Annotated in this window: 114 protein-coding genes, 4 tRNA genes and 1 other RNA gene (1 of these 119 only partly in view); 86 read left to right on the forward strand and 33 right to left on the reverse strand. The window is 43.0% G+C overall.

The genetic code is table 11. From position 1 onward, the window contains the following. Positions 1 to 94 precede the first annotated feature (94 nt). From trxB to whiA, 11 genes are all read left to right on the forward strand, one after another. The gene (gene trxB / locus G400_RS0103865; protein ID WP_017262166.1) at positions 95 to 1,036 is read left to right on the forward strand and encodes a thioredoxin-disulfide reductase; all 942 of its coding nucleotides are present in this window, start codon (positions 95 to 97) and stop codon (positions 1,034 to 1,036) included. Between the two features lie 193 nt (positions 1,037 to 1,229). Then, positions 1,230 to 2,957 carry a phospho-sugar mutase gene (locus G400_RS0103870; protein ID WP_017262167.1) on the forward strand — a complete coding sequence of 576 codons (1,728 nt, stop codon included), beginning with the start codon at positions 1,230 to 1,232 and terminating at the stop codon, positions 2,955 to 2,957. 340 nt (positions 2,958 to 3,297) lie between these two features. Beyond that, positions 3,298 to 5,298 carry an excinuclease ABC subunit UvrB gene (gene uvrB, locus G400_RS0103875; RefSeq protein ID WP_017262168.1) on the forward strand — a complete coding sequence of 667 codons (2,001 nt, stop codon included), beginning with the start codon at positions 3,298 to 3,300 and terminating at the stop codon, positions 5,296 to 5,298. A gap of 19 nt (positions 5,299 to 5,317) precedes the next feature. Continuing rightward, positions 5,318 to 8,185: an excinuclease ABC subunit UvrA gene (gene uvrA / locus G400_RS0103880; RefSeq protein ID WP_017262169.1), complete on the forward strand. Its 2,868-nt coding sequence runs from the start codon at positions 5,318 to 5,320 to the stop codon at positions 8,183 to 8,185. Between the two features lie 197 nt (positions 8,186 to 8,382). Continuing rightward, the gene (locus tag G400_RS0103885) at positions 8,383 to 9,735 is read left to right on the forward strand and encodes an APC family permease (protein WP_017262170.1); all 1,353 of its coding nucleotides are present in this window, start codon (positions 8,383 to 8,385) and stop codon (positions 9,733 to 9,735) included. Positions 9,736 to 9,744: 9 nt separating this feature from the next. After that, complete coding sequence (locus G400_RS0103890; RefSeq protein WP_017262171.1) at positions 9,745 to 11,088, forward strand: APC family permease; 1,344 nt, start codon at positions 9,745 to 9,747, stop codon at positions 11,086 to 11,088. Between the two features lie 571 nt (positions 11,089 to 11,659). Further along, complete coding sequence (locus G400_RS14400; RefSeq protein WP_017262173.1) at positions 11,660 to 12,778, forward strand: YibE/F family protein; 1,119 nt, start codon at positions 11,660 to 11,662, stop codon at positions 12,776 to 12,778. Continuing rightward, positions 12,765 to 13,565: a YibE/F family protein gene (locus G400_RS0103905; protein ID WP_017262174.1), complete on the forward strand. Its 801-nt coding sequence runs from the start codon at positions 12,765 to 12,767 to the stop codon at positions 13,563 to 13,565. The genes G400_RS14400 and G400_RS0103905 overlap by 14 nt, the downstream gene beginning before the upstream one ends. A 90-nt stretch (positions 13,566 to 13,655) precedes the next feature. Beyond that, positions 13,656 to 14,543: an RNase adapter RapZ gene (rapZ, locus tag G400_RS0103910; RefSeq protein ID WP_017262175.1), complete on the forward strand. Its 888-nt coding sequence runs from the start codon at positions 13,656 to 13,658 to the stop codon at positions 14,541 to 14,543. Then, on the forward strand, positions 14,540 to 15,544 hold the full coding sequence (locus tag G400_RS0103915) for a gluconeogenesis factor YvcK family protein (RefSeq protein WP_017262176.1): 1,005 nt from the start codon (positions 14,540 to 14,542) through the stop codon (positions 15,542 to 15,544). The genes rapZ and G400_RS0103915 overlap by 4 nt, the downstream gene beginning before the upstream one ends. A gap of 40 nt (positions 15,545 to 15,584) precedes the next feature. Next, a complete protein-coding gene (gene whiA, locus G400_RS0103920) occupies positions 15,585 to 16,529 on the forward strand; it encodes a DNA-binding protein WhiA (protein WP_017262177.1) in 945 nt (314 codons plus the stop codon). A gap of 86 nt (positions 16,530 to 16,615) precedes the next feature. Here the strand turns inward: whiA and G400_RS0103925 are convergent, their stop codons facing one another. Next, positions 16,616 to 17,536, reverse strand: coding sequence for an SDR family oxidoreductase (locus G400_RS0103925; RefSeq protein ID WP_017262178.1), 921 nt, complete (start codon positions 17,534 to 17,536; stop codon positions 16,616 to 16,618). Between the two features lie 148 nt (positions 17,537 to 17,684). Between G400_RS0103925 and G400_RS0103930 the strand changes: the two genes are divergently transcribed. Continuing rightward, positions 17,685 to 18,266: a TetR/AcrR family transcriptional regulator gene (locus tag G400_RS0103930; protein WP_017262179.1), complete on the forward strand. Its 582-nt coding sequence runs from the start codon at positions 17,685 to 17,687 to the stop codon at positions 18,264 to 18,266. 136 nt (positions 18,267 to 18,402) lie between these two features. Beyond that, positions 18,403 to 20,001, forward strand: a complete 1,599-nt coding sequence (locus G400_RS0103935) for an ATP-binding cassette domain-containing protein (protein ID WP_017262180.1) — start codon at positions 18,403 to 18,405, stop codon at positions 19,999 to 20,001. Positions 20,002 to 20,147: 146 nt separating this feature from the next. Here G400_RS0103935 and clpP read toward each other — a convergent pair whose 3' ends face one another. After that, the gene (gene clpP / locus G400_RS0103940; RefSeq protein WP_017262181.1) at positions 20,148 to 20,744 is read right to left on the reverse strand and encodes an ATP-dependent Clp endopeptidase proteolytic subunit ClpP; all 597 of its coding nucleotides are present in this window, start codon (positions 20,742 to 20,744) and stop codon (positions 20,148 to 20,150) included. Between the two features lie 191 nt (positions 20,745 to 20,935). Between clpP and G400_RS0103945 the strand changes: the two genes are divergently transcribed. The 10 genes from G400_RS0103945 to G400_RS0103990 all read left to right on the forward strand — a co-directional run bounded on the left by G400_RS0103945 (position 20,936) and on the right by G400_RS0103990 (position 32,842). Further along, positions 20,936 to 21,853: a prenyltransferase gene (locus tag G400_RS0103945; protein ID WP_017262182.1), complete on the forward strand. Its 918-nt coding sequence runs from the start codon at positions 20,936 to 20,938 to the stop codon at positions 21,851 to 21,853. A 585-nt stretch (positions 21,854 to 22,438) separates the two neighbouring features. Further along, positions 22,439 to 23,875 carry a Na+/H+ antiporter NhaC gene (gene nhaC, locus G400_RS14405; protein ID WP_017262183.1) on the forward strand — a complete coding sequence of 479 codons (1,437 nt, stop codon included), beginning with the start codon at positions 22,439 to 22,441 and terminating at the stop codon, positions 23,873 to 23,875. A 173-nt stretch (positions 23,876 to 24,048) separates the two neighbouring features. Further along, entirely contained in the window at positions 24,049 to 24,201 is a 153-nt protein-coding gene (locus G400_RS16425; protein ID WP_017262184.1) for a hypothetical protein, read from the forward strand. 816 nt (positions 24,202 to 25,017) lie between these two features. Next, positions 25,018 to 25,878, forward strand: coding sequence for an SDR family NAD(P)-dependent oxidoreductase (locus G400_RS0103960; RefSeq protein ID WP_017262185.1), 861 nt, complete (start codon positions 25,018 to 25,020; stop codon positions 25,876 to 25,878). A gap of 51 nt (positions 25,879 to 25,929) precedes the next feature. Continuing rightward, entirely contained in the window at positions 25,930 to 26,775 is an 846-nt protein-coding gene (locus tag G400_RS0103965; protein ID WP_017262186.1) for an acetoacetate decarboxylase family protein, read from the forward strand. Positions 26,776 to 26,861: 86 nt separating this feature from the next. After that, positions 26,862 to 27,524: a nitroreductase family protein gene (locus G400_RS0103970; RefSeq protein ID WP_017262187.1), complete on the forward strand. Its 663-nt coding sequence runs from the start codon at positions 26,862 to 26,864 to the stop codon at positions 27,522 to 27,524. A gap of 498 nt (positions 27,525 to 28,022) precedes the next feature. Continuing rightward, on the forward strand, positions 28,023 to 29,582 hold the full coding sequence (locus G400_RS16230; protein ID WP_017262188.1) for a PucR family transcriptional regulator: 1,560 nt from the start codon (positions 28,023 to 28,025) through the stop codon (positions 29,580 to 29,582). 82 nt (positions 29,583 to 29,664) lie between these two features. Next, the gene (locus G400_RS16430) at positions 29,665 to 29,835 is read left to right on the forward strand and encodes a hypothetical protein (protein WP_017262189.1); all 171 of its coding nucleotides are present in this window, start codon (positions 29,665 to 29,667) and stop codon (positions 29,833 to 29,835) included. Between the two features lie 24 nt (positions 29,836 to 29,859). Further along, entirely contained in the window at positions 29,860 to 31,326 is a 1,467-nt protein-coding gene (locus G400_RS14415) for a multicopper oxidase family protein (protein WP_017262190.1), read from the forward strand. 91 nt (positions 31,327 to 31,417) lie between these two features. Next, positions 31,418 to 32,842: a DHA2 family efflux MFS transporter permease subunit gene (locus G400_RS0103990; RefSeq protein ID WP_017262191.1), complete on the forward strand. Its 1,425-nt coding sequence runs from the start codon at positions 31,418 to 31,420 to the stop codon at positions 32,840 to 32,842. A 60-nt stretch (positions 32,843 to 32,902) separates the two neighbouring features. Here G400_RS0103990 and G400_RS0103995 read toward each other — a convergent pair whose 3' ends face one another. Further along, the gene (locus G400_RS0103995; RefSeq protein WP_026017171.1) at positions 32,903 to 33,355 is read right to left on the reverse strand and encodes a Fur family transcriptional regulator; all 453 of its coding nucleotides are present in this window, start codon (positions 33,353 to 33,355) and stop codon (positions 32,903 to 32,905) included. A 460-nt stretch (positions 33,356 to 33,815) separates the two neighbouring features. Here G400_RS0103995 and G400_RS15650 point away from each other — a divergent pair, with 460 nt between their 5' ends. The 3 genes from G400_RS15650 to G400_RS0104010 all read left to right on the forward strand — a co-directional run bounded on the left by G400_RS15650 (position 33,816) and on the right by G400_RS0104010 (position 38,229). Beyond that, the gene (locus G400_RS15650) at positions 33,816 to 34,328 is read left to right on the forward strand and encodes a TetR/AcrR family transcriptional regulator (protein WP_017262193.1); all 513 of its coding nucleotides are present in this window, start codon (positions 33,816 to 33,818) and stop codon (positions 34,326 to 34,328) included. 85 nt (positions 34,329 to 34,413) lie between these two features. Beyond that, positions 34,414 to 35,247, forward strand: coding sequence for an alpha/beta hydrolase (locus G400_RS0104005; protein ID WP_017262194.1), 834 nt, complete (start codon positions 34,414 to 34,416; stop codon positions 35,245 to 35,247). Between the two features lie 657 nt (positions 35,248 to 35,904). Next, the gene (locus G400_RS0104010; protein WP_017262195.1) at positions 35,905 to 38,229 is read left to right on the forward strand and encodes a glycoside hydrolase family 65 protein; all 2,325 of its coding nucleotides are present in this window, start codon (positions 35,905 to 35,907) and stop codon (positions 38,227 to 38,229) included. A gap of 279 nt (positions 38,230 to 38,508) precedes the next feature. Here the strand turns inward: G400_RS0104010 and pnuC are convergent, their stop codons facing one another. The 9 genes from pnuC to G400_RS0104055 all read right to left on the reverse strand — a co-directional run bounded on the left by pnuC (position 38,509) and on the right by G400_RS0104055 (position 43,836). After that, complete coding sequence (gene pnuC / locus G400_RS0104015) at positions 38,509 to 39,276, reverse strand: nicotinamide riboside transporter PnuC (RefSeq protein ID WP_017262196.1); 768 nt, start codon at positions 39,274 to 39,276, stop codon at positions 38,509 to 38,511. Between the two features lie 405 nt (positions 39,277 to 39,681). Further along, the gene (locus G400_RS0104020) at positions 39,682 to 39,903 is read right to left on the reverse strand and encodes a hypothetical protein (protein ID WP_017262197.1); all 222 of its coding nucleotides are present in this window, start codon (positions 39,901 to 39,903) and stop codon (positions 39,682 to 39,684) included. 109 nt (positions 39,904 to 40,012) lie between these two features. Further along, positions 40,013 to 40,429 (reverse strand): zinc ribbon domain-containing protein, encoded by a 417-nt coding sequence (locus G400_RS16235; protein ID WP_017262198.1) that lies wholly within the window; start codon positions 40,427 to 40,429, stop codon positions 40,013 to 40,015. Next, entirely contained in the window at positions 40,429 to 40,818 is a 390-nt protein-coding gene (locus tag G400_RS0104030; protein WP_017262199.1) for a hypothetical protein, read from the reverse strand. The genes G400_RS16235 and G400_RS0104030 overlap by 1 nt, the downstream gene beginning before the upstream one ends. A gap of 30 nt (positions 40,819 to 40,848) precedes the next feature. Beyond that, positions 40,849 to 41,442 carry a zinc ribbon domain-containing protein gene (locus G400_RS0104035; RefSeq protein WP_017262200.1) on the reverse strand — a complete coding sequence of 198 codons (594 nt, stop codon included), beginning with the start codon at positions 41,440 to 41,442 and terminating at the stop codon, positions 40,849 to 40,851. Next, positions 41,439 to 41,897 carry a zinc ribbon domain-containing protein gene (locus G400_RS0104040; protein WP_017262201.1) on the reverse strand — a complete coding sequence of 153 codons (459 nt, stop codon included), beginning with the start codon at positions 41,895 to 41,897 and terminating at the stop codon, positions 41,439 to 41,441. The genes G400_RS0104035 and G400_RS0104040 overlap by 4 nt, the downstream gene beginning before the upstream one ends. Before the next feature lie 41 nt (positions 41,898 to 41,938). Next, positions 41,939 to 43,120, reverse strand: a complete 1,182-nt coding sequence (locus G400_RS0104045; RefSeq protein ID WP_017262202.1) for a zinc ribbon domain-containing protein — start codon at positions 43,118 to 43,120, stop codon at positions 41,939 to 41,941. Between the two features lie 22 nt (positions 43,121 to 43,142). Further along, positions 43,143 to 43,583 carry a zinc-ribbon domain-containing protein gene (locus tag G400_RS0104050; protein ID WP_017262203.1) on the reverse strand — a complete coding sequence of 147 codons (441 nt, stop codon included), beginning with the start codon at positions 43,581 to 43,583 and terminating at the stop codon, positions 43,143 to 43,145. Positions 43,584 to 43,614: 31 nt separating this feature from the next. Then, positions 43,615 to 43,836, reverse strand: coding sequence for a helix-turn-helix domain-containing protein (locus tag G400_RS0104055; RefSeq protein WP_017262204.1), 222 nt, complete (start codon positions 43,834 to 43,836; stop codon positions 43,615 to 43,617). A 160-nt stretch (positions 43,837 to 43,996) separates the two neighbouring features. Between G400_RS0104055 and G400_RS0104060 the strand changes: the two genes are divergently transcribed. Beyond that, entirely contained in the window at positions 43,997 to 44,278 is a 282-nt protein-coding gene (locus G400_RS0104060) for a helix-turn-helix domain-containing protein (protein WP_017262205.1), read from the forward strand. 405 nt (positions 44,279 to 44,683) lie between these two features. On the opposite strand, the gene G400_RS0104065 is transcribed toward G400_RS0104060, so the two are convergent. Both G400_RS0104065 and G400_RS0104070 read right to left on the reverse strand, forming a co-directional pair. Next, positions 44,684 to 44,755: transfer RNA gene (locus tag G400_RS0104065), tRNA-Arg, on the reverse strand. 926 nt (positions 44,756 to 45,681) lie between these two features. Further along, positions 45,682 to 46,656, reverse strand: a complete 975-nt coding sequence (locus G400_RS0104070; protein WP_017262206.1) for a hypothetical protein — start codon at positions 46,654 to 46,656, stop codon at positions 45,682 to 45,684. A 191-nt stretch (positions 46,657 to 46,847) separates the two neighbouring features. Between G400_RS0104070 and G400_RS0104075 the strand changes: the two genes are divergently transcribed. The 20 genes from G400_RS0104075 to smpB all read left to right on the forward strand — a co-directional run bounded on the left by G400_RS0104075 (position 46,848) and on the right by smpB (position 70,426). After that, positions 46,848 to 47,666 (forward strand): aldo/keto reductase, encoded by an 819-nt coding sequence (locus tag G400_RS0104075; protein WP_017262207.1) that lies wholly within the window; start codon positions 46,848 to 46,850, stop codon positions 47,664 to 47,666. A gap of 235 nt (positions 47,667 to 47,901) precedes the next feature. Further along, entirely contained in the window at positions 47,902 to 50,115 is a 2,214-nt protein-coding gene (gene nrdD / locus G400_RS0104080) for an anaerobic ribonucleoside-triphosphate reductase (RefSeq protein WP_017262208.1), read from the forward strand. After that, on the forward strand, positions 50,057 to 50,638 hold the full coding sequence (nrdG, locus tag G400_RS0104085) for an anaerobic ribonucleoside-triphosphate reductase activating protein (protein WP_017262209.1): 582 nt from the start codon (positions 50,057 to 50,059) through the stop codon (positions 50,636 to 50,638). Before nrdD ends, nrdG begins: the two co-directional genes overlap by 59 nt. A gap of 312 nt (positions 50,639 to 50,950) precedes the next feature. Further along, the gene (locus G400_RS0104095) at positions 50,951 to 51,994 is read left to right on the forward strand and encodes an aldose epimerase family protein (protein ID WP_017262210.1); all 1,044 of its coding nucleotides are present in this window, start codon (positions 50,951 to 50,953) and stop codon (positions 51,992 to 51,994) included. Positions 51,995 to 52,247: 253 nt separating this feature from the next. After that, positions 52,248 to 52,493, forward strand: a complete 246-nt coding sequence (locus tag G400_RS0104100; protein WP_017262211.1) for a hypothetical protein — start codon at positions 52,248 to 52,250, stop codon at positions 52,491 to 52,493. 50 nt (positions 52,494 to 52,543) lie between these two features. Further along, complete coding sequence (locus G400_RS0104105) at positions 52,544 to 53,977, forward strand: glycoside-pentoside-hexuronide (GPH):cation symporter (RefSeq protein ID WP_017262212.1); 1,434 nt, start codon at positions 52,544 to 52,546, stop codon at positions 53,975 to 53,977. 44 nt (positions 53,978 to 54,021) lie between these two features. Further along, positions 54,022 to 55,191 (forward strand): galactokinase, encoded by a 1,170-nt coding sequence (locus G400_RS0104110; RefSeq protein ID WP_017262213.1) that lies wholly within the window; start codon positions 54,022 to 54,024, stop codon positions 55,189 to 55,191. 17 nt (positions 55,192 to 55,208) lie between these two features. Then, complete coding sequence (locus G400_RS0104115; RefSeq protein WP_017262214.1) at positions 55,209 to 56,675, forward strand: UDP-glucose--hexose-1-phosphate uridylyltransferase; 1,467 nt, start codon at positions 55,209 to 55,211, stop codon at positions 56,673 to 56,675. Between the two features lie 30 nt (positions 56,676 to 56,705). Then, positions 56,706 to 57,698, forward strand: a complete 993-nt coding sequence (locus G400_RS0104120; RefSeq protein ID WP_017262215.1) for a LacI family DNA-binding transcriptional regulator — start codon at positions 56,706 to 56,708, stop codon at positions 57,696 to 57,698. 189 nt (positions 57,699 to 57,887) lie between these two features. Next, positions 57,888 to 58,388 (forward strand): phosphatidylglycerophosphatase A, encoded by a 501-nt coding sequence (locus tag G400_RS0104125; protein WP_017262216.1) that lies wholly within the window; start codon positions 57,888 to 57,890, stop codon positions 58,386 to 58,388. Between the two features lie 193 nt (positions 58,389 to 58,581). Next, positions 58,582 to 59,598, forward strand: coding sequence for a type I glyceraldehyde-3-phosphate dehydrogenase (gene gap / locus G400_RS0104130; RefSeq protein ID WP_017262217.1), 1,017 nt, complete (start codon positions 58,582 to 58,584; stop codon positions 59,596 to 59,598). A 198-nt stretch (positions 59,599 to 59,796) separates the two neighbouring features. Beyond that, positions 59,797 to 60,996 carry a phosphoglycerate kinase gene (locus G400_RS0104135; RefSeq protein ID WP_017262218.1) on the forward strand — a complete coding sequence of 400 codons (1,200 nt, stop codon included), beginning with the start codon at positions 59,797 to 59,799 and terminating at the stop codon, positions 60,994 to 60,996. Positions 60,997 to 61,649: 653 nt separating this feature from the next. Continuing rightward, the gene (gene tpiA, locus G400_RS0104140) at positions 61,650 to 62,411 is read left to right on the forward strand and encodes a triose-phosphate isomerase (protein ID WP_017262219.1); all 762 of its coding nucleotides are present in this window, start codon (positions 61,650 to 61,652) and stop codon (positions 62,409 to 62,411) included. A gap of 90 nt (positions 62,412 to 62,501) precedes the next feature. After that, on the forward strand, positions 62,502 to 63,821 hold the full coding sequence (gene eno, locus G400_RS0104145) for a phosphopyruvate hydratase (protein ID WP_017262220.1): 1,320 nt from the start codon (positions 62,502 to 62,504) through the stop codon (positions 63,819 to 63,821). 204 nt (positions 63,822 to 64,025) lie between these two features. Further along, on the forward strand, positions 64,026 to 64,688 hold the full coding sequence (locus tag G400_RS0104150) for a TetR/AcrR family transcriptional regulator (RefSeq protein WP_017262221.1): 663 nt from the start codon (positions 64,026 to 64,028) through the stop codon (positions 64,686 to 64,688). 28 nt (positions 64,689 to 64,716) lie between these two features. Beyond that, entirely contained in the window at positions 64,717 to 66,279 is a 1,563-nt protein-coding gene (locus tag G400_RS0104155; RefSeq protein WP_017262222.1) for a ClC family H(+)/Cl(-) exchange transporter, read from the forward strand. A 109-nt stretch (positions 66,280 to 66,388) separates the two neighbouring features. After that, the gene (gene secG, locus G400_RS0104160) at positions 66,389 to 66,631 is read left to right on the forward strand and encodes a preprotein translocase subunit SecG (protein ID WP_017262223.1); all 243 of its coding nucleotides are present in this window, start codon (positions 66,389 to 66,391) and stop codon (positions 66,629 to 66,631) included. Between the two features lie 127 nt (positions 66,632 to 66,758). Then, the gene (locus tag G400_RS0104165) at positions 66,759 to 67,520 is read left to right on the forward strand and encodes an alpha/beta hydrolase (RefSeq protein WP_017262224.1); all 762 of its coding nucleotides are present in this window, start codon (positions 66,759 to 66,761) and stop codon (positions 67,518 to 67,520) included. A 29-nt stretch (positions 67,521 to 67,549) separates the two neighbouring features. Further along, on the forward strand, positions 67,550 to 69,916 hold the full coding sequence (gene rnr / locus G400_RS0104170; protein WP_017262225.1) for a ribonuclease R: 2,367 nt from the start codon (positions 67,550 to 67,552) through the stop codon (positions 69,914 to 69,916). A gap of 39 nt (positions 69,917 to 69,955) precedes the next feature. Further along, complete coding sequence (smpB, locus tag G400_RS0104175) at positions 69,956 to 70,426, forward strand: SsrA-binding protein SmpB (RefSeq protein WP_017262226.1); 471 nt, start codon at positions 69,956 to 69,958, stop codon at positions 70,424 to 70,426. A gap of 639 nt (positions 70,427 to 71,065) precedes the next feature. Here smpB and apf read toward each other — a convergent pair. Both apf and G400_RS0104185 read right to left on the reverse strand, forming a co-directional pair. Further along, positions 71,066 to 71,743: an aggregation-promoting factor gene (gene apf / locus G400_RS0104180; protein ID WP_017262227.1), complete on the reverse strand. Its 678-nt coding sequence runs from the start codon at positions 71,741 to 71,743 to the stop codon at positions 71,066 to 71,068. Between the two features lie 381 nt (positions 71,744 to 72,124). Beyond that, the gene (locus G400_RS0104185; protein ID WP_017262228.1) at positions 72,125 to 72,679 is read right to left on the reverse strand and encodes an LURP-one-related/scramblase family protein; all 555 of its coding nucleotides are present in this window, start codon (positions 72,677 to 72,679) and stop codon (positions 72,125 to 72,127) included. 189 nt (positions 72,680 to 72,868) lie between these two features. Here G400_RS0104185 and G400_RS0104190 point away from each other — a divergent pair, with 189 nt between their 5' ends. The 4 genes from G400_RS0104190 (at position 72,869) to G400_RS0104205 (ending at position 75,663) form a co-directional block, all read left to right on the forward strand. After that, positions 72,869 to 73,573: a uracil-DNA glycosylase gene (locus tag G400_RS0104190; protein ID WP_017262229.1), complete on the forward strand. Its 705-nt coding sequence runs from the start codon at positions 72,869 to 72,871 to the stop codon at positions 73,571 to 73,573. A gap of 28 nt (positions 73,574 to 73,601) precedes the next feature. After that, complete coding sequence (gene pta / locus G400_RS0104195) at positions 73,602 to 74,579, forward strand: phosphate acetyltransferase (protein WP_017262230.1); 978 nt, start codon at positions 73,602 to 73,604, stop codon at positions 74,577 to 74,579. Between the two features lie 99 nt (positions 74,580 to 74,678). Next, positions 74,679 to 75,152 (forward strand): tRNA (adenosine(37)-N6)-threonylcarbamoyltransferase complex ATPase subunit type 1 TsaE, encoded by a 474-nt coding sequence (gene tsaE, locus G400_RS0104200; protein ID WP_017262231.1) that lies wholly within the window; start codon positions 74,679 to 74,681, stop codon positions 75,150 to 75,152. Further along, a complete protein-coding gene (locus G400_RS0104205) occupies positions 75,145 to 75,663 on the forward strand; it encodes a GNAT family N-acetyltransferase (protein ID WP_017262232.1) in 519 nt (172 codons plus the stop codon). Before tsaE ends, G400_RS0104205 begins: the two co-directional genes overlap by 8 nt. Positions 75,664 to 75,831: 168 nt before the next feature. On the opposite strand, the gene G400_RS0104210 is transcribed toward G400_RS0104205, so the two are convergent. Together G400_RS0104210 and G400_RS0104215 are read right to left on the reverse strand one after the other, a co-directional pair. Next, on the reverse strand, positions 75,832 to 76,365 hold the full coding sequence (locus G400_RS0104210; protein ID WP_017262233.1) for a 3'-5' exonuclease: 534 nt from the start codon (positions 76,363 to 76,365) through the stop codon (positions 75,832 to 75,834). Between the two features lie 129 nt (positions 76,366 to 76,494). Beyond that, the gene (locus tag G400_RS0104215; protein WP_017262234.1) at positions 76,495 to 77,256 is read right to left on the reverse strand and encodes an exodeoxyribonuclease III; all 762 of its coding nucleotides are present in this window, start codon (positions 77,254 to 77,256) and stop codon (positions 76,495 to 76,497) included. A gap of 234 nt (positions 77,257 to 77,490) precedes the next feature. On the opposite strand from G400_RS0104215, the gene murB reads away from it, so the two are divergent. The 7 genes from murB to nagB all read left to right on the forward strand — a co-directional run bounded on the left by murB (position 77,491) and on the right by nagB (position 87,515). Next, the gene (murB, locus tag G400_RS0104220) at positions 77,491 to 78,402 is read left to right on the forward strand and encodes a UDP-N-acetylmuramate dehydrogenase (protein ID WP_017262235.1); all 912 of its coding nucleotides are present in this window, start codon (positions 77,491 to 77,493) and stop codon (positions 78,400 to 78,402) included. A 211-nt stretch (positions 78,403 to 78,613) separates the two neighbouring features. Beyond that, positions 78,614 to 80,761 (forward strand): cation:proton antiporter, encoded by a 2,148-nt coding sequence (locus tag G400_RS0104225; protein ID WP_017262236.1) that lies wholly within the window; start codon positions 78,614 to 78,616, stop codon positions 80,759 to 80,761. A gap of 103 nt (positions 80,762 to 80,864) precedes the next feature. Next, a complete protein-coding gene (cdaA, locus tag G400_RS0104230) occupies positions 80,865 to 81,704 on the forward strand; it encodes a diadenylate cyclase CdaA (RefSeq protein WP_017262237.1) in 840 nt (279 codons plus the stop codon). Further along, the gene (locus G400_RS14430; protein WP_017262238.1) at positions 81,701 to 82,876 is read left to right on the forward strand and encodes a CdaR family protein; all 1,176 of its coding nucleotides are present in this window, start codon (positions 81,701 to 81,703) and stop codon (positions 82,874 to 82,876) included. The genes cdaA and G400_RS14430 overlap by 4 nt, the downstream gene beginning before the upstream one ends. A gap of 52 nt (positions 82,877 to 82,928) precedes the next feature. Then, the gene (gene glmM, locus G400_RS0104240; RefSeq protein ID WP_017262239.1) at positions 82,929 to 84,281 is read left to right on the forward strand and encodes a phosphoglucosamine mutase; all 1,353 of its coding nucleotides are present in this window, start codon (positions 82,929 to 82,931) and stop codon (positions 84,279 to 84,281) included. 353 nt (positions 84,282 to 84,634) lie between these two features. Continuing rightward, a complete protein-coding gene (glmS, locus tag G400_RS0104245) occupies positions 84,635 to 86,452 on the forward strand; it encodes a glutamine--fructose-6-phosphate transaminase (isomerizing) (RefSeq protein ID WP_017262240.1) in 1,818 nt (605 codons plus the stop codon). A gap of 349 nt (positions 86,453 to 86,801) precedes the next feature. Next, positions 86,802 to 87,515 (forward strand): glucosamine-6-phosphate deaminase, encoded by a 714-nt coding sequence (gene nagB / locus G400_RS0104250; protein WP_017262241.1) that lies wholly within the window; start codon positions 86,802 to 86,804, stop codon positions 87,513 to 87,515. A 485-nt stretch (positions 87,516 to 88,000) separates the two neighbouring features. On the opposite strand, the gene G400_RS0104255 is transcribed toward nagB, so the two are convergent. Further along, entirely contained in the window at positions 88,001 to 88,336 is a 336-nt protein-coding gene (locus tag G400_RS0104255) for a hypothetical protein (RefSeq protein ID WP_017262242.1), read from the reverse strand. 645 nt (positions 88,337 to 88,981) lie between these two features. On the opposite strand from G400_RS0104255, the gene G400_RS15655 reads away from it, so the two are divergent. The 3 genes from G400_RS15655 to G400_RS16435 all read left to right on the forward strand — a co-directional run bounded on the left by G400_RS15655 (position 88,982) and on the right by G400_RS16435 (position 91,261). Beyond that, positions 88,982 to 89,689 carry a nuclear transport factor 2 family protein gene (locus tag G400_RS15655; protein ID WP_017262244.1) on the forward strand — a complete coding sequence of 236 codons (708 nt, stop codon included), beginning with the start codon at positions 88,982 to 88,984 and terminating at the stop codon, positions 89,687 to 89,689. A 290-nt stretch (positions 89,690 to 89,979) separates the two neighbouring features. Then, positions 89,980 to 90,975, forward strand: coding sequence for a 3-hydroxyacyl-CoA dehydrogenase (locus tag G400_RS0104270; RefSeq protein WP_017262245.1), 996 nt, complete (start codon positions 89,980 to 89,982; stop codon positions 90,973 to 90,975). Between the two features lie 109 nt (positions 90,976 to 91,084). Further along, the gene (locus G400_RS16435; protein WP_017262246.1) at positions 91,085 to 91,261 is read left to right on the forward strand and encodes a hypothetical protein; all 177 of its coding nucleotides are present in this window, start codon (positions 91,085 to 91,087) and stop codon (positions 91,259 to 91,261) included. Between the two features lie 17 nt (positions 91,262 to 91,278). Here the strand turns inward: G400_RS16435 and G400_RS0104280 are convergent, their stop codons facing one another. Next, positions 91,279 to 91,860, reverse strand: coding sequence for a DUF5067 domain-containing protein (locus G400_RS0104280; protein ID WP_017262247.1), 582 nt, complete (start codon positions 91,858 to 91,860; stop codon positions 91,279 to 91,281). 224 nt (positions 91,861 to 92,084) lie between these two features. On the opposite strand from G400_RS0104280, the gene G400_RS0104285 reads away from it, so the two are divergent. The 7 genes from G400_RS0104285 to G400_RS0104315 all read left to right on the forward strand — a co-directional run bounded on the left by G400_RS0104285 (position 92,085) and on the right by G400_RS0104315 (position 99,297). Beyond that, complete coding sequence (locus G400_RS0104285; RefSeq protein ID WP_017262248.1) at positions 92,085 to 92,549, forward strand: MarR family winged helix-turn-helix transcriptional regulator; 465 nt, start codon at positions 92,085 to 92,087, stop codon at positions 92,547 to 92,549. A gap of 37 nt (positions 92,550 to 92,586) precedes the next feature. Next, positions 92,587 to 92,841, forward strand: coding sequence for a hypothetical protein (locus G400_RS0104290; protein ID WP_017262249.1), 255 nt, complete (start codon positions 92,587 to 92,589; stop codon positions 92,839 to 92,841). A 573-nt stretch (positions 92,842 to 93,414) separates the two neighbouring features. Next, on the forward strand, positions 93,415 to 94,800 hold the full coding sequence (locus tag G400_RS0104295) for an Nramp family divalent metal transporter (protein ID WP_152323516.1): 1,386 nt from the start codon (positions 93,415 to 93,417) through the stop codon (positions 94,798 to 94,800). Positions 94,801 to 94,939: 139 nt separating this feature from the next. Beyond that, positions 94,940 to 95,306: a transfer-messenger RNA gene (gene ssrA, locus G400_RS16035) on the forward strand. A 377-nt stretch (positions 95,307 to 95,683) separates the two neighbouring features. Then, positions 95,684 to 96,712 (forward strand): ROK family glucokinase, encoded by a 1,029-nt coding sequence (locus G400_RS0104300; RefSeq protein WP_017262251.1) that lies wholly within the window; start codon positions 95,684 to 95,686, stop codon positions 96,710 to 96,712. 51 nt (positions 96,713 to 96,763) lie between these two features. Next, positions 96,764 to 97,666 (forward strand): GRP family sugar transporter, encoded by a 903-nt coding sequence (locus G400_RS0104305; protein WP_017262252.1) that lies wholly within the window; start codon positions 96,764 to 96,766, stop codon positions 97,664 to 97,666. 278 nt (positions 97,667 to 97,944) lie between these two features. Next, positions 97,945 to 99,297, forward strand: coding sequence for a glucose-6-phosphate isomerase (locus G400_RS0104315; protein ID WP_017262254.1), 1,353 nt, complete (start codon positions 97,945 to 97,947; stop codon positions 99,295 to 99,297). 99 nt (positions 99,298 to 99,396) lie between these two features. Here the strand turns inward: G400_RS0104315 and G400_RS0104320 are convergent, their stop codons facing one another. Next, on the reverse strand, positions 99,397 to 99,933 hold the full coding sequence (locus G400_RS0104320) for a GNAT family N-acetyltransferase (RefSeq protein WP_017262255.1): 537 nt from the start codon (positions 99,931 to 99,933) through the stop codon (positions 99,397 to 99,399). Positions 99,934 to 100,111: 178 nt separating this feature from the next. On the opposite strand from G400_RS0104320, the gene G400_RS0104325 reads away from it, so the two are divergent. Together G400_RS0104325 and G400_RS0104330 are read left to right on the forward strand one after the other, a co-directional pair. After that, positions 100,112 to 100,345, forward strand: a complete 234-nt coding sequence (locus G400_RS0104325) for a hypothetical protein (protein WP_017262256.1) — start codon at positions 100,112 to 100,114, stop codon at positions 100,343 to 100,345. 54 nt (positions 100,346 to 100,399) lie between these two features. Then, a complete protein-coding gene (locus tag G400_RS0104330; RefSeq protein ID WP_017262257.1) occupies positions 100,400 to 100,999 on the forward strand; it encodes a CHAP domain-containing protein in 600 nt (199 codons plus the stop codon). Here the strand turns inward: G400_RS0104330 and G400_RS0104335 are convergent. Beyond that, complete coding sequence (locus G400_RS0104335) at positions 100,989 to 102,995, reverse strand: cation:proton antiporter (protein ID WP_017262258.1); 2,007 nt, start codon at positions 102,993 to 102,995, stop codon at positions 100,989 to 100,991. The genes G400_RS0104330 and G400_RS0104335 overlap by 11 nt on opposite strands. 244 nt (positions 102,996 to 103,239) lie before the next feature. Here G400_RS0104335 and G400_RS0104345 point away from each other — a divergent pair, with 244 nt between their 5' ends. Next, positions 103,240 to 103,689, forward strand: a complete 450-nt coding sequence (locus G400_RS0104345; protein WP_017262260.1) for a universal stress protein — start codon at positions 103,240 to 103,242, stop codon at positions 103,687 to 103,689. A 91-nt stretch (positions 103,690 to 103,780) separates the two neighbouring features. Here the strand turns inward: G400_RS0104345 and G400_RS0104350 are convergent, their stop codons facing one another. Further along, positions 103,781 to 104,002, reverse strand: coding sequence for a helix-turn-helix domain-containing protein (locus G400_RS0104350; protein ID WP_017262261.1), 222 nt, complete (start codon positions 104,000 to 104,002; stop codon positions 103,781 to 103,783). A 154-nt stretch (positions 104,003 to 104,156) separates the two neighbouring features. Here G400_RS0104350 and G400_RS0104355 point away from each other — a divergent pair, with 154 nt between their 5' ends. The 3 genes from G400_RS0104355 (at position 104,157) to G400_RS0104365 (ending at position 104,807) form a co-directional block, all read left to right on the forward strand. Continuing rightward, positions 104,157 to 104,417 carry a hypothetical protein gene (locus tag G400_RS0104355; RefSeq protein WP_017262262.1) on the forward strand — a complete coding sequence of 87 codons (261 nt, stop codon included), beginning with the start codon at positions 104,157 to 104,159 and terminating at the stop codon, positions 104,415 to 104,417. Positions 104,418 to 104,606: 189 nt separating this feature from the next. Continuing rightward, positions 104,607 to 104,679 (forward strand) — tRNA-Glu (locus tag G400_RS0104360). Between the two features lie 55 nt (positions 104,680 to 104,734). Beyond that, positions 104,735 to 104,807: transfer RNA gene (locus G400_RS0104365), tRNA-Gln, on the forward strand. Positions 104,808 to 104,816: 9 nt separating this feature from the next. Here G400_RS0104365 and G400_RS0104370 read toward each other — a convergent pair. The 9 genes from G400_RS0104370 to G400_RS0104410 form a co-directional block, all read right to left on the reverse strand. Continuing rightward, a complete protein-coding gene (locus tag G400_RS0104370; protein WP_152323458.1) occupies positions 104,817 to 105,782 on the reverse strand; it encodes a tyrosine-type recombinase/integrase in 966 nt (321 codons plus the stop codon). A 75-nt stretch (positions 105,783 to 105,857) separates the two neighbouring features. Further along, positions 105,858 to 105,977: an Arm DNA-binding domain-containing protein gene (locus tag G400_RS16040; RefSeq protein WP_017262264.1), complete on the reverse strand. Its 120-nt coding sequence runs from the start codon at positions 105,975 to 105,977 to the stop codon at positions 105,858 to 105,860. A gap of 160 nt (positions 105,978 to 106,137) precedes the next feature. Then, positions 106,138 to 106,596, reverse strand: coding sequence for a DUF4429 domain-containing protein (locus tag G400_RS0104380; RefSeq protein ID WP_017262265.1), 459 nt, complete (start codon positions 106,594 to 106,596; stop codon positions 106,138 to 106,140). An 89-nt stretch (positions 106,597 to 106,685) separates the two neighbouring features. After that, the gene (locus G400_RS0104385) at positions 106,686 to 107,078 is read right to left on the reverse strand and encodes a hypothetical protein (protein ID WP_017262266.1); all 393 of its coding nucleotides are present in this window, start codon (positions 107,076 to 107,078) and stop codon (positions 106,686 to 106,688) included. Between the two features lie 34 nt (positions 107,079 to 107,112). Then, positions 107,113 to 107,186, reverse strand: a tRNA-Ile gene (locus tag G400_RS0104390). A gap of 9 nt (positions 107,187 to 107,195) precedes the next feature. Further along, complete coding sequence (locus G400_RS0104395; RefSeq protein WP_017262267.1) at positions 107,196 to 107,750, reverse strand: hypothetical protein; 555 nt, start codon at positions 107,748 to 107,750, stop codon at positions 107,196 to 107,198. A gap of 50 nt (positions 107,751 to 107,800) precedes the next feature. Then, positions 107,801 to 108,244 carry a hypothetical protein gene (locus tag G400_RS0104400; RefSeq protein WP_017262268.1) on the reverse strand — a complete coding sequence of 148 codons (444 nt, stop codon included), beginning with the start codon at positions 108,242 to 108,244 and terminating at the stop codon, positions 107,801 to 107,803. A gap of 54 nt (positions 108,245 to 108,298) precedes the next feature. Then, positions 108,299 to 108,709 (reverse strand): hypothetical protein, encoded by a 411-nt coding sequence (locus tag G400_RS0104405; RefSeq protein ID WP_017262269.1) that lies wholly within the window; start codon positions 108,707 to 108,709, stop codon positions 108,299 to 108,301. A 1-nt stretch (position 108,710) separates the two neighbouring features. Further along, complete coding sequence (locus G400_RS0104410; protein WP_017262270.1) at positions 108,711 to 109,031, reverse strand: helix-turn-helix domain-containing protein; 321 nt, start codon at positions 109,029 to 109,031, stop codon at positions 108,711 to 108,713. Between the two features lie 273 nt (positions 109,032 to 109,304). On the opposite strand from G400_RS0104410, the gene G400_RS0104415 reads away from it, so the two are divergent. From G400_RS0104415 to G400_RS16245, 4 genes are all read left to right on the forward strand, one after another. Continuing rightward, positions 109,305 to 109,487: a helix-turn-helix domain-containing protein gene (locus G400_RS0104415; protein ID WP_017262271.1), complete on the forward strand. Its 183-nt coding sequence runs from the start codon at positions 109,305 to 109,307 to the stop codon at positions 109,485 to 109,487. Between the two features lie 15 nt (positions 109,488 to 109,502). Further along, the gene (locus G400_RS0104420) at positions 109,503 to 109,838 is read left to right on the forward strand and encodes a hypothetical protein (protein WP_017262272.1); all 336 of its coding nucleotides are present in this window, start codon (positions 109,503 to 109,505) and stop codon (positions 109,836 to 109,838) included. A 283-nt stretch (positions 109,839 to 110,121) separates the two neighbouring features. Beyond that, a complete protein-coding gene (locus G400_RS0104430) occupies positions 110,122 to 110,349 on the forward strand; it encodes a hypothetical protein (RefSeq protein WP_017262274.1) in 228 nt (75 codons plus the stop codon). 39 nt (positions 110,350 to 110,388) lie between these two features. Beyond that, on the forward strand, positions 110,389 to 110,562 hold the full coding sequence (locus tag G400_RS16245) for a hypothetical protein (RefSeq protein WP_017262275.1): 174 nt from the start codon (positions 110,389 to 110,391) through the stop codon (positions 110,560 to 110,562). A gap of 234 nt (positions 110,563 to 110,796) precedes the next feature. Here G400_RS16245 and G400_RS0104445 read toward each other — a convergent pair whose 3' ends face one another. Then, positions 110,797 to 111,273 carry a DUF2321 domain-containing protein gene (locus G400_RS0104445; RefSeq protein WP_017262277.1) on the reverse strand — a complete coding sequence of 159 codons (477 nt, stop codon included), beginning with the start codon at positions 111,271 to 111,273 and terminating at the stop codon, positions 110,797 to 110,799. Between the two features lie 55 nt (positions 111,274 to 111,328). On the opposite strand from G400_RS0104445, the gene G400_RS0104450 reads away from it, so the two are divergent. The 8 genes from G400_RS0104450 to G400_RS0104490 form a co-directional block, all read left to right on the forward strand. After that, positions 111,329 to 111,562, forward strand: coding sequence for a helix-turn-helix domain-containing protein (locus G400_RS0104450; protein ID WP_017262278.1), 234 nt, complete (start codon positions 111,329 to 111,331; stop codon positions 111,560 to 111,562). Continuing rightward, positions 111,559 to 111,717, forward strand: coding sequence for a hypothetical protein (locus G400_RS16250; protein ID WP_017262279.1), 159 nt, complete (start codon positions 111,559 to 111,561; stop codon positions 111,715 to 111,717). The genes G400_RS0104450 and G400_RS16250 overlap by 4 nt, the downstream gene beginning before the upstream one ends. Then, the gene (locus tag G400_RS0104460; protein ID WP_017262280.1) at positions 111,696 to 111,986 is read left to right on the forward strand and encodes a hypothetical protein; all 291 of its coding nucleotides are present in this window, start codon (positions 111,696 to 111,698) and stop codon (positions 111,984 to 111,986) included. Before G400_RS16250 ends, G400_RS0104460 begins: the two co-directional genes overlap by 22 nt. A 143-nt stretch (positions 111,987 to 112,129) precedes the next feature. Beyond that, positions 112,130 to 112,462: a hypothetical protein gene (locus G400_RS0104470; protein ID WP_017262282.1), complete on the forward strand. Its 333-nt coding sequence runs from the start codon at positions 112,130 to 112,132 to the stop codon at positions 112,460 to 112,462. Then, positions 112,462 to 113,508, forward strand: a complete 1,047-nt coding sequence (locus G400_RS14435; RefSeq protein WP_017262283.1) for a recombinase RecT — start codon at positions 112,462 to 112,464, stop codon at positions 113,506 to 113,508. Before G400_RS0104470 ends, G400_RS14435 begins: the two co-directional genes overlap by 1 nt. A 34-nt stretch (positions 113,509 to 113,542) precedes the next feature. After that, entirely contained in the window at positions 113,543 to 114,295 is a 753-nt protein-coding gene (locus tag G400_RS0104480; RefSeq protein WP_017262284.1) for a PD-(D/E)XK nuclease-like domain-containing protein, read from the forward strand. A gap of 97 nt (positions 114,296 to 114,392) precedes the next feature. Then, positions 114,393 to 115,076, forward strand: a complete 684-nt coding sequence (locus G400_RS14440; RefSeq protein ID WP_152323456.1) for a DnaD domain protein — start codon at positions 114,393 to 114,395, stop codon at positions 115,074 to 115,076. Positions 115,077 to 115,087: 11 nt separating this feature from the next. Next, positions 115,088 to 115,343, forward strand: the start of a protein-coding gene (locus G400_RS0104490) for an ATP-binding protein (RefSeq protein WP_017262286.1). It continues 608 nt past the right edge of the window; the window shows 256 of its 864 coding nt (coding positions 1-256); its start codon is at positions 115,088 to 115,090; its stop codon lies beyond the right edge, outside the window.

The following is a 115,343-nucleotide window of genomic DNA, read 5'->3' on the forward strand; positions in this document are numbered from 1 at the left end:
CCTCAGGGGGTATAAGCAAAAAGCTTGTATTACTTACGAAAAGATAGTAGACTGTGAGCATTGAAAAATGTTAGGCAGTAGGAGGAAAGTCGATATGGCAACAAACTATGATGTGATTGTGATCGGTGCTGGCCCCGGTGGGATGACTGCAGCACTGTATGCTTCACGGGCAAACTTGTCAGTGTTGCTATTGGATCGTGGAATTTATGGCGGTCAAATGAACAATACTGCCGCAATTGAAAACTATCCGGGTTTTAAATCTATTCAAGGACCTGATTTAGCTAGCGCCATGTATGAAGGTGCCACGCAGTTTGGTGCTGAGTATGGTTATGGTGCTGTGGAAAAGATTGTCGACAATGGCGATACTAAAACTGTGACTACAGACACTGATGAATACACTGCTAAGGCGGTTGTTATTGGGACAGGTTCTCAGTATCGCAAGCTTGGTGTGCCGGGGGAAACTGAATTTTCAGGCCGTGGTGTTTCCTACTGTGCTGTATGTGATGGTGCTTTCTTCCGCAATAAACACGTCGTTGTTGTTGGCGGTGGGGATAGTGCCATTGAAGAGGGTATTTACCTGACTCAATTGGCCGATAAGGTGACTGTTGTTCATCGTCGCGATCAGTTACGTGCCCAGAAAGTGGCTCAGGATCGCGCGTTTGCTAACGAGAAGATGGACTTTGTTTGGAACACAGAAGTAACTAAAATTGTTGGCGACGACATGAAAGTCACTGGTGTTGAATTAAAGAACAACCAAACCGGTGAAACCAGCACAATGGCTGCCGATGGTGTCTTCATTTATGTCGGTAATGTGCCGATGACAGAACCATTCGCTGGTCTTGGCGTTACAAACGAAGTTGGTTGGATTCCAACTGATGACAAGATGCGGACCAGTGTCCCTGGTGTATTTGCTATTGGTGATGTTCGCGAAAAGGACTTACGCCAGATTACCACTGCTGTCGGTGACGGCGGTATTGCTGGCCAACAGGTTTTCCAATATTTGGAGGATTTAAAGGCTAAGGCTGCGGTTAATTAAATATTTGATTTTAAGTGAATAATCGGAGCGTGCTGCATACAGAAGGTTGCAAAATTGCAATTTTTTGTGTGAGGCACGCTTTTTTTATTTATTTTGATTGATAAAGCCCGATGAACGGGCGACGCAAACAATATGAATGCGGTATACTTAACGTATATTTGTGACTTTGGTCTAGATGAATGGAGATGCAACTGTGGATTGGAAAGATACTTACCAGGTTTGGGATAATCAAGAAAACCTGGAAACGGGTTTGAAGAAAGAATTAGCAGCGTTAAAGGGTAATGATGAGGCATTGGAAGATGCTTTCTATCAACCAATGAGTTTTGGTACTGCGGGGATGCGTGGTGTCATGGGACCTGGGATCAACCGGATGAACATCTATACGGTGCGCCAGGCCACAGAAGGTTTAGCTACATATATGGATACTTTGGGCGATGACGTGAAACAACGTGGTGTTGCCATTAGTTTTGATTCTCGTCATCATTCAACTGAGTTTGCCCACGAGGCCGCGAAGGTTTTAGGCCAACATGGCATCAAGAGTTTTGTGTTCGAAGGTTTACGGCCAACACCAGAATTGTCCTTTACGGTTCGTCATTTAAAGACGTTTGCCGGCATCATGATTACCGCAAGTCATAACCCAAAGCAGTTCAACGGTTACAAGATTTACGGTGAAGATGGTGCGCAAATGCCACCGAAGGATTCTGATTTAATTACGAGTTACATTCGTAAGGTCACTGATCTATTTGCTATCCAAACTGCCGATGAAGCTGAATTAAAGGCTAACGGGTTGGAAACGATTATCGGTGAAGACGTGGATAAGGCGTACTTGGATAACGTCGCTACTGTCACAGTGGATCACGATTTGGCCGCTGAAGAAGGTAAGGACATGACCTTTGTCTTCACGCCACTTCACGGTACTGGACGAATGCCTGGTGAACGTGCATTACGCAATGCTGGTTTTAAAAACTTCATCACGGTACCAGAACAAGCTGAACCAGACGGTGATTTTCCAACGGTTAAGTTCCCTAACCCAGAATTTTCTGAAGCTTTCGATTTAGCAATTAAATTGGGTAAAGAAAAGAATGCGGACGTGTTGATTGCAACAGATCCAGATGCTGATCGTTTGGGAACCGCAGTGCGTTTGCCAAATGGTGACTACCAATTATTGACTGGTAACCAAATCGCCGCATTGATGCTGCATTATATTTTGGAAGCAAACAAAAATGCCGGAACATTGCCTGCTAATGCGGTGGCTGTTAAGTCTATCGTCTCAACTGAGTTTGCCACCAAGATTGCCGAAAGCTACCACGTTGGCATGATCAATGTGCTGACTGGTTTCAAGTTTATCGCTGAACAGATCCAAAACTTCCAGGATACAAACAGTCACACGTTTATGTTTGGTTTTGAAGAGAGCTACGGGTATCTGATTAAGCCATTTGTTCGTGATAAGGATGCTATTCAAGCCTTAACGTTGCTGGCTGAAATTGCTGCGTACTATCGTAAACAAGGAAAGACGTTATACGATGGCTTGGAAGGCTTGTACAAGCAATATGGTTACTTCCGTGAACAAACGATTCAACAAACCTTTGAAGGTATTGAAGGGCCAAAGAAGATCGAAGCAATCATTCAGAAGTTCCGTCAGGCTGCTCCAAAGAGCTTCGCTGGTTACGATGTGACTGCTGTTGATGACATTGCTAAGGGTACAAAGACCTTTACAGATGGTCATGTTGAACAACTGGACCTGCCACATGCTGAAGTGTTGAAGTACTGGTTAACGGATGGTACATGGATTGCTGTTCGTCCTTCAGGAACTGAACCAAAGATCAAGTTCTATATCGGTACAAACGGTACCACTTTGGATGAAGCAAACGCCAAATTAAAGAAGTTTGCTGACGACATCAATGCTTTTGTTGCTGATTAGTTTTTGCTTGATACAAATTTCGACAATGAATAAAAAGAACGTGTGCACGATTGACGGGATGAGAGATTCCGTTACCGTGCACACGTTTTTTGTAGTGAGTGAATGCATATTTTTAACCGAAAGTGTGCATATCTCGTGCGAAAGTATGTTCGGTATGCTAGAATAGTTACGCTAAGTTGACGGGTTCAGAACAGCAATATGGTCGCAATGAATTACCCAAGCGAATCGAGCCGACCAGTGCAGTCATGAACCTGTTTTTTAAATCGTGTTGATGATGGTTTATCACTTACCATCACAATAATTAGACCATGTAAATGAACTAGGGGAGGTAACGTCTGGCATGATTGAACGTCAAGCAGATCGAAAGTTTGATTTAGTCTCAAAGTATAAGCCAACTGGTGATCAACCGGAGGCCATCAAAGCGTTGACAGATGGGATTGAAGACGGTAAAAAAGCGCAGATTTTGATGGGTGCTACGGGAACCGGTAAAACATTCACAATCAGTAATGTGATTGCCAACGTTAACAAACCGACACTGGTTCTATCACACAACAAAACATTGGCAGGACAGCTCTATGGTGAGTTTAAGGAGTTTTTCCCTAACAATGCCGTTGAATATTTTGTTTCCTACTATGATTATTACCAACCGGAAGCCTATGTTCCCTCATCTGATACGTACATTGAAAAAGATTCATCAATCAATGATGAAATTGATAAATTGCGTAATGCGGCTACTAGTTCGCTTTTGGAACGGAATGATACGATTGTCGTGGCTTCGGTGTCATCAATCTTTGGTTTAGGTGATCCACACCAGTATAAAGACCATGTCATTTCCTTGCGGGTCGGTCAGACAATCGAACGTAATGATTTCATGCGCAAGTTGGTTGACATTCAGTTTGAGCGTAATGATATTGATTTCCAACGTGGCCGTTTTCGAGTGCACGGGGATGTTGTTGAAGTGTTCCCAGCATCTGAAGATCAACATGCGCTACGAATCGAGTTTTTCGGTGATGAAATTGATCGGATGCGAGAGGTCGATGCGCTGACTGGTGAGGTAGTTGGTGATCGTGATCACGTCACAATTTTCCCAGCCACGCATTTCATGACTAATGACGCCATCATGGATCATGCCATTACGACGATCGGTGACGAGTTGGAAGATCGGCTAAAGGTGTTGAAGGATCAAGGCAAGTTGCTGGAAGCACAACGTTTACAGCAACGGACAACTTACGACATGGAAATGATGCGTGAAATGGGCTATACGAGTGGGATTGAAAACTATTCCCGTCATATGGATGGCCGGAAACCCGGTGAACCGCCATTTACGCTTCTAGACTTCTTCCCGAAAGACTTTTTACTAGTTGTGGATGAAAGTCACGTTACGATGCCACAAGTGCGTGGTATGTATAAAGGTGACCGTTCTAGAAAGCAGATGCTGGTTGATTATGGCTTCCGTTTACCAAGTGCACTGGATAATCGGCCACTAAAAATTAACGAGTTTGAAAAGCACATTAACCAAGTCGTTTACATGTCCGCAACACCTGGTGACTACGAGCATGAACAAACGGACACAGTGGTTCAACAGATTATTCGGCCGACGGGTTTACTCGATCCAACGATTGAAGTTCGACCAATTATGGGTCAAATTGATGATCTCGTTGGTCAGATCAATAAGCGGATTGAGGCCCATGAGCGGACGTTTGTCACGACGATGACCAAGAAAATGGCGGAAGATTTGACGGATTACCTGAAAGATCTGGGTATCCGGGTTCGTTACCTACACAGTGACATTAAAACTTTGGAACGAACGCAAATTATCCGTGATTTACGTTTGGGCAAATTTGACGTGTTGGTCGGCATCAACCTTCTCCGTGAAGGAATTGATGTGCCTGAGGTGTCCTTAGTTGCAATCTTGGATGCTGATAAAGAAGGATTCCTAAGAAATGAACGGTCATTGATTCAAACGATTGGTCGTGCTGCCCGTAATTCACACGGGGCAGTTATTATGTATGCGGATACCATTACAGGTTCTATGCAGGCGGCCATCGATGAGACCAAACGTCGCCGTGAGATTCAGGAAAAATATAACGAAGAACATCACATTACGCCGACAACTATCGTTAAGCCAATTCGTGATAACATCACGGTAACAGCGCCGACTGGTGATGGTCAGAAAGAATCAACACTTAATGAGGAAGACTTTGATAATCTGTCAAAATCCGATCAGAACGCAATGTTGGCTGGTTTGAACAAGCAAATGCAAGAAGCCGCCAAGAAATTGGACTTCGAAGAAGCAGCAACGTTGCGTGATACAATCATGGAATTAAAAGCCAAACAGTAAAGGGTGGCAAAGGTAACCAATGGCAAATAACGACAAAATTGTAATACATGGGGCACGTGCCCATAATTTAAAGAATATTGATGTCACGATTCCACGTGACAAACTAGTAGTCATTACGGGGTTATCTGGTTCAGGAAAAAGCTCGCTTGCGTTTGATACGTTATATGCGGAGGGACAGCGACGTTATGTCGAAAGTTTGTCCGCATATGCGCGTCAATTTCTTGGACAGATGGATAAACCGGATGTGGACTCAATTGACGGTCTGAGCCCGGCGATTTCTATTGATCAGAAGACAACCAGTAAAAATCCGCGGTCGACTGTTGGGACTGTTACGGAAATCAATGATTATTTGCGGTTACTATGGGCACGGGTTGGAACACCAATTTGTCCAAACGACGGCACAGTTATTACCAGCCAATCTGTTGAGCAGATGGTTGATGAGGTTCTGGCACTGCCTGAACGGACGCGACTTCAAGTATTGTCACCGATTGTGCGTCGAAAGAAAGGGCAACATGCGAAAATCTTTGCCAAGATTAAACGTGAAGGATTTGTGCGTGTTCAAGTAGATGGCGAAACTTATGATATCGATGAGGTACCTGAACTAGATAAAAACAAATATCACAGTATCAATATTGTCATTGACCGGGTAATTGTACATCCAGACGGTGATAGTCGGAGTCGTTTGTTTGACTCATTTGAAGCTGCCCTTCGTTTGAGTGATGGGTATGCGACTGCCGACATCATTGATGGTGAACCGATGCAGTTCTCAGAACATTATTCATGTCCCATTTGTGGGTTTACGGTCGGCGAATTGGAACCACGGCTGTTTTCGTTTAATGCACCACTTGGCGCTTGCCCCGATTGTGAAGGATTAGGAGTCAAACTGGAAGTTGATGAAGATCTTGTCGTTCCAGACCCCAGTAAGACACTTCGTGAGGGCGCTTTGGAACCATGGAATCCGATTAGTTCCATGTATTATCCAAGCATGCTGGAACAGTTTGCTAAACAAAACAAGATTGATATGGATACACCATTTAACAAGTTACCTAAGAAGCAACGCGATATGGTCCTTCATGGATCAAGCAAAAAGTTCCATTTTCACTATGAAAATGACTTTGGTGGTGTTCGTGATGTCGATGCCGATTTTGAAGGTGTCATGAACAATGTGTCACGTCGCTACAAGGAAACTAATTCTGACTTTACACGTGATCAAATGCGTCAGTATATGACTGAACTGACATGTCAGACCTGTCACGGGTATCGGCTAAATCGCCAGGCACTATCCGTTAAAATTAACGGGAGGCATATTGGTGAAGTTTCTGAAATGGCGATTGATGATGAGTTGCCATTCTTCCGGGGCTTAACTTTGGGTGAACAAAACAAAGTGATTGCGGAACCAATCGTTAAGGAAATTCGCGATCGGTTATCATTTTTGACGAGTGTCGGCGTGGGTTATCTTACACTGAGTCGATCCGCCAGAACTTTGTCTGGTGGTGAGGCACAACGAATTCGTTTAGCTACCCAAATCGGTTCGAATCTGTCGGGTGTACTGTATATTCTTGACGAACCCTCCATTGGGTTGCATCAACGTGATAACGATCGTTTGATCAGTTCACTTAAGAAGATGCGAGATTTGGGTAATACCCTGATTGTGGTTGAACATGACGAAGATACAATGCGGGCGGCCGATTACTTAATTGATATTGGCCCTGGTGCTGGTGAAAATGGTGGCCAGGTTATGGCCGCTGGAACGCCTAAACAGGTTGAGCGCAGTACTAAGTCATTAACTGGTCGGTATTTAGCTGGGAAAGACTTCATTCCGGTGCCGCTTAAGCGACGTAAGGGGAATGGTAAGGCCATCGTATTAAAGGGGGCCGCAGAAAACAATTTACAGAATGTTGATGTACGTTTCCCACTAGGTGAGTTAACAGTCGTGACTGGTGTGTCAGGATCCGGTAAATCCACATTGGTTAACAGTATTCTTGAAAAGGTACTGGCTCAAAAGCTCAATCACAATTCCGCCAAACCTGGTAAGTACAAGAGTATTGCCGGCGTGAACAACATTGAAAAGATTGTGGATATCGATCAGTCACCGATCGGACGGACACCGCGTTCAAACCCCGCTACTTATACGGGTGTGTTTGATGACATTCGTGATTTGTTTGCTCAAACGAATGAAGCTAAATTACGTGGATATCAAAAGGGCCGGTTCTCATTCAACACTAAAGGTGGTCGCTGTGAGGCCTGTCATGGTGACGGAATCTTAAAGATTGAGATGAACTTTCTGCCAGATGTCTATGTGCCTTGTGAAGTTTGTCATGGTTCCCGTTACAATTCAGAAACTCTTGAAGTGACGTACAAGGGTAAGAATATTTCAGACGTTCTGAACATGACGGTTTCCGAAGCCTTGGACTTTTTCGCTGCGATTCCTAAGATCACGCGTAAGCTACAAACAATTGTTGATGTCGGTCTGGGATATGTTCATTTGGGTCAGTCAGCAACCACGCTTTCAGGTGGTGAAGCTCAGCGGATGAAGTTAGCTTCTGAACTACACAAGAAGGCCAATGGGCGTAATTTCTACATCTTGGATGAACCAACAACAGGGTTGCATTCTGATGACATCAAACGGTTGATGGTTGTCTTGCAGCGACTGGTTGATCATGGCAACACGGTTTTGATCATTGAACATAATTTGGATGTGATTAAAACTGCCGATCATTTAATTGACCTTGGCCCAGAAGGCGGTGCCGGTGGTGGCCAAATCATTGCGACTGGGACACCGGAAGAGCTTGCTGAAGTTAAGGAAAGCTACACTGGTCAGTACCTGAAACCAGTATTGGAACGAGATACCAAACGCACTGAAGAGGTTGCTGAACAGGCAAAATAACAACGCTACAATTTTTAATAATTTAATAATATGGCTGATCAAATCCTAATCTGTAGGCGTTTTGATCAGCCTTTTTTTGTTTTAACACGACCGTTTTGAGATTGAAGTTCTGCTTAAGGTTGGCCTACAAGATTAAAATTTGGTAAACTAGCACAAACTTATCTAATAAATATGAGTGCGAGAAAGAATGTGACGACATGAAACAAAAAACACCAGTGGTAGAACTGAATCGTTCCTTAGGTATTTGGTCAGCTCTGTCCTTAGTGATCGGAACTATTATCGGCGCCGGCGTATTCGTGAGACAAGCGGCAGTACTTGATGACGCTGGCTCTACCACGGGTGCATTGTTTGCGTGGCTAGCAGGTGGGGTTCTGACATTAACAGCCGGGCTGACCATTGCTGAAATTGCCTCCCAAATGCCACATACTGGCGGTTTGTATGTTTATATGGAACGAATGTATGGCCGTCTGTGGGGCTTTCTATCTGGTTGGATGCAAATCATTATTTATGGCCCAGCGATTATTGCGGCGCTTGCGGCATACTTAGGTATTTTAATGACTGACTTTTTTCACCTGTCAGGTGGGTGGGGATTGGCCGTCTCGCTTGGTACACTAGTAGCAGTTGGTGGACTTAATTTATTTTCTAATCGATATGGTGCAATGTTTGCAATTATAACGACGATTTGTAAATTGTTGCCAATCGTTGCAATCATTGTGTTCGGATTATTCTTCGGTGATGGCAATGCGCTGGGCAACAGTGTGTCGACCGCTACTCAGCATGGCAGCAACTTTGGTGTTGCCATTTTGGCGACGTTATTTGCGTTTGACGGATGGATTCTGGTTGCTAATTTGGGCGATGAAATAAAAGAACCGCAAAAATTATTGCCCCGCGCAATTATCGGTGGGATTAGTATCGTTATGGTTATTTATTTATTGGTAGCCTACGGTGTTTTTGCAAGTTTGCCGGCGTCAACGATTCATCGACTGGGAACGGGGGCAATTCCGTTTCTTGCTACAAAAGACTTTGGCGCAATTGGCGGTAAGCTGTTGAGTATCGGTGTCATTATTTCGATTATTGGTTGTATCAACGGCAAAATCATGACTTTCCCACGCATTATGTACGCGATGGCACGTGATCGGGAGTTGCCATTTAGCCGTGTGCTGGGCTATTTAAGCCCTAAAACAAGGACGCCAATCTTTTCGACCATTGCAGTGTTATTAATTGCCGCGTTGATGGTGTTATTTGCAAACGCAGATCGGCTATCAGAACTATGTATTTTTACGGTTTATTGTTTCTACGTCATGGCGTTTTTGGGATCATTTAAATTGCGTCGTCAGCATAAGGAACGGCCATTTTCGATGCCACTGTTTCCGTTAACCCCGATTGTAGCGATTGGTGGTTCGCTGTTTGTACTCATCAGTGAAGTTTTCTCGGATTTCACGGGCGTTTTATTCTCTTTGGGAATGGTTGTCGTTGGTATTCCAGTTTATTACTATGAAATTAAACACAATCATGCAAAAGATTTTGTTAAAGATGATTCAGGAAAGTGAGTTTAGGCAATGCAAGAGAGTCACGTTGAATTGAAACGTTCTCTAGGACTGTGGTCTGCACTAGCGATTGTAATCGGTACAGTCATTGGTTCCGGGATATTTTTTAAGCAAGCATCTGTTTTACAAATGACTGGTTCTACCAACTTAGCAATGTTGGCTTGGCTGCTAGGGGGACTAATTACCCTAGCCGACGGGCTGACGTTATCTGAAATTGGTTCTCAAATTCCGCATACTGGGGGTCTTTACCAATATATGACCCATATTTATGGTGAATTCTGGGGCTTCATGTCAGGCTGGATGCAGGTTATCGTTTATGCACCGGCAATTGTCGGCTCGATCGCTGGGTATTTAGGCTTGTTGGTCACTAACTTCTTTGGTCTCGGGTCGGTTTGGAAGGCACCAATTGCGATTGGCACCATTATTCTGATCGCGATGTTGAATATGTTGGAAAATCGCTATGGTGCCGCCTTTGCGATTGTGACAACCATTTGTAAGCTGTTGCCGATTGCGGCAATCGTAATTTTCGGGCTCTTCTTTGGTCGTGAGGCTGGCTTCGGTGAGACGGTAACGAGTATTCACCAGAGTGTTGGTAACTTTGGCGTTGCTGTGTTAGGTACCATCTTTGCCTATGATGGCTGGATTCTGGTGACTAATCTAGGTGGCGAAATCAAACGGCCCGAAAAGTTGTTACCGTTAGCCATCATTTTGGGAATTACCATTGTTATTGTGTTATACCTCGGGGTAATATTTGGTATTTTTCGGTCTTTAAGTGCAGCTAAAATTAATGAACTCGGCCAGAACGCGACGGCCTACTTTGCCTTAAATGCGTTTGGGGCATTCGGTGGACGACTCGTTAATATTGGGATAATGATCTCAATTATTGGTGCGTTGAATGGTAAAATGATGTCCTTTCCACGGATTTATTATGCGATGGCCGCTAAACGCCATTTGCCGTTTGCCAAACAAATTAGTAGCCTGAACCGTCACACACAAACGCCGGTCGTTGCAACAACGATTTTACTGGCATTGACTAGTTTAATGATCCTGACTGTTGATACTGATCGACTATCTGAGCTCTGTATTTTTGCGATGTACAGTTTTTATATTGCTGCGTTTGTTGGTGTCTTTATCTTGCGTCATCGCAATGGTGGCAAACCGGCTGGGTTCAGCACGCCGGGGTATCCAGTAGTTCCAATTATTGCCATCATCGGAACTAGTTTTGTGGTTATCAGTGAACTGTTCTTCGATTTTGTCGGGGCGGCAACGTCACTGGTTATTATTGGACTAGGAATTCCACTTTATTACTGGTTGAAACGGCATTATAAAAACGATGATTCTATTGATGTGATGTAATTGATTTAACCTCAGAGGAGGTTGTGGGCGTGGTGAAAATGCCGCTTGCGGTTGCCAACATTGACACGCTCGCCGTGGGACCGGTTCAAGCCCGAAGTTCACGGTCTTTCACCTCGTCACAGAGCCTCGTGAAATTCCGAGTCCCCGTGACCGTCCGTGTTGTAAATTCGAGAAGTGCATTCGAATTAACAACACTTTCACGGCTCGGTATCAATGTTGGCGCCCTCCCGCTGACCTAGTTAGGCGATCACATAAATGGCACTTATTAGTCCGCAAAGAGCGGTTTAATCCATCTTCACGGACAATGTTATTTAATATTGATTCACAATTTAGCCTTCTATTTAAAACAACAACGGAACTGTTTTGGTCAATCAATCAAAACAGTTTTTTTGTTTTAGACACAAAATTGCTCACAATTATTAATTACTGTTAAAAAATCGTTGGCAAGTTTAGTTTTAGTTACGTTTTGAAAGACGTGTTAGTGCGGGTGGTAGAATGAAACGTAGATTTATGAAAAAACGAGTTGGGTTAGGGTGCTTGCGTTTATTTTTGAAAGCGGGGAAATCGTCACATGAATGTTAAACCAAAACACTCTGCAAACTGGTGGGTAACCCTAGTTTGTGTCTTGTTTGGCGGACTGTTGGTACTAGGCGTTGCTTACGATGCCCCAATTTATCAACGGCCAATCGCTAAAATTACTAATGTACGTAATGAACGCCCTGTCAAACAACAAGATGAGTTTGAAAATCAAGATGCAACAGTCCATCAGCGGATCAATGCAGTTTTGATTAACACAATTCACAAGGGACAAAAGATTACTTTAAGCAATACATACAGTCGTTCCGGGGCAATGGATCAACCCTATCGCGTGGGCAATCAGGTATTCATTTCAAAACTAACTCGAGGTCAACAGTCGAATATTAAAGGACCAAAACGAGATACCGTTGTCGCTTTACTGACCTGGATTGTAATCAGTTTGCTGTTTATCTTTATGCGCTCGGCCGGTTTTATGGCATTGTTATCCGTTGGACTAAATGCAGTGCTGTTCTTCTTAGCAATCAACATTGATTTGAGTTTAAAAAATGGCAATGTGTTTGTCATTTTTAGTCTAATTAGTGTTGCTTTTGCAGCTTTAACGCTGTGGCTGGTTTTAGGTTGGAGTCGACAAACGGTCATTACGCTAACGGCGACATTATCCGGGACGGCGTTAGCAATTTTAATCAGCCTGATTGTGTTCGCACTTACCCATGAACGGGGTATGCACTATGAAGGGCTTCAGTATGTGACCACATTGCCGCGACCCTTGTTTTTAGCAGAGACACTGATTGGGTCTTTAGGGGCGGTGATGGATGAGTCAACAGATATCGTGGCAACACTGTTTGAACTGCAAGCTGAACGTCCAGATGTTAGTAGAAACCAGCTATTTTTATCAGGACGAAACGTTGGTCGCTCCATTATGGGACCTTTGATCAACGTGCTGTTCCTTATCTTTGTAGCCGATACCTTTCCGTTGACACTCTTGTACTTAAAGAATGGTAATAACTGGGGATATACTTACATGATGAATATGTCGATGGGGGTTATTCAAAGTTTAATCAGTGGTCTAGGAATTGTATTAGCCATTCCAGTGGCCAGTTTCGTTGCAAGCCGATTGATGAAGAAGAAGGTGATGACAGATGACAACCTTTAGTGTGTTAGCATTGTTGCTTTTCTTAGCCATGTGGGCTGTGGGTGGTAAACAGGGGGCAATTGCGTTTGTCAGTCTCGGTGTTAACTTTGCGTTGTTGTTTTTAACCATCGTGTTAGTTCAGTTTCACTTGCCGCCACTACCTGTCACATTAGTTGCTGGGACGATTATATTGGCTGTGACGATTTTCTTTGGGAATGATGATGACAACAGTACGACGACAGCTTTTTACGCTTCCGTTATCGTGATGTTATTACTTTTGTTGTTTATTGTGCCTGTGGAGCACTGGGCGCAGGTCGCTGGATTCGGGGATGAGGACAGTGAAGACTTGGAAGGCATGTCGCTGTATATTGGCATTTCTTTTTTGAAGGTCGAAATATGCACCGTTGTGTTAAGCACATTAGGTGCCATTGCTGAGGCAGCTATGGCCATTTCATCAGGTCTATCGGAGATTGAAATGCAACAGCCTACAATAACCGGAAAACGTCTGTTTGGCGATGGTTTGAACGTCGGTAAACAGATTATTGGGACCACGTTTAATACTTTGTTCTTCGGCTTTTTTGGTGGTTTCTTATCGTTGTTCATATGGTTCGTCGGTCTTCGCTATTCAATTGGTGAGGTTTTTAATGACAAGGTGTTTGTTGCGGAATTGTTAATGGTGTTGTTATCGTTTATCGGTGTTCTCATTACGGTGCCAATGACGGCAGCAGTAGCTAGTTGGCGTTGGCATCGACAGTCACAACAGTCACAAAAAAAGCCAATAGTAACTAAAGTAGATGCAGATGAATAAAAAGACACACCCGGTATGTTATACTGTTACAAGTGACGTCGTCAGCTGAGCAAAGAAAAGCAATAAGCGGCGACGTAAGGGGGCAAAGAAGTGGCACAACAACTGAAATTGGTTATTATTACAGGGATGAGTGGTGCTGGCAAAACGGTTGCCATGCAAAGCTTTGAGGACTTGGGCTACTTTGTTATGGATAACATGCCACCCAAACTATTGCCAAAGTTTTGGCAGTTGGTTAGGCAGTCAGGAAATGTTAAAAAAGTTGCGCTTGTCGTAGATTTACGTTCACGTGAATTTTTTGATGACCTACAGGAAATGATTGCAATTTCCTTAAGCACTGGCACGGTAGATACATCGGTATTATTTCTCGATGCGTCTGATGCCGAATTAGTGGCACGGTACAAGGAAACTCGGAGGGCACATCCATTAGCCATGGATGGCCGCGTTTTAGATGGTATTCATCAGGAGCGAAGCTTGCTGTCGGAAATGAAGGAACGGGCAGACTTGGTCATCAACACGGATCATTTGACGCCACGTCAGCTACGCGAAGATATTTTTGAACAATTTGAAAATCAAGATAAACAGTCGGAATTTCATGTTGAAATTTTGTCGTTTGGGTACAAATATGGTTTGCCGATCGATGCGGATATCGTGATGGACGTTCGTTTTTTGCCAAATCCATATTATGTACCTGAGTTAAAATCATTAACTGGTCGTGACCCTGCCGTCTATGATTACGTAATGAAACAGCCAGCCACGGAATCTTTTTACAAACAATTTTTAGAGCTGTTAAAACTGACCTTGCCTGGCTATCAAAAAGAGGGCAAAACCAGTTTGACCGTTGCAATTGGTTGTACTGGTGGGCAACATCGGTCAGTCGCTATCACAGAGCGACTAGGCAAAGATTTAAGTCAGGACTATCGCGTCCATGTCAGTCATCGTGACGTGGAGAAACGAAAGGAAACGGTTAACCGCTCATGAAAGAAATCATGGAGAAGCGGCGGCCACGGGTAGTTGTCATTGGCGGCGGCACGGGTTTGCCCGTTGTCCTTAATTCCCTGCATAAGCAGGACGTCGATGTAACTGCCGTTGTGACGGTCGCAGATGACGGTGGTTCTTCGGGAATCATTCGGAACTATATTAACGTTGTGCCACCTGGTGATATTCGTAATGTCATGGCCGCCTTGTCGCGGCTGTCACCATTGGAATTGAAGGTTTTTCAGTATCGGTTTGAAGCTAACGATAACTTCTTCTCCGGTCATGCGATTGGTAATTTAATTATCGCGGCGCTTACTGAAATGGAGCATGGCGTGTTTGGCGCTGTTCAGGAACTGTCCGAAATGATGCATGTAGATGGGCATGTTTATCCAGTTGCCAATGAACCGTTGGTGCTTCACGCTGAGTTTACCGATGGCACGCAACTCGCCGGTGAGGCTGAAATCACGGCTGCCCACAAACAGATTAAACGGGTGTGGGTCACACCACAGCCAGATTCTGACGATGAGATTGCTAAGGCCATGCCAGCCGTAATCGATGCCATTTTAGGCGCCGATTTGATCGTGTTGGGACCTGGTAGTCTATTTACAAGCATTTTGCCAAACCTGATGGTGTCAAACGTGGGCGAGGCAATTATGCATACTCCTGCGGAAGTTGTGTATATTTGTAACATTATGACGCAGAAGGGTGAAACGGATCACTTTACTGATGCTGATCATGTTCAGGTATTAAACAAGCATTTGGGCGCCAATTTCGTGGATACAGTCCTTGTGAATACCGAACGGGTTCCAGAGGATTACATGGATTGGAAACGCTGGAACGAGGTGTCAACACAAGTGACATCTGATACCGACGAATTGACCAGGATGGGTGTCCGCTCAATTCGAGCCAATTTACTACAGTTACGGGATGCAGGTGCTTTTCACGACGGGACCAAAGTGGTTGCTGAGCTGATGAAGTTGCTTGCACATAAACATATTCAATAACTGCCTTGATTGATAAGGTGATAAAAAAGGAGGCAGCACGATGTCCTATGCCAGTGACGTAAAAAAAGAGCTGACTGGATTAAAGGTGCACGCGGCGAATGGTAAGGCTGAATTAATGGCCTTGATTCGCATGAACGGCGCGGTCAGCATTGTTAACCACGCGTTTGTGTTAAACGTGCAAACGGAAAATCCGGCGATTGCTCGACGAATTTATGCATTATTAAAGCAGTTTTACCGTTTGGAAGCAGAACTGATTGTTCGTAAAAACGTCAAACTTAAGAAAAACAACATGTATGTCGTGCGGCTAAAGACCGGTACGCAACAAGTTTTAAACGATCTTCATGTGTTAGGTGACATGGGAATCGAAGAGGTGGTGCCACAAAATGTGCTTACCGAAGATAGCGAAGTTCGCTCGTATTTAAGAGGCGCATTTTTGGCAGGTGGTTCGGTTAATAACCCGGACACCAGTCGTTATCATCTCGAGGTTTATTCTTTGTATGAAGAACAGAATCAACAGATTTGTGAGTTAATGAATCAGTATGACTTGAACGCCCGAATGACCAATCGTCGAAGTGGCTACATTACTTATCTTAAGGAAGGCGAGAAAATTTCTGATTTTCTCACCTTAATTGGAGCAACCAATGCCATGCTAAAGTTTGAAGATGTTCGCATTATGCGTGACATGCGTAATTCAGTCAATCGGCTTGTTAACTGTGAGACGGCGAACATGGAGAAAGTCGCATCTGCCAGTTCTCGCCAAATTGATAACATCGAGTACATCAAATCGCGTGTTGGATTAGGTCAGTTACCAGCTAAGCTTCAGGCCATGGCCGAGACTAGATTGGCCAATCGTGAAGTGAGTTTGAAGGAACTAGGTGACCTGATTCCGGGAGGACCAATTTCCAAGTCTGGCGTTAATCACCGTTTGCGGAAAATCAATGAATTCGCTGATAAACTGCGTGAGGATGACATTATTTCAGCGTAGTTGTCGTGTTTGTAGTTTGATGTGAGCATAAATAAAATGACCGATTTTCTTTAACTGGGAAACCGGTCATTTTATTTATGCTCGAGTTAATTGCGTGGCTGTTGCAGTGCGGCGACATTGGCGGGGGTGCTCAAACATGTCTTTAAATCGTCAAGCAAACCTGTTTCGTGCGGATGCCAGTCCAACGCCGCTTGAGTCCACGTGCTGCTGGTGGGATTACTGCCGACAACGGTAGGTTCAAACCAGCCAAAGTAGGCCTTAGCAGTCTCTTCATCAAAGTGTTCTACCGGCACACGCAACGTGTTGCCAATTGTTTCAACAATGGTCTTTACAGGAACACCTTCTTCGGCAACCGCGTTATAGGTCGCGCCGGCCTCGCCGTTTTCTAATGCGGCCACGAACAGCTGTGCTGCATCGTTACGATGAACGGATGGCCAAACATTGGCGCCATCACCGACGTAGCCAATCTTACCGTGATTAACCGCCATTTGAGCTAGAATGCTACCAAATCCTTGACGCTGAATGTCATGAACTGTTGGTGCCAAACGAACAACGCTGGCGCGAACGCCCTGTTGCGCATAACTGAGCGCCAGTGCTTCGGAAGCTGCTCGACCAACGGGATGTGCCATATGGTCCTGTTCGGTAGCAGTGCGGCCCATGCCAACCGCCATTAAGGTGCCAGATGTATTAACTAGTGGCTTGTCGGTGTTGGCTAAAGCATCGCCTAACGCTTTGACAGCAGCCATGTCTTTAGCGACGGCTTCATCATAATGGTTAAAATCATTAGTAAAGGCGAGGTGAATAACACCGTCACTGCTCTTTGCGGCCGTTGATAAGCCATCTAAATCGTCCAGTGAGCCTTTAACGGGTGTGGCGCCTGCCTGAGTTAATTGTTGAGCCGAATGATCTGAATGAGCCAGTGCAAGAACCTCATGACCATGTTCAATTAGGGTTTTAACAACAACCTGACCAATGAAGCCATTACCACCTGTAACAAAAACTTTCATAATAAGTGCCTTCTTTTTAAATTTCATTTATTTGATAAAGTTTGTTTTATAAATGATAGCTCTATCGGTAAAGATTATAACCGATAGACTTATCGGTATCAAGTGGTAAACTAAAATAAATTACTTTTAAAGAAATGGGATCAGAAAGATGAAGAAAAAAGACGACCAAAAATATAATCGCATTCTTGATGTTGCTGGCGATCTGATTATTACCGATAGTGTCGGTGCAGTTTCAACTACAAAAATTGCTAAGCAAGTTGGCATTTCCCAGTCTAGTATCTACGTTTATTTCAAGAATCGTGAGGCACTGTTACTTACACTATATGTCCGTGAATTGAAGCGTTTGTATGCTCAGGACAGCGGGGAAGATTTGCGTTCACTGTCGTTTGAAACAGCAATGAAACAGTATCTTGAGCAACTGTTTCACTATGGTTTGACCTATCCTAAAAGTATGACGATCATTCAAAAGTTAAAAGAGGATTACGCCTTTGACGAGCAGGCTGGTGAGCAAATTAATGTCATCGTTCATCAAAGTGCCGTACAGCAGTTGTTATTTAAAGGGCTGGCTGACAAAACATTGCGGCAAGTGGATATTTCACTACTTAGAAACATTATTTTTTCGACGATCAAACTGCACACGGACAACTTGCGGCAAGGTGTGTACACTGAGGCGGACGTGCCATTTGAAAGAATCCAACGCATGCTAATGAAGGCGGTTCAGAATAACTAATTCAAGCCGAAAGAAACAGTCTGGTTAGTGGGTAGAAATAAATTTGCATATACGCAAATATTAACAATAAGGTGTTGTTGTAGCCTCCCAAGCAGTGATAGGTTCGCTTTAATAAAGAGCGAATGGGGGAGATTGCATGACCAAAATAATTCATCGCGGTTGGTTCAGCATCGCTATTGTTGTGGCGCTGATCAATGGTTTAGAAGTTCCTTTTAACACGGCTACCTATGCCTATATTTTTAAACTGATTACTACGCGTGACTTGGCCGGCGTCGGGATTTATCTGGCGATCGTTCTAGGCGGATATTTATTCTTTTCGCTTTTGTCATACCAGCAAAGCTGGGTAGTCAATAAAAATGTGGCGTTTATCAATTTACGTCTAAAAACCCGTTATGTAGAAGCAAAGGTCGAGCGAGATGATCCCAGCCAGCAGGATTTCGAAGCAAATGGTCTATCATTTTTAATGAATGATTTGAAGCTACTCGAGGATAATTATTGGCGCAACGTGTTTCGATTATTAGGATATGGCACGACAATTTTGGTCACCACGGGGTATGCACTACACAATAGCTTTCGGCTAACCGGGATTTTCTTAGCGTTTATGTTGGTGCCAATGGTCTTTCAGCGTTTGGCAAGTAAAGGAACGACGACTAAAGCAACCGTTTGGTCACAAAAAAATGCACAGTTGGCAACACGCGTAAAGGACCTATTACATGGGGCAATGACCATTCGTCGCTATCATGCTGAGGCTGGTTACAGAACTAAGCTACTCAGGGATGTCGGTAGTGTTGAAGAGGCAAATGCTGCGCTTAAGAATCGCATTGCACTGGCTAACAGTCTGCTAATGTATTTGTTTTATCTATTTTCAGAAACGCCGATTGCCATCGGTATCTACCTGACTATTTCGGGAATATTAACGTTACCGGAATTTGTTGCAGTCCAATATTCAACCAACATGATTTTAAACAGCGTCAATCAAATGCTGACTTGTATTAACCAGATTGGAAGTACTAAGGATGTTCGCCAACAGTTGCGTCGAAGTATTTCCAAAGAAGGCGTAACAGCGAAGTTGCCCATGAAATCGGCACAGTTTCAGGAATTGAGATTGACAAATATCAGCTTTAAACGTGAACATCGCGATATTTTAAATGTCGTTAACTTGCGAGTTCAGAAGGGCGAAAAAGTGTTGATTCAAGGCCCATCTGGGGTAGGCAAATCAACATTGCTGTCGATTATGTTAAAGGAGTTGCCAGTTACAAACGGACAGCTGTTACTCAATGGTCAGGAATATGACGATGCTCAGGTAGAAAATCTATTTAGCAAGGTCTCACAAATACCGATTATCTTTGCCGAGACTGTCCGATATAACCTGACTTTAGGGATGCCATTTTCTGAGGATGCGATTTTAGTAGCCGTCAGACAGGCTGGACTCAGTGACGTCATCAAAGAATCCAAGCTGAATCAGCAAATAGCCGAAGATGGTAAAAATCTTTCAGGCGGTCAGTTAAAGCGCATTGAAATTGCGCGGGCATTGTTATTTAAACGACAAGTGTTGTTGATTGATGAGGGGACAGCTTCCCTTGATTCAGCAACGGTAAGACAGATTCATGACACACTGTTGTCGTTGACTAATTTGACAGTGATCGAGGTAGACCATCATATTCCACACGAATTATTGTCAAAGTATGATCGTCACTACCAACTGAACAATGGCCGTTTAGAAGCGCTCAACTAAAAATATACATGACTGGTTGTCCTGATAATCCCTATCATCAGGACGGTGTTAAAAATGGTCAATGAACAAATATGGCCTCCTCAATTTACTGTAAACGCAAAAAAGACCCTCGTCATTTGACGAAGGTCTTTGCTTGCTTATTATGACTACTTTTGCATTTCGCTGGAGTTAGTCATAATGTGGTCAATCAAACCATAATCTAAGGCTTGCTCAGCGGTCATGTAGTTGTCCCGTTCAGTATCCTTGTTGATAGTTTCAATGTCTTGACCAGTCTTTTCAGCCAGCAAGTTGTTGATCATCTTCCGTGTCTTCAGAATTTCTTCAGCCACGATTTCGATTTCAGTTTGTTGACCTTGAGCACCACCAGAAGGTTGGTGAATCAAGATTTCTGAGTGTGGTAAGGCAAAGCGTTTGCCCTTAGCACCAGAAGTTGCCAGAATGGAAGCCATTGAAGCAGCCATTCCCATGACAATCGTTTGAACATCAGACTTAACAAAGTTCATGGTGTCGTAGATTGCCATTCCGGAAGTGATAACACCACCGGGTGAGTTAATGTACATGTAAATATCTTTATCAGAATCTTGGGCATCCAAGAAGAGCAATTGAGCGATGATGGCGTTGGCCATGTCATCTTCGATTGGTCCGGAAACCATAATGATCCGGTCTTTTAATAGTCGTGAGTAAATGTCGTAGGCACGTTCGCCACGGCTGGACTGTTCAATAACAGTTGGAATCAAAGCCATAATTGAGGCCTCCTTGTAATTTGCGTTGTTATTTAGCACTTGTAATGGTGCTCTGCTAATCAACGTAATTGTAGTTTAACCCAAAGGTCAAAAAAGGTCAAACAAAATGGTGCGATTGTTTGAAAAAATGTGATAAAAAGTTGTGTGCAATGTGATAGCCTTAGAGTATCAAGGGGTTAGGAGAGTTAGAGATGAATAAAAAATGGTTAACGTGGCCGGTATTTGTCACGCTAAGTGAGATTTATATCGCACCGTTAAATATTATGTGGTTCATTTTGGGTTCTGCCATTGCTCAATATCGTTATGGCGTGGTGAATTGGCTTAACGTTATTTTGTGTTTGGCGGATGTGTTCATTTTTGACCTGGCAGTTAACGTATCCGATAATTACTATGACTATGTACATGCCGCGGACCGTGAAGGATACGCTGCACATACAAACCCAATTGGCCGGTTGCATTTGCCTAAGCGTGGCGTGTGGTGGCTAGCGGTTGCCTTGTACATTATTTCTGCAATTCCTGGCGTGGTTTTAGTCATGCGTACTGGATGGCCGGTATTGTTGTTTGGGGTTATTGGTTACCTAATCGGTATTTTCTATACCGCGGGACCCTATCCATTAAATGCCATGCCGATTTGTGAAACTGTGGTTGCTTTTTCCATTACATATTTAATTGAACTCGTCTGTGTTTACATCAGCATTTACGGCCAGCGTCCGTTTACATGGGGCGTGGCGGGTACGACGTTTGCATTATGTCTACCAATTACGTTGTTGTTCTTTACTGTTCAATTAGGAAATAACACGGCGGATCTTGACGAGGATATCAAAAACAATCGTCATACACTGGCTTTTTTCATTGGTCGCAAACGAGCCGTCCAAGTGATGCAAGTCTTACTGGTTGTTGGCAGCTTATGGCCAATTGTAAACTTGGTTTTTGGATTAGCACCGTGGATCACTGTGCTAAGCGTGGTGTTGCTGCCGATTATGTGGCAAGGAATTAAACCGTTCTACGCAGTTCAAGACAAGCAGAAAACGTACATGAAAGTGATTAAAAATACATCTTTATTTTACATTGGGTACACTGCCCTGTTTGCAATTGGCGCATGGTTGTGAAGAATAAATTAGGAAAATTATTTGACAAACGATTAAAATGCTAGTATATTTCTAATCAACATTTAATCATTGTTTTCAAACCTAGTAGTGAATGATCTGTGTGTCAGGAAGTCGGTGGTTGCTGCGAACCGATCAGGATCATCTCATCGAAATACCTGAAAACGAAAATGACCGGGCACCGTTGGACCGTTATCCCAGCGAGAGTGAATATAATGGGCGTTAGGCTCATTTTATTAAGCTGGGTGGTACCACGGTAAACTAATCGTCCCTGTTATGCATAATTGCATAGCAGGGACGATTTTTTGTATTTAGAGTGTTGCATAACTTCGGGTTGAATCCGAGCAATAAGAAGAAAGACGAGATATTCGGCGGTTTTTCGGATGTCTTGACTTACAGCTTATGCACAGGATTCAGAGGTTAGGTGCACATTTAGGAGAATGGTGCCGCAGCCCGGCATTAAAAAGAGAGAAAAGGGGGCCAATGGAAAATGACAGAAAATTGTGGGGGCAATCCTCGATATAGAACCTCAATGAATGACACTCAACGTTTACAACAATTTGGACATTCAAAAAATGAGGTATTCACATGGAAAAACAAACATTTAAAGTTGGTCGTAACGAAGCACTAATTGTCTTACTAGGCATGTTGTTAATTATGGGATTTGGCGTGATTAAATTTGGTTTGTCGCCCCAAGTTCCCGTTATGTTAGTTATGGGATTATTGATGGCATGGGGTGTGGCTCACCGTTTGCCATGGTCGTTAATTAACGAAGGAATCAAGGATGGGATTGAAACCGGGATTGTCCCAATTTTCATTTTCATTCTGGTTGGTGCGTTAATTAGTACATGGATTGCTGCTGGCATCATTCCATCCTTGATGGTTTTCGGTTTTCATTTAATCAGTGTTCAGTGGTTCGTTCCTTCCGTATTTGTCGTCTGCGCACTGGTTGGTAGCGCCGTTGGTAGTGCTTTTACCGTTATTTCTACAGTCGGCATTGCGTTCTTCGGGATGGGCGTTACGATGCACGTTAACCCAGCTTTAGTGGCCGGCGCGATTATCTCCGGCGCAGTTTTTGGTGATAAATCGTCACCGTTATCCGAATCAACCAACTTAACTGCAGCGGTTGTTGATGCTGATTTATTCAAACACATTATGAACTTGATGTGGTCCACCATTCCTGCATTTATTATTGCGTTAGTTGTATTTGCCATTATGGGAAGCGGCGAAAAGGGTGCTAGTCTAGCCAGCATCAATCATGTCATCAACATTTTAGACAACAACTTTACTATTTCAGCTTGGGCGATTGTGCCGATTGCGTGCATGTTCATTTGCGCATGGCGGCGAGTGCCAGCGATTCCAACATTATTTTTAAACATTGGCGTTTCGCTGGTGATGTTACTGATTGAGCATCCAGGCACTAAGTTAACCAAAATTGCTAGCATCATTGAAGCAGGATTTGTTTCTCACACCGGTAATAAAGAAGTTGATTTATTATTATCACGTGGCGGTATTGCAAGCATGATGGGAACGGTCTCACTGATCGTGTTGACCTTATCACTTGGTGGTTTGTTGATGCAGTTTGGACTGATTGACGCTGTGATGACGCCGTTTGCGAAGCATTTAAACTCCGATGGCAAACGGATCATTGCGGTCGTTCTCTCAAGTATTGGCGTTAACATCTTCATCGGTGAACAATTCTTATCCGTTATCCTTCCAGGTAAGGCATTCAAGAAAACATTTGACGAATCCGGATTAGCTCCTGTCGCATTAGGACGGGCACTTGAAGATGGCGGAACGGTTATTAACTACCTGATTCCGTGGGGGGTTGCCGGCGTGTTCGCAGCCAACACGCTTGGTGTTCCAACGATGCAATACTTACCATTCGCATTATTTAGCTTATTGTCACCAGTATTTTCTATATTAAGTGGCTTGACTGGTATCGGTTTGAAGCATCAAGACGTTGCAAAAACGGAGCCAGAAAATTTTAAGCAGGTCACGGCTTCAACGGCTGTGGAAGAGTAATACGTCCGGTTAAAACGGTAGCGTGTGAACGAGGTCGTGACCAAAATAAAATAATTATTATGGCCGTTTGTGGTGCGGTTATTACATTGATGACTAAACCGGACTTGCTCACGTTGTCTAAAGCTGGTATAGTATTACGTGTTATTAAACACAGTATTGAGAGGAGAAGCATCATGGCAGAAAAGAAACCATTGAACTCATTCGCCGGCCAACGTCCCGTTGCTAAACGTCAACGTCGTATTCGCCGTGAAAAAGAAATTGCCGCAATCCAACGTTGGGCTGCTGGTAAGACTGACACGATCGAAGCAGCTCCAAAGGCTAAGTAATTTCGGTTGGTAGGCTTTTCTGATCGTCTCTAATTCAGTACATCAAAAAGCATTTAGTCCCGCAATCTCGTCATGAAAATGATGGGGTTGCGGTTTTTTTATTTTAGAGTGTGATCACCCACGGTTTGAAGTCGAGCAATAACGTAAATACGCCGTCATGAAGACGAACTTTGTCTTTATGGCGGCGTATTTGGGTTATGTACAGACTTCAGTGGGTGAGAGCGCGTTTGCGACAATGTAATAGAAAAAATTGGGTTTGTTGCCGAACAGGTCTCTGGGGTGTCGAAGCGCGTTATGACTATGAAGCAGGAAAACGGGTTATGCACAGACTTCGGTGGGTGAGAGCGCGTTTGCGATAATGTAATAGAAAAAATTGGGTTTGTTGCCGAACAGGTCTCTGGGGTGTCAAAGCGCGTTACGACTATGAAGCAGAAAACGGGTATTAGCATCATCACTGACATACTTTAGTTTATTCAGTTGATAAAGAAGAAACTCGACAAACTCTCATAAAGCTAATTTTGTTTTCCTACTCAACAGTTGATAATTCCTTGATTATCAGCTCTTTATTCCGACAATGTGAAAAAGGTACAGTCCTATCTACAGATTATTGTATGGATTGTCCCTTATTGAAGTTTAGTGTAAGCGCTAACATATAGGTGTATTCAAGAGTTAGTTACATAACGTTTGAATATCTCCAGGGGATTTTTTGGTAATAAGCTCACAAAAATTATTATATTAAAACGTACTCATAACGTTCATAAGCACAACAATAACGATTTCTAGAGCGTCGTGAAAACGTTTAGGAGGAGCAGTGTTATGAAGGATTTTAAGGATAAGGTTATGTTTATTACTGGTGCCGCACACGGGTTTGGCCAGGTTATTGCTGAAGAGGGTGCTCGTCGGGGCATGAAGTTGGCAATAGTTGATATCGATGAGCCAGCATTAAAGGAAACATACAAGAATGTCACGGATGCTGGTGCTGACGCCATTATGATTACCGCGGATATCACCAAAGAGGATGCTGTTAACGATGCAGTTGATCAAACGATGGCTAAGTTTAATCAAATTGATTTATTAATCAATAACGCCGGTATCGCATTGCCAGGACGGATGTGGGAGTTACCGACCCGTGATTGGGAATGGATCATGCATATCAACGTGATGAGCCAGGTTTATGCAATGAAGCGGATTATTCCAATTATGTTGAAGCAAAAGACACACGCTGACATTCTGAACGTTGCTTCCATTGCCGGACTCGTTGACACACCAGGGATGCCTTCTTACCACGCCAGCAAGTTTGCCGCTGTAGGGATGACAGAGGCAACTGCTTATGACCTTCAACGCATTAACGCCGACATTGAAATGCACGTTATGTGTCCAGGATTTGTTCAAACGGACCTTTATCACACTGAAAATCACCGTCCAGCACAATACAGTGATCCATCTGACCCTTACTACTCAAGTGAAGCTTACTTGAAAGGTCAACAATTTGCCAAGTATGTAATTACAAATGGTAAGCCAATTGACACTATCGCTGACACAGTCTTTAAGGCACTTGAAAACAACGACTTCTACATTTTGACTCACCCAGAATACAACCCACTGATTTCCGACCGGGTAAACCGCATTGTTAACAACGGTGCACCTGATGTTCATGTCATGGATGGCATTATGTAATCGTAAAGTACCTGTTTAAAATGACTTTTGTTAATGAAAGGAAGATTAATTATGGCTAGTTTTGTTGCAAGTGAAGAAGACGTAAAAAACTTTTTGAAGTCACCAAGTATGAATGATCAAGAGGGGATTGGGTTTGCATATGCAACTGACGAGGCAATCTTAAAGAAATTGATTCCTGCACCACTGCAATTGATGGCACCAGTTGTTTGTGGTTACGTTGTTCACATGGGTAAACCAACATTCGGTGCACCCTATTTGGAACAGAGTTTATTTGTTCTTGTTAGTTATCAAGGTAAGATGATGGGCGCTTATCCACTTGAATTATTGCTACATGGCCCTGGTGCTGAGGCTGGTCTGACTGCCGGCCGTGAAGGTGCCGGCATTCCAAAGAAGTTAGCTGACAATATTGAATTACGACGCAACGACAATTCTGCCAGTGCAGTTGTTGATCGTCATGGCAAACGTCTATTAGACCTTTCTTGGACAGCAGGTGAATTAAATGACCCTTCTATCATGAAACAATTTGCGGGTCAATTGGCACTGAACAAAGAGGCTGAAATGAGCTCATTCTTCTTTAACTACGACTTGGATCAACATGAAGATGGGACAAATCACTTTACAAACGTTGAGTTAGTTTCGACGCAAATGCGCAACTTGGCTGACAGGGTTGAACCAGGGAGCCTGTCCATTAAGGTTGACTCCACTGATGACGATCCATTTGGCGAATTACCAGTGCTTAAGCCACTTGGTGCTGCATGGTTCCACTTTGCTACATCGACCATGTACAACACCTTGAAGCTAGAGTCAGTTGATGCTGACAAGATGGCGCCATACTTGATTACAGGCCACTATGACCGTGGTGTCATCAACCCAGCTGCAACGACTTACATGATTTAGGCTTTAGGTTGCTAAATGAAAGCGATACCATTACTATTTAATTAGTTAGTTGGGCACGAACATTATAAACGAAAGAGGCAATGATGATGTCAGAAGCAACAGAGACAAAAAAATTGGTTAACAATGATTTCTCGAATGTTATGTTCGATCGTCATTCAGTTCGTAACTTTGATCCATCGGTAAAAATTTCACGTGATGAATTGCAAAAAATGATTTCAGAGGCCACTTCAGCACCATCGGCATGTAATCTGCAATCATGGCATTTTGTGGTCATTGACACGCCGGAAGCAAAAGAAAAGTTAAAATCCGCTGCCATGAAATTTAACTATCCTCAAATTGATTCTTCATCTGCAATTATTTTTATTGCAGGTGACACGCAGTCACACGAAGTTTATCGTGACGTTTGGACAAAAGTTTATAAAGACAGCAAAATTGATAAAGCACGTTTGGACCAGATTTTAGGAACCTTCCTACCACTCTATGAAAATGCATCTCGTGATTTTCTGACCTTAGATGCAACTATTGATGGCTCTGTTGTGGGTATGCAGCTATTGTTAATTGCTCGGGCACATGGCTATGACGCTAATGCTTGGTCTGGATATGATTTCGAAAAGATCATTCCGGCTGTCGGGTTAGACCCAAAGCGTTTCGTTCCGGTAATGGCTGTTGCTGTCGGTAAAGCTGATAAGAGCAAGGATATTCTTCACACTGACCGCTATGACGCCAAGACGTTGACTGACTTTCTTTAGTCTGCGGTCTTTCAGATAAATTAAACAATTTAAAACAAATGGTTGCTGAGCTTAAAAACTCGACAACCATTTGTTGTTTTTTAATTTTATCAAACGACATTTTAAGTATTTCATTAAAGGACAATCATTCAGTTCGATGCTTACGGAGAGACTGGGCCTGTACGCTTGTCAAGCCGATACCTTAACTATACCGGCTGAATGGGATAAATTTCATCTACCGGATGGCTACGATGAATGCCAGATTGTTTATTGATTACCAGTTCAAGCCAAGGCGTTATTCATAATGAACATAACTTTGCCCGTAAAAGCTTACAGAATTTTTTAGGCTTTAATCAACAAGATTAAATGATTACAGGAAATACACAATATCCTACATGACTTTTTACGTCTTTACGGTAGCGCTTACATTAGGTACGATTAAGTATGAAAGTGCTATCATTTGTGACTTTAATACGTTAAACACGTCGTCCCTGAAGAGATCATTGAAAGGATGAAACGATGAAATTAAAAGAATTGCTTAAACATATCGCTACGAATTGGGAGCTTAGTGTTGATGTATCGCAAGAAATTAGTGACAAGAGCATTGAGAATGTGAAATTGCTTAATGCTTCTGTTAAAGCTAACGAATATGGCACGTTAGGTGTTGTAAAAAATGACGACGGGACTTTAACTATAAGGCTAGACGACTTTGTCTTGGGACAGATCAACCATCGCCGTAGTTCAAATCAAGCTGTTGACGATAAGGACATTCTACAGTTGTTTAACGATATTGCGGATTTATTAATGCTAAAAACAGTTGTCCAGCACAATGTTAGTAAACAGGCCATTAACGCCATAAATGATGATTTTGGTACCTGCATTCGTCAAATTAGTGAAATGCTGGAAAATCCATTAATTTTATTTGACTTAAGTGGCAAAATTATTTCAACGATAGCAACTGATGAGTCAATGACAACTACTCTTGAAAGTGCATTTAAACCCATCCATGGCGAATCATGGTTATTTCAACAACGTGATTTGGCTAATAGCTATGGATTGAAGATTCATTTACGACGGTTAGCTACTGCTGCACAAACAATACCAGTTTTAGTAACATCGATTACTAATCATGAGCAGTCCTTAGGCTATCTTGCTATGGCTACGGTTCAAACACCGCTAAACGCGAAAGTAGTTACAATGTTGCCGATGCTGGCGGAAGTGTTAGGCCAAGTGATGATTAAACAACATGTCACCTTATCAGCGTCTTCGCCACGAGATGAACTACTGACAATGTTATTAACGGAACAACAGCGCAGTTTATTTCCAGCCCAGTTTGCGAAGCAGCACGTAACCTTGCCAGATGCGATGGTATTAATTCGTTGTGAACCTGAATCTGGGCAATCAGCGACCGCACTTAAGGAACGGTTAAAATATTTGATGACACCATTGTTTAAACAATGTTTGTTTACAATTTTTCATCATCAGTGTTTAGCACTTATCTCCATTGGTTTACAGGCCTATAACTGTGACTCGTTTAAAAATAAATTGACAAAAGTGGCCGAACAGGCTGGTTGTCGATTCATTGTATCGAACTATTACACTAGACCGGAGGACACCATTGCAGCCAATATGGTTTGCACACGAACTTCGAAATTGCGGGATCATGAAGAAACAGTTGTTTTTTGCGAAGACGAATTTTTTGATCTTGTGTTAGCGCGAGTACATCATATTGAAATTTTACCGTTTTTTATTAATCCGGCTTTAAGGGCGCTCATGGTTTACGATAAACAGAATCATACGGAACTTGTCAAAACTTTAGATGTATATCTCGAGTCTACATGCAATTTGACGCAAACGGCTAAGTCACTCTTTGTTCATCCTAATACTCTTAGAAATCGACTGATGCATATAACTGAGCTAACGGGCATTGATGTCAAAAATGCAGAGACCTGTTTTAAATTGGCTTCCAGCTTCAAAGTTCGCGCTTTTTTGGAGAAAAACAAATATGTGATTGATCAGTCAATTCCGACGACAGACCAGGAAAGCGATGAGTTTAGATTAAGTGATTTAGATCTATAATCCAAATTAAATTGAAATTTTTCAGCCTTCTGCGATGACATTTTAACTTAGAATGAATACAATGTACTCGGGAGGTGGAGTTATGGGAACTGGTTCTAAACCCATCACGATTTTTTTCGTGATTTTGTATGCGTTTCTGTTTTATTTAGTATTTGCTAACAAGAACATGCTAGCAATGGAAGTGATGGCAGTGGGGATGTTATTGCAAGCCATCATTGATTGCTGGTGTGCTTTTCGCAAGTCAAAACCATGATACATATTTATAGGAGGCGTTCGCATGAGTGAACAGAAGGTTTACAACGATTATTTTTACGATGAACCTGTTTATGATTTGCATGACGGGGGTTATGTGCCGTTGAAGGTACCGGATGTGCCGGAGAAGCCCTTAACAATTCCGAGTGTATTAAAACCAGACAAAGTGGATGGCAATGATGTTTGGTACACCATTCGCGCGCAAGCTGGTGAAACACAAATTTTACCCGGTGCTAAGACGAAGACGTGGGGCTACAATGCATCCTTGCTGGGTCAAACGGTTGTGTTGAAGGATGGTATCCATTATCACGTGCATATCGTCAATGAATTACCTGAAGTGACGACATTGCACTGGCATGGTCTCAATGTGCCTGGCCCTGTCACAGACGGTGGACCACATGCGCCAATTTATCCTGGTGAATCTCGTGATATTGACTTCATCTTGAATCAACCGGCCCAAACGGACTGGATTCACCCGCACCCATGTCCGAACACTGCTCGTCAGGTCTGGAACGGCTTGGCAGCGGCAGTTGTTGTGACTGACGACGTAGAGAGTAAACTACCATTCCCACGCAATTATGGCGTTGATGACATTCCAGTTATCTTGCAAGATCGTAGTTATCACGACAATCAATTGGATTATGATGCCGATTATGACGTGGACGGTACGTTAGGTGACACGCCGTTAGTTAACGGCACCGTTAATGGTGTCTTTAAGGTCACGACGCAACGGGTTCGGTTACGAATTTTGAACGGTGCTGACCGGCGTGAATACCGTTTGCACTTCAGTGATGATCACGAATTCACTCAGGTTGGCTCTGATGGCGGCATTTTGCCAGCACCAGTTAAGTTGACTAAGTTGATGTTGACCTGTGCTGAACGGGCAGAAGTTATCGTTGACTTCGGTGATCACAAACCAGGTGACAGAGTTCAATTGATGTCTGACGATGTGCCGTTGATGACGTTTGAAATTGGCAAGTTTGAACCAGATAGCACGCAGTTGCCAGATCACTTGGTTGATTTGGCCGATTGGGAACCAACGCCAGGTTTGCCCGTTGAAAAGACAGTTATGTCAGGCATGGACGACGAAGTTCGCCTTGACGGTAAGCTGTTTGATATGCAACGAATTGACCGCAAACAGAAGTTGGGTGATGTCGTCGACTGGGATGTGACTAATACAAATGACATGGGTAGTGGCATGATTCATCCGTTCCACATGCATGGCTGTCACTTCTTAGTCCTGTCACGGAATGGTAAGGCACCTTATCCAAATGAACACGGCTACAAGGATGTTGTCGGTGTTAATGCAGGTGAGACCGTCAGAATTCGGGTTATGTTTGATGTGCCTGGGGTCTTCATGTATCATTGCCACATTTTGGAACACGAGGATACAGGGATGATGGCCCAGATTGAGGCTTATGATCCAGACCACCCACAAACGTTCCATTTGTTAAGCATGGATGATGTTAACAACCGAACGAACCAAAATTAAATTAATCGTTGGCTAATATGAGCGGCGTCTTGAATAATTCAGACGCCGTTTTTATGTGAGTCGGCGAACACATAGAGAGAAGTGCATTTGTATGAGTGAGAAAGAGGCAACAGCGAGTGTCGACAATAGGGGGCACGTTTATAATCGATTATGGTTCATCATTACGTTACTAACGGGCACATTTAGTATGTCCATTAGTCAATCGTCCTTATCGACTGCATATCCGACCTTAATGCGCACGTTTAATATCGGAGCACCGCAAGTGCAGTGGATGACGACTGGTTTTATGTTGGTGATGAGTGTCATGATTCCCGTGAGCCCGTGGTTACTGAATAACGTTAAATTCACAACGTTATTTCGTTGGGTGACCGCCATGTTTGCGTTTGGGACATTGCTGTGTATGACGGCGACGAATTACCCAGTATTGCTAATTGGTCGTTTGATTGAGGCACTTGGCGTTGGCATCATCTTTCCATCGTTTCAGACGGTGCTGCTGACAATTACGCCTGAAGATCATCGGGGAGCAACGATGGGCACGGCAGGACTAATCATGGGATCTGCCTTAGCAACCGGGCCAATCGTTTCTGGGATTGTCCTGTCGTTTGCCAGTTGGCGTGGTCTGTTTGTGTTGTTCTTCGTGCTGGTTACCGCTGTGTTTATTCTGTCTTTCTGGACGATTAAAGATGTTATGCCAGTCAATCGATCGACAATGGACTGGCTATCGATTATTTATTCACTGGGATTCATCGGTGTCTTATACGTCCTCAATCAAATTGGGGTAAAGGGTGCTAATTGGTGGCTGACAGCGTTGCTAATTATCAGTATTCTGGCGTTGATTGGCTTTTGTTATCGTCAGTTGCACCGTGACCAGCCGTTATTGGAATTACGAGTCTTCCACAGCCGTTTGTTCACGACTGGTGTGTTGCTAACGGGAGCTTCTTACATTGCACTGATTGTGACCACGATTGTGCTACCGTTGTATTATCAAAACGTGCTTGGTCTTTCAGCACTATTTTCTGGTTTGTCGCTGGTTCCAGCGGCCGTGGGTCTCAGTCTATTGAACCCACTATCCGGTCATTTGATGGATCGAGTTGGACCACGAAACGTTGTCCTTACAGGGATGATTTTGATCGTGCTTGGGTTTGGCTACCTGACTATCTTTGCACGTCATTTAAACGTGTTTAGCTTGATTTTGGCTTCAATTGTGACTGAAGGTGGGAATGCATTTGTTATGATGCCAGCCGTTACATTGGGGGCAAACTCATTGCCGGATAAACTGATTTCTCACGGAACCGCTGTGACAACGACTGCTCGTCAGATTCTGGGATCGGCAGGGGTTGCTGCCGCCACGATTATTTTGACGCGGGTGACGGATGCACATAAGGCTGCTCAAGGTTTACATCAGGCTACACTGACTGGTTATCAGATGACGTTCTTAACTTTTCTGATTATCGGAATCTTAGGTTTGGCATTAACGTTTACCTTACCGCGTGGTAAACAGGCACCAACGAAGTAGGAGTAAGAAAAATCGTCGTTCACATTAATTGTGAGCGACGATTTTTTATTTATATCTGATTTATTTTACATCTGGTGTTAGTCCCAGTTTGCGTTGGCAATCTGGACAATAACCATAGAGTTCGATGTGATCTTCGGTAATCATGTAACCAGACTGTTTAACCGCAGCGCTTTCCAGATTAGCGAAATCATCATAAAAGATGTCCGTAATCTTCCCACAGTTCTGACAAACGGCGTGAAAATGTGGCCGGCCAAAGTAGTCATAGTGTGTTCCGGCATCACCGTTTTCTAATTCAATCACAATCCCTGTTTCGACTAACGTATTTAACGTATTGTAAATCGTTGCCAAGCTTAGTCCTTGGTGAACGGGTTTCAGTTCGTCAAACATGGTGCCAACGTCAGGATGATTGTGGTGTGTCATGAGGTAATGGAGCACAATCTGCCGTTGCGGGGTAACCCGCAGATGTTTGTCCTTTAATACTTTTACCGCTGCTTCATCAATAACCTGTGCTATAGGCAACTCCTTCCTTAGACTTGTTCTAACTTAATATTAAAACACTTTTCTATCTAAATACCAATTAGATGAATTGTCAAGGACTCATGTAATTGACGATATGTCTGAAATTATGGCAGTAAAACACAAAAAAACAAATCGTGACTGCTGTTTTCTAAGCAACGATGATTGGAATTTTTTAAAGCTTCCACAACTAATGTAAGAACTAAAAGGAATTTAGTAGCCACGGTTGATCACTCCTTTTTGATGTTATATTAAAAGTAATTCAGGTTTAGCATGAACAATGATTAAGTAATATGATTTTAAAACTGATCATGCTTTGTTTCTAATCTCTTAAAAATCGCTGGGATGACGGCTATTAAAAGGGTAGAAATGGCAGACTGCCTTTGTGAATCAATTTTGGTTGATAACATTGTGCTTAATCTGAATTTTAAAAAGTTGTATAGGAGAATCACACCAAATGGGGAAAACAAACAGTTTAGCCCAATTTAAGCTTGCGTTGGCAGCGTTGTTAACGACACGCTCATTAACTCAGATCACAGTTCAAGACTTAGTTCGCAAGGCTGATGTTGACCGGTCAACTTTTTACCGCCATTTTTTAAACTTTGACGACTTTCTAAGCTGGTTGGAAAAAGATATGCTAACTGAAATCACACAACAAGTCGAACGTGGCAACAATGATTCACTGGACTTTACAAAATTTTATATGTACGCTGCTGATCATCAAACTGTGCTGAAAGCTTTTCTAGAAAATCAAAAGATACCAGACTTAACTGTTAGATTGAAGGACATTGTTTCTAAAAGGTATCATCGATTATTATTGACGCAACCATCGACGATTCCGCCATCAATTCAAACCGAGTTCCTGATTGGTGGTCATATTGCGTTAATCACATGGTGGCTTAAGCAACAAAATCCGCCGTGTGCACAGAAAATGGCCATTTATCATCAACAATTAAGTCAGCCACGATAATTGCAACACATTTCGGTGAATCTGTTGTTTGTTTGAGATCTTTTCGGCTGTAAGCTTCTAACATCAACGAAAGGATTTGATAAAAATGTTTGTAAAAACGAATGATGAAACGCAATTATATGTTAACAAAATTGGCCAAGGACCAGTCTTGATTTTGGTGCCTGGTGCAAATGGAACAGGTGACATCTTTGGTCAAACGACTCAATTCTTGAAGGCAAACTTCACGGTGATTACTTATGATCGACGCGGTTATGGTCAAACAATTCCCGGCGTGCCATTGCCGGATGAAGCCAAGAATCCTAACAGCAGTTTTCGCATCAAGGCTGATGTCGATGACGTCTTAACCTTAGCGGACACCTTTAATCCTTTAACCCCTGTTTACCTCATGGGATCATCTTCTGGTTCAATTGTAGCGGCTGAGGCGTTTGCCAATGCACCAGCACGTTTTGCCAAAGTGGCGATTCATGAATGTCCGTTAACAACGGTTCTTGATGATAACGGTGCACTTGGCAACACGACCAATAATTTAGTGCAAAGAGTTTTAAAGGGTGACTTTTCTGCCGTTACAGATTTATTTAATCAGATGCATATTCAACCGTTGGATGCACAAATGATGGGACTGGCACCGGATTCTCATCCGGACAAAGAAAAGATGAAATCAATGCTCTTTTGGTTGCAATATGAGTCATCACAATATACGAGCCAAATTATTGATTGGCAAATTTTTGCCGATCATCGTAATCAAGTGGTGCTGCTTAATGGGACAGATTCCGTGGGCTTTCTGCCACAAAAGGTTGACGAGACCATTGGTCAGAAAATTGATGTTCAAATCACTACGATTCCCGGCGGTCATTTGGGGTATGCACAAAAGCCACAGGGATTTGCTAACAAATTAACTGAAAGTCTGTTGGATAAATAAGAATCACTTGTTGTTAATAAGTATGACAAAGGCTAGCGACCTCGTGCGTTGGCTTTTTTGTCGTTTTAAGAAGGAATTTGAAATAAGTATGTTTAAAGTTTGTGACAGTGAGCTTAGTTAGGAAGAATCCGGTCCGTGAAATTGGTTTCGCCCTTAGAACATTGAAATGCTGAGACTTCGATTTGAAACTGAAAGAAACGTCTCTGTATTCGTTCTGCGAATCAAAGCGGTGTCTTGGACTATCTTGATTTGCTGTTGTTAATTTTGTCCTTGACCGGTTCTATTGGCTACACAATAGATTCGTTTATGTAAATGAAGATTGACCGCCGGGAATCATGATAGTATGTGTGGATTTTGCCATTGTGTGTGGGCGTCACCGTTGATACCGAGTCGTGAAGGTGGTGTTAATTCGAATGATTCTGTCGAATTTACAGCACGGACGGTTGGGAAGACTCGTGATCTTGCGAGGCTTCCTAACGAGGTGAAAGACTGTGACTTTCAGGCTTGAACCGGTCCCACGACAAGCGTATCAACGGTGACAACCGACAGTGATTAGAGCACTATTCAATAGTTTAAAGGTAAAATCTTGCGCATATTGAAGCGGTTGCACTATGATAAACACGATGATAACGCTGATTTGTTGGAGATGTAATTCATATGGCAATAAGTGAGCAAAAACAGTCGTTTCAACTTCACTTACAGGATTTAACGAACCGTAATGCTTCATTCTTAGAGACCATCTACGCGTTGGCAAACGGACATCTAGGCGTGCGTGCCAGCAATCCATTACAGGGGAACCTGCGATTAGATGAGGGGATGCCTGGCCTATTTGTTAACGGCTTTTATGACTTGAGTCACATTACATATGGGGAATCATACGCGGGTTACCCAGAAAATAACCAAACCATCGCTCAGTTACCTGACCCACGATACCTCGTCATTGAGGTCGATGGAGAACGATCGGATCAAACGACATTTGCCACTCGAGTTGTGGATAAAAACCTTGATATGGAAACGGGGTTACTCAATGAATTGTTTGAGATAACCACACCTTCTGGAAAAATACTCCAGTTATCCTTATCGACGTTTGCGTCACAGGCTGATGATGGCATTTACTGTGTCAGCTACACCATTCGGCCGATTAACTTTAGCGGGGCGGTAAAGCTGTACAAACAGCACCCCTATATTGACCAGGTATTTACCAGGGACGGCGATATTCGTGCGGTGTCGCGAAATAACATTTTGGATCGACAGTTTTTGAATGCAGACTTTCCGGCTATGCAGATTACGACGCAACGGAGTCAATTGGGGCTAGTACTTATGTGGCGTTATTTGGGCGAAGACTCCTTGGTCAAGTTTGACCGTTCGGACGGTATGCCCAAATACGTAATGGATCTTGATCTCCAGCAAGGGTTGGCAGAATCCTTTGACTTCGGTTATTCTGTTGGGCGGATTCACAGCCTGATGGATGTCGCGATGAACCACACGCAATACTTGAAAAACGCAAACGCACATCTGGAGCATCATTCGTTTTCAACCTTGTTTACAGAATCTGCCCACAAGATGCAGGAGTTTTGGCACAATTCGGATATTCGGATTGATGGTGACCCAGAGACGCAAAAGGGGATTCGCTTTAATCTCTTCCATCTGCATCAGTCTGCTGGTCACGATGGGAAGACCAGCATTCCGGCCAAAGGACTCACCGGGGCAGGTTATGAAGGGCATTATTTCTGGGATACCGAAATGTTTATGCTACCGGCCTTCATTTATACAGATCCACAAATGGCCCGGGCGTTGCTAACGTACCGTTACCATACGTTGGACGAGGCGCGACGTCAGGCCCGGGACTTTGGCTTGGACGGCGGGGCAATGTTTGCTTGGCGGACAATCAACGGGATGGAAGCGTCGCCCTACTTTCCTGCTGGTCTGGCGGCTGTGCATATTAACGCGGATATTGCGTATGCGGTCGCTGAATACGTGCAGGTCACAGATGATCAGGATTTCTTGGTAAAAATGGGATTTGAACTGATCTTGGAGACGGCGCGCTTCTGGCAGCGTTTCGGCAGTTTCGGTATTGATGGGCCTCAGGGCGGTAAGTTTGTGATTAATAAAGTGACTGGACCCGATGAATATTCGGCAATGGTGAATAATAATTATTACACCAACCGGATGGCTCAACACAATTTACGTTTAGCCGTTAGCTATGCTAAACAGCTTAAGAAGAGTCATCCAAGCAAGTTAGAAGAGCTTGGGGTGACCGAAAAGGAATTACAGTCCTTTACACACATTGCAGATAGCATGTACCTGCCGTTTGATAAAGAACTCGGTGTCAAGATGCAGGATGATGGTGCCTTTAACATGGAGATTTGGCCATTTGACCAGACGCCGCGGGATAATTACCCATTGTTACTTCATTACCACCCAATGCGTTTGTATCGCCATCAAGTCAACAAGCAAGCTGATACACTGATGAGTGACTTATTGTTCCCGGCTGATCAAGATATTGAACAGCTCAAACGTGATTTTGATTACTATGAGCCATTAACGACACACGATTCATCGTTATCGCGACCAATCTTTAGTATTCTGGCTCATCGAATTTTAGCGCATCACAAAGCGTACCGTTATATTGCCGAATCAATCTTAACTGATTTAAACAATAGTCAGGGCAATTCCCAAGACGGCGTGCATGTCGGCAATATGGGTGCTAGTTGGATGGAAATGACGCTAGGTGTAGCCGGCATGATTCGCGCTGACCGTGGCTTGGAGTTTCATCCACACTTACCGGTTCAGTGGTCAGCATTGACGTTCAAGATTCGTTATCGTGGCAGTCAGTTTGAAATGCACATCACACGTAATCAAGCGCACTTTAGCCTGATTGAGGGTGATCAGGTGACAATTTACTGTGACGGACAGGAAGTGGCCTTAAGCAGCAAAGCACCAGTCAAACGGATGATGACCGTTAATTTAACGGAGAAATAGAATTGATATTAGGAGAGGGCGACCGGCTTTCTCAGATAATTCAAATGCGACGTTTATGGGGCTTTCTCATGAACGTCGTATTTTTTTAGTTAGATGAACAAAGGACAGTGCTTTGTTTCACACTCGCGGCAATTTCACCAAATTAAAACTGAAGTCTTATGCCCAAATCTATAGAAATAGCCGTAAGTGGCACGAGAAAACCCCGACAACTTTAAAATTGCCGGGGTTCGTTCGATAAATTTAGCTGTGCGTTGCTCTATCTATGTGTTGATACGAAAACTAGTTCTGGTGAACAGCTTCCATTTGTTCGAAGTAGGCTGTTTCTTTCTTAGCTTCAGCAGCTTGGTTCTTTTTGTTGTACCAAGGGGAGATAGTGAAAGCTAAGAAGTCATTCATCAAGTAGACAGAACTGTTAACAAACATGGCTAACGTAGCGTCACCTTGACGGAAGGAAACGGCCCACAAAACCATTTGGGCTAAACCAGACGCAACCCACCAAATGTATTGTTGTTTGAACCGCATGAAGCAGATGACACCGGCACAAGCGGAGATACTGAATGAAATGGCATCAATCCAGGGACGAGGGTCGTTGGTAACTGCGCCAATGACGTAACCGGAGATCCCGTAAACAACTAATGTAGCAATAATAGCAACTGTGGTACTGCGCCATGTAAATGAACGAATTTTGCTGACCATGTTTTTGTTCCAGCTTGGGCTTAGCAAAACTGGCAGGTCAAGTGTGGCCATGTAAACAATCTGTTCACCGATGGACAGGTAGTTTTTGGCAGAAAAACCAACATAAATAAAGCAAAGTGCTGATAATACACCAAGCAAACCGTTAACACTCTTAGCTTGGTTGATGGCTAAGATACAAAGTACCCCAAGTGTCGTCCCGATGAACGTGATCAGACTAACCAAACTGAAGGGGTTTGAAACTAAGGTCATCACTTGGGCACCTAATGAAAAACCGAAGAGCCAGTATGAAGCTTTGTGCCAGCCAGTTAACTGGTGGCCGAGAAACTTAAAATAATTGGTAACGTGACGCATGAAAAGATCTCCATTCTATGATTTGTATTTGTGGCCCGGTAGAAGTAAAAGATTCAGGCCCGCAACGCACTGATAGATATGTTAGCACCCAGACCGTGGAAAACAAAATGCCTGTTAAACGCTTATTGTATGTAGCATGGGTTACCAGTACGTGGTGATTTGAGACCGTAATGGCGGCGTTGAGAGCTATTTTGTGGTGGACACAAGATGATGTGAAAACTTTTTTGAAAAATCTATATATTGTATATGAAAGTTGTGAAAATGAATGAAAACGATTTGCTATAATTTTTGAATTTCAACGGTAAAACCGTGTCAGAGCAAAGAAAAGGCTCCATAAAATGGCTGTGAAAGCCCATTTTATGGAGCCACAACATCTAGATGCCTCATTGAGGGGGAGTGAGTCAACTAGATGAGTTGGAAACTAAGTTGTTGGTCGCGCAGTTTGAAAATCTGACCGAGGTGACTGAAACGTAATTGCAGGCGTTTAACGCCATCCAAGTTAGTGTCCAGAATTTCAATGCGGTAAGCGGCAGTTGGCGCCGGGTGAATCAGGTTAAATGTGATGTATTTACCTTTAGGGAAGTGAATGCTGTGATGGCCAAGTTCGTTATGGAAAATTGTAATCATAGTTATTCCTCCTTGTGTTTGCTAAGTATGAGTACGAGTTTAGCATGCGTTTTAGGGGAGGGGTAATTATGTGCTTGTGATGATTTTTTAGAGTACGAGGTTTAAAAGTTTAATAAGTTGAAGACCCGATTATAGCTCCAAGAACAACTCCAAGAATTCCGCAAATGATTGACGCAACAATTAGAATCAATCCCTGTGTTTCATTTTTCTTACGTGCTGCAAATCCCAAGGCCACACCAATACCACCAAAAATAATGGGAATGAAAAATAGCGAAACGGCAGCTGACATCCAGCCGAGGATTAAGAAAAGTCTTGAGTTGTTATTAGTTTGGTTAGCAGCATCATTAAAATTTTGAACCTGCGCAGGCTGAGGTTGTTGAGCGTGCGGTGAGTATGATTGTTCATATGATGAGCCAGATTGCGCTTCGTGTTGTGTATCATCCGTCTGATTAAAAGTAGCACCACAGTTAACACAAAATTTTGCATCCGCTTTATTTTTTGCTCCACATTGTTGACAGTATTTCATTATTTATTTCCTCCAAGGTGTAGTAGGTTACTTTTCTGCCATGGGATTACGGCTGTAAAGTTTGATGCGACAAAGTCTATTCCAGTGTTTTCACCCGAAAAATGAATTAAGGTTGTTGAAATTCTTCTTTTAAATTCGACGCCTAAAATTTGATTGATTGGAATTAATTTTGGTTCCCCAATAATTTTTCCTGAAAATGTCGATGGAATGAGTACCAACCCTTGATCCTCAAAGCAAATAATATTATTTTTGGTTCCCAAAATTGCTAACCAGGTAATCCACAAATTATGATAATCGTGAAGAGACATTACCTGAACAAAGTTATTAGGCTTATTTGAATATCCATGAGCGACTTTGAAATTCACAATTTCTTGGATACTAGATGCCATTTTGTTCACTTCCTTTTACAGTTTGCACGCTTAAAAATCATCTTCAACGGCATAAGTTAAGTCACCATCTACGTATCTCCAAAGTGCACGCTGCGAATTTTCTGGATTTACGATAACTAAGGTCCAGCCTGATCCAACCTTTTGCTTAATTGATTTGGATATTTTTTTACCAGTAGCTTGAATGTCCGCATCTTCATCGTAATAGACTTGTTTATCAACCATCTGCTCCATGGAGTCGATAATGTCGCTGTCTTTTGCTTCTAGTCCAACTGCTTTTTTTGATTTATTAATCACGACTTTGTAGTCATCCTTAGCAGTATGTGCTTGAACACAACTTCGTATCTTTTGGTCTGTTGACTGCGGTGGATTCTGGTGGATAACTATGCCAACTATACTGCCAATTATTAAGAGAATGATAACCAGTGTCGCCCAAAGATTAGCATTACTCTGTGGCTGGTCAGAGTGTGAAATTGAGTCAAAAGCAGCGGTCTCACTGTTTGCTACTTTAGTCTGCGTTGAGGAAGGAGTTGGCTCTGTGTTAGGGAATTTAAATCCACAGTTTATACAGAAGAGGGCGCTTTCGTCGTTAGGTGTTCCGCATTCCGGACAATACTTTTTGTTCATAAGGAATCTTCTTTCATATCAGGCGTTCGCAAATTTTTGTCTTTCCGCTCCACGTTGAGAATTCCGTCTGCGTAAAGCATAAGTGTAATTTTTGTTTTAGTTGAAGTAGTTTGAAAGGGCGAAAGAATGACACGATAATTTGCTATACCATCCAACCCTTTTATACCCAAAATGGATTTTAGGTTTTGGATCATTGTCTTCCAGGCTTCCGTGTAATTTTCGCCTGCTCCAATAACCTCTACAGAAGCGGCTAATATAAATCCGTTAGGTATTCCACCTGTAGTTATTGTGAGAGTGTCGGGCTGATCAACATTTGTTTCAAAAAAATTTGCGCCAGGCAAATCTGTGTTAACTGGGACATCTTGAAGATTCGTACCGCATTTTAAACAGAACTTAGCGGTATCGGAGTTTTCCGAATCACATTTAGGACAGCGTTTATATCTTTTAACTAACATGTTTCAATTTCTCCATATAGAATTTATTTCATTACCTAAATTTAATCTGCAGTATCTCCATCAGCGTCATCATTAGTATCTGTAGTGTTGTTATCGTTTTCGTCGTCATCGCTGGTATTGTCATCAGTATCGTCATCAGTTTGGTCTGAATCATCACTGTCGCTGCTGGAGCTATCATTGCTATCGGCATCACTGCTGTAATTGTTGCCGTCTCTTGGGACGACATTGCCGTTCGGATAAACATAATAGTCTAGACTGTCATAGCTACTCATATTAGAATCTGTAGAGCGCTTTCCTCGAACCCAATAGCATTTGTTCCCGTTGTCGTCGGTACTCATGTTACTTCCGGTAGTGCCCATAATGCTCCAACTGACGGGTACACCGTGGATGCTGTTGCCGACATTGGCCTGAACGGCAGCGATTGCTTGTGTACCAGAGGTTATCGACTGAGTAGATTGTGAGCTAGAAGAACTTGAACTGGCAATACTACTTGAATCACTATCAGCACTTGGGTGATATCCGTCACCTTTTCGATTAGGTTGAGAATTGTCATTTTTTAATTTTTCGGTATTGCTCAGCTTTTGCAGTTCCAGATTGTTTTTGCCATAGATCCAATAACCATCGGAATTTAAAATATCAGAGATTTCCTTGCCTAAAACTTGACCATAGACCAAGTATGATTTTCTTTTTGCTTTAGGCTGAAGGGTTATTGTGGTAGACCCAGTTTCTAAATAAAGGTCACCAATATTGGAAGATATTTTATTCGGAAATATCTGTATTTCTTTATTTGTAGGATTAGCCAATTCAATAAATAGTCGAGCGTTTAGAGATTGAACGCCTATGTATTGCTGAATTTGAAACTTGATACCAAGTTTTTTAAGGTCTGAGGATGAAAGCTGATCAAGCTCTTTGGTTTCGGTTTTAGAATTATGTGATTTCTTTTTGGATGAGTTAGTTATCTTTGCAACGTTGGTCGTGGAAGTATGATGTTTAACAGATTTTGGTAATGTTTTTGACCAAACAATTCCAGCTGCGATAGCCACTGCCAATAAGGACAGAAGGATGATACTGTTTCTTACAATATGTTTATGAGAACTAGACTTTGTTTGTGTCTCTTGCGTGGGCTGGATGCCTTGAAGACTTTTACCACAGTTGCCGCAAAATTGTGCTGTAGCGGAATTTTTGGCGCCACAGTGAGGACAGATGATTGAATTGTTGTTCATAATTGTTGATACTCCTTTATTTTTAGAAGAATGACATGAACGTAACAACGCTAGCAGTTATGCCCATGAGGAAAATCTGAAATAGGCTGTGTCCATTTAAACTTGAACCGTTTAGTTGGGTAATGACTACGCCGCCCAATATGTTAAAAGCAGTTGCCATCACTCTCCAGCCACTTGCATAGAATGCACCACTAAAACCACCAATAATGATGGCTACCGTGACTCCCAAATTACGGCCTTTTAGATTTTCCTGATGACCAATGCTCGTTTGATGATGTTCTTGCTCAATTTTCGGTGCAGGTGAAGAATTAAAATGGTCTTCAGAATCATTAAATGATTTTGTTGATGCAATTGTGGCAGAATCGGGTGTTTCAGACTGAATGATGTCAAAGTGAAACCCACAGTTTATGCAAAATTGAGCGCTAGTTTTGTTTTGTGTGCCACATTGAGGACAAAATTTCATACTGATACCTCCAATAGGTAAAAAGGGTCGCTTATGGAAAGAAAAGCTTTAACGGAACTTTAAAGCGTTGATGTATCTGTTCCGCTTCATCCACTGTGAAGGAACCCTGACCATGTAATCGTCGATTGACGGTAGTACGATGCATATTAATGGTCAGACCAACGTCTGTTTGAGTAATTCCATGTTTTTTTAAATAATTCAGCAATCTTTTTGTCGTTTCTATTTTTGAAATTTGATTATTTTCTGCTTTCAATATGAATCACCTAATCCCTTTGCAAGTTAGAAATATTCACTTCTGAATTATAATTCGAAAATTGTAGCCCTTCAACTACTTTTACTTTGCAGTTGCTACGGGTGTAGCGGCTGTGCAACACTCTATAATATATGTTTTTTATTGTGGAGGAGATGGCAATATGCTTGGAGACGCCATTAAGCGAGCACGAATTGAAAAAAGTTTGACACAAATGGAACTATCTGAAAACATTTTAAAAATTTATGGAATTCCAAATTCTTCAGGGATGATTTCCAGATATGAGCACGCTAGTAAACCAGTTACTTCTGGTCAAATGGCAATTCCACTTTTGTTTGCGTTGTGCGATTTCTTACAGATTGATTTAAACAATATCGCTAAACAAGAAATGAAGTTATTAAAAGAACGGCCCGGAAGAATACCGTTTCAGCATCAGCAAAAATAAACTTCAGTTGATGAATTCAGCAATAACGAGCTTTTAATGTATAAAATAATTCACTACTGAATTTTGTGTAATCTTTATTGGTTTCAAAGTAAAATAAAAACAAAATTGGAAACATCCTTTCGAAGGGCACAATGAGTGTGACCAGCAAGAATCGCTAAGAAATTCCTAGCAGAATTACTGTGGTGGTGACTTTGAGCAAAAAAATAATTTGTTCCCCAAGGAATGTTTCTTTTTGCCACACAAAAAGGGAATGATAAATTATCATTCCCGGTGTTCAAGGACCTCTCAATCTTAAAATGCTCTTGAATTTAAAGTCCATTTAATGATATTCAATTTTAAAAAAAAACGATATTGCCTAGAATAGCAACATCGGTCAACTGTGTTTCACTCTATTGAATCTTCCGATGCGCCTGGGGGGAATCGAACCCTCATCTCAAGAACCGGAATCTTACGTGCGATCCATTACACTACAGGCGCAAACTGTTTGTGTTAAACAGGTACCCTACTATATTAGCGAAAAGTGGTTCGAAACACAAGGGATATTTGCTTGTTTTCAAATCGTTTGGGGGTCTGATAGTATCGCAGCCAGTTATCTACTTTTTTATTTACATCATCACTGGTTGTAAACTAATTTTAAGTCAAAACAAAGCTGTCTCTCAGTTGATGATTATCTTGCCAAAGTTGATAACGTGATAATCTTAGCTAAGCGGCTATTCACCGAACCATGCTCAAACACCACTGCTCACTGCTAAAATGCCGTAGTTGGTATTGCTATAGGCGAACTGTAAGTCAGGCATGAAATCTACTGGTTACGCATTAATCATTGTCAATATTTGATTAAACGAAATGTCGTTTCCTAACGTCTTGGTAATCATGATCTCTGCTACTCCAGGGAAGGTTGTGATGTCTTTGTACTTTTCTCGAGTTTGTTGGAAACTAAATCTGTGTAATCAAGCACGCTAGACTCCATATTAAACAATTGCTAAATCGTGACTTCCTGACTGAATTTGTAACCGTTGATTTTTTTCGGGCGCATCAAACTGGATTTTGTTTTGTTCAACAATCCGAGAAATTAATGCAATTAAAAATTGTTTAGCTACTGAACAAAAATCAACAATCGTATTTTCGGTAAAAGACGTGTGCTGTTCGAAATCAGCTCAACTGCTGGTGCATTGATACAGACTGTCAGTCGGATTTCTCAAGGTGAGCGCATCATTAATTCTCGTGAGTTCATCAAACAGATTGTTTAGGGACGTCAGCTTTACCTTCTTTAAAAATGTTTTGGGGTATTTATAATGATAGTTCACACGAGTTAGCGTTTTGAGTTTATGGTCAATGTATCGTTTCTGCAATTAAGTATTGAGTTCTAAAAAAGAAGCCCCCAAGTGGACTTCTTTTTTAAACTAATCGTTTTGATCAGATTGATCGTCGTTATTGCTATCAACTGTGTTATTGCTGTCATCCTGATCATCAGAGGATGAGGAATCCTGATCACTATCTGAGTCACTTTGCTGTGTGTTAGAGTCACTGTCATTATCATTACTATCAGAGGTTGAATCATCTGAGTCATCGTTGTTACTATCTGTGTCATCATTACTGTCTGTTTCGTCATCACCGCTAGAATCGTTGGTGTCACTGTCACTATCAGACTGATCATTCGAATCACTATCGTTGTCATCACGAGTACGATCGCCGGGAAAGTTTTTGTCTTTCATTTGCAAAGCTATGTCTTTGCTTGTGTAGTAATGTTCGTTAATCCATATCTCAGCACCCCCAGCATCAAACAAAACTGGAGTTGATTGACCATTAATGTTTTCATTGGCAACACGATAAAATTCGCCATCACCAGCAGTTTGATACCACCCCATAATGTTGATCCAGTTCTCACCATTATCTAAATGAACCTCGTTAAAGAGGCCCCAATGATCCAACTTTTGTTTTTCTTCAGGAGTAGTTGGCTGTTTTTTCGCGTTTAAAATGGCATTATCATCATTTGTTCGCTCTTCGGTGCTGTGTATGGTTGAAGAGTCACCGGATGAATCAGTGGATCTATTGTTGCTGAACGTAATTGTATCAATGTTGTGAGTATAGCTGTTATAGCCGAACCAAGTTCGCTGAAAGGAGCTTGGAAATTGAGGACCTGAAGTTGTGGCTTGATTGCTGTTGCTTGAAGATTCAGCCGCTTGATTGGTGGATGAAGATGATGCTGAATTATTAGTAGCAGAATTTACACTAGGTGAGACTTGTTTGTGTGTCTTGCTCACTTTTGATTGCTTGACTGAATTTGAATTGCTATGTTGAGCTGAATCGCTGTTACCACATGCTGAAAGCACTAGAACACTTAAAAACGTGACGCCAATAGAGATGATTCTTTTCATAATTGTTTGCTCCGAATGATATGTATTATTTTATAAAAACTTCTATACTCAGATTACTTTTATTGTTCCTGTTACGCAACGATTCATGGGAAAAAACATCATTTAACAAGTAAATTGTGGCTAATTAACCTAGCAATAGTTATCAATTTGGATTTACAGTGGAAGTTAGTTTGAAATAGGAGAGTGGAAGAATGGGTCAAACAAAATTTGAATTACCTAAAGTCGGTTTTGGTACGTATCAGCTGACGGGCGAGACTGGTATGAACACGATTAAACAAGCCATTAATACAGGATACCGCCTAATCGATACGGCTATTAGCTATGAAAATGAAGGTGCAGTGGGTGCCGCCATTAAGGCCAGCGATGTCGATCGTGATCAGTTGATTGTGAGTTCAAAGTTGCCCGGCCGTGACTATCATCATGACGATGCGATTAGTGCCGTTCAAGAATCCCTATATCGAAGTGGCTTAGATTACTTTGATTTATTTCTATTACACTGGCCCAATCCTAAACAGAATTTGTATGTGGAAGCTTGGACGTCTCTGATAGAAGCGCAACGTCGTGGGTATGCTAAGTACATCGGTGTTTCAAATTTCACTGGCGAATACATTGATCGTTTGCGAAATGAAACGGGAATTCAGCCGGTAGTCAATCAGATCGAACTTCATCCGTACTTTAATCAAGAAGCGCAACGTCGGTATGACTACGTAAATGGCATCATCACGGAAGCGTGGAGTCCACTAGGGCGTGCCTCGGCGATGTTGAAAGATCCAGTTTTGCAACAAATTGCTGATAAACATCAGTGTGGCGTTGGTCAAGTGATTTTACGCTGGGAACAATCATTAAATGTTGTGCCGTTACCTAAGGCAGCACACGTTGATCGGCAACGGGCAAACCTGAATTTGGATGCAATTGATTTAGACCAGGCGGACATCACTGCTATAAATCAACTCACTAAGCCTGATGGGCGGACATTCAATCAGGATCCCACGGTTTACGAAGAATTTTAAAGGTGTTGTGGTGGGATTTTGTAACACAAACGCAATAAACAAACGATAAAGCGAAAAAATGACAACCTGTTGTGCTACACAACAGGTTGTCATTTCGTTATCTAGGCAATTTTGTCTTTGAATCATTTAATTGCACACTATATATAGTTATCCACAGGATATCCACATACTACATATTGATTTAAAGCTCGTAACCAGTATTATAAAACTATCATCAATAAAAGGTTGTGAGCGAATGGAGAATGTTCAAATTACGAATCCCTTGGCAATTTTAAAATTATTGCCAGTTCAAAAACGCGGCGGGGCAGTGACTCAATTCTACCCCTATAAGATTGTGTTTGTCCTCCACAAATTGGTCAATGACGAAGATTTAATTAACGAAATTGAACATGATCTCGTGAATGCACTGCACGATTTAGAGATTATTCCAACGGCGGAAATTCATCGGGTTTTACATAATAGCTTATTGAAGCACGATCAAATGGAAGCCGCTGATGCCTATGAGGCCAATTTTAAGCATGATCAGGATCAATTCGCGGCGGCGACAAGTGTTGAGGCTCGTATTCAAAGGTTGTTTAGTCGGGATGCGGACGTGGTTCATGAAAACGCGAATAAAGACAGTCATGTTTTTAACACGCAGCGTGATCTTGAGGCCGGTGCGGCGAGTCGAGCTATTGGTTTAAAAATGCTACCAGATATTGTGGCTAAGGCTCATTTGCGCGGTGACATTCACTGGCACGATCTTGACTATTCACCAGTCACACCTGAAACAAATTGTTGCCTAATCGACTTTGATGAAATGCTGGCACATGGTTTTAAAATTGGTAACGCGTGGGTTTCATCGCCACATTCCATTCAAACAGCGACCGCTCAAATGTCACAAATCATTGCCAACGTTGCGTCACTTCAGTATGGTGGGTGTTCGGCAAACCGGGTCGATCAGCTACTGGCGCCTTACGCGCAACTGAATTACGACAAGCACATGGCAGATGCTGAACAGTGGGTCGCCGAAGATAAACGTGAGGATTACGCGCGTCAAAAGACGCAAAAAGATATTTACGATGCTATGCAGGCCTTGGAGTACGAAATTAACACGTTGTATTCGTCACAAGGGCAGACGCCATTTACAACGGTGAACTTTGGATTGGGAACTAGCTGGATCGAGCGTGAAATTCAACGGGCTATTTTACAGATTCGGATTAAAGGTTTGGGAAAAGAACACCGGACCGCAATTTTTCCGAAACTGATTTTTACCGTTAAACGCGGGCTTAACTTGAATCCACAAGATCCTAATTATGATATTAAGCAATTAGCGATTGAGTGTTCAACCAAACGAATGTATCCAGATCTCTTGATGTATGACAAAATCAAAGCGCTCACTGGTAGCTTTAAGACGCCAATGGGGTGTCGTTCTTTTCTCCAAGGATGGAAAGATGAAAACGGCGTGGAGGTTAACTCTGGCCGCATGAACTTAGGCGTGGTGACTGTCAACTTGCCACGGATTGCGTTGTCAGCACACGGTGACAAAAAGCTGTTTTGGGATATTTTTGAAGAACGCATGGCCGTTTGTCATACGGCACTGGCTTACCGAATTGAGCGAACGAAAGAAGCTAGGCCGGAGAACGCACCGTTACTCTATATGTATGGTGCGTTTGGCAAACGACTTAAAGCGGATGACGACGTTGATGAGTTGTTCAAGAATGAACGGGCGACAATTTCACTTGGTTACATCGGTATCTATGAAGTATGCACGACCTTCTATGGACCTAAATGGGAACAGAATCCTGAAGCGCACGATTTTGCTGAAAAGATTGTGGCCGCACTGCGTGAAAAGTGTAATCAATGGGCAAAGGAAAGCGGGTATCACTATAGCCTGTATTCCACCCCGGCTGAATCGCTGACCGACACGTTTGCCAAGGATGACATTGAGAAATTTGGTCGGGTGGCTGACGTGACAGACAAAGAGTATTACACGAATAGTTTTCACTATGATGTTCGTAAACACCCGTCACCGTTTGAAAAACTGACGTTTGAAGAAGTCTTTCCTAAATATGCGTCAGGCGGTTTTATTCATTACTGTGAGTACCCGAACTTGAAGCAAAATCCTAAAGCCCTCGAGGCCGTTTGGGACTGGGCCTATGATCACGTCGGCTATCTAGGCACTAACACGTCTATTGACCAGTGTTTCAAGTGTGGTTTCAAGGGCGAATTCAAGGCGACAGCCAAGGGTTTTGAGTGCCCACAATGTGGAAATCACGATCCACAATATTGTGACGTGGTCAAACGGACGTGTGGTTATTTGGGCAACCCACAGCAACGCCCAATGGTTCACGGTCGTCACATTGAGATTACGTCACGAAAGAAAAACATGACTTCGGAGATGATTAAACATGCAGCAGCGTACGAAAGGACCAAACAATCCGACACCCAAAGAATGGCTCGCCAGTGAGCACAGTCTAGATTATGTGGCGGACTACAAACCGTTTAATTTTGTTGACGGGGAAGGGGTGCGTTGCAGCTTATACGTTAGCGGCTGCTTATTTCATTGCCCGGGTTGTTACAATGTGGCTGCACAGAACTTTCATTATGGGCATCCGTATACACAAGATCTAGAGGACCAAATTATCACGGATTTGAGTCAGGATTATGTCCAAGGTTTGACACTACTGGGTGGTGAACCCTTTCTCAACACACATGTTTGCATTCAGCTGTGCAAACGAATTCGTCGGGAGTTTGGCCACGATAAGGATATTTGGTCATGGACTGGTTACAAATGGAACGAATTGCTGAAGGACTCTGATGACAAGCTTGAGTTATTGTCGTTGATTGACATTTTGGTTGATGGGCGGTTCCTTGAGTCACAGAAGGACTTAACGTTGCAATTTCGTGGGAGTTCAAATCAGCGAATTATTGACGTGCCGAAGTCGTTAGCTCAAGACCAGGTTGTGATTTGGGACAAACTCGTTCGTTAATTGCTGATGGTTATGTGCATGGTGATTGTCGGCTGTAGTTGGAAAATCAATTGCACTCGTCTAGGGAGCGATTTATTGTTACGTTCTTCGGCTTTAATTCCCGTACTTCGCTTCTACGTTCGAGTTCTGTGAAACGATTGGTCAATAAAAAACATTTCAAAAGCTAGATGCTAATATGGCTAGTTTTTGAAATGTTTTTCTGTCGAGGCGGTTGTTTGAAAGGAGGAGTTAGTTAAATGTCCTTGAAACCGCTTCCATCAAAACCTATAATGGCTCTAGTAAAGTTTAGTAAAAATTGTGGAGGCATCCTTTATGAATTTTAGTCAGCAACCGTTTGGTAAATTGAGTGATGGTCGGTCAGTCGACCAATTAATTTTAAGTAATGATAATCAAGTATCATTACGTGTATTGACGCTAGGAGCAACGTGGCAAGGATTTGACGTGCCCGATGGTAACAATCGTAAGAATTTGTTGATCAGCTACGATCAACTCAAGGATTACGAAGCCACACCGTTTTATGTTTGTAAGACAGTTGGTCGGGTAGCTGGTCGAATCGGTCAAGCGACTTACGACATTGATGGGACGAGTTATCACAGTGATCAGAACGAAAACAAAAACACGTTACACGGTGGCTTACATGGCTTTTCTGACCGTGTTTGGCGGGTTGTTGGCCACCAAGAGACGAGCGATACTGTTTCCGTTACATTAGGGATTAGCGTTCAGGGTAGTGAAGATAATTTTCCTGGTGACATGGATGTTCTTGTGACCTATAGTTTGACGAATGCCAACCGAGCAACGTGGTCAATCACGGGTACAGCAACGGCTAAGACACTGTTTAACCCCACGTTACACACATACTTTAATGTGACGGATAACGAAGCATTGACGACGCAACAGTTGCACATTAACGGCAAGCAACGTGTTTTGTTGAACAGCGAAAAGGTTCCTACTGGTGAACTCAGTGATGCTACTGGTACCGCCTATGACTTCAGTAAGACGGGGACTGTGACGGATCATTTGGTCCAGTTAAAAGAAGAAAACGGCGGCAAAGAATTCGATGATGCATACCGTGTCAATGGGGATGAACACACGCCGATTGCGACAGTTAGTGACCCAGTCAGTGGCCGCGCTGTGGACCTATATTCTAGCCGGAATGGCCTAGTGATTTTTACGGCTGACCCACTAGCCTATGATAAGGATGAGGCTTATCAGGCCAGTCACCCTTACACGGCCTTGGCGATGGAAGCACAATGGCTACCAGATGCTATTCATCACGATGGTTTTGGCGATGTTGTGTTACCAGCAAATGCGCCACAGACGTATAGCATCAGTTACCAATATCGGGAAATGAAATAGTTTAATTAGGTTAAATGACGTCCGTTTGATGTTCAGCAGCAGCTGATATCAGGCGGACGTTTTGTTTGTCAGTTGAAAAAAGAGGCTAAAAAGTTTTAGTAAAAATATTTAAAAGCTATGAAACTGATTAGGTAGGCAAAACAACCGGTTGCATAGCGTTTGTATACAAAATCACATTGTTGAAACTTTTAGTAAAACTGTTATTATCGACTTTGAAATCGCTTACATAACTATTTTTTTGGAGGTTAGCAAGATGGCTGATAAGAATCAGAAAATCAAAATTGACCCTGATAAGTTTGCACGTGCAGTGCTGGGCGGTAATGCTCAACGCGAGGGCGAGGAAAACAAGTTGTACATCAAACGTCAATTGACGTTATACCTTGAATCCGTTTTACTCGTGCAAGATTTCAACGGTTTGGAAGAAACATCATTCGACATGGCAAAAGAAAAGCAACGTAATGCCATTCTCGAAAAAGTCATTGAGCGTCGCTATAACTAATTCGACAAACGAACGTTAAATTAGTCGAATGGAAAAAGGAGAACTTGAAAATGAATCAAGTTAAACAATATTTATCCTATGCATTTGGTGCGTTTGGACATGATGCGTTTTATGCAACACTTAGCACTTATTTTACTTTCTTTGTTACTAGTCAATTATTTGGTTCGGGGAATCACGCTAATGACGCTAAAATGATTAGTGCCGTTACTTTGATTATGGTTATTATTCGGATTGTTGAAATCGCCTTTGATCCAATTATTGGTGGTGCGGTTGATAACACGCACTCACGATGGGGCAAATTCAAGCCATGGTTAATGATTGGTGCAACAATTAGTTCGTTAATGTTGATTTTGATATTTACTGATTTTGGTGGATTAACTGTTAATAAACCTACGTTATACTTGATTTTGTTCGGAATTGTGTTTGTGATTTTGGATGTATTTTATTCATTCAAAGATATTTCATTTTGGTCAATGTTACCTGCTTTGACGGTTGATTCAAATAAACGTGCTCGTTTTGGTACGATTGCTCGTTTTGGTTCAACTTTGGGTGCACAAGGTGTTGCATTAATTATTATGCCCACAGTCACGCTTGTATCTGGCTGGTTTGGTGGTGCAAAAGGTCAACAGAATCAAATTGGTTGGCTAGGCTTTGCTATTTTAATTGGAGTAATTTCTTTCCTTGGCGCATTGGCTACTGCCACAGGTACCAAAGAAGAAGATAATATTATTCGTGAAAACACGGAAAAAGTTGGCATTTTAGGAATTTTTAAAGTTCTCTTCAAAAATGACCAGTTGATGTGGCTGGCATTATCATATTTCTTGCTTGCCTTTGGTTACGTCATTACAACTTCATTGTTCTTATACTACTTTAGATATGTATTGGGTCAGCCAAATGCTTTTTGGATGGAAGGTGCAATAACTGCCGTTCTAGGCATTGTGTCAGTTATATTATTCCCATTTTTAGAAGCGTTGATCAAACGAAAAGCTATTTATGTTGGCGGCATTTGCCTAATGCTTGTTGGTTATGTGGTCTTCAACTTTGCCGGGACTAGTTTAGCAATGACTTTAGTCGCAATTTCGTTAATTTTCTTCCCATACCCAATGATTTTCCTAGCTGCCTTAATGACCATTACCGACAGTGTTGAATATGGTCAGTTGCGGTTAGGTACACGAAACGAATCAGTGACGTTGGCTGTTCGGCCATTGTTAGATAAATTGGCCGGTGCGTTTGCGAACGGAATTGTTGTTATCGCTGCCATTCACACTGGAATGAGTGGTAATGCTAAACCTAGTGATATCAGTTCGGCACAATTGCTAAACTTCCACATGTATATTTTCTACGCACCAATGGTGATGCTTGTCATTGCCGCTGTTGTTTACTTAACAAAAGTTACCTTGACCGAAGCTAAACATGCTGAAGTTGTTAAGGAATTGGAAAAGAAGCTTGGTGCGGATTCAGAAGATATCGCCAAGATTAAGTAATTAAAATGCAGCAATAAAAAATGTTAAAAGGTGGTTTATACATTATGGATGCAGCAAGTATTAAACAAGAATATCAAGATGCTTTTGATGTCGCACCACAGTCTGTTTTCTTCTCACCTGGCCGGATCAACCTGATCGGTGAACACACTGATTACAATGGTGGTCACGTATTTCCATGTGCGATTACATTGGGAACATACGGCGCTGCTTCACCACGGACGGATACCACGGTTCGTTTGTACTCAGGCAACTTACCCAAGGATGGCGTGCTTACTTTTGATGTAAATGACTTATCCTTCAACAAGGGTTTTGGTTGGGGAAACTATCCTAAGGGAATGCTTTATGAACTAGCCAAGAAGGGTGCTAAGTTTGACCATGGCTTCGATTTATACGTTCATGGTAACTTGCCTGACGGTTCTGGTTTGTCATCCTCAGCATCTTTGGAATTATTGGTTGGTGTCATTGCCAAGAAACTTTACAACCTCGAAGTTGAACAGATGGACTTAGTTTACGCCGGTCAACAAGTTGAAAATGACTATATTGGCCTGAATTCCGGTATCATGGACCAATTTGCGATTGGCATGGGTAAAAAAGACCAAGCCATGTTCCTAGACGTTAACACCATGAAATATGAGTATTATCCAGTTGATTTAGGTGACAATGTCGTTTTGATTATGAACAGTAACAAGTCTCATGACTTAGCTAGTTCGAAGTACAATGAACGTCGCTCACAGTGTGAAGAAGCATTACGCCGCATTCAACAAGGGGTCAACGTTAAGACATTGGGTGACTTAACCAAAGAACAATTCGACCAAGCAACTTACTTAATTAACGATGCCACCTTGATCCGTCGTGCACGCCACGCTGTATTTGAAAATCAGCGGACAATTGATGCCAAACAAGCATTGGATGATCATGATTTAAAGACGTTTGGTCACCTTGTTAGCGCATCACACATCTCATTGCAGTATGATTATGAGGTGAGTGTTCCAGAACTCGACACGTTGGTTGATACTGCTTGGGCACAAGACGGTGTTCTTGGTGCACGGATCATTGGCGGTGGCTTCGGCGGTTGTGCAATTGCGATCGTTAGTCGCGACCAAGTTGATCACGTTAAGGAAGTTGTTGGCGACACGTACCTGAAGCGCTTTGGTTATGCAGCAGACTTTTACGTGGCTGAAATTGCCGATGGGACTCACGAAGTTACGGCATAAACGTAGGAGTGACACTAATGGTAGAAGATGCAGTAGAGAATTTAATTAGCTTAGCCGTGCAGAATGGTGCGGCGGAACCGTTGGATCGGGTTTATTTGAGAAATCGAATTTTTGCCTTAATTGGTGATGAAATGGCTGTTGCCTTAGAAGGCGATGGTGTTGAAGCTATCAGTGAGGCGCTGGTTAATGCCGCCGTGGAAAACGGTAAAATCGAAGATAATCAAACAGCCCGCGAACTATTGGATGCGCAGTTGATGGACTTGACGACACCGCGGCCAAGTAAAGTGAATGAACGTTTCTGGGAAGATTATCAGACCAGCCCTGAAGCAGCAACAAAATATTTTTACGGTTTGAGTAAAGCCAATAACTATATCAAGACAAAGGCAATCGCAAAGAATATTGTCTTTAATTCAGCGACAACGTTTGGCGACTTGGAAATCACAATCAACCTGTCCAAACCGGAAAAGGATCCGAAAGCGATTGCGGCAGCTGCCCACACAGCAGCGAGCGGCTATCCACTTTGTCAGTTATGTTTGGAAAATGAAGGCTACCTAGGTCGCCTTGGTTATCCTGCACGAAGTAATCACCGGGTCATTCGATTAACGGTTGGCGGTCGTCCATGGGGCTTCCAGTACTCACCATATGCATACTTTGGCGAACATGCGATTTTCCTCGATCAACAACATGTTCCGATGAAAATTAATCGGCAAACATTTACTAATTTGTTTGAGATTATTACGCAATTTCCACAGTATTTCGTTGGTAGCAACGCTGATTTACCGATCGTGGGTGGCTCTATGTTGAGCCATGAACATTATCAAGGTGGGCGGCACAACTTCCCAATGATGAAGGCACCGATTGCTTCAACGTTTAAATTAGCTGATTATCCAGACGTTAAATGTGGTGTTGTGAAATGGGCGATGTCGACAATTCGTTTGACCGGCGCTAACCAGCAGAACGTCGCCGATGCTGCCGAACATATCCGTGAAGTTTGGAATCACTATGACGATCCAGCCGTTTCTGTAAAAGCATATGACGGTGAGACCCGTCATCATACGGTTACGCCAATTGCTTATCGTAATGGGGATCAATTTGTTCTCGATATTGTGTTGCGGGATAATCAAACTTCCGCCGATTATCCGGATGGCATTTTCCATCCGCACAAGGACGTTCAGCACATTAAGAAGGAAAACATTGGTTTAATCGAAGTTATGGGCCGTGCGATTTTGCCTGCTCGTTTGAAGACCGAAATGCAAGAAGTTCAAAAATTCTTGTTGGATCAGCCAAACGATATGGCTGAATATCACCGCACTTGGGCGGAAGAGATCAAACAAAACAACACCATTACAAGTGATAATGTTGAACAAGTAGTCGACGATGCGATTGGTAAAGTCTTTGGTCGCGTTTTGGAGGATGCTGGCGTATTCAAGTGGGATGCTGCTGGTCGTGAAGCACAAGCTCGGTTTATTAAAGCAATCGAATAATATCTTGAATGTGTGGGAAGGTGAGAGACAGTGGCAACGCTGAAAGATATTGCAACACGGGCAAATGTTTCACTTGCGACTGTTTCTCGTGTGCTGAACTATGATGCGACGATGGCGGTTAGCAAAGAAACGCGGCAACGGATTTTTGAGGCTGCCGAGGCGCTGAATTATTCCAAACGCAAGCGGAATCATCAAACTAGCGTGGTCAAACAAATCACGGTGGTTGAATGGTATTCCCAGATGCAGGAAATGGAAGATCTTTACTATATGTCAATTCGCATCAGTATTGAGCATGCGGCAATGACAGCAGGTTTTCGCGTTCAAACGGTCTTTGCTGGTTCCTTGGATCAGATTCACGACGATACATCCGTGATCATTGCACTGGGAAAATATTCTCAAGCTGAAATTCTTAAATTGACGGGCATTACGGATCGAATTGTATTTGTGGATTTCGACGCAATGGGATTAGGTTATGATTCGGTTGTTACGGATTTTCAATATGCAATAAGCGATGCGGTTCATCACTTAACTGACGCCGGTGTTCGCCATATTGGGATGATTTGCGGCACAGAGATGACCACGGATCGTCAGCGAGTCATTGAGGATCCACGAAAAGCGCCTTTTCAGATGGCAATGGGTCAGGATTACAATGAGGCGTTTGTTACACAAGGCGATTATTCGCGTCAATCGGGTTACCAACAGATGAAAGCTTTGATTGGTGACTTGCAGGCGCAATTGCCAGATGGGTTTATCATTACGAATGATGCCATGGCAGTTGGAGCGTTGAAAGCGTTGAACGAAGCTAACATCAGCGTGCCTGATTGTGTTCAACTAGTTACGTTTGATGACACGTCAATCGCCAGTTATGCGATTCCAGGATTAACTGCGGTGCACGTCGCGACTAATCACATGGGTGAAGCGGCGGTTCAGTTAGCTCAGGAAATTGCTAAAGGTGATCATCCGATAGCTAAGAAGATTGTTTTGGGTACGCGGTTGGTTCAACGTGAAAGCACGAAATTTTGAACAGGACTAAAAGTAGGGGGCCGATTATGTGGTCGCCCTGTTTTTTTGCAATAATACAATGAATCTTGACCCGTCAAACATGCTTTTTTTGCGCAATGTGTGTACGCTAGAATAGGTGTGCAGGGGCTCCATCTCACTGAGCTGATCGGTCAACACATTTAGATTTACGGAAGGAATGACAATAAAAATATGAATAACTCATCATTTAAATATCCAGATCAGGCTGCTTATAAGTTGGTGACTGACCAGTTAGCAGCCAAAAATATTACCTATAAAGAGATTGCTGCAATCACACAGGACATGCAACGCGAATATTTACCAGATGTTCCGCTCAGTGAGTTTGAAACGGAAACTGAGGACGTACTCCACAAACGCGAAGTGATGAACAACGTGATGGTGGCGCTTGAGTTGGATCGATTGGCAACTGAAAATCAACTGAAGGAGCCGCTGGAATCGATTATCAGAAATGATGCCGGCGTGTTTGGTGTCGATGAAGGACTGGCGCTCAACATTGCCAACATTTATGGCACCATCGGTGTGACCAACTATGGTTATGTGGATAAGGTCAAGGAAGGCGTTATCAAACGGCTGGATGAAGAGAAGACTGATCAGGTCAATACTTTTATTGACGACATCATTGGCGCGATTGCTGCTGCAGTGGCCGCCAAGATGGCACACAAATACGCTTAGAGTTTGGTAAGAATTTGAACTTTTAGCAAACGGAAGAATCTTCTGCTAAGGCGCGTCACGCTTATGAAACAATCAAATGTAAACGAATGAAAGCACTTGTGAAAACAAGTCTAACGTTTGCAGGTTTTGGCCGATTGTCATATAATTACATCTGTGTTAAACATATATTTTCCTTAAGGGAGGAAGTTCACCAATGACTGTTAAAATTGGTATCAACGGATTTGGCCGTATCGGTCGTTTAGCTTTAAAGCGGATCCACGAATTGAACACTAGCGACATCGAAGTTGTTGCAATCAATGATTTGACTACACCTTCAATGTTGGCTTACTTACTCAAGTATGACTCCACTCATGGCAAGTTCCCTGGTGAAGTTAGTTCAACGGACAAGGGCATTGTCGTTGACGGTAAGGAAATCCCTGTATACGCAGAACGCGATGCAAAGAACATTCCTTGGGTTAAGAACGATGGTGTTGACTACGTGCTTGAATGTACTGGTTTCTACACTTCAGCAGAAAAGTCACAAGCCCACTTGGATGCCGGCGCAAAGCGTGTTCTGATCTCAGCACCTGCTGGTAAGATCACAACTGTTGTTCCTGGTGTTAACTTGGACGTTTTGAGCAACGATGACAAGATCGTTTCCGCTGGTTCATGCACGACTAACTGTCTTGCACCACTGGCTTACTTCATGAACGAAGAATTCGGTATCAAGGTTGGTACGATGACGACGGTTCACGCCTTCACATCAACTCAATCAATCCTTGATGGCCCTCGTGGTTCAAAGCCTCGTAACAACCGTACTGCTTCTGTTAACACGATTCCTCACTCAACTGGTGCTGCTAAGGCCCTTGGTTTGGTTATCCCAGAATTGAACGGTAAGTTACAAGGACACGCACAACGTGTTGCTGTTGTTGACGGTTCATTAACTGAATTAGTAACTGTTCTGGACAAGAAAGTTACTGCTGACGAAGTTAACGCAGCTATTAAGAAGCACACTGAAGGTAACGACGCCTTTGGTTACAACGACGACGAAATCGTTTCAAGCGATATCATCGACGATTCACATGGTTCCGTATTTGACCCAACTCAAACGGAAGTTACAACTGCCGGTGACAGCCAATTAGTTAAGACTGTTGCTTGGTACGACAACGAATGGGGCTTCACTTGCAACATGATCCGTACGTTGTTGAAGTTCGCCACTTTGGAAGCTTAATTTAAATCATTACGTTTTTGATTAGATGTGGCAAAGGCGGGAGGAGGGAGACTCCGCCCGCCTTTTTCTTTGAATGATTTAGTGGAATGATTCACAAATAGTCGTGTTTGTTTTCAGAAAATTGGGCTGTGAGTGGCTTTTACCATTAAAAATCGTTAAAATATATGCGTACGCAAAAATCGTTGGGAGGAAACTACTTTGGCTAAATTAACTGTTTCTGATTTAGATTTAACTGGAAAAAAAGTTTTAATGCGTGTTGACTTTAATGTGCCGATTAAAAACGGCGTGATTGGTAACGACAACCGAATCGTGGCTGCATTACCTACGATTAACTATGTTCTGGATCACGGTGGCCGTGCCATCTTATTCAGTCACTTAGGTCGTGTTAAGACTGAAGAGGACAAAAAGGAATTATCCATGCGTCCTGTTGCAGAACGTTTGAGTAACTTATTGGGCAAACCTGTAACGTTTGTACCAACTACCCGTGGTCCACAACTTGAAGACGCCATCAACAACTTGAAAGACGGCGAAGTTCTGTTATTCGAAAACACTCGTTTTGAAGATTTGGATGGCAAGAAGGAATCCGGTAACAACCCTGAATTGGGTCAATACTGGGCTTCACTTGGCGACGTTTTCGTTAACGATGCCTTTGGTACTGCTCACCGTGAGCATGCCTCAAACGTTGGTATCGCAACTGCCATGAAGGCAGCCGGCAAGTCAGTTGCTGCTGGTTTCTTAATGGAAAAAGAAATCAAGTTCTTAGGTAACGCTGTTGATAACCCTGTTCACCCATTTGTTGCTATCTTGGGTGGTGCTAAGGTTTCTGACAAGATCGGCGTCATCGACAACTTGTTGAGCAAAGCTGACAAGGTTATCGTTGGTGGTGGGATGGCTTACACCTTCTTCGCTGCCCAAGGCCTTTCAGTTGGTAACTCATTGCTTGAAAAGGACAAGATCGACACAGCCAAAGCAATCATTGAAAAGGCTGGCGATAAGCTTGTATTGCCAATCGACTCTGTTGTTGCTAAGGAATTCAAGAATGATTCACCTGCAGAAACTGTTGATGGTTCAATTCCTGATGGTTACATGGCTCTTGACATCGGTCCAAAGTCTGTTGAATTATTTGAAAACACTTTGCGTGATGCTAAGACCGTTGTTTGGAACGGACCAATGGGTGTCTTCGAAATGCCAAACTTTGCTAAGGGTACCTTGGCTGTTGGTAAGTTCTTAGGTGACTTGGATGCTACGACAATTGTTGGTGGTGGTGACTCAACAGCTGCTGTTCAACAATTGGGTGTTGCTGACAAATTGACCCACATCTCTACTGGTGGTGGTGCTTCCCTTGAATACCTTGAAGGTAAGACTTTACCTGGGATTGCAGCAATCAGTGACAAGTAATTTAGTTTAATACCGTTCTACTTAACGTCCTTCAATCTGCTTCTTAACAGGTTGGCGGGCGTTTTTGCGTTTTGAGTGGTTAAGGACGCTTGCGGTTGTCAACATCGAAACTTCGTCGTGAGACCGGTTCAAGCCCGTCTGTGACCTAAATCTGGAAATACACCGGATTAACGTCACTTTCACGACTACATTTCAATGTTGACGCCCTCCAGCTCATATTCATATAACCTTGAATCAGCCCAAAAAATCTAGTTTAGAAGAAGATTTGAAATCGGATTAATTAATTTGTCTACACTATCGTTAACATATATGTGAGTGGAGATGACTGAAGACAGAGTTTCGTGTCGACAATACTTGATGGCGGGTTTTGCCATTTAGTATTGTGGGACGAGTTCTGAAACGTGGTTTTCGGTTCAGAATCGAGTTGAAGACCGTGTACTTCAGCGGGCTGAAACGTTCCCCAAGAAACGGCGTCTTCGGTCATCGCAACGACCTGTTACTGCTTAGCAAGGCAAGGTGAAACTAGCTTTTTAGGACTGACTTCACTACAATGCATGTGTAGGAGAAAGAGTTGTGAGTGTTCGTTTGGCAACGAGTGCTTTGACAGATTAAAAGAGTAATGCCAAGACCCATTATGAAGAGGGGGCTAACCCATGCGGATTCCAATGATTGTTGGAAATTGGAAGATGAATAAGACTGCGGACTCAGTAGAATCGTTTGTAAATGGAATTAGAGGCAATTTACCTAATGCGATGCAGTTAGAAACAGCTATTTGTGCACCTGCTTTGTTTTTAGAGCAAATGGTTGATCAGGCTCGCGACATGCCTTTAGAAGTTGGCGCAGAAAATTGTTACTTTGAGGATAACGGTCCGTTTACCGGTGAAACCAGTCCATATGCGTTAAGTAAAGCTGGCGTTGATTTTGTTATTTTGGGACATTCGGAGCGTCGGAAGATTTTCCGTGAAACCGATGAGATGATTAATTTAAAAGTTCAGGCCGTTTTTCGGAACCATATGCGGCCAATCATCTGTTGTGATGAAACGATGGGACAGCGAGAATCTAATGATGCTGTTCACTGGGTTGTGGCTCAGGTGATCGAAGCGTTAAAGGGTGTTGATGAGGAGCAGGCAAGAACTGCGATTATTGCGTATGAGCCAAGCTGGGCGATTGGTGTTGGCACACCTGCATCACCAGATCAAATTGAGGAAGGCTGTTATCTGATTCGTCAAACGGTCGCAGACGTTTACGATGATGAAATTGCTGATGAAGTGCGGGTATTATATGGCGGTTCTGTTAAGCCTGCAAATATAAACACGATCATGCAGAAACAGGATGTCGATGGGGTTTTGGTCGGCAATGCGAGTCTTCAACCTGAATCGTTTCTGGAACTTATTAGCAATGATCCCGGAAAATAATTGCTCATAATCTTGATAGTGAAACGCGTAACACATATAATAGTAGGGAAGTCATTGCGACTACATTTACCCATATAAGGAGAGAATAAGATGTCTATTATTACAGATATTTATGCACGCGAAGTTTTAGATTCACGCGGTAACCCAACTGTTGAAGTTGAATTGTACACAGAAAGTGGTGCAATGGGCCGTGGAATCGTTCCTTCAGGTGCCTCAACTGGTGAACACGAAGCTGTTGAATTACGTGACGGCGACAAGAGCCGGTTCCAAGGTAAGGGTGTTACTAAAGCGGTTGATAATGTAAACAACATCATCGCTAAGGAAATTGTTGGTTACGATGTTACTGACCAAGTTGCTATCGACCAAGCAATGATCAAGCTTGATGGTACACCAAACAAGGGTAAATTAGGCGCGAACGCCATCTTAGGTGTTTCATTAGCCGCTGCCCGTGCAGCTGCTGACGAACTTGAAGTTCCACTTTACAACTACTTAGGTGGTTTCAATGCGCACGTTCTGCCAACACCAATGATGAACGTTATCAACGGTGGGAAGCATGCCAACAACAAGGTTGACTTCCAAGAATTCATGATTATGCCTGTTGGTGCGCCAACAATTAAAGAAGCCGTTCGTTATGGTTCAGAAACATTCCACGCTTTGAAGAGCATCTTAAACGACCGTGGTTACTCCACTGCCGTTGGTGACGAAGGTGGTTTTGCACCTGACTTGAAGAACAATGAAGAACCATTTGAAATTCTGGTTGAAGCTATTACCAAGGCTGGTTATGTACCTGGTAAGGACATTTCAATTGCCTTTGACTGTGCTGCATCAGAATTCTACAACACCGACACTAAGAAGTATGACTTAGTTGGTGACGGTAAGAGTTACACTGCCGAAGAATTCACTGACTTACTTGAAGGTATCGTTGACAAGTACCCAATCGTTTCCATCGAAGATCCTCTGGATGAAAACACTTGGGATGACTGGGCAACTTTAACTGCTAAGTTAGGTAAGAAAGTACAACTTGTCGGTGACGACCTGTTTGTTACTAACACTGACTACTTGGCTAAGGGTATCAAGATGGGCGTTGCTAACGCTATCTTGATCAAGTTGAACCAAATCGGTACTTTGACTGAAACTGTTGAAGCTATCGAAATGGCTAAAGAAGCTGGCTACACTGCCATCGTTTCTCACCGTTCTGGTGAAACCGAAGACACAACGATTGCTGACTTGGTTGTTGCTACAAACGCCGGCCAAATCAAGACTGGTTCAATGAGCCGGACTGAACGGATCGCTAAGTACAACCAGTTGATGCGGATTGAAGACCAATTAGGCACAACCGCTGAATACAAGGGCATCCACTCATTCTACAACTTGAGTGAACAAGCTCGTAACGCCATCATCAACAAGTAATTTCGTCTTGAAATAGGTTGTTATGATAATAAAATTCCTCACTTTTCGAAGTGGGGAGTTTTTTTGTCGCCAAGTTTTGATAGATTATGAATTTCTAAAGATTTAAAAGAAAAACTGAAATATACATGAAGTCCTTAATGTGTTTACTTTGTTCACCTATACTAAATTTGAATGTTTTTGGCAACAATGAAACGGGGGAGCTAAATGGCAACACAACATGAGGTGGCAAAACGGCACGCGCTATTAGAACGCATGGCCGTTGTTTTCATGCGGGAAGGCTTTAATCAGCTAACAATGAATGACCTGATTAAAGTAATGGGTGTTTCGCGAAGAACGGCTTATAAATACTTCAGCTCGAAAGAAGACATCGTGCATGCCGTTGTTAAGCTGTACTTAGACTACATAGAGGATCTTGACATTCCTCAGCTTAATGGGGATGTGGCAAACTTTTTTCGTCAGTTTCAAATGCTGTTCGATCAATCTTTGACAATTTCGCGAACAATTTCTGATGAATTCTTGAGTGATCTGAAATCAGCCAACGATTCAGACTATCGAAATTTGCAAGATGCACTTAATCAGCAACAGCAGCAAGCAATTATTTATTTCGAGACCGGTGTAAAACGTGGTCTCTTTCGCACGTATCAGTGGGATGTTTTATTATTGCAAGATCGCGTGATGGTGCGCGGCTTAATTGACCGTCACTTTTTATTGCGCCATAGTTTGAATCTCACGAAAGTATTGACTGATTACTATAATTTAAAGAAGACACAGTTGCTTTTACCTGAGCAGTTAAACGTAATTGATGATCAGCCTGTCCGGTTGATTATTGAATATTTTGTGAATGAGTATAATCGAACGTTCCTATAAAAACTGTCCTAAAAAGAGAGATGATCATTTGAAGAAAAAAAGTAAACGTCGACTTTCGCTCGATCTAACACGGGTTGGAACTGTCATCACAGGGTTAGCGGTTGGATTAATGACGGGTCTTATCGTTAGTTTGTTTCGCCTGGCGATTGAACACGGTCTTAATCTGGTCAAAACTGGCTATGTAGCGATGCATCACCAACCTTGGTTAATTGTACCGTGGCTTTTTGGCATGGTTGTTTTGGGCATTTTAGTGGGGCTGCTGGTTAAGACCAGTCCACAAATTAGTGGGTCAGGGATTCCTCAAGTTGAAGGTCAATTAGCTGGGGAATTCGACGAGCCGTGGTGGCCAACACTCTGGAAAAAGTTTGTTGGCGGTATTGCAGCGATTGGTTCTGGTCTGATGTTGGGTCGGGAAGGTCCTTCGATTCAACTTGGGGCTGCTGTGGGGCAAGGTTATGCCACACTTCGTGGTCATCAAGGAACTAATCGCCGGGTTGCAATCGCTAGTGGCGCAGCAGCAGGGTTGTCAGCGGCATTCAATGCACCGATTGCCAGCACACTATTTGTTTTGGAAGAAATTTATCATAACTTTTCACCGTTAGTTTGGCTGACGTCGTTGACCAGTGCTGTCGTCGCAAACTTCGTGTCGCTGGGGTTCTTCGGGCAAACGCCGGTCTTACATATTCCGTATTCCAGCGGATTACCATTACGTGATTACGGCCATTTGATTGTACTGGGCATTATTTTGGGATTGTTAGGGCGGTTGTATCAAACCGTCCTGCTGCGTTTGCCAAGTTGGTACGCTAAGTTAAGACTGCCACGTTATTTAGACGGCGTCGTGGCACTGTTACTCACCATTCCTGTTGGTTGGTGGTGGACATCCAGTTTGGGTGGCGGTAATAGTGTTATTTTGGATTTGGCGCACATTCATCCAGGAATCTGGGTGCTCATCGGGCTGTTTGTTGTGCGGTTCGTATTCTCGATGGTGGCGTATGGTTCTGGATTACCCGGCGGCATTTTCTTACCGATTTTAACGTTAGGTGCTGTCATTGGTGCAATCTATGGCCGTGCGATGGTCATGATGGGATTGCTGCCGAGTATTTATGTGGTCAACTTAGTTATTTTTGCGATGGCAGGGTATTTTGCCGGAATCGGAAAAGCACCGTTTACGGCGATTCTGTTGATTACGGAAATGGTCGGGTCATTACAACACCTAATGCCATTAGCCGTGGTTTGTCTAGTTGCCTATATTACAGTAGATGTGTGTGGTGGCGCGCCAATTTACGAATCCTTATTGGGACGAATGTTGTCACCAACGGCAGAGCGCGCTGCAGGGTTTACGGATCGAATTGAAGTGCCCGTGTTCGATGGTTCGTTTTTAGTTGGCCATCAAGTTCGGGAATTTAGATGGCCAGCCAATGCTCTATTGATTGGTGTTCATCGTGGCGAACGGCAGATTATTCCGCACGGTGATACGATTTTGCGTGCTGGTGATACCCTGATTGTGGAAACACAACACGATAATCGGGCCTTTATTCGTGAACGAATTGCGGGGATGGCAGAGCAAGTTAGTGTGCGCGGTGAAGACTGAAGGATTACCTGTTTGCATGCGCCTAGTAGTATGCTTGCACTAGCAATCCCCACCATTTTATGTTAAATTAGTTGAGACATACCGCGAAGTTTGAATGGGAGGAACCACTTTGTATAATTTTTTGTTAACTGCACTGATTGTGATCGCAATCTTAATCGTTATTGCAGTCATGATGCAACCCACGAAAACAGATGATGCATTAGGTGCCTTGTCTGGCGGCGGTGCAAACGACTTATTTGCTCAACAAAAGTCACGGGGCTTTGAAGGCTTTATGCAACGGGTTACAGTAATCCTTGGCATTTTGTTCTTTGCTATTGCCTTGGCGTTAGTGTACTTGTCCTCGCATAAGTAGGCTTGTTTTTTGACGACTAACGTTTACAAATTGGTGATGGCCTCGTGCCATCTTCATTGATGTATGACAAAGCTGGGCTTAGTCCCGGCTTTTTTTCATGCAATTTTTCAATGAAAGGATGGAAAGAATGACAATTCATTTTCGTCAACCAGAACCACTGTTTATTGAGGCGGGTGCAAACGCAGTCTTGTTACTGCATGCATATTCTGGCAGTAGCAATGACATGGGGATGATTGGGCGCGGATTGGCGCGTGATGGTTATACAGTATATGCCCCAATGTTTGCTGGTCATGGCACCATGGAGCCCAGAGATATTATTACAAGGGGCGGTGTGGCCGCTTGGCTGAAGAACGCCCAAGATGCAGTGACTTTTCTAAAAGCACATGGCTATCAACAAATTGCAGTCTTTGGTCTATCCATGGGCGGTTTGTTTGCAACGCGCTTATTGGAAATTGACAGCACGTTAGTCGGCGGTGGGACGTTTGCATCGCCAGTTATTCGGGTGGGCCAAACGAACGTGCCGCAAAGCTTTTTAAGTTTGAGCAACAAAATTTATTCACGCACACAAATGTCGGCGGATGAAAAGCAACAAAGTCTCGACTGGTTAGCTCAGCACAATCCAGAACAGTTGAGCGACATTGAAGACTTTGTCCAAACACAAGTGGCAGCCAATTTACAAATGATTAATAAGCCATTCTTTATCGCCCAGGGTGATGCGGATCAAATGATTGATCCTGGCAGTGGGGCGGCTTTTAATGAACGAATGGAGAGTTTAAATAAAGATGTCACGTTTAAGCTGTATCCGAACGCAGGCCATGTTTTAACAGTAAATAACGCGCATCACCAATTGCAAACAGACGTTGAGAAATTTCTTGAACGACTGTTTTAACCTAACGCGAAAGTAAAAATGAGGTAATTATGACAGAAAGCAATTTACAACAACAAATTTTGACGTTTTTAAACGCCAATCAGGAGGGGTCGTTTACAGCGGCCGAAATCGGCACTGCACTTAAACAATCAGAAGCGGAGTTCACGTTAAGCGTGCAGGCACTTGCTGGGTTGGAACGTGCCGGCAAAGTGGCCGTTACGGACACAGGTAAGTGGGCCATTGTTAAAGTGGCAGCTGGGTTATCAGGAACTTTCCATGGTAACGACAAGGGGTTTGGTTTCGTCGCATATGATGACGAACAACCAGATGCTTACATCAATCCAGATCACACCAAACACGCAATGACGGGTGACACGGTTGAAATGAAGATTTTACGACCGTCTAAACCGGGGTCTGATCGGGGGCCTGAAGGTGAAGTAACAAAAGTAACTGAGCGTCACTACACACAAATCGTTGGTGAGTTTAGGTCCAAACGTGACGCCAAGCTACCTAGTGTGATTGGTGAAGTGCTCCTTAAAGACAAAAAACTCGGCAGTTATACGTTTGATGTGCTCGACGGCGGCATTCATCCAGTGGATGGAGAAGTTGTCACGGCCGATGTTACCGGTTATCCAACAGATCTCGATCCACAGTTGCTAAGTGGTGTGGCCACGAAGGTGATTGGGAACGCTGACGAACCGGGTATCGACATTCTTCAAATCGTTTACGCTCATGATGTGCCTTCCGAATTTCCGCAGGAGGTACTGGATGAAGCAAATGCAATTCCTGATACGGTGCAGGAAGCTGACAAGGATGGTCGAGTTGACATTACCGATCAACCGTTAGTTACCATCGATAGTATTGAAAGTAAGGACTTGGATGACGCGGTCGTTGCGTGGAAGTTGCCTAATGGTAATTATCATTTGGGCGTATCCATTGCCGACGTTAGTTACTACGTGAAGGAAGGCTCTGCGCTTGATAAAGAAGCCTACAAACGTGGAACTTCTGTTTATTTGACCGACCGCGTTATTCCGATGCTGCCCAAACGTTTATCAAACGGCATTTGTTCACTGAACGAGGGTGTTGAACGTTTATCAATGACCTGTGACATGGAAATTGATGGCACTGGTAAGGTCGTTAGTCATAAGATTTATCCTAGCTTGATGAAGAGTCATGCGCGGATGACTTATAAGGGCGTTAATAAGATTTTGGAAGCCCATGATGCCAAAACCATGGAACGTTATGACAGCCTTGTTGGTATGTTTGAAACGATGGCAGAACTACACAAGATCTTGGTTAAGAAACGCCACCAACGTGGTGCAATTGACTTTGATGCTCCAGAAGCAAAGATCATTGTTGACGCGGAGGGGCATCCAACCGATATCGAGCTACGTGAACGTGGTTTGGCAGAACGGATGATTGAATCCTTTATGCTGGCTGCTAATGAAACCGTCGCTGAACATTATGACCGGATGCACGTACCGTTCTTATACCGTGTCCATGAAACGCCAGATGGTGATCGGGTAAAGAGTTTCTTTGACTTGTTGAATGTCTTTGGCATTAATGCCAAGGGTGATCCAAACAACCTGAAACCGAAGATGTTACAGTCCGTGTTAAAGGAAGTTGCCGGAACACCTGAAGAGCAGATGGTTCAGACCATGATGCTTCGTTCTATGAAACAGGCGAAATATTCAGATCAACCACTAGGACACTTTGGTCTTGGCGCTGAATACTACACGCATTTCACGTCACCAATCCGACGTTATCCAGATGACATGGTCCACCGGATGATTCGCTGGTATGCAGCAAACGGTGATAGTGATGCTGCTAAGGCAAAATACGCAGATAAGCTACCGCAGATTGCTCAAGATACCTCTGAACGCGAGCGTCGTTCAATCGATACTGAGCGAGCTACCGACGACATGAAGAAAGCCGAATACATGGCTGATCACGTTGGTGAAGACTTTGATGCCGTTGTCAGTTCCGTTTTGAAGTTTGGGATGTTTGTGGAATTACCAAACACGGTTGAAGGACTTATTCACATTTCTAACATGAAGGATGACTTTTACGATTACGATGAAAGCCATTTAGCATTGATCGGTGAACGGCATCATCACATCTTCCAAATTGGCCAGCCAATCAGGGTTCATTTGGAGAAGGTCGATAAGGATGCTGCCGCAGTGGACTTTACCATTGTGGATCCACGGACTGCGCCAACGACAGACATTCGTGTTGCCCATGATAATCATGGCAATGGTGGCCGTCGTGGAAACGGTAACCGTGGTAATCGCAACTTCCATAACAATGCCAAACGTGATGAGAAAAATGGTGGTAAAAAGTTTAACCACTATCAAAGTAATCGCAATAAGGCTGGTCGCAGTGGTAAGACCAATTTTCACGGTGACCGGAAAAAGTAAGTTTAAGACCAAAATGCTGAACGAAAGGCAGGCGTGAATATGGCCAAACGAAAACAAACTGGCAACGACGCGCTGGCAAATAATCGTAAGGCGCGTCATGAATATTCGATTCTCGACACATATGAAGCTGGTATTTCACTGACCGGTACGGAAATTAAATCCGTTCGGGCGGCTCGAATCACGATCGGTGACGGGTTTGTGTCGATTAAAGATGGGGAAGCTTACCTCATGAATGTCAATATTGCCGAGTTTACGCAGGGAAATCGTTTTAACCACGATCCGTTACGTACACGAAAGCTGTTGTTGCATCAAAAAGAAATTAGCAAGTTACAGTCGGCAGTATCTCAAAAAGGGATGACCATTGTGCCATTGAAGGTCTACATCAAACATGGTTTTGCGAAGGTGTTGATTGGTGTGGCACAAGGGAAGCATTCTTATGACAAAAGGGAGACACTGAAAAAACGCGATCAACAACGCGATATCGATCGTGCATTGTCGCGTCGACGATAATTACTTTTGTAGGGTCTGTACTGCCGCTTACGGTTGTCAACAGTGACACGCTCGCCGTGGGACCGGTTCAAGCCTTCTAAAATTCGGAGTCTTTCACCTCGCCGCCAAGCCTCGTGAAAAGCCGAGTCTTGGCGACCGTCCGTAACCTAAATTCGAGTAAACCGCTCGAATTAACGTTACCTACACTGCTCGGTATCACTGTTGACGCCCTTCAGCTACTGTAGAGTGTTTGGTGTATTTGGCTCGCGTCAATTGCGACTGCCGGCCGCTAGTCAAATATCGTTAGCTATAGGAGTGCAGCTGACCAGAAACATAGTTCCGTGTCGGCCACACTTGGCGGCAGGAATTTGGCCGCTTAGTGTGGCGGGATGACTTATGAGACGTGTTTTTCGGCTCATAATTAAGGATGAAAACCGCGTTTTTGGCGGGTTGAATCCGGTCCCCAGGGAACGGCGTTTCTGGTCGGCGTAACGACAGAAGAGACAGTGAATAATGAACAGAATAAGTAAGAGAAAACGATTCTGCGCTAATTGCAGGATCTTTTTTTGTGTACTTTTAGGAGTTTAAAAGAGGTCACAAAAAAAGACCCATCCGAAGATGGGTCTTAAGTCAGAGCATAATTGTTAGATTAACAGTTGATTACCAACCGCGGTATGCAGCCCAGTGGGCAGCAGCAGCTGACCATGAACCGTAACGTGAAACAGCGTAAGCTGATGCAACACGTTCTTGGTTAGCAGCAGAGTAGTCACCGTTCAACTTGTCAGCACTCAATTGGTATTTACCAATGTACTGACCGTTACGGGCGCTGTAACTACCACCAGATTCACCGGCAGCGATATAAGCCATGGCAGCTTCGTCAGATGATGAAGCTGTTGAAGTTGAGGCAGCCTGTGTGTTTTGTGTAGTTGAAGCTTGTGTAGTTTGAGCTTGTTGAACAGGGGCAGTCTGTTGTGCAGGAGCAGCTTGCGTAGTTGTTTGGGCTACTGGAGCTTGTGTCTTAGCAACAGTTTGTGTTTGTGCAACTGGGGCAGCTTGTTGTTGAACAGGAGCTGCAGTTTGTGTTGTCGTAGTTGTTGTAGTGTTGGAAGTGCCGTCAGGGATAATCAAGTTTTGACCAACGTAGATTAAGTCTCCCTGGTTTTGCAACTGGTTAGCGTTGATGATTGCATCAATGCTTGTGTTGTTGGCATGTGCCAATGCGGAAACAGTGTCTCCGCTCTTAACAGTAACGTTTGAGTCTGCGTTTGCGGCAACAGTTCCAGCGGCTAATAAAGCACCGGCGCTTAAAGTAGTTAACAAAATTTGTTTGATCTTCATGTAGAAATTTTCACTCCTATATTGTGTATGGCGTCGCATCTTAATTGGCGACGCGCTTGGCAACCCCTCACGAGGATTCGTGGCTGGGGTGTTGTTCTCTTCCAAACAACGATGCCTACTATACATGGTGTAAATAACAACGAAATACCGTAGACATTACAAAATCAGAGTGTTTTGTCACATAAAGATGCTTTTGAAATATTTTGTAACATGATAATGTTTATAACTCGAAAATTATTAAAGGGTTGCCGAAGTGACGGCAATGGGCCTGATTACAAACATGTAACTATTCCTTGAAACGTTGATATAACGGCATTTGTCGCACGTAAAAACGCCGTGACTCGTCAAATAACGATAATCACAGCGAATTTCTTTACTAATTTATTCCTTTTCTCGATATTCGGGTCCAAGAGTTTTTGGTTCTTGCCCCAAACGAAGAGCCTGATTATGAACGAGGCGCCGCCGCCCATTTTGTTTGGACCAACGATCCATGATTGCCGCAATTAGCAAGCAGACAGGTTCGGCGGAATGGTTAGCCACGCTGAGTTGATCATAGCCACCGTCCGCACCGTCAACTGGGCGCATGTTGGCGATAATATGGGTCCCATGGTAGATTTTGTATTTTCCAGACATGAGGTTGCCCATAACGACCCAGTTAAGACCATGAATATAAATAATCTCACGCCAAAAACCAAATGTGCGTCGGACGGAGCCAACTTCTTTACCATTAAAGTAGATGGCAAACTTTGGCATAATACCTAAAGAGAGTTGTTTTGCTTCCGCCAGAACTTCACCTGAGGCAGAAGAAGCAATTAATTGTGCCCGTGACCAGCCAAATTGACCAGTAATTAGGTAGAGTGTTTGTCGATGAACGTCTAATACAGGGCGGACACCGTTTAAAACGCCCGGGGTTTGTCTAATGTATAACTGACGCATGATTAGTCTCCATTATAAGGACGAGTGATTTAGTAAACTGTTGTCTACGTTTGATTGTAACACGGTCCACGCTCTGAACTGTGGGAAACTCGTTGTTTCTCTCGACTATCTTTTAGATTGGTGAAGACAGTTAGTTGATAATGTATTTTACGCTAGAGGTCTGCTACAATAAACGTTGAGGTGCTGGGAATGAAACCGTTTATTCATAATGACTGGTGGGATATTTTGCAGCCTGAATTTGAACAGGCTTACTACCAAGAGTTACACAATTTTTTGAAGCAGGAATACCGCACGCAAACGATTTATCCTGATATGAACCACATCTTCACGGCTTTCGAATGGACGCCGTTTCAAGATGTTAAAGTGGTTATTTTAGGACAGGATCCGTATCATGGACCGCATCAGGCATTTGGTCTGAGTTTTGCCGTGATGCCAGGTGTACAAGTACCACCATCGCTTCAAAATATTTATAAGGAATTGCAGGATGACCTGGGGATTGCCCCAGTGAATCATGGTTTTCTAAAATCATGGGCTCAACAGGGCGTGCTGCTACTCAACTCCGTTCTGACGGTTCGGGATGGCAGGGCATTCTCTCATGCTGGAAAAGGCTGGGAGCGCCTGACCGATACGGCCATCAAACGATTGTCAGAACGTGAGACACCGGTTGTCTTCATTCTTTGGGGTCGTGCTGCTCGTGATAAGATTAAGCTGATTGATACGCATACTAACATTGTGTTGCAATCAGCACATCCGAGTCCGCTCTCTGCATATCGTGGCTTTTTTGGTTCCAAACCGTTTTCGAAAACGAATGAGGCGTTGGTTGCGATGGGGGAGAATCCCATTAATTGGCAACTACCTGCCTCAGTTTCGATGGCGGATTTAAAAAATGGGTAATTAGACTAAATTATTGGAGGAATCACGCATGGATTTATTTGATAGTTTAAAGGATAAAATTGGTGGTCAAGACAAAACCATTGTCTTTCCAGAAGGTCAGGACCCGCGAATCTTGGGTGCTGCGATTCGATTGGCCAAGGATGGCTTGGTAAAGCCAATTATTTTAGGACACGAGGCTGATATCGAAAAGACTGCAGCTGACAACAACTTGGATGCCAGCGGCGTATTATTGATTGATCCAGAAACATATCCTGAAGATAAGAAAAAGGACATGCTTGATGCTCTCGCTGACCGTCGTGCCGGCAAAAATACGCGTGAACAGTTGGCGGACTGGTTAAAAGACGTTAACTACTTCGGCACAATGCTGGTTTACATGGATCAAGCTGATGGCATGGTTTCCGGTGCCGTTCACCCAACTGGTGATACAGTTCGCCCGGCACTTCAAATTATTAAAACTAAGCCAGGTGTCAAACGAATCTCCGGTGCGTTTGTGATGCAAAAGGGTGACGAACGTTATGTCTTTGCCGATTGTGCCATTAACATTGAATTAGATGCTGCTGGCATGGCCGAAGTTGCCATTGAATCAGCCCACACGGCGAAGGTTTTTGATATTGATCCAAAGGTTGCTATGTTGAGCTTCTCAACCAAGGGCTCTGCTAAGGGCGACATGGTGACTAAGGTTCAAGAGGCTACTAAGTTGGCCAATGAACAGGCACCTGATTTGGCATTGGATGGTGAATTACAATTCGACGCTGCGTTTGTACCAACGGTTGGAGCAGCCAAAGCACCTGGCTCAAAGGTTGCTGGTCACGCGAATGTGTTTGTCTTTCCTGAACTACAATCTGGTAATATTGGCTACAAGATTGCCCAACGCTTTGGTGGCTTTGAAGCAATCGGCCCAATCTTACAAGGCTTGAACAAACCAGTATCCGATCTTTCTCGTGGCTGTAACGAAGAGGATGTTTATAAAGTTGCTATCATCACTGCTGCACAATCCGTTAAGTAGTTAGATAAGGTCACAATTAATCGCGATTCCACTTGCTTTGGGATGGCGATTTTTATTCAAAGAATGACGCGTTAAGTACGTTTGAGGAGTGAATCACACATGTTTTCAATCACCACGAAGACTGACGAAGAAACACAGGCTATTGGACGACATCTTGCAGAGCTGGTGTCTGCGGGCGATGTTATTTTACTGGATGGCGATCTTGGTGCTGGTAAGACGACCCTGACCAAGGGCTTGGCAGCCGGTTTGGGCATTCACAGGTACGTTAAAAGCCCTACGTTTACCATCATTCGTGAGTATAAAGAAGGCCGTTTGCCACTGTATCACATGGACGTATACCGACTGGAAAATGGCGGTGGTGATGATTTGGGCCTCGATGAATATTTTAACGGACAAGGTGTCAGTGTTGTTGAGTGGTCACAGTTTGTTAAGGGTGAGTTGCCGGCCGAACGGTTAACGATTCATTTGCACCGTGATGAAAGTAATATTGATCGACGCACCCTAACGTTTGACCCACAAGGTGAACACTATCAAAAAATGACTGATAAATTGGAGGCACAATACGATGAGTGAACCAACTGTAGACATTCGGCCTGTTACTGAAAATGATGCAGCAGATCTGCTAACCTTATTGGAAGATTTAAAAAAGGAATCTACCACGTTCACTGCTGATCCTGCTTTGGCACATTTGTCTGTCAAAGAGGAAGCCGCTCAATTACGGGTGATGATCAGTTCACCACAAAATCATCTGATGGTAGCGGATTATGGCGGTCAGCTAATTGGTGTTGCTAGTATCATTGCTAAAAATGAAACGGTTGGCGAAATCGGAGTAGCCATCCTGAAGTCGTATTGGAATGAGGGATTGGGATCAGCCCTCATGGAAGAGATGCTTTATTGGGCAAAAACGGCTAGTTCACTGACAAACATTGTTTTAACCGTCCAGTTGGAGAATACGTATGCCAAACGGTTATATAGCAATTTAGGGTTTAAGGTCACTCATTCTGATTCTGTCGTGAATGCTGTCGGAGATGAGGTGCCTGCCCAGGAAATGACGTTAACTGTTCATCATGGGCGTCAGGCGTAGCCATATGTGTGAATGTCACTGAGAACAGGTGGCTTCACGCTTGTCAATCGATACATTGTTAGTATTAGTTATGTAAAAGCGCAAACAAAAATCGTTTCGCCACAGATTTTACATCTGATGACGAGACGATTTTTATTGTCGATGGCAGATTGCGAGAATCAAGACCGACTATTGTAATTTTACAAATGGCTTGATTGCGGATGCACCAAACTGTTGATCTTGGTAGATTAAAATGTTGGCACAAGCCAAACTGTCATCTAGCGCATTGTGATGATGTTCCAAATTAACGTGAAGCCGTTCACTGACGGTATTAAGTTTGTGGTTTGGAAATTCCGGAAAAAAGCGACGGCTTGTTTTGACCGTGTCTAAGGTCAAGTAATGAACTGGTGCTAGGTCATAATGAGCTAACGTGCTTTTTAATACGCCATTATCAAATGGGGCATTGTGAGCCACGACAAGTTGGTTGTTTGTATAAAACTGATTAATGTGCGGCCAGATTTCTGGGAAGGTTGGCGCGTCCGCGACATCACTCGCATGGATGCCATGAATCTGCGTATTGCGCCAAGAGAATTCTGTGTCGGGTTTAATCAGCGTATAAAATTCATCGACGACCTTGTTTTGTCTGACGATGGTCAGTGCCAATGAGCACGCACTGTGGCGTTGGGCACTAGCAGTTTCAAAATCCATTGCGACAAAATTCACGACGCTAAGCCTCCTTAATCGTTAGGTAACGTTAAACTTAAATTTATTATGTCAGTCTAAGGCCTTCACGTTTAAATGTAAAGAAATCTGTTAACGGGTTTAGGCAGGGTGCTGATTAACGAACCGGGATCAGTCCAACACTTCTGTTTCTAAAGCAACCGGACAGTGATCAGAGCCAAGCACATCATTAAGGATTTTAGCATCAGTGACTTTAGCCATCAAAGGCGTTGATACAACAAAGTAGTCAATTCGCCATCCGGCGTTGTTTTTACGAGCATTAAAGCGGTAACTCCACCACGAATACTGGCCGGTTAGGTCGGGATAGAAGTGCCGGAAACTATCCGTAAAGCCGGTACCCAGTAAAGCCGTGAAATTGTCACGCTCAGTGTCTGTAAAGCCAGCATGCTGATGGTTTGTCTTAGGATTCTTGAGGTCGATTTCTTCATGAGCGACGTTTAAATCGCCACAAAAAATGACGGGTTTCTTAGCTGCTAATTCATTTACGTAAGTGGAAAAGGCAGCGTCCCAGCCGTCACGATAGTCTAACCGCTTAAGCTCTTGACCAGAGTTAGGTGTGTAGCTCGTGAGCAAGTAGTACGTTTGGTATTCCAACGTAATCACGCGACCTTCGTGATCGTATTCATCGACGCCAATGCCGTAGGTGACGTCTACCGGTTCATGTTTAGTAAAGATGGCCGTGCCTGAGTAACCCGGACGATCGGCATAATTCCAGTATTGATGATAGCCGGGGAGGTTGACTGTTGCTTGACCCTCGTGCATCTTGGTTTCTTGAATACAAATAGCATCGGCATCTAAATCCATCGCCGTTTGCTCAAAGCCCTTTTTTAAAACTGCCCGTAATCCGTTAACATTCCATGATACAAATTTCATGATGTCATCCTCCAAGAATTTTGTGTGATCGGCCGTTGTTCACCGGTGTTCGCGCTATGTAGTTTAACAAGTTGATTTTACCACAGCCATAAAAATGAAGTCTTTAATAAGGAAAACAGGTTTGAACTCAAATCGTGGTAAAATAGGACGAGGTTTACGGGCACCGGCTAATTGTGGCAACGGGCCACTTTAGTGTGAAGTGAAACCGAAACGGTTAATTAATGAAGAAAGTAAATGGGTGACATCATGCAACAGGTTGATTTAAAAACTGTTTTTGCGTCCAGCAAGGTGATGCAAAACGAACCATTGGGGAATTACACAAATACGAAAACGGGCGGTCCGGCTGACTGGCTCGCCTTTCCTGAGTCGCGTGCTGAAGTGGCCAAGTTTGTCGATTTTGCCAGACTTCATGAGATGCCATTAACGGTGATTGGCAATGCTAGCAACTTGATTGTTCGTGATGGTGGCATTCGTGGGTTGGTACTTATTCTGACCCAAATGAAGACGATTACTGTGACGGGTAACACGGTTACTGCCGATGCTGGTGCAGCGCTGATTGATGCGACTGAAGTTGCTTATCGGCATAGTCTGACTGGTTTTGAGTTTGCAGCTGGCATTCCCGGCAGTGTTGGTGGAGCAGTTTTCATGAACGCCGGCGCATATGGTGGGGAAGTCAAGGACATTGTTAGCTCAGTTGATGTGTTGACGCGTGCTGGTGAGTTCGTGACATATCCTGCTGAAGAGATGGCGTTCGGTTATCGACACAGTCTGGTTCAAACGACCGGGGATATTGTCGTTGGCGCCAGTTTTACCTTAGTGCCAGGCGAAGCAACTACAATTCGTGCAAAAATGGACGATTTAAATGCACGTCGAGCTGCCAAACAACCGCTGGAATTGCCATCCTGTGGTTCTGTGTTCAAACGTCCAGAGGGGTACTTCGCTGGCAAATTGATTACGGACAGTGAACTACGCGGCTATACATCTGGTGGTGCACAAGTTTCAACCAAGCATGCTGGCTTTATTGTGAATGTTGGTGAAGCGACGGCCACAGATTATTTAGCGGTTATTCACCATGTTCAAGAAACAGTTTTTGCTAAGTTTGGTGTGCATCTTGAAACAGAAGTCAGAATCATTGGTGACAACTAGACATTTGTTGTTGGCTGAGTGCATTGACATGCTTGTCGGCTGATTGAAATAGCCAATTAAACAAAGGTGAGGTTTCAATCTTTAAATAACATTATTTTATCTGCTGACGCAGGCCAATCTGATTGGTCATGCGTCAATTTTTTTGTATGATAGAAGTAGATGCATGTTGAGCGTGGTGCCAATACGTGGCCACAGGAAGGGAGACAACAACTTGAACATTATTGAAGCGGTGATCATTCTTGTCCTGCTAGTGCTGCTGTCAAACATACTGGGACACTACTTGGAGGCCATTCCGGTCAGCTTGATTCAAGTGACCTTGGGATTATTATGGTCCATTATCTTTCACATTACGATTCCACTCGAAACTGATTGGTTCTTACTATTATTTATTGCACCACTACTATTTAATGATGGGCGACGTTTTCCAAAAAGTGAGTTGTGGACATTACGGGGGCCAATCTTGGCAAACGCAGTCTTACTTGTGTTCTTAACCACGCTACTAGGTGGCTGGTTATTTCACTTACTCATTCCCGGCTTGCCGTTATCCGTGGGATTTGCGTTGGCCGCCATCTTGTCACCGACGGATCCTGTAGCGGTGACATCCATCGCCGAGCAGGTGAGTTTACCATCCGCAATTATTCATCTGGTCAGTGGCGAAAGTTTGATCAACGATGCTAGTGGTCTGATTGGGTTTAAATATGCACTAGCAGCGGCTGTGACCGGAACATTTTCACTTTGGTCTGCTGCTGGCGACTTTCTCTATACCAGTATCGCTGGTTTTGTGGTCGGTTTTGTCGTGATGACAGGATTACAAATGTTGCGGGAGGTGTTGAGACGCTCGGGAATCAATGATCCAGTGTTTAACACAGTGTTACAACTAGTGGGTCCGTTCGTGATTTACCTCGGTGCAGAGGCCATTCATGCTTCTGGCGTCATTGCCGTTGTCACGGCCGGCGTTTTAGCCCACGTTTCAGAAAACCGAATTGTTGAGGATTTGCCTGAACAGCGACTTTTGATTGAGCGCACATGGGATATTGTGGTTTACGTGTTAAACGGGATTGTATTTATTATTCTTGGGGATGAGTTGCCTAGTGCAACGAAGGCAACAATTGCTGATCCAGCAACGGGAACGTGGCGTGCAATTGGCTATGTCATTGTGATTTGGCTCATTCTCTTCATCCTACGGGCTGTTTGGATTTACGTTTATGGGACATTGAGCCGTTTAAGCAAAAACTGGCGTATCGAACATAAGAACACGGAACCAGTTACGATTAAAACAGCGATTGTTTCCGGTTTGACAGGTGTCCGTGGTGCCATTACGTTAGCGGGTGTGCTGACGATTCCGGCGACCATTAGTAACGGGGATGCATTCCCGGAACGGTCATTGATTTTGTTTGTCGCTGCCGGTGTTATTGTATTGAGTTTGGTCATCGCTGCAGTGACCTTGCCATTAATCAGTCGGCGTGGTGCCATGTTGTTGACCCGAGGCAGTCAGGTTGATACGTTGGAGGAATTAACTGCGCAAGAAGAGGCTGACGATGGCGAAACGGTGCCATTAATGTCAGTAGATGAAGCAAAAACGTACCTTTCTAAAACGGCAGTTAGAGTGTTAGAGTCCTTGCGACGGCCTGAAAATCAACGGGCAGCGTATGACTTGATTCTTGATTATCAATTTATTATTCGGCGTTTGCAGATGCGAACACAGCCTTCCGAGGATGTGAAAACGATGATCGATTTTGAAGTTGATATTCGTCGAATTGCTTTGCAAGGTGAGTTGAAACGGCTACAGGAGTTACATGATGCCGGCCTAGTCAATATTTGGAATTTTCGTTATTACCGTCGCCAAATCAAGTGGCGGTTACGCAATGTTGATGCCCATCAGCGACGGGAAGCCTTACCCGCTTGGCGAACAGCCAGACGGTTGATTCGACATGGGTTGCGGCGTGTACGAATTTTAATGACCGGCAATGATATGGTCACCTTTCGCCAGCAACGACAGTTAGTTGAAACGGAGACTGCCAAGGCAGCGATTGCCCGGTTATCACGTTTCTTTAAAGTCCATAACGCCAAGAAGAACGCACAGCAACGACAAAGTGTTTATCATCTGATTGTTCATTACCGCTACCGGATTGAGCGGCGTCATCCTGTGACTAATGGCAGCGCTCGGCAGCTCCAGTATGAAACTAATTTACGAGATTTACGGGTTCGTGCGCTGGCAGCGGAACGGTCAGCGGTGACAGAATTGTTGGATGCCGGACGGATCAATGCTGTAATGGCAGCTAACCTGCGTCAATACGTTAACTATTCGGAAAATGTGTTAATGCTTGGTGAAGATTTGCAAACAGAGGCAACAAGCTAGCCGATTGGTTTGCACGATGGTAAATCTGCTATACTTAAATGAGCGATTTGAAGCGTAATGTGAAGATCGCACGCCAACATTTGGCGATTTTAGGAGGAGTGTTATGTTACTTAATCCCAGCAACTGGCTCACCTGGACGGCGGCAGCACGTTTGCTCGACATTCTAGTGATTTGGTTTGTTATTTATGAGCTGATTATGCTATTACGAGGCACGCGAGCGGTAATGTTGTTCCGCGGGATCCTTGTGATTATCATTATTAAGATTGCTAGTTGGTATCTGGGCTTAGAGACAGTTTCCTGGGTCATGGACCAGATCATTAACTGGGGGGTTATTGCCCTAGTGATCATCTTTCAACCGGAAATTCGGCAAGGTCTTGAGCGTTTGGGTCGCGGCTCGTTTATTCAACGAGGCCGGACGGCTCACGATGATGAAGAAAAGTTAATCGATGCGTTGGATAAGGCTATTCAATACATGAGCAAACGCCGGATTGGGGCGCTAATTTCTATTCAAATGGAAACTGGTTTGGAAGAGTACATTGAAACTGGGATTGATTTGGATGCGGACGTGACCGGCGAGCTCTTGATCAATATTTTTATTCCCAATACACCCTTACATGATGGGGCCGTTATCATTAAGGATAATCGAATTGCTTCCGCTACTGCCTATTTACCGCTATCAGACAGTAATTTGATTCCTAAAGAGTTAGGGACACGTCATCGTGCTGCTGTGGGGATTAGCGAGGTAACGGATGCGTTGACCATTGTCGTGTCCGAGGAAACCGGCGAAGTGATGTTTACGCGAAATAATGAAATGATGCGTAATTTGACTCAGGAAGACTATCTAAATTACCTTCGTAAACAATTAATCCCGGCAGAGCCAGAACGTCACAATTGGTTCTTGGACATTGTTAACCGAATTTTTAGGGGAGGTGGCCATAAATGAAAAAGTTTAATCGCTTTCTCAATAGCACACTCTTCTACCGTTTATCAGCGTTAGTTTTGGCCATTTTCTTAGTTATTTACGTCACCGGTTCGACGGGCAACGACACCCGTTTAGCACGTCAGGACAATCCTAGCAGGGTGTCATCACTGACTTCGACCAAAACGAAAACGGTGTCGATGCCATTGCAACTAAATATCAATTCAAATAAATACTTTGTAACGGGTTATCCAGAGCGCGTTAAAGTTAAAATCACAGGACCGGCTGCATTGGTTACGGCGACGACAAACACGCAGAACTTTAGCATTAATGCAGACTTGTCAAAGCTGTCAATGGGTAAGCACAAAGTGATGTTGAAGGCTGACGGACTCAATAAAGAATTAACCTACCAGATTGAGCCGAAGACAATTAATGTCACAATTGCGCATCGTGAAACGATCACAATGCCTGTCCACGTGAAGTATGATGCCAACAGTTTGGCAAGCGGCTATCAAGTTGGCACGCCAACAACGTCAGTTAATAGTGTTACGGTAACCGGTGCGACGTCTGAGGTTGAACAGGTGGCTCAAGTGGTTGCACCAATTAATTTGACCAAGAACAGCACGTCAACCTTAACAGCAACCGTTCAGTTGGAGGCTCAGGATGCTAATGGTCATACAGTTAATGTGGTGATGACACCTTCAACGGCTAGTGTGACCGTGCCAATTACGTCCAACGAAAGTTCTAAGAAAGTTAAGGTTAATTACGAGCCGAAGAATGCTGAGGATGGTAAGAGCTATTCAATTACCGGTGACGTTGATAGTTTGACCGCATATGGCACAAAGAGTGCGATTAGCAAATTAAAGAGTAGTATAGTAGCTAACGTAGATGTTTCTGGTCTACCAGTTGGAACGACAAAACAACAAGTTAATCTAACACCTTCTGCCAGTGGCATTAGAAGCTATTCTGAAACGACTGCCAATGTAACAATTAAAGTGACATCCAGTAACGCAGATAGTAATGGGGTTCAGCATGGCGATTCATCAACAAGTTCCTCTGATGAATCATCTAGTGAAGCTGCCGGCAGCAGTGAAACATCTTCTAGTAGCGACGATACGAATACCACGGCGAGTAGCAGCGAAACGGGCAGTAGCAGCACAAGTGCGTCCAGTAGTTCAGCTGCCGGCAGCAATTAGTTAGCAAATAAACAAGTCTTTAGGGACAAACGACGAAGTGAGGAAGAAACAAATGAAATATTTTGGAACAGATGGTGTACGAGGCATTGCAAATCAGAATTTGAGTCCTGAACTTGCATTCCGACTTGGGCGTGCCGGCGGGTACGTGCTAACGGAGCACGCCGATGCAGATCATCAGCCACAGGTTTTGGTGGCACATGATACGCGTATTTCGGGTCAAATGTTGGAAGAAGCACTGATTGCAGGGCTTTTGTCAGTTGGGATTGAAGTACTCAAACTCGGTGTTATTACAACGCCCGGAGTCGCATACCTTGTCCGGGTACAACAAGCGGATGCCGGTGTCATGATTACAGCTTCTCACAATCCAGTTGCTGACAACGGGATTAAGTTCTTTGGTGGTGACGGTTTTAAACTGTCTGATTCTTTGGAAGAAGAAATTGAAACCCTCTTGGATGCACCCAAAGATGAATTGCCACGACCGTCAGCAGAAGGACTGGGAACCGTTGAAGACTATCAAGAAGGTGCTGCCAAATACACGCAATTCTTGGAGCAAACGATTCCTGATCAGCTAAATGGTTTACACATTGCCGTGGATGCGGCCAACGGTGCTACCAGTAAATTGGTATCACGTTTGTTTGCAGATGTAGACACTGATTTTGACACGATGGCGACGAATCCTAATGGGTTGAACATTAATGATGGCGTTGGTTCTACTCATCCTGAGGCGCTACAACAGTTTGTTGTTGAGAAGGGCGCTACTATGGGTGTTGCGTTCGATGGCGATGGTGATCGTTGTATTGCTGTAGATGAAAATGGTGACATCGTTAATGGTGATAAGATCATGTTCATCTGTGGTAAATATATGCATGAACATGGTCGTCTTAAGAAAGACACAGTTGTCACCACAGTGATGAGCAATCTTGGCCTTTACAAGGCTCTGGAAGGCAACGAGATGCACAGCGTGCAAACGCAAGTCGGTGACCGGTACGTGGTTGAAAAGATGTTAGCGGATGGCTATAACGTCGGTGGTGAACAGTCTGGACATGTTGTTTTCTTGGACTTCAATACAACTGGTGATGGCATGTTAACTGCCTTACAACTTATGTACATTGTCCAAACGACTGGTAAAAAGTTGTCTGAACTAGCCAGTGAAGTAACGACGTATCCTCAAAAACTGGTTAACGTTAAGGTTGCTGATAAAAAGGCGGCTTTGGAAAATGACCAGATTCAGGCAATTATCAAAAAGGTCGAAACTGAAATGAATGGCGACGGACGCGTGTTGGTTCGTCCAAGCGGTACTGAGCCATTGCTGCGGGTGATGGCTGAGGCACCAACTCAGGAGGTTGTTGACGGTTATGTCGATGAAATCGCTGACGTTGTGCGTCAAGAAGTCGGTATTGAATAGCGGTAATGCGCACTGAAGGCTGATTATTTTGTTGGCTGATGAGCATAATCAATGAACGCGATAATTTAAGCTGTGTTTCCGTTTCTGGAGGCACGGCTTTTTTGTTTGCGATTCGAAATATCACATTAATGTAGTCAAACACGAATCCGGTTGGCACGGTAATCCGCCATTAGTCGTGCTGGGGGGATTTGGCCTAAATGTTCCCATTTAGAGAAAATTAAGGTTTGGTAATCATATAGACCACTAAAGACAAAAGGTTGACGTGAAGTGTTTAAAAACGTTATTATAATACTGCTTTCAAAAAAGAAAACGGTGTTATAATAGTCTATACCAATTTGAAAAGGATGAACGTTATGTGTGGAATTGTTGGAGTGACAGGAAACGAAAATGCGGTTGAAATGTTGATGAATGGTCTTCGCCGTCTGGAATATCGTGGCTACGATTCAGCCGGAATTTACGTGAACGACCAAAATGGCAAAGATTACTTAGTTAAAGAAAAAGGCCGCGTGGCTGATCTGGCTAAGGCAATCGGTGAAGATGTCCACGGTTCCACGGGGATTGCGCATACGCGGTGGGCAACGCACGGACAACCTAGTGTTGCTAATGCGCATCCACAGGTATCTGCTGATGGTCGTTTTTACTTGGTTCACAACGGTGTCATTGAAAACTACATCGAATTAAGAGACAAGTACCTCCAAGATGTAACGTTCAAGAGTGAAACAGACACTGAAGTCGTCGTTCAATTAATCGATTACTTCGTCAAACATGATAACTTAACAACCCTAGAAGCCTTCCGCAAAGTGCTTTACTTGGTGGGAGATTCTTCATACGGTTTCTTGCTGATGGATCGCGAAGAACCAGACACTTTGTTTGTTGCTAAAAATAAAAGCCCATTGCTAGTTGGTGTCGGCAATGGCTTTAACGTCGTTTGCTCAGATGCCATCGCAATGCTGAACTACACGCATGATTTCATTGAGATGCAGGATGGCGAAATCATGATCTTAACGCCTGAAAAAGTTGATATTGAAGATGAGGAAGGACACCACATTACCCGTTTGCCATTCCACGTCAGCATGGATGCCAGTGAGGCCGATAAGGGAACTTATCCACATTACATGTTGAAAGAAATTGATGACCAACCAACTGTCATGCGTAAATTAGCGCAAACGTACTTCAATGATGACGGTCAAGTGACTATCGATGACGAACTGTTGGCGGATCTACAATCAGCCGACCGGTTGTATATCGTTGCTGCGGGGACAAGCTACCACGCTGGTCTAGTCGGTGAACGTTTATTTGAACGGCTAGCAGCGGTACCTACCGAAGCGCATGTTTCTTCAGAGTTTGCTTATAATTCACCCATTCTCTCCAAACATCCTTTCTTTATTTTCCTGAGTCAAAGTGGTGAAACTGCTGATTCCCGTGAAGTGTTAACTGAGGTAAATGCAAAGGGTTATCACAGTTTGACAATCACAAATGTGCAAAACTCAACGTTATCGCGTGAAGCAACCTACACAATGCTGTTAAATGCGGGTCCAGAAATTGCGGTTGCTTCGACCAAGGCTTATACGGCTCAAATTGCTGTGGAAGCTATTATTGCTAAGGCGTTAGGAGAAGCAACGCAACAAGTGGCCGCAGCCGATTTTGACTTACGTCCCCAATTGGGACTGGTCGCTAATGGTATTCAAGCTTTAGTTGATCAGAAAGAACGTTTTGAAGCTGTTGCTAAAGATAATTTTGTCGATCAACGTGATGCCTTTTACATTGGGCGTGGCATTGACTATGCGGTTTCACTTGAAGCCTCGTTGAAATTAAAGGAAATTACTTATATTCATTCCGAAGGGGTCGCAGCCGGTGAATTAAAACACGGCCCAATTGCATTGATTGAGTCTGGCACGCCGGTCATCGGTATCATTACCCAAGAACGAACGGCTTCACTGACCCGTAGCAATTTGGCAGAAACTGCCGCTCGGGGTTCCCACATCATGACGATTGTGACGAAGTCGTTGGCTAAAGCACATGATGACATTATTTTGGAAGACGTCGATGAGATGTTAACGCCGCTATTAACCATCATTCCAGCTCAGCTCATTTCCTATTACACGAGTTTGCTTAAGGGATTAGATGTTGATAAACCTCGAAATTTGGCTAAGAGTGTCACGGTTCAATAATAGATGTTTTGTCTTTTATTTGGACAGAGGTCTTGACACACGTCCGTTTTGAGAACGATTATGAAACGTAATAGCACCCGATTCCCACTTTGGGAATCGGGTGCTATTACGTTAAGTAGAATTCTCAGAAACTTGAAATGCGATAGTGCTTACAGCGGCCTCTCTAAACAAACATATAACACAGTTTCTGTCCTTTTTAATAATTCACTGAATAGGTTAAACGGACAGTCTTTACTTGTATGAAGGTGGCTCTGACAAACAAAAATCAGATTTACAGCTGAGGTGACTTGTAAAATTGTCTAGACCTGTTATAATTGGACTATACCAATAAGAAAAAGGGAGACTCGACATGAAGGTTATTGTTGTAAAGAACGCCGCTGAAGGCGGTAAGCAAGGTTTTCAAGTGTTTAAGGACGCATTAGCTAATGGTGCTAAGGTATTTGGGTTGGCAACTGGTAGTACGCCAATTTCAACATATGATGAAATTACGAGTTCAGACTTAGACTTTAGTCACGTGACTTCTGTAAACTTGGATGAATATGTTGGTCTTGGACCTGATCATCCACAAAGCTACAACTATTTCATGCACGAGCATTTCTTTAACAAGAAGCCATTTGCAAACTCATATTTGCCAGATGGGTTAAACAAAGATGCTGAAGCCGAAACGAAGCGTTACGACAAGGTAATCGCTGACAATCCAATCGATTTAGGTATTCTTGGATTGGGTCGTAATGGCCACATTGGGTTTAACGAACCAGGTACGCCATTTGATTCCACTACGCATCAGGTTAAATTAACAGAATCTACTATCGCTGCCAATGCACGTTTCTTCGATAACGAAGAAGAGGTTCCTAAGTATGCTTACTCTATGGGAATAGGTTCAATCTTGAAGGATAAACAAATTTTGCTGGAAGCCTATGGTGAAGAAAAAGCTGATGCAGTGAAGGGCATGATTGAGGGACCTGTTACCCCAGATTTACCTGCTAGCTCATTGCAGAACCATGACAAGGTTATCGTTGTGATTGACGAAGCAGCTGCTTCAAAGCTCAGCAAAAAATACTAGAAATAAAAAAATCAGATATAACATGTTTTAGCTTTCTCAGGTCACACAAACAAACGTTCATGGGTGGACATGCCCATGAACGTTTATTTGTATTAGATGAGTAAAAGACAGGGTTAGACTCGCGTTTGTGACAATTGTTAATCTGCATAAAACCTTGCGATTAAAGGAAAAATATTTGCCTTCATTTCACTAAGGTTCAAGCCGAAGCGTTATGTCCCAATACCTAGGTGTCTATAAAAGAAATAACCAAATTATCATCGATAAATGGCAATTTGGTTATTTTTCTAATAAAAACATTAAAATATGGATAGACATAATTTAAAATACGTGATAACTTTAAATTACCATTTATTTACTTCCTCTTCCAAGGACGTTCACCCCAATGACGCCTTGGAACGGTACATCGTTGATTTGGTGTTCCTAACCTAAATGGCCCTTGAAAGGAACCGATGCCCGTCGGTTCCTTTTTTGGCCTCTTTTTTTGGTTAACCGACTTGGTTTTCTCTGAGAATAGAATCAACCACAGCCTGTATTTCTGGTGTCTTAATCCATTCTTCCCAGTGATCCATATCCCAACCTTGCATGAGAAAATGATGATTAATGTAATCTTCATATTTAATCACGTTTGCTGATTCAGGAATATTGAGTTTTAGAATGCGGACCTCTTTAATGAACTTTTTCTCGGCTGCAAATTCTGCACGCCCATTGTGGACCATATTGCCAATTTCCATGTACTTTGAGCCGTCTTTTCGGGTGATTTCTTCAATCATGTCCAACGACTCATGGCCTGGTTCTTTTAACGGTGCTGGTTCTTCTGCCATCGTATATAACTCCTTTCTGTTAAAACAACGCTAGTCTATTATCGCATGAAACTTATTTGCTGACGAAAAAAGAGTAAAAAAAAACCACCATCTTGCGACGGTGGCCGGCATAAGAGAGAAAGAGAATTGATTAGAAGGTAATTACTAAATACCTTACGAGAACAATATACCTAATAATGAAAGCGCTGTCAATGACTATTTTAAAAATATCTTTATAGCATGTACCACGGACTTTATCGCTCAGAGTAACCTATTATCGGGAATGGTCATTAAGGACTACTTGATCAGTTCAAGAACCATGTGATTCAAAGATCTTCATCGAAGTATCAAAGCCTTGTGAGACCCTCAAGTTTCTATATTAGTATGATTGTCTGTTAGGTAGCAGCCCCACGATTTAGTAAAAGACGGGATTTAAAACAATTCGAGTTGTAAACGGTTACAAAACAATCAGAATCGGTTAGAATAGAGGTATGGAAAGAAGCTATTAATTAAGGAGATGATCTTATGGGGTTTCAGGTTGAACTAGCAATCATTGCCATTACCGCAATTTTGATTATGGTGTTGTTGGGCATTTTGGGACTGCATGACGGGCGTCACCTACACACTTAATATCCGTAAGATTAATAAAACGGAGGTGGGGGTTAGATGACTAAGCAACTTTTTAATCGCAAGATTTTGGTAAAACAGGATGATGGACGTCAATTTATCGATGTTGTCGAAGATGAAACACATTTGTCCTGGACGTCGACAGTTGATGAAACGCTGCAACAACGTAATGTAGATGCAGTGATCACACGGCTCGCCGATGGTGTATTCAATTTAAATTGGTTGGGATTACGCGGTGCAATGTCCGAAACGATGGATTTTAACAGGCATACGTTAGTCGGCGTTCGATTTGATTCGGAAAAGGGCCCCCAACGGTTTACAGGTAGTGTTCAACTGTTAAACGACGATGGAACGCCTGATTTGAGTCCGTTTACGAATTGCCAAGTCGTATTGGCTTTTTGGAATGCCTTCTTTAATCGTCACGATGTCTCTGCAGTGACGCAATATGTGGCGCCAGAGTTCATTCAACACAATCCAAGCATTGCCGATGGCGCAGAAGCATTTACGCATTATTATCGAGTTTTGTTTGGTCCTCAAGGCAGTTTGCACGAGTCGAAACGGACGGTTGTCAGTGTAGCCGACCGGGATGATCTTGTGTATTTGCATGTTATTAGGCAGGATTCTCCGACAGCTACCGAAATGGCAGAAGTTGATATCTTCCGTGTTCGCGATGGTCAATTAGTTGAACACTGGGCTGTGAAACAACCATTCCCGAACCATAGTGCAAATGGACACCCGATGTTTTAAACAAATTGGCAAAAACTGACACACCACTTCTGATGAGAATAATTGCAAACATTGGTGTAAGACTTGGAAAATAATAAAATATCAAGGCAACTGCTAGGTTGAAAGACAAGTGGCAGTTGCCTTTTTTGTTGGAAAAGTTACCGTTCTTTCATCGTAAGCAAAACAGTATCATTGGTTCATTTCTTAAGGATGAATAATATCTCCCACGTTAATGAAATCATATAGTGAAGGTGGAAAGTTTTTAATAGCTGACTTTAAAGCGGAACAAAGATTTGGAAAGGGAGATAATCATGGCAATTAAACATGTAACTGTTGCAGGGAGCGGTGTTTTAGGAAGTCAAATCGCATTTCAGGTCGCCTTTAAGGGGTTTGATGTTACTATTTACGATATCAACGGTGACGTGATTGACAAGGCCAAAACGCGTATTGGTGGACTGGCCGAAATTTATGCTAGCCAGATTGCAAGCTCACAAAGTCAGTTTAGTAACCTTGTAAAGGGGACAAACTACAACGCTAACTTGTTGCCCGGATTACCAGATGCCATTATTGGCAGAATTCAGGATGCGGAAAAAGTTGCACGGGAAACCCCGGCTCGAATAAGCTATGCGACGGATCTGAAAACCGCCGTTCAGGAAAGTGACCTGGTGATTGAAGCCATTCCTGAAGTGTTGGATTTAAAAACAAAATTTTATCAACAGTTAAGCCAAGTAGCGCCCAGCAAAACGATTTTTGCTACTAATTCATCGACGCTAATTCCAAGTCAATTTGCAGAAGCAACAGGGCGTCCTAAACAGTTTCTTGCGTTACACTTTGCCAATGAAATCTGGAAGAACAATACTGTCGAGATCATGGGGCACGCGGGGACTGACGCAAATATTTATCAGACGATCGTTCAGTTTGCAAAAGATATTGGCATGATTGCAATTGAAGTTAAAAAAGAACAGCCCGGTTACATCTTGAATTCTATTTTGGTCCCTTTTTTACATGCAGCACAACTTTTGTATTTGAAGGGTGTCGGTGATCCGCAAACAATTGATCGAACTTGGATGATTGCCACGGGTTCACCGATGGGTCCGTTTGCAATCCTAGATATGGTCGGTATTCAGACGGTTTACAATATTATCCAGAACTATGTCGCAACAACTGGAGATCCAGACTTCAAACAGTTGGCGACAATGATGAAAACGGAGTACCTTGATAAAGGAAAACTTGGTGTCTCAAGCGGAGAAGGATTTTACCACTATCCTAACCCAGCCTTTGAGGATGAAAATTTCTTGAAGGGATGATTTGAACCGACTCGAACCAGATGCTCATAAAGTGGCAAGCAAAATAAAGGGTCTTTCACCGGATGACATGCTACACTACCCGTAACACGCCTAAGGAGGAAGCCCCTTTATGAATGATCATGATGCAAAATGGGTATTAGATGAACTAGCAAAATTGCGAACGGACGAAAATCGGGTGACTATTGATGCAGCGATTGATTTAATCAAGGAACAACAGGATGAAATTGACAGCTTGCATGGGTCGATGGAAGGGCAACTGTGGAGCCCTAAACAGTGGCGCCAGTGAATGAATCTCCAGTTAATCTAGTTTGATTCGTTTGCATTGATTGTTAATGTCGTGGTGCCGATGTTTTTCTGACCATCATGCACGGTCAATGTGACCGGGCCAGCTGACGGCGAAATTTTATACATGGCCGCCACTGTGACGTGTTGGCCAGCATCAACTGGCGTCACAGAATTGTTGATGTCATCATTGTCGCTGTCACTGTTTTGACCTGACAGTGATAATGAACCACTAACTAAGTTTTTGCCATCTTGGGTGGCCTTGAAATGTTTCGACCATAAATCTGATGGTACTTGTTGCTTCGTCGATTGATTTGAGTAATCGTAAGTGATGAGCAATTGCTGATGGTTTGGAAATGCCGATGCAACTTGACGTTGGCCTGTAATTTTAATAGTACCGGTGCTGGCCGTAAGCGTATTGTTTGCAAACGTCGCTACCGGTGCTTTTTTATGTGCCTGTGTTGATTGTGTTGATTCACTAGCAACCTTTTTACTTGATGTTTGGCGTTGTGATGATGCCGAGTTCTTTGCCGATGGTGTGCAACCAGCCAACACAGTGGCTGAAATGGCCGCGGCTAATAAAGAAGAGACGATTTTATTCATGAGATTCTCCTAAAAAAGTGTATTTATCTTTTCGTATTTGACGTTTATTTCATCGTGCACTATTTTATTTATTAACGCAATTAATGTGGTTAAAAACGGTTGCACAAAGGTGTAGGCCTTTTTCCTAGAAGCCACACCGTTTATGTATATAATAGTAGATGAGTATGTAGGCCACGGTAGTCGTTTTTTGGTGGTGCCTCGTTTGTAAATGGAGGAAGAAGCAAATGGCCAACGAAGAATTATTGAATGAATCAATTGATGTTTATATCCACTTTTTAAAATACTTAGATGAATTTGTATCACGACCAGCGGCGGAGTATCAAATTTCGTTTGAACAGTATTTGATTTTGCACGATGTCTCGCGGGAAAAAAACTTGACGTTGATGGAGATTGCTGCACGTCGTAATGTCACACGGAGTGCAGTTTCTCGTCAGATTCGTGCTTTATTAACTAAGGATTTGATTAAGCAAGTTGCGGATACTCATGATCGTCGTCGAATGAATCTTAGTTTAACTGCTAAAGGTAGCAAAGCAGAATCGCAAATCAGTGAACGGGTGACTCATCGCTTCAGCGTTTGGATTAATGAATTCGGGGAGGATCAGGCTAAACAAGTGTTAGCCTTTATTCGTGAGTTTGGGACTAAGTTTGCCGATCCGAATGGCACACACGATTCGCGCAAACCAAAATGAAACGTGTAAATTTTAATGAAAACGGGGTAGTCGATGAATGACAACAGTCGTTGTGAATGAAGGCAGTGTTGATTTAGTAAATGGCGCGAGCATCCAGGCTCATTTTGAGATTCATGATGTTGAACAGGGTGTGTTATTGGTTCTAACTAATAGCAATGTGAGTGCAGATCAACTTGCGTCGCTAATGAGTGAAAAAGAAGATTCAATTGGTGATGCGCTAGCTGACGCGACCAATCAGGATGTTAATGTGGTCTCTTGGCGTGACGCGGCAGGACAGACGCATCAGCTGTAGTAAACTGACACTCATTCTAATTTAGACAGCTGTTAAAAATCGTGATTTCAATAAATTTATTGGATTTGTGACACAAGTTCGATTTGAGAACGAGCATTAACGTAAAACTGACTTATTCCCGAACTTTGGGAATGGGTCAGTTTTGGGTTAGGCGGAATTCTCAGAACTTTGGAGCGTGATATTACTCACAGTATTCGTCCCAGATAAACTTATGTCACATTCTCTTCTTTTTTGCGGATTTTATAAAAATAACAAAAAAACTTCAATGTAACCATTTTCAAACGACCTTTATGGCTTGTAATTTGGGCAATTTCGGCACATAGTATACGTGGTTCAAAAAGGACTATCAATTTCGCAAAGACGGAGTGATTGTGACGGTTTTAAAATTCAAAAATTAAATGCGTAACAGTCCGATGTTACGTCGACTTAGCAAAAAGCCAATCAGTATCACTGATGTGTTTTTTGATGATGCGACGCTAGCGACCATCTTTGAAGGATTAGACCTGATTATTCAGGAATCAAAACGGAAAAGAGGGCACGAAAATGAGCAAAAAGCACGAAAAAAAAGAAGTCATGGACGACACGTTGGTGGCCGAGAAGAAGACTTCTAAGAAAAAACACTTTGTTGATACAACTGGCAATCATGCCAAGAGTTTGGATGAAGTGAACGGCTCCATTCTGGTGCCGCAGCACGCAGGCTATTTCAGAACGTTACTAGCCTATACTGGACCGGGAGCATTGATCGCCGTTGGGTACATGGATCCTGGTAACTGGATCACGTCAATTGCTGGGGGTGCTCAGTACAAATACGCATTAATCAGTGTCATTCTGCTGTCGAGCTTAATTGCGATGCTGTTGCAAGCAATGTCAGCTCGGTTAGGAATCGTAACTGGTAAAGATTTGGCGCAGATGACCCGTGAACGAACGTCCCGTGGTATGGGAATCTTTTTATGGATCATTACAGAACTTGCAATTATGGCGACGGATGTCGCAGAAATTATTGGTTCAGGGATTGCGCTAGAGTTGCTGTTCGGTTTCCCGTTGATCGTTGGCTTGATTATCACGGCGTTTGACGTCTTGCTGTTGCTAGTGTTGATGAAAATGGGCTTCCGTAAAATTGAAGCCATTGTGGCCACACTAGTGGCTGTTATCCTGTTCGTCTTCTTGTATGAAGTCATTCTGGCCCAGCCAAACGTCCCACAGATCTTCGCTGGCTTCGTGCCACATCCGGGACAATTGCTAACGCACAAACCAATGCTTTATCTGGCATTAGGGATTGTGGGGGCCACGGTTATGCCACATGACTTGTACTTGGGATCATCTATCTCTCAAACGCGGGCATTGGATCGTGACGATCACGACAGCGTTAAAAAGGCCATTCGTTTTACAGTTGCTGACTCAAACATTCAATTAACGATTGCGTTTGTGGTCAACTGTCTGTTATTGATTCTTGGTGCGGCGCTGTTCTACGGCACTAACAGTGAACTCGGTCGATTTGTTGATTTATTCAATGCGTTAAGCAACTCAAAGATTGTGGGCGCCATTGCCAGCCCATTGCTCAGCATGCTGTTTGCCATCGCGTTGCTTGCTTCTGGTCAAAGTTCGACCATTACCGGTACGCTGGCTGGGCAAATTATTATGGAAGGGTTCATTCATCTTCGCATTCCGCTGTGGGCTCAGCGGCTGTTAACACGGTTGATGTCCATTACGCCAGTGCTGATTTTCGCATTTATCTATCATGGTAATGAGGCCAAGATTGAAAACTTGCTGACGTTATCGCAGGTTTTCCTGAGTGTCGCGTTACCGTTTGCCATGGTGCCACTGGTTCTGTTCACCAGTAACAAAGAATTGATGGGTGATTTCCGCAATAAAGCATGGGTAAAGTGGACGGCATGGCTCGTCACTGTCGTATTGATTATTTTAAACCTGTGGTTGATTGCTGGGGTCTTCACTGGCTGATCAGGTTTTAAAGCGTGAATCTACTTTGTAAAAGAATAAAACGTCTGCCAATATTTGGTGGGCGTTTTTGTTAGCCTTGAGGCAAACCTCATACGTAGACGTTTATAAGGTCTCGTGTTATGATAATAGCGCACCTTTTGGGGGTGTTCTGGATTCGACAGGTATAGGTCGAGCTTGAACTGCGCTTCGTGGGTTGCGTCCACGTAAAAACGCTACCTAATTTTTATCTGCAAAAGATAACAATTCTTACGCTTTAGCTGCTTAATTGTAGCTTGACGTAGATCCGTCCGTTACGGCCCAGGTGGCGGGTTACGGGTCTCAAAAATTTGGGCTACGCTGTTAACTCACGCCTGAAGTGAGCAGAAGAGATTAATCAGGCTTAGCTAATCACGGTTGCCTGGTCAAACGGCGTTTTGGTTAGTGAAATCTAAATGGTTTGACTATGAGCGTAGAGGTTCGGGTGGCGATATGCTTGGACGCGGGTTCGATCCCCGCCACCTCCATAAAACTATATCCGGTAGTGAACTGAATGAGATTAATGCTCATTTTCAGTTCTTAAGGAAGGCGTCATTCTGGCAAATCGTCAGAATGACGCCTTTTTTGCAAAATTACGTATGCAAAACCGTTCGCACAGGCAATCTTTAAAACCGTAAGCCTAGTTAATAATTAATGAAAACTTTTTTCGTACAAAAATTAATTTATAATGGACTAGTCCACAATCCGCTAAGCCGCGCGGATTAACGACTTTGTGAGTTGTAAACGTTATCAATAAATTAGAAAAGTTATGTAAAAGGGGTTGTAAAAACGCTTTCATTGTAAGAGAATAAACCGTAAACCTTTTACATGTTTATTTGTTAAGAAGAGAATTGAGGAGAAAAATTTTATGGCTAAGAAGAAAAAGTTAATCGGTGTTGACCTTGGTGGGACAACAATTAAATTCGCGATTTTAACCCTAGATGGTGACGTTCAACAAAAGTGGAGCGTGCCAACCAACATTCTTGATGAGGGTTCACACATCATTCCTGATATCGTGCAATCAATTAATCATCACTTAGATCTGTACAAAATGAGCGCTAATGATTTCGCTGGGATTGGGATGGGGACACCTGGGACAGTTGATCTTGCAAATGGCACAGTCACTGCGGCGTACAACTTGAACTGGAAGACAACCCAGAAGGCGAAGGAACAGATCGAAGCCGGTACACACATGAAGTTTGCATTAGACAACGATGCCAATGTTGCAGCCTTGGGTGAGCGTTGGAAGGGTGCCGGTAACAATGAACCAGACGTTGACTTCATTACTTTAGGAACCGGTGTTGGTGGTGGTATCATTGCCAGCGGTCGTTTGCAACACGGCGTTAACGGTGCTGGTGGTGAAGTTGGTCACGTGACCGTTCAACCTGGTGGTTACTTGTGTACCTGTGGCAAACATGGTTGCTTGGAAACCTATGCTTCAGCAACAGGTGTTGTTCACTTGGCACACGATTTTGCCGAAGAATATTCTGGTAACTCCAAACTTAAAAAAATGGTCGACAATGGCGATGAAATCACGTCCAAGATTGTCTTTGATTTAGCTAAACAAGGTGACTTCTTGGCTAACGAAGTAACAAACAAAGTGGGCCAGTACCTTGGCTTAGCCGTTGCTAATATGGCAAACGTGTTGAACCCAAGTTATGTCGTTATTGGTGGTGGCGTATCAGCAGCCGGTCAGTTCTTACTTGACCTTGTTGACAAGACATTCCAGCAGGAAGCCTTCTCAACCGTCCGTGCTTCAACGACTTTGAAATTGGCTAAATTAGGCAACGACGCCGGTGTTATTGGTGCTTCGTCACTGGCATTACGTTTTGTCGATGATGCCGATTTAAGTGAAGCTGCTAAAGTGGCCAACGTTGCAGCAACGGTTGCTGAATAATTGAATAAACTAGACAACGAAGAGATTTAGAGAATTGGAGATTTTTGAATCATGGGAATTACAAACATTCTTATTGCCTTAGTCCCTGTCATTGCCTGGGGGAGTATCGGTCTTGTTTCAGGCCGTTTGGGTGGTTCTGCCGCTCAGCAAACGCTTGGTATGACAATGGGGGCTGTTGTTTTTGGGATCATTGCTTGGTTTATTTATCGACCAACATTGGATGCCAAAGTTTGGATTGCCGGAATCTTATCCGGGTTGTTCTGGGTAGTTGGCCAAGGTGGCCAGTTTACCTCTATGAAGGCACTGGGTGTTTCCAAGACGATTCCAATTTCGACTGGGATGCAGCTTGCGGGTAATGCACTAGCTGGTGTGCTGTTGTTCAGAGAATGGACAACGGGCCGTCAGTACACTTTGGGTACGCTTGCTGTGATTGCCTTGATCATTGGAGCGGCGCTTACGTCAAGAGTTGACAAACGCAATGCTACGAAGACGGATCGTCATGAGAATACTGGCGCCGGTGCACGTGCTTTGACGTACTCAACCCTTGGTTATGTCGCTTACACGATTGTGATTAAGAGTTTTGAAAAGTGGGGTAACGTTGGCGATGTTACGAACTTTACCCATGCGGTTGTTTTACCACAGTCCATTGGGATGTTCCTTGGTGCAATCGTGTTCGTTATCATGATTGGCGCTCGTAAGGAAATGTGGCAGTTACCATCTTGGAAAAACATTATTACCGGTCTCTTCTGGGGTACTGGTAACCTGTTCATGTTCTTGGCAACAATCAAAGTTGGTTTGGCGGTTGCCTATTCAATGGCCCAGATGGGAATCATTATCTCTACTTTTGGTTCTATTTGGCTGTTGGGCGAACGCAAGACGCATTGGGAAATGGTCAATATCATCATCGGCTCTGTCTTGATTATCGTTGGTGGTATCATGCTTGGAACAATGTAATAGTATTTAAAAAGTTACAGCAGACGATGGATGTCTGCTGTTTTTGTTTGGCAAACAAAAAAACGAACGGGATCTATATCATTCAATTGAGAAGAAAATTAAAAATTAGACCAAAAAAATTTTGAGTGGTCTAGGTGTTGATGGCATGGGGATGACGAGCAAAAATATTATTGATTTTGGTATATACCAATTTCATGAATTGGCTTTCATTGCCCACAGACCAATGTATTAGTGTATACTTGTAACCGTAATCATTATAAGAAAGAGGTAGGAGAAGCATGGCATATATTTCCTTTGATAGCTCGAATCTGACAAAGTTTGTTCACGATAATGAACTGGGTGAAATGCAGGCAATGGTCACTGCAGCTGACTCAGAATTACGTAATGGTACAGGTGCGGGTGCTGATTTCCGTGACTGGATCGATTTACCAACGAATTACGATAAGGACGAATTCAGCCGCATTAAGGCCGCTGCAAAGAAAATTCAAAGTGATTCAGAAGTATTGGTTGTCATTGGGATTGGTGGATCATATCTTGGTGCACGTGCTGCCATTGACTTTTTAAACGAAGCCTTTTACACCGCATTGCCTGCTAGTGAACGTAAGGGCGCTTTGGTTCTGTTTGCTGGGAACTCAATCTCATCTTCATATGTTCACGATTTGATTCATGTGATTGGTGACCGTGACTTTTCTGTTAACGTTATTTCGAAATCCGGGACTACGACTGAACCATCAATCGCCTTCCGTATCTTCAAAGATAAGTTGGTTGAAAAGTACGGTGAAGCTGAAGCTAAGAAGCGTATCTATGCAACAACTGACCGTGCGCGTGGCGCGTTGAAGACTGAATCTGATGCTGAGGGTTACGAAGAATTCGTTGTTCCTGATGGTATTGGTGGTCGTTTCTCTGTATTGAGTGCTGTTGGTTTGTTACCAATTGCTGCTTCTGGTGCCGACATTGATAAATTGATGCAAGGCGCTGCAGATGCTTCTAAAGATTACACATCAGACAAGATTGAAGACAACGATGCTTACCGTTACGCTGCTTTGCGGAACATTTTGTACCGCAAGGGCAAGACAACAGAATTGTTGGAAAACTACGAACCAACCATGGCTTCATTTGCTGAATGGTGGAAGCAATTAATGGGTGAATCAGAAGGGAAGGACCAAAAGGGCATTTACCCATCAAGTGCTAACTTCTCTACTGACCTGCACTCACTAGGCCAGTACATTCAAGAAGGCCGTCGTAACTTAATGGAAACTGTTGTTAAGGTTGATAAACCAAATTACGACATTGATATTCCTAAGGAAGACAGTGACCTTGACCAAATTGGCTACCTTGAAGGCAAGACGATGGATTATGTGAACACGCAAGCATTCCGTGCCGTTACATTAGCCCACACAGATGGCGATGTTCCTGTTATGGCCGTTCACATTCCCGATCAAACGGAATACTCACTTGGCTACTTAATCTACTTCTTCGAAGCTGCTGTGGGTATTTCTGGCTACTTGAACGGGATTAACCCATTCAACCAACCAGGTGTTGAAGCCTATAAAGTTAACATGTTTGCTCTTTTGGGTAAGCCTGGCTTTGAAAAGGAAACTGCCGAAATTCAGAAACGTGTTCAAAAATAATTATTCGTAAGTGACTCGGAACAATTATTTACTATATATACAAGCAAAACCGCATCTGCTGAGTAATTCAGTAGGTGCGGTTTTTTGTTTTACAACGTATTAATCTTTGGGAGACTGCCATTCGTCTCGCAAGACACCATACTTCACAGAATCCCAGTATTGACCCTGCCAATAACGAACCTGTCTAATCGTGGCTTCTCGCTTCAAATGTAAATGTTCAGCGACACCAATCATGCGAACATTGCCGGACCAGGTTGTGAGGCCAATGTGAGGAAGGTCGACCATTTGCCACAGTGCATCGATCCATTTGGCAAGCGCTCGATGGCCAAGACCATGATGCCAATTTGTTTGATCATAAATGGCAATACCAGCCTCAAGCCACCGCTTAAGCTTGCCATCGTCGTAATAGGCAGTGACCATACCGACCATTTTGTCATCGACACGAATAACTTGGCAAAATGGATTTAGAACATATTTGTTTTTTGCGGGACCGTTCACAAATTCCTCACGTGTCGGTAAAACATCTTGAAAATAAGGACCATTCCATTTTGTCCACTCAGCGTTTGGGTCACTAAAAGCTAATTGCCAAAAGTCGGCAACTTCGTCTGGCTGTAATTCAGATAAGGTTAATTTCATGAGCACATCTCCCTGAATGTTAAATTGACCTAAGTGTACGCCAATAAAAGGTTTTTAGCAGAATAAACTTACATACCCAAAAATGATTTTAGAATTCACAAGCATTTGTTTTGAATAATGATAACGATTAATTATAAATTATGGTTACGCAAAAATTAATCGAAAGAAGGCCATTATTATGATTACAAACGCAACGGAATTTATTCACGATTTACACAAAGTTTTACGCGGTGCTGCTAAACGTGCCGACGAAGATATAACTAAAACCATTAAAACAGTCAGTTATAAATTAAAACAAAGTGGTTCACTTCATTACGAACTTTCACGCTGGCGTTGTTTGGATGCGCGTCAGCATGAATTTACGTTTAAGAAAAATAATGACGGCACCTATACGTACGTTTATAGTCGCTAAGACAATCATTATCAGGATGAAGCGGATTAAAAGGACAGTGTAGGAGGGGACAAAATGAAATTAATCAAACAAATTGGCGCTAGTTTAACGGTGGTAGGGTGTGTGTGCGGTATTACGGTTGGTCTTTCAGATACTCAAGTATCAGCTGACCAAGTTTCTTGGCCGGGTACAACGACAGTCCAGAAACAAGACAGTAGTTCACCAATGACAGGGAACATAAGTGGGACTCATTTGTTATCTAGTCAGGCACTGACGGAGGCCCAACAAGCTGGGCAACAAGGATTTTATAACGGCATCGATGGCTATCCAGTGGGACAGTGTACGGGATTTGTTGCAGCCGTTTTGCGCCAACAACAAATCCCGGTTAATACTTACAGTTATCTTGGTAATGGTGATCAATGGGCCGAATCGGCAACACAACGAGGGCTATTGGTAGATTTTCGGCCAGCGGTAGGCTCTGTCGTGTCGTTTAAATCGATGCACGTTGCCTATGTCACGGAAGTCAACGATATTACCGGGACCTTCAAAATTATGGAAGGAAATTTTGAAGGACAGGCACTGCATGAGCGTACCCTAACGATGAACGACGATATTGCTGGGATTATTCATTTTGAAAAGTTGTCGACTGCACCTCAATTTACGTTTACTGTTTGATAAATGCGGCATTATTTTGAATATAAGCCATTTCATCAAAGATAATGTGCTGTTGAAGTGATTCAGCGGTTTCGACATCAATGGTGCCCTTATCGAGGGCGTTTTGAACAAATTCATATTCGGCATGAAACGCGGTCAAAAAGAGTTGATAAACAACTTGAGGGACGGGATCTGGCATGTTCATCCGACGATGGCGTTCCCGATAAAAACGCTGCACATCATGTAGCTCAACGGTCGTGACTTCGCCGTGTTGATGGCGTTCTTGTTTAAGAGCGTGCATGACTGCCTGATAGCCAACTTCTTCTAAGGGGCGAATGTCCTCGCCGTGTGCATGAAATTGACGTTGCCAATAGAATTGTTCAGCGATTAGCGGAGTAGTAAAGAACATTTCTTCGCCAAACTTAAGGTCACGGCTCAGGCGACTAGAGTGGACCCCAAAACGCACTCGGAGCCACAGGTTCTGCCAAACAGTATTATTGAACGTGAACTTGGTTAGGTCTAAAAAACGCAGATAATAATACGTTTCATCATCGCTAAAATCACCCTGATCATGTTTACGGTTGATGACCTCGCGTTCAGCAGCATCGGTAAGTTCAAACAGTCGTCGTTGCTCACGCCGGTGGGGCCGATTGTTTTGATGGAGTTGCTGACTCAATGCATCAACCACGATGTGCGTTTCTGCCTGAGCGTCCTTGCTTGAACGAACCTTATTCATCGCGGTCATAATCATTTCTCGTGTCCACTGGCTCATCGGCTTTGTCTGAGTGCCGGTGGGCATCTTTGTGATGATTGGCACAGCGATGGCAGCTACCGTCAGACTGATTAAAATGACCACGGTGACGACGAAGATCAGTGCGTTCCGATCAGTAGTTAAATCGCGACCGTTGATGGTTGGCAACAGGAAGGCTAACGACAGTGAAATAGTCCCACTGGCGCCACTGACAGCCATTAGCCAAGCGTCTTGCCAGCGATGGTTGCTAGAAATGTGCATCCAAACTAAAAAACGCGACCATAGTAAGCGAATAGCAAATTTCAAAACATATAGCACGATCCCGATAAGAATTAGTAGACCAAGGAGACCTGGATGCTTAGAAATGATTTGCTCCATGATTGTCGGCAGGGATACGCCTAGAAGGACGAAAACGACCCCTGTGAGCGCCTCCTGCACAATTCCCCATATGTTTGACCGGACAAGCTGTACCCGACTTGAAACGAGCTGTAAACTATCATTTTCCATTCCTTGAAACAAGCCAGCAGCGACGACCGCCAAAATTCCGGACAACGTTAAGCGTTCGGCAACGAAATAAGCTAGAAATGGCACCAATAACTCTAGTGTAATCATGACGAATGGCGTATCATCACCAGCTTGAATAAGTTCACGGCGAATGCTTAGAAAGAGTGCGCCAATAATTGCACCGGTGATCAATCCACCGATAAACTCTAACGCAAACACCCCAACGGCTCTATTAGCTGAGAACGAACCAGTAGTAAAAGCTAACAGCGACAGATCAAACGCAACAAAGCCGGATGCGTCGTTAAATAATGATTCGTTTTGCATGATGGTGAAAGGCACTTGGAAGTTTGGATTAGGCTGAGCAAATGCGCTGACTGCCGAAGCGTCGGTTGGGGTCACAATTGCACATAGCGCAATTGCTAACGCTAGTGGCAGAAAAGGAAACAGTAAGTGGAGTGCACTACCAACGATTATCACGGTGGCAATGACAAGCATGATGGACAGCGAAAAAATATTGATGGCACCGCGGCCAATCCAGTAACGAGAGGCCGATTGCGCTTCGTTATAGAGCAAAGGAGCCACGATGAAAAATAAAAATAAATTGGGATTAAAAATATAGTGATGATACAGCGGCAGCAGTGCCAATAAAATTCCCACCACGATAAAGATGATGGGGAGCGGCACGCGGTTGAGATGATGGTGCATGATCACAGCGGCTACGACTGCAATTAAAATGATGAGAAGAAAGAATGTATTCTCCATATCAAGGCTCCGTTTCGTTAAATTCTGTATACGACAATCATGGACGAAATTAATGATGGACGCAAACAAAAATGTCTTCAAAACGGCCTGGCGTGTTGTTGAATATCCTCGACAGTTACTAGCAAAATTTGTGACAAGAATGATTGAAGATCAACAACAGGAATACAGGCGTAAAAAATGCAGCAAAAATAGTTTTATGTTATAAATACAATAATCTAAAGCAATGAAATATAGGAGGCATAACATGACATTTAAACCAAAACGCATTTTAGTTCCGACAGATGGCTCAGAAAACGCACAATTGGCCCTGCGTAAAGCAGTTGACATTGCGAAAGCGGCTGATGCAGACATCCTATTACTACAAGTTGTCGCGCCGTTGTATGCAGCTCCTGAATACGCAATGGCGGGAATGTCGGAAGGTATGCTGACGCAGGCTAAAAAATATGTTGGAGAACTGGCGCAAAAGATGCAGGCAGAAACTGGCTTTGACCGTATTTCGGCCTTTGCAATGCAGGACGCGCCAAAGCCAACGATTGCCAAGACTTTTCCAGAGCATCATGACATCGACTTAATTGTTATCGGGGCTACTGGAACAAACGCATTTGAGCGAGCAATTCTTGGGTCAACAACAGGATACGTGGTGCGTAATGCGGACGTAGATGTGCTAGTTGTCAAAGAGGATGAAGCTGAATAGATTTAGAATTGACAACAAAAACGACGTACCTGATATTCAGGACGTCGTTTTTGTTTGAACTTAATTTGTTACTCCACAATTATGATAATTATTAAGACAATTTAGTAGGATCATCACTTTGTGTCGTTTGCATAAATACTTCCAGTGGAATGCCAAAATGCTGGTTAAGTAAAGAAATCTCACGAACGTTAAATTGAGAATGTCCGTGTAATTTGCGACTTACAGTACTTTTGTTGATTTGCAATAGATCGGCGACCTCAAGCTGTGTTATACCCCTTGATTTCAGCCATCCCGAGACTGGGAAAATTTCCATGGTTACCACGCCCCTAATAATTAAATGTTTAAACCGTTCCCTTATATGGGAATATTAACCTTAATTCTCGATGCCCGCAAGTCGAATTTCTTATTTACTGCGTATTCACGTCAATAAATTGATAAAATGAGCACTAAAGGAGCTGACTTGCAACATGGATACAAAACCAACTGATATTCAAACGTGGTTACACGTTTCACGAAGGCAAAAAGGTCTCACTGGCAAGGAAGTATTGCGACAACTGGAGGATCGTTACAACTTTCGCATTAGTAAATCAGCTTTTTACCGATACGAGGATCCCAATACCAGTCTTAAATCGATTCCGCTTTTGCTAATAGTTGCCTTGTGTGATATCTACGATCGAGACTTTGAGGAGCCATTTAAAATTGTTCGCAAACAAATTTCGATAGACTAATAATGGCCGCCGCAGGGTGGTGTTTTTATTTTAGTAGCTTAACGGCTGTTACATTATTGCAACGGTCGTTATTTTTAGTTAGAGACTTAGAAAACGACAATGAAAAATGAGAATTTAAAAAAGTCGTCATTTTTATGCGCTAAGACGTTGACGTCACCTGTCAGTACTGTATAATTAATTAAGTAAATTTGCCCCATGGTCAAATTGGTTAAGACGTCGCCCTCTCAAGGCGGAGTTCTGGGTTCGATCCCCAGTGGGGTGATTTAAAGTCACCCGGGCGCTTGCTTGGCAGATTTACGACTTTAATAATGGATTATTGGGTATTAGCCAAATTGGTAAGGCACCGGACTCTGAATCCGTAATGTACTGGTTCGAATCCAGTATACCCAATTATTGCGTTCACAAGAACGCCGGTATCAAAGGGTTTCTAAGCCTTTTTTCAAAACCGTGTACGAACCGTGTACGAGATTGAAAAGCTTGGAGCCCTTTTTTTGTTTCTCTCAACTTCATCTCTTTTTGCATGTGTGAATAAATTTTCAGTGTAGTTGTATAATCCTTGTGACCCAAACGTTCACTGATCTCGTAAATGCTGACATCGTTTGCTAGTAGATAACTTGCATGAGTATGGCGGAGACCATGGAATGTAATCGTTGGGTGAATATCCAATTCAGTTAGTAGTTCTCGTAAAACATGGTTTGCACCATTGCTTGACGGTACCTTGGGATTCTCACCGATAAACATTAGATTATTTGGATTGTCTATGTTCGTTTGACTGGCGTGTAATTTATTCAAATTGTCTACTAATTCTTGCACGACTGCGATAGTTCGTTTTGATTGAGCATTCTTTGTCGGTTTAAAGCCACCTGTCGTCCAATCGTAGGTCTTTGTGACTGATAGGGTGTTGTTGATTTGGTCAAGGTCTTGCCATTGAAGGCCAGCAACCTCAGCAATTCTAAAACCAGTGAATAGGGCAGTGAGAATCATTACCTGCGAGATGTGATGAATGTCTGGTGTTTGCTCACACCGCTTAATAAGCCGCCACATGCTGGCTCCGTCGATGTACTTCTCCTCAGCACTTTTACCTGCATGACCACTCATTGACGTATGAGCAGTGAAATTGGATGGTATAAGACCATCATCAACAGCAGAACGCACGGCCATTTTGATATGACTATCAACTTTACTGGCTGATTTAATTGCATGTGTCTTGCCAAAGTCATTGAGGAATCGTTGATACCTGGCACGACTAATGTGTGTCATCGGTTCTTTGCCAAAATATTTTTTAATTATCTTAGCTGAGTTCATGTACCATTTTTTAGTCGCCGGAGCTAGTTTTGGCTCTTCAAAGATTTCATACCATTCCATAAAGTAGTCGTAGAGTGATCGACCAGAATCATTGAGCGCTTTTGGTGTTGGCAACTCTGTGAGTGTTGTTCGAACCTAGCGTTGAGCCTCAGCCTTTGTAGTGAAGCCATTCTTACTTTTTGTTTTACGGTTACCTTGAAAATCATAAGAGAACCGTGCTTGCCATTTTCCATATTTTTTAATATAACTTGCCATGTTTATTTTCCTTTCGTTTTTGCGGGCAGGCATAACGGAAGCAACATGGATTTATCACGACCTTTCGTGTAAAATGTGTATACGAAAAGCGCACACACATTGTGAGTTTTTAGAGTGGAACGCATCCAACTTCTTGGCGGGAGGGGATGCGTTTTTTTATTTAAATACCCAAAAGTTGTTTTTTCTTTTCGTTAAATTCATCCTCGGTAATTATACCGTCATCTAACAGGTACTTCATTTTCCTTATTTGGTCTGCTGCATCAACAAATGAATCACTACTTGATGAATCAGCAAAAATTATTTGTTCCACTGTTTCCTTTAGTTCCTGCATTTGTTTGAAATAGTGTCCGCTAAACATAACAGTATTTTCATCATGTGTGGCGTTTAGAACGCCACCGTGGCTTTCATTACCACCAGGAATAGTGAATTGAATGTATCCGTTAGTCAACCCAGGCTTCTTGATTTGAACTGCTGTAATGGATTTAAGCGGAATAGTTTTTGCACCTTTCAATCCTTGATTAATTGCATTTATCATGCCTTTACGTGTGATGACTATAGCGTTGTCAGTTAAACTGATTATCGTATGTCCAGGGGACTTGATGTTGTATTCTTTTTCCATGTTAAATCCCTCATAGGTTTTAGTTTTTATAGTCGCCAGTTTTGTTGAATTGCATATTTTCACTATCTTTACAGGAGATGCGGGCAATTTTAACTAATAGTGATTGCAACTTTGTAAGCAAATTCAGAGCCATTAGCGGTTTTACCATTTAAATTGTTTCCGTCTTCATCGCCATGAGCGTGATCAATGAATTCGAGGTCTTTTTCGGTATCGTTAAGGTTTGGAATTTTTTTAATAGCCTTTTGTAGAAGATGAGGCCCATATCCACCATATCCGAAATCAAATAAGGCCGTACTGACTTCTGTGCCTTTAGCATCTGTAGTTATAGTGTAGCCAGTCTGATTACTTTCATAAATTGTAATTTTGACTGGTAAGGTTAGTGATGAAAATGCTGAAATAACATCTTTTTCTTTGCGCAGAGTAGAAGATGTTTCTCCAGGTACATCTATTGAATCAATGCTTGAAATATTATAGCTAATCATATTTCGAAATCTCCTTGAATGTATTTTGTCACGATAGACCCCGTTGGACTCGAACCAACCACCTCTCAATTATAAGTTGAGCGCTCTAACCAACTGAGCTACGGGTCTGTGAAACAATTAGTTCATCTTTGCAATTTCTCCTTTAGCAGACACTGTATACATATCACCATTACTGTTTTGCAACGATATGTAGGGAACATAGTCTTTAGAAACAGGATTGGGGTTGCCATTTTCATCATACCCAGAGTGAGCTCCTCCAAATGTACCACCGACAACGGTCCATCTTTGATCACCCATTTTTTCAGTGATTAAACTAGTGGCCTCGTCGGCGTTATGCACAATCCAGCCAGATTCATCATTAGAGCTAGCTTCGTTGCTTGAATTAGAAGACTGTGCAGCGGTTGTCGAACTAGATTCAGTGCTACTTTGTGATTGCGACACTGGCTGTGAACTGGTTGAGGCTGTTTGACTGGAACTGTCTTTACTCTCTGAAATAGATTCCGACTTGGCCTTGTCACTTGATTGTTGACGGGCCTTTTTATTTTGCTTTGATGTTTTACTTAATCGCGGTTTAGAACTTGTACTACTGGAACTCTTTGAATTGCTATTACCACAGGCCGTTAGTAGTAGTGCACTTAAAACTGTTATCGCTAATGTAAGTGATTTCTTCATGATATCCCCCCTGGAATATGAGCTGCATATGGATATAACTAAGGTATTTTTTAAATGTTAGTCAAGCTGGCGATGATGTTTTTTTGATTTTCCAAATTCTTATTGAAGATACCGTCCAGACCTACAATATGCATAGCACTTAAATAGTTGTCTTTATAGCGGAAGCACTTTTGTAAGGCATCATCTGAGACAGCTTGAGGTACCTTAAATCCTAGATCAGGGTCAAAGTTTAAAGTGCAAACCTCTTTACTGGATGTATTCAAGTATAAGGGTGTGCTACCTATTGAAAATAGTTGAATATAGGTGTCATCTTCTGTCTCGATGGGCTTATCATCCTTATCAATGAAATTGAAGCTTTCGTCCAACGCAAGTGAAAATAAAGTGCTACTGTTTTGCTCCATCAACTTTTTGAATTTGAAAAATAAAACTTCAGTTAAGTCGCTAATCTGATCATTCAGAGGTTTAACTTGTTGTTGATAATCGTCGTATGTCATAGTTTCTCCTACGGTACATGTCAGCTTTTAACGTCATCAGATTTTGGACAATTATTATTTTTGATAAAACTCGCGAATACAGTCTTCTGTATATGGCTCCATGTAAGAAGGTATTGCTAGTTGCTTAACAAACGTATTTGAGTTGGCTTCATCAGGACTGACGTTTTGAAAGTACAAACTGACTAGCACCTTAATACCAGTTTTACTAGCGCCATACTCAATCGAATTGTGTGAAGCGGTACTGCAATAATACAAAGTGCCTTTATCTTCATTTAGAACGTGACCGATCTCGTGTGCAAATTGCATCGGGATCTCTTTTTTTGTATGCCAGTTCATGTTGACGATGATTGCATTTTTAGATGGCCGTGAAACGGAAGGTGTATCTTTCGATAGGACGTGTGTTGTCGTAACTGCAATACCATGTTCAAATGCAAACTCGAACAGCTCAGTTAATAAATCGTCCATGCTACTTGCCTCCATCCAAAATACGTTTGATGTACTCCAAGTCTTCCTGTGGTATCGGTCGGCCCTCGTAGGTCATGATTACATCGTCATCATCTATTGAAGCTTTTAAATCAATATTTGTAGACTTTAATTCCTTTTCACCAGTCAGTTCTTCGTAGGAAACCCCAAGCGTGCTAGCAACCAATAGTAATGTTGCCTTTGTTGGTTTGTGATTTTTCCATCCATAGATGGCATTTTCACTTAAGCCAGCGTGTGCAGCGGTTTGTTTTAGATTCCATCCACGTGTTTTTGCGATTCGTTTAGTACGATCAATTAGTGTCATAAAGCTTTTCCTCCAGTGAAACTGAAAGAAAAAAGTATTTTAATCGTAATTAATGCTTTACAAAAAGTACGATAAGAATTATACTTTGTTCATCAGTTAAGCAATCAGTTTAAAGCGTAATAAATATGAACCTAATACATTCAGTTGGTAGCCGTTGTTTTAGGAAGATATTTGTTTATTAAACTATGCCTAAATGGTACGACTAGAATACTTTTTAGTCAATCCTTTTATAACTGAAATTTCAATTAACTAGGAAAGTAGGTGAACAAGATAATGCCAGCATTTGAACGTCGTTTTAAAAAGCGACTAATCGACTTAAACATGAAGCAAAAGGAGGTAGCAGATCACTTCGGTTGGACTAGTCAGTACGTCCGACAACTAGTAAGTGGTATGACGCTTGGACCAGCAGCAGAAGAGAATCTGAAAAAGGTTAAGGAATTTGTGGGTATGAAGTAAGGGGATGAACAGCAATTGAACAAAGAAGTATTGCAAGTTGAAGTGCTTCGACAATATGCATTGCAACAAGCTAAAAATTATCAGTCGATGCAGATACTTCATTGCGGACACGGTAGTTTTCAAGCAGGTGTTGTTCTCAATAAACAAAAGAACGCTCCACACGACATTGTGGTGAATGAGGTGAATGGAGTGTTCGATGAAATTGAAAAGTTTTTAAAAGACCAAGGTAGCGAAAATGTTCTAGTTAAGGCTTGGCCTACGGAAAACGATGGAGCGATTAGAGCATTAGTGACAATACAGCCTATAGATCTACTTCATAAACAGGCCACTGGTCAAATAGAAATTTGGTAATGCCACGGGCTTCATCATAAACGGTGAATGAGTTTGATTCAGGAAAACGGTCTTTGTATGTTAGCAAAGCACCGATTGTCGTACCGGTTAAGACCCTTTTTGAACCGTCTGTTTTTCAATATCAACTTGATAAACGGAATAAAAAGTTGTTTCTTCATGAGAGTTTTGGCGAGTTAATTTCACGATAGCCATGAGTATCACCTCGATTAATTGAATTAACACAATCATCTCACAACAGGTTCCTAAGTTGAACTTAGTCAGTAACGGAAAGGCTGGTGATTACATGCAACAAATAGTTGAACGCAACGATAATCCGCTGCAACAGGTCAATCAAAAAGAATTGTATACGCGCTGGATAAAGGTGGATTACGACACGTTCAATAAGCATTACAAGTTTGAACCAGGCTTTCCTCATGTAGAGATACGACCTGGTGATCCACCGAGTAAGTGGCGTTACATTCCCAGAGACTGTTTGGACTGGGTTATCAAAAACAAACAAGTAAATTACTAACTCTAAAATATGCGGGCAGGCATAACGGGGGAAACATCAATGACAGTCACATACGAGTTAACAGGATTCATCTTGTGGTCAGCTGCAATTTATCTGGCTGGTTACGGCACACATTATGTGCAAATCAATCGTCGTACGATGTTTGACCGCTGGAAGCACATTCATCCGATTCAAACGTTGAAGCACGACTTACGTGAGTTACAAGGCAAATAAAAAAGCCAGCACTAAGGCTGGCAGGAAAGGAAGCATGTATGGATAAAGAGTTGTATGAAGCAGTCATCGAAATGGATCAGAAGACGATAAACATACTAATGGATTGTAATAGCAAGTTGTTTGCGGCGTTGAAATCAGCAAAACAACTGCCAAGGATAATTCCTAAAGGTTATGTTATTTGTCCAAATTGCCGCCACGTAGTACATGAGGGCAACTACTGTGAAATGTGTGCGTTCAGTTTCCCCAAATAGCCTTTTTAACAGCTTCTGAGGCGACATCTACCAACAAATCTTTTAGTCCGGACGCAACTGTTTTACCAGCCTTGGCTGAAAATATTTTGAACTTGGCAATTGCTACTTTGGTTTTTGGAGTATCGGTAACTAAATCTGGAATAGTTTTCGAAAATGAATCTTTGTCTTGTTGACTTAGGTCAGTAAGCTCGATGAGTTCAGTAGCGGATTTCAGAACAGATTCAGTCCAAGGGTATGGAGCACCGCAATTTGAACAGTATTTGGGAACCGGTTCTTGAAAGAAACTAATCACACCCTCATAGTCTGTTGTTCCAGGAATGTAATGTCCGCATTTAGGACAACTTGAAATAAGTGGTTGGCCACATTTATTGCAAAAACCGGATTCACTATCGCTGAGTTCCATTGCGTCTTTGATTTGATGTCCATTCAAACAAACAAGCTGCTTATGTTTAGTTGGCATGATTTACCTCCAAGGGTTTTCTAAACCCATTATCCCACAGAAAGAGGGTGAACGAATGGCAAACGGCAAGTTAACTTTACAAAATAATCTATCAGAGATTTTGGGTAAACGCCGAATCAAGATCACCGAGTTGTCGGAAGGCACTGGGGTTTCAAGAACCACACTCACGGCTCTGTATTATGCCCGAGTGAAAATGATTCGGTGGGATACCCTAATGTCGATTTGTGACTACTTACAAATTCCATTGAATGAGCTGATTGAATACCAACCAAAGAAGGTCAAGCGATGAACGAAAAGTTAGCACTAGCTGGTTTGCAGAGTATGCAGCCATACAAAAAGGCCGACTGGAGCTGGCACTCCGATCGACCGCTTAGAAATAAATTATTCGAGAACATTATCTACCGGAAAGGGGATAAACGCAAATGGAATCCACATCAGGCTTGACTGTTGAGCAGTTACACCAGATTGAAAAAGGTGTGTTGGACGATGTGTTTACCATCCTTAAACACCAACGTGAGCCACTGATTCAGCTTAAACGTGAAGGTAATTTGATGACTGGTAGTTCAGCAACCGCACTAGCAACACTCAACGCTGCTAAGAAACAAATCGGAATTTACAAACAACAAATTTTAGGAGAAAAAAACAATGGCACAACAACAAACAGTAACACAAGCAAAGATACAAGAATCGTTTTCTTTCCAGACAATGATTAGTGATTTAAGAGAGCCGTTAATTGTTCAATCACAAAAGGACGCCGTATATCTGGACGCTTGTGACCGAGCAAAGCTTGAACTACTTACAGATATTTACGAGAAGACAAACAAACGAATCAAAGAACTGTTAGGGGATGAATCACATGACTAATGCACGAGATTTACAAAACGGAATGGTTGGTGATCCAGTCGATAACCGTGTTGAGTTCGGCACTGATTATAAAGGCGATATGACATACACGTATCAAAAGATTTGGATGTATCACGGAGAACTGTTTGCTGACCAAGACAAGGACAAATGGCTTTATTTGATGGTTGTTGAGCACAACAAGGTGGCAGATACCGTTGCGGAATTAATTGAAAACGTGTCGGCTGCTGATGTATTCGAATGGCTGACTAGCGATAGCTTTATTGAAACTGACACGCTGCTTGAAAACATCGGAGCAACCGTCACAAACGAAGGGGATGCGGCCTAATGGCAGAAAACGAAATTGTAGCAAAGGTTTCAAATCGTATTGAAAAAATGAAGACGGAGCAAGGACTGACACTACCAGCTAACTACTCAGTCGGAAACGCATTAAACTCGGCTTACCTAATTCTGGCAGATACATCTAATGGCCCATCCATGATAGACAAATGTACGCCGGAATCAGTTTATAAAGCTTTACTAAACATGACAATTCAAGGATTATCACCGGCCAAAAGTCAGTGCTATTTCATCCCATATGGTCAGACATGTTCACTAACACGTTCGTACATGGGATCTATGGCAGTTGTTAAACGGCTTAAGGGCGTTAAAAGTATCGAGGCCTATGTAGTCCGTCAGGGCAATGATTTTGATGTTGCGTCTGAGGGAGAACAAGTTGTTGTAACTAAATGGCAAATGCATGTTGCTGATCTGGATAAGCCAATCGCATATGCCGTCTGTGTCATCGAAAAGGAAGACGGCACAAAGTCGTTCACCATTATGACGAAGAAACAGATTGACGTCTCGTGGTCACATGCCAAAACAACGAAGGTTCAGAGAGAGTATCCAGACGAAATGGCTAAGCGGACTGTAATTAACCGAGCGGCTAAGTTGTTCATTAACACGAGTGACGACAGCGACTTATTTGTTCAAGCAGTCAATGACACGACTTCTGATGAATACGATAACGACAGTCGTAAGGATGTTACACCTTCTGCTGAATCAAAGGGCACACAGGACTTATTGGACGGTTTCCAATCAAGTAATCAATCACAGCAACCGTCGGCCACCAGTCAATCTTCACAGCCAGTAAGCACAGCGACGTCGGCTGAAAAGTCAGCCAACCCAAGTGCTGAATCGGCAGTGACTAGCAAGACTGCTAAGCCGTCATCAACCGCTGAGGATATTATCAACGGCTACGAACAGAGTCAATCATCAAAGGGGGCTGACACAGTTGACGAAGACGGACACAACGTTGTCATCGACCATGAAGACGAAGAACCAGACGTCCACCAAGGCGACATCTTCAACCAGCATGATAACCCTCAATCATAAAAACTATTACGACCATGACACGGACTTCCAATATATGAGCCCGTCAGTATTCAAGCAAATGATGTCATGTGAAACTGCTGAACTAGCACTGCTAAAAGGTGACTACGAACAGTCAAACAAAGAAGCGTTACTGGTTGGTAACTTCGTTCATTCGTTTTTCGAGAGTGAAGAAGCCCATCAAAAGTTCATTGACGAACATCCTGAAATCATTAGCACCCGTGGCGCCAGTAAAGGGCATTTAAAAGCTAACTTCAAAGTTGGCGAGCAAATGATTGACCGTCTCTGTGACGAGCAGCTTTTCACCAACATGGATAACACTTGTGAGCATGAGGTCATTGTGACTGGCAAACTGTTTGGCTACGACTGGAAGGGCAAGATTGACGCACTAAACGTTGAGCAAGGCTTCTTCATGGACTACAAGACTGTTGACGATATTCGCAAACGCTCATGGTCTGACAAGTATCGCGGCATGGTTGATTTCGTTCGAGCACGTGACTACTTGCCCCAAATGTGGGTTTACAGTCAGTTGCTTGAACAGAAGTATGGCAGGCCATTCAAGTGCTTTATCTGGGCGGTTAGTAAGCAGACACCAAGCGATGTTCAACTTATTAATCCGAGTTCTGTCTGGTTAGAACCAGAAGAATTTTGGATCAAAGAACACATCGACCATATCGAACAGGTCATGAATGGTGAAGTTGCACCGACAGCCTGCGGACATTGTGAGTATTGCCGTAAACACAAGACAATCACATCAGCTATTGATGTTGGCGAGATTCTAGCAGAGTAGAGGTGAAACCATGCAGGGGTGGATAAAGCTCTACCGAAAGTTGATTAAGTCTTGGGTGTGGACCAACCCCTACATGCTCAAACTGTGGATTTATTGCATGTTAAAGGCTAATCACAGCAAGGCTGACGTGAATTTTAATGGCGAGATAGTGCACTTGAACAACGGAGAATTCGTCACAGGGCGCGACGCACTGGCGTTTGAATACAACCAAGGTTCAAAACGTGAACATCAAAAATCTGGCGTAACTCTCTGGAAATGGCTTAAGAAATTCGAAAACCTTCGAATGTTGAACATCAAATCAACCACGAAATACAGCGTCATATCAATCATTGGCTGGGGTGAGTACCAAGAAACTGAACAACAAGAGAACAACAAAGGAACAACTAGAGAACAACAACAGAACACAAACAAGAATGTAAAGAATGATAAGAATGACCAAGAAGAAACAACTACTACGGATAGGCAGAAAGTTTTCAACTTTTTCGAGCAAGGCGGTTTCGGTCAATTAGGTGGCTTTCAGATTCAAAACATTGATGAGGAAATTAATGACTTTACGACGGCTGGTTCGCCTGAACCAGAGCACATGGTTGTTCTTGGTTTACAAGAAGCGTTGAACAACAACGTCCGTAAATGGTCATATGCACGCGCAGTTATGCATAGCTGGCAGGATAACAAGGTTCTATCTGCCAAGGATGTTGAAGCTTACAAAGCTTCACATCGCCCACAGGACGGTGCATTTAGCCAACCACAAGGCGATGAATCAGACGACTTACCATTCTAGGAGGTGGTAGCATGTCAGACTTTAAAGATTTACAGACTGCAGCAGGTGGCTTTGATTACAACAAGGCAGTTGCGGTATTAAAAGCCAAAGGAATTACAGCGCCTACTGATGATTTGGCAATGACAATGTTGCCAAAAGATAGCGACGACTATAAAAAGTGGTGGGCTGAGCATCAACGACGTGCTGATATGGCTGTGACAAATGACTGGTTTAAACGTAGCAAAGCCGACTTTTTACATCGTGGGTCTATCTATTCTGAAAAAGGTG

The organism is Furfurilactobacillus rossiae DSM 15814 (assembly GCF_000428925.1).
Lineage (GTDB): Bacteria > Bacillota > Bacilli > Lactobacillales > Lactobacillaceae > Furfurilactobacillus > Furfurilactobacillus rossiae.

Coding starts and splice junctions, on each gene's coding strand:
- trxB (WP_017262166.1), top strand. CDS start 95: ATGGCAACAAACTATGATGTGATTGTGATCGGTGCTGGCCCCGGTGGG.
- uvrB (WP_017262168.1), top strand. CDS start 3,298: ATGATTGAACGTCAAGCAGATCGAAAGTTTGATTTAGTCTCAAAGTAT.
- uvrA (WP_017262169.1), top strand. CDS start 5,318: ATGGCAAATAACGACAAAATTGTAATACATGGGGCACGTGCCCATAAT.
- G400_RS0103885 (WP_017262170.1), top strand. CDS start 8,383: ATGAAACAAAAAACACCAGTGGTAGAACTGAATCGTTCCTTAGGTATT.
- G400_RS0103890 (WP_017262171.1), top strand. CDS start 9,745: ATGCAAGAGAGTCACGTTGAATTGAAACGTTCTCTAGGACTGTGGTCT.
- G400_RS14400 (WP_017262173.1), top strand. CDS start 11,660: ATGAATGTTAAACCAAAACACTCTGCAAACTGGTGGGTAACCCTAGTT.
- G400_RS0103905 (WP_017262174.1), top strand. CDS start 12,765: ATGACAACCTTTAGTGTGTTAGCATTGTTGCTTTTCTTAGCCATGTGG.
- G400_RS0103915 (WP_017262176.1), top strand. CDS start 14,540: ATGAAAGAAATCATGGAGAAGCGGCGGCCACGGGTAGTTGTCATTGGC.
- whiA (WP_017262177.1), top strand. CDS start 15,585: ATGTCCTATGCCAGTGACGTAAAAAAAGAGCTGACTGGATTAAAGGTG.
- G400_RS0103925 (WP_017262178.1), bottom strand. CDS start 17,536: ATGAAAGTTTTTGTTACAGGTGGTAATGGCTTCATTGGTCAGGTTGTT.
- G400_RS0103930 (WP_017262179.1), top strand. CDS start 17,685: ATGAAGAAAAAAGACGACCAAAAATATAATCGCATTCTTGATGTTGCT.
- G400_RS0103935 (WP_017262180.1), top strand. CDS start 18,403: ATGACCAAAATAATTCATCGCGGTTGGTTCAGCATCGCTATTGTTGTG.
- clpP (WP_017262181.1), bottom strand. CDS start 20,744: ATGGCTTTGATTCCAACTGTTATTGAACAGTCCAGCCGTGGCGAACGT.
- G400_RS0103945 (WP_017262182.1), top strand. CDS start 20,936: ATGAATAAAAAATGGTTAACGTGGCCGGTATTTGTCACGCTAAGTGAG.
- nhaC (WP_017262183.1), top strand. CDS start 22,439: ATGGAAAAACAAACATTTAAAGTTGGTCGTAACGAAGCACTAATTGTC.
- G400_RS16425 (WP_017262184.1), top strand. CDS start 24,049: ATGGCAGAAAAGAAACCATTGAACTCATTCGCCGGCCAACGTCCCGTT.
- G400_RS0103960 (WP_017262185.1), top strand. CDS start 25,018: ATGAAGGATTTTAAGGATAAGGTTATGTTTATTACTGGTGCCGCACAC.
- G400_RS0103965 (WP_017262186.1), top strand. CDS start 25,930: ATGGCTAGTTTTGTTGCAAGTGAAGAAGACGTAAAAAACTTTTTGAAG.
- G400_RS0103970 (WP_017262187.1), top strand. CDS start 26,862: ATGTCAGAAGCAACAGAGACAAAAAAATTGGTTAACAATGATTTCTCG.
- G400_RS16230 (WP_017262188.1), top strand. CDS start 28,023: ATGAAATTAAAAGAATTGCTTAAACATATCGCTACGAATTGGGAGCTT.
- G400_RS16430 (WP_017262189.1), top strand. CDS start 29,665: ATGGGAACTGGTTCTAAACCCATCACGATTTTTTTCGTGATTTTGTAT.
- G400_RS14415 (WP_017262190.1), top strand. CDS start 29,860: ATGAGTGAACAGAAGGTTTACAACGATTATTTTTACGATGAACCTGTT.
- G400_RS0103990 (WP_017262191.1), top strand. CDS start 31,418: ATGAGTGAGAAAGAGGCAACAGCGAGTGTCGACAATAGGGGGCACGTT.
- G400_RS15650 (WP_017262193.1), top strand. CDS start 33,816: ATGGGGAAAACAAACAGTTTAGCCCAATTTAAGCTTGCGTTGGCAGCG.
- G400_RS0104005 (WP_017262194.1), top strand. CDS start 34,414: ATGTTTGTAAAAACGAATGATGAAACGCAATTATATGTTAACAAAATT.
- G400_RS0104010 (WP_017262195.1), top strand. CDS start 35,905: ATGGCAATAAGTGAGCAAAAACAGTCGTTTCAACTTCACTTACAGGAT.
- pnuC (WP_017262196.1), bottom strand. CDS start 39,276: ATGCGTCACGTTACCAATTATTTTAAGTTTCTCGGCCACCAGTTAACT.
- G400_RS0104020 (WP_017262197.1), bottom strand. CDS start 39,903: ATGATTACAATTTTCCATAACGAACTTGGCCATCACAGCATTCACTTC.
- G400_RS16235 (WP_017262198.1), bottom strand. CDS start 40,429: ATGAAATACTGTCAACAATGTGGAGCAAAAAATAAAGCGGATGCAAAA.
- G400_RS0104030 (WP_017262199.1), bottom strand. CDS start 40,818: ATGGCATCTAGTATCCAAGAAATTGTGAATTTCAAAGTCGCTCATGGA.
- G400_RS0104035 (WP_017262200.1), bottom strand. CDS start 41,442: ATGAACAAAAAGTATTGTCCGGAATGCGGAACACCTAACGACGAAAGC.
- G400_RS0104040 (WP_017262201.1), bottom strand. CDS start 41,897: ATGTTAGTTAAAAGATATAAACGCTGTCCTAAATGTGATTCGGAAAAC.
- G400_RS0104045 (WP_017262202.1), bottom strand. CDS start 43,120: ATGAACAACAATTCAATCATCTGTCCTCACTGTGGCGCCAAAAATTCC.
- G400_RS0104050 (WP_017262203.1), bottom strand. CDS start 43,583: ATGAAATTTTGTCCTCAATGTGGCACACAAAACAAAACTAGCGCTCAA.
- G400_RS0104060 (WP_017262205.1), top strand. CDS start 43,997: ATGCTTGGAGACGCCATTAAGCGAGCACGAATTGAAAAAAGTTTGACA.
- G400_RS0104070 (WP_017262206.1), bottom strand. CDS start 46,656: ATGAAAAGAATCATCTCTATTGGCGTCACGTTTTTAAGTGTTCTAGTG.
- G400_RS0104075 (WP_017262207.1), top strand. CDS start 46,848: ATGGGTCAAACAAAATTTGAATTACCTAAAGTCGGTTTTGGTACGTAT.
- nrdD (WP_017262208.1), top strand. CDS start 47,902: ATGGAGAATGTTCAAATTACGAATCCCTTGGCAATTTTAAAATTATTG.
- nrdG (WP_017262209.1), top strand. CDS start 50,057: ATGCAGCAGCGTACGAAAGGACCAAACAATCCGACACCCAAAGAATGG.
- G400_RS0104095 (WP_017262210.1), top strand. CDS start 50,951: ATGAATTTTAGTCAGCAACCGTTTGGTAAATTGAGTGATGGTCGGTCA.
- G400_RS0104100 (WP_017262211.1), top strand. CDS start 52,248: ATGGCTGATAAGAATCAGAAAATCAAAATTGACCCTGATAAGTTTGCA.
- G400_RS0104105 (WP_017262212.1), top strand. CDS start 52,544: ATGAATCAAGTTAAACAATATTTATCCTATGCATTTGGTGCGTTTGGA.
- G400_RS0104110 (WP_017262213.1), top strand. CDS start 54,022: ATGGATGCAGCAAGTATTAAACAAGAATATCAAGATGCTTTTGATGTC.
- G400_RS0104115 (WP_017262214.1), top strand. CDS start 55,209: ATGGTAGAAGATGCAGTAGAGAATTTAATTAGCTTAGCCGTGCAGAAT.
- G400_RS0104125 (WP_017262216.1), top strand. CDS start 57,888: ATGAATAACTCATCATTTAAATATCCAGATCAGGCTGCTTATAAGTTG.
- gap (WP_017262217.1), top strand. CDS start 58,582: ATGACTGTTAAAATTGGTATCAACGGATTTGGCCGTATCGGTCGTTTA.
- tpiA (WP_017262219.1), top strand. CDS start 61,650: ATGCGGATTCCAATGATTGTTGGAAATTGGAAGATGAATAAGACTGCG.
- eno (WP_017262220.1), top strand. CDS start 62,502: ATGTCTATTATTACAGATATTTATGCACGCGAAGTTTTAGATTCACGC.
- G400_RS0104150 (WP_017262221.1), top strand. CDS start 64,026: ATGGCAACACAACATGAGGTGGCAAAACGGCACGCGCTATTAGAACGC.
- G400_RS0104165 (WP_017262224.1), top strand. CDS start 66,759: ATGACAATTCATTTTCGTCAACCAGAACCACTGTTTATTGAGGCGGGT.
- rnr (WP_017262225.1), top strand. CDS start 67,550: ATGACAGAAAGCAATTTACAACAACAAATTTTGACGTTTTTAAACGCC.
- smpB (WP_017262226.1), top strand. CDS start 69,956: ATGGCCAAACGAAAACAAACTGGCAACGACGCGCTGGCAAATAATCGT.
- apf (WP_017262227.1), bottom strand. CDS start 71,743: ATGAAGATCAAACAAATTTTGTTAACTACTTTAAGCGCCGGTGCTTTA.
- G400_RS0104185 (WP_017262228.1), bottom strand. CDS start 72,679: ATGCGTCAGTTATACATTAGACAAACCCCGGGCGTTTTAAACGGTGTC.
- G400_RS0104190 (WP_017262229.1), top strand. CDS start 72,869: ATGAAACCGTTTATTCATAATGACTGGTGGGATATTTTGCAGCCTGAA.
- pta (WP_017262230.1), top strand. CDS start 73,602: ATGGATTTATTTGATAGTTTAAAGGATAAAATTGGTGGTCAAGACAAA.
- tsaE (WP_017262231.1), top strand. CDS start 74,679: ATGTTTTCAATCACCACGAAGACTGACGAAGAAACACAGGCTATTGGA.
- G400_RS0104205 (WP_017262232.1), top strand. CDS start 75,145: ATGAGTGAACCAACTGTAGACATTCGGCCTGTTACTGAAAATGATGCA.
- G400_RS0104215 (WP_017262234.1), bottom strand. CDS start 77,256: ATGAAATTTGTATCATGGAATGTTAACGGATTACGGGCAGTTTTAAAA.
- murB (WP_017262235.1), top strand. CDS start 77,491: ATGGGTGACATCATGCAACAGGTTGATTTAAAAACTGTTTTTGCGTCC.
- cdaA (WP_017262237.1), top strand. CDS start 80,865: ATGTTACTTAATCCCAGCAACTGGCTCACCTGGACGGCGGCAGCACGT.
- G400_RS14430 (WP_017262238.1), top strand. CDS start 81,701: ATGAAAAAGTTTAATCGCTTTCTCAATAGCACACTCTTCTACCGTTTA.
- glmM (WP_017262239.1), top strand. CDS start 82,929: ATGAAATATTTTGGAACAGATGGTGTACGAGGCATTGCAAATCAGAAT.
- glmS (WP_017262240.1), top strand. CDS start 84,635: ATGTGTGGAATTGTTGGAGTGACAGGAAACGAAAATGCGGTTGAAATG.
- nagB (WP_017262241.1), top strand. CDS start 86,802: ATGAAGGTTATTGTTGTAAAGAACGCCGCTGAAGGCGGTAAGCAAGGT.
- G400_RS0104255 (WP_017262242.1), bottom strand. CDS start 88,336: ATGGCAGAAGAACCAGCACCGTTAAAAGAACCAGGCCATGAGTCGTTG.
- G400_RS15655 (WP_017262244.1), top strand. CDS start 88,982: ATGACTAAGCAACTTTTTAATCGCAAGATTTTGGTAAAACAGGATGAT.
- G400_RS0104270 (WP_017262245.1), top strand. CDS start 89,980: ATGGCAATTAAACATGTAACTGTTGCAGGGAGCGGTGTTTTAGGAAGT.
- G400_RS16435 (WP_017262246.1), top strand. CDS start 91,085: ATGAATGATCATGATGCAAAATGGGTATTAGATGAACTAGCAAAATTG.
- G400_RS0104280 (WP_017262247.1), bottom strand. CDS start 91,860: ATGAATAAAATCGTCTCTTCTTTATTAGCCGCGGCCATTTCAGCCACT.
- G400_RS0104285 (WP_017262248.1), top strand. CDS start 92,085: ATGGCCAACGAAGAATTATTGAATGAATCAATTGATGTTTATATCCAC.
- G400_RS0104290 (WP_017262249.1), top strand. CDS start 92,587: ATGACAACAGTCGTTGTGAATGAAGGCAGTGTTGATTTAGTAAATGGC.
- G400_RS0104295 (WP_152323516.1), top strand. CDS start 93,415: ATGGACGACACGTTGGTGGCCGAGAAGAAGACTTCTAAGAAAAAACAC.
- G400_RS0104300 (WP_017262251.1), top strand. CDS start 95,684: ATGGCTAAGAAGAAAAAGTTAATCGGTGTTGACCTTGGTGGGACAACA.
- G400_RS0104305 (WP_017262252.1), top strand. CDS start 96,764: ATGGGAATTACAAACATTCTTATTGCCTTAGTCCCTGTCATTGCCTGG.
- G400_RS0104315 (WP_017262254.1), top strand. CDS start 97,945: ATGGCATATATTTCCTTTGATAGCTCGAATCTGACAAAGTTTGTTCAC.
- G400_RS0104320 (WP_017262255.1), bottom strand. CDS start 99,933: ATGAAATTAACCTTATCTGAATTACAGCCAGACGAAGTTGCCGACTTT.
- G400_RS0104325 (WP_017262256.1), top strand. CDS start 100,112: ATGATTACAAACGCAACGGAATTTATTCACGATTTACACAAAGTTTTA.
- G400_RS0104330 (WP_017262257.1), top strand. CDS start 100,400: ATGAAATTAATCAAACAAATTGGCGCTAGTTTAACGGTGGTAGGGTGT.
- G400_RS0104335 (WP_017262258.1), bottom strand. CDS start 102,995: ATGGAGAATACATTCTTTCTTCTCATCATTTTAATTGCAGTCGTAGCC.
- G400_RS0104345 (WP_017262260.1), top strand. CDS start 103,240: ATGACATTTAAACCAAAACGCATTTTAGTTCCGACAGATGGCTCAGAA.
- G400_RS0104350 (WP_017262261.1), bottom strand. CDS start 104,002: ATGGAAATTTTCCCAGTCTCGGGATGGCTGAAATCAAGGGGTATAACA.
- G400_RS0104355 (WP_017262262.1), top strand. CDS start 104,157: ATGGATACAAAACCAACTGATATTCAAACGTGGTTACACGTTTCACGA.
- G400_RS0104370 (WP_152323458.1), bottom strand. CDS start 105,782: ATGGAATGGTATGAAATCTTTGAAGAGCCAAAACTAGCTCCGGCGACT.
- G400_RS16040 (WP_017262264.1), bottom strand. CDS start 105,977: ATGGCAAGTTATATTAAAAAATATGGAAAATGGCAAGCACGGTTCTCT.
- G400_RS0104380 (WP_017262265.1), bottom strand. CDS start 106,596: ATGGAAAAAGAATACAACATCAAGTCCCCTGGACATACGATAATCAGT.
- G400_RS0104385 (WP_017262266.1), bottom strand. CDS start 107,078: ATGATTAGCTATAATATTTCAAGCATTGATTCAATAGATGTACCTGGA.
- G400_RS0104395 (WP_017262267.1), bottom strand. CDS start 107,750: ATGAAGAAATCACTTACATTAGCGATAACAGTTTTAAGTGCACTACTA.
- G400_RS0104400 (WP_017262268.1), bottom strand. CDS start 108,244: ATGACATACGACGATTATCAACAACAAGTTAAACCTCTGAATGATCAG.
- G400_RS0104405 (WP_017262269.1), bottom strand. CDS start 108,709: ATGGACGATTTATTAACTGAGCTGTTCGAGTTTGCATTTGAACATGGT.
- G400_RS0104410 (WP_017262270.1), bottom strand. CDS start 109,031: ATGACACTAATTGATCGTACTAAACGAATCGCAAAAACACGTGGATGG.
- G400_RS0104415 (WP_017262271.1), top strand. CDS start 109,305: ATGCCAGCATTTGAACGTCGTTTTAAAAAGCGACTAATCGACTTAAAC.
- G400_RS0104430 (WP_017262274.1), top strand. CDS start 110,122: ATGCAACAAATAGTTGAACGCAACGATAATCCGCTGCAACAGGTCAAT.
- G400_RS16245 (WP_017262275.1), top strand. CDS start 110,389: ATGACAGTCACATACGAGTTAACAGGATTCATCTTGTGGTCAGCTGCA.
- G400_RS0104445 (WP_017262277.1), bottom strand. CDS start 111,273: ATGCCAACTAAACATAAGCAGCTTGTTTGTTTGAATGGACATCAAATC.
- G400_RS0104450 (WP_017262278.1), top strand. CDS start 111,329: ATGGCAAACGGCAAGTTAACTTTACAAAATAATCTATCAGAGATTTTG.
- G400_RS16250 (WP_017262279.1), top strand. CDS start 111,559: ATGAACGAAAAGTTAGCACTAGCTGGTTTGCAGAGTATGCAGCCATAC.
- G400_RS0104460 (WP_017262280.1), top strand. CDS start 111,696: ATGGAATCCACATCAGGCTTGACTGTTGAGCAGTTACACCAGATTGAA.
- G400_RS0104470 (WP_017262282.1), top strand. CDS start 112,130: ATGACTAATGCACGAGATTTACAAAACGGAATGGTTGGTGATCCAGTC.
- G400_RS14435 (WP_017262283.1), top strand. CDS start 112,462: ATGGCAGAAAACGAAATTGTAGCAAAGGTTTCAAATCGTATTGAAAAA.
- G400_RS0104480 (WP_017262284.1), top strand. CDS start 113,543: ATGAGCCCGTCAGTATTCAAGCAAATGATGTCATGTGAAACTGCTGAA.
- G400_RS14440 (WP_152323456.1), top strand. CDS start 114,393: ATGTTAAAGGCTAATCACAGCAAGGCTGACGTGAATTTTAATGGCGAG.